At 31.1% G+C, this 115,343-nt stretch carries 100 protein-coding genes, 2 other RNA genes and 1 other annotated feature (1 of these 103 running past the window's edge); of the genes, 95 read left to right on the forward strand and 7 right to left on the reverse strand.

What is annotated here, in order from left to right:
- The 51 genes from dnaA (at window position 1) to SALLE_RS00255 (ending at window position 57,063) form a co-directional block, all read left to right on the forward strand.
- Entirely contained in the window at window positions 1-1,332 is a 1,332-nt protein-coding gene (gene dnaA, locus SALLE_RS00005; protein ID WP_115557608.1) for a chromosomal replication initiator protein DnaA, read from the forward strand.
- Window positions 1,333-1,466: 134 nt separating this feature from the next.
- The gene (gene dnaN / locus SALLE_RS00010) at window positions 1,467-2,588 is read left to right on the forward strand and encodes a DNA polymerase III subunit beta (protein ID WP_115557609.1); all 1,122 of its coding nucleotides are present in this window, start codon (window positions 1,467-1,469) and stop codon (window positions 2,586-2,588) included.
- 162 nt (window positions 2,589-2,750) lie between these two features.
- A complete protein-coding gene (gyrB, locus tag SALLE_RS00015) occupies window positions 2,751-4,652 on the forward strand; it encodes a DNA topoisomerase (ATP-hydrolyzing) subunit B (RefSeq protein ID WP_115557610.1) in 1,902 nt (633 codons plus the stop codon).
- 33 nt (window positions 4,653-4,685) lie between these two features.
- Window positions 4,686-7,121 carry a DNA gyrase subunit A gene (gyrA, locus tag SALLE_RS00020; RefSeq protein ID WP_115557611.1) on the forward strand — a complete coding sequence of 812 codons (2,436 nt, stop codon included), beginning with the start codon at window positions 4,686-4,688 and terminating at the stop codon, window positions 7,119-7,121.
- 12 nt (window positions 7,122-7,133) lie between these two features.
- On the forward strand, window positions 7,134-8,393 hold the full coding sequence (gene serS / locus SALLE_RS00025) for a serine--tRNA ligase (RefSeq protein WP_115557612.1): 1,260 nt from the start codon (window positions 7,134-7,136) through the stop codon (window positions 8,391-8,393).
- Between the two features lie 161 nt (window positions 8,394-8,554).
- Window positions 8,555-8,651: signal recognition particle sRNA small type (ffs, locus tag SALLE_RS00030), an RNA gene on the forward strand.
- A gap of 7 nt (window positions 8,652-8,658) precedes the next feature.
- Window positions 8,659-9,132 (forward strand): nucleoside deaminase, encoded by a 474-nt coding sequence (locus SALLE_RS00035; protein WP_115557613.1) that lies wholly within the window; start codon window positions 8,659-8,661, stop codon window positions 9,130-9,132.
- Entirely contained in the window at window positions 9,119-10,948 is a 1,830-nt protein-coding gene (gene dnaX, locus SALLE_RS00040) for a DNA polymerase III subunit gamma/tau (protein ID WP_115557614.1), read from the forward strand. Before SALLE_RS00035 ends, dnaX begins: the two co-directional genes overlap by 14 nt.
- Window positions 10,949-10,958: 10 nt before the next feature.
- On the forward strand, window positions 10,959-11,546 hold the full coding sequence (gene recR, locus SALLE_RS00045; RefSeq protein ID WP_162807908.1) for a recombination mediator RecR: 588 nt from the start codon (window positions 10,959-10,961) through the stop codon (window positions 11,544-11,546).
- A 3-nt stretch (window positions 11,547-11,549) separates the two neighbouring features.
- The gene (gene tmk, locus SALLE_RS00050) at window positions 11,550-12,188 is read left to right on the forward strand and encodes a dTMP kinase (RefSeq protein ID WP_115557616.1); all 639 of its coding nucleotides are present in this window, start codon (window positions 11,550-11,552) and stop codon (window positions 12,186-12,188) included.
- The gene (locus SALLE_RS00055) at window positions 12,188-12,931 is read left to right on the forward strand and encodes a DNA polymerase III subunit delta' (protein ID WP_115557617.1); all 744 of its coding nucleotides are present in this window, start codon (window positions 12,188-12,190) and stop codon (window positions 12,929-12,931) included. The genes tmk and SALLE_RS00055 overlap by 1 nt, the downstream gene beginning before the upstream one ends.
- Window positions 12,932-13,654, forward strand: coding sequence for a tRNA1(Val) (adenine(37)-N6)-methyltransferase (locus tag SALLE_RS00060; RefSeq protein ID WP_115557618.1), 723 nt, complete (start codon window positions 12,932-12,934; stop codon window positions 13,652-13,654). It begins immediately after the preceding gene.
- 3 nt (window positions 13,655-13,657) lie between these two features.
- Window positions 13,658-14,839: a tRNA lysidine(34) synthetase TilS gene (tilS, locus tag SALLE_RS00065; protein WP_115557619.1), complete on the forward strand. Its 1,182-nt coding sequence runs from the start codon at window positions 13,658-13,660 to the stop codon at window positions 14,837-14,839.
- 118 nt (window positions 14,840-14,957) lie between these two features.
- Window positions 14,958-16,826 carry an ATP-dependent zinc metalloprotease FtsH gene (gene ftsH / locus SALLE_RS00070; protein WP_425451052.1) on the forward strand — a complete coding sequence of 623 codons (1,869 nt, stop codon included), beginning with the start codon at window positions 14,958-14,960 and terminating at the stop codon, window positions 16,824-16,826.
- 52 nt (window positions 16,827-16,878) lie between these two features.
- A complete protein-coding gene (locus SALLE_RS00075; RefSeq protein WP_115557620.1) occupies window positions 16,879-17,736 on the forward strand; it encodes an Hsp33 family molecular chaperone HslO in 858 nt (285 codons plus the stop codon).
- A 46-nt stretch (window positions 17,737-17,782) separates the two neighbouring features.
- Entirely contained in the window at window positions 17,783-18,721 is a 939-nt protein-coding gene (locus tag SALLE_RS00080) for an ABC transporter ATP-binding protein (RefSeq protein WP_115557621.1), read from the forward strand.
- Window positions 18,722-18,836: 115 nt separating this feature from the next.
- Window positions 18,837-19,148, forward strand: coding sequence for a DUF1904 family protein (locus tag SALLE_RS00085; RefSeq protein ID WP_162807909.1), 312 nt, complete (start codon window positions 18,837-18,839; stop codon window positions 19,146-19,148).
- Window positions 19,148-20,113, forward strand: a complete 966-nt coding sequence (gene dusB, locus SALLE_RS00090; protein WP_115557623.1) for a tRNA dihydrouridine synthase DusB — start codon at window positions 19,148-19,150, stop codon at window positions 20,111-20,113. Before SALLE_RS00085 ends, dusB begins: the two co-directional genes overlap by 1 nt.
- Before the next feature lie 13 nt (window positions 20,114-20,126).
- A complete protein-coding gene (gene lysS, locus SALLE_RS00095; protein WP_115557624.1) occupies window positions 20,127-21,635 on the forward strand; it encodes a lysine--tRNA ligase in 1,509 nt (502 codons plus the stop codon).
- A gap of 2 nt (window positions 21,636-21,637) precedes the next feature.
- The gene (locus SALLE_RS00100; RefSeq protein WP_115557625.1) at window positions 21,638-22,642 is read left to right on the forward strand and encodes a class-II aminoacyl-tRNA synthetase family protein; all 1,005 of its coding nucleotides are present in this window, start codon (window positions 21,638-21,640) and stop codon (window positions 22,640-22,642) included.
- Between the two features lie 72 nt (window positions 22,643-22,714).
- Window positions 22,715-23,359: an IspD/TarI family cytidylyltransferase gene (locus SALLE_RS00105; RefSeq protein ID WP_115557626.1), complete on the forward strand. Its 645-nt coding sequence runs from the start codon at window positions 22,715-22,717 to the stop codon at window positions 23,357-23,359.
- A gap of 95 nt (window positions 23,360-23,454) precedes the next feature.
- The gene (rpsF, locus tag SALLE_RS00110; RefSeq protein WP_115557627.1) at window positions 23,455-23,910 is read left to right on the forward strand and encodes a 30S ribosomal protein S6; all 456 of its coding nucleotides are present in this window, start codon (window positions 23,455-23,457) and stop codon (window positions 23,908-23,910) included.
- A 16-nt stretch (window positions 23,911-23,926) separates the two neighbouring features.
- Complete coding sequence (locus SALLE_RS00115; protein WP_115557628.1) at window positions 23,927-24,403, forward strand: single-stranded DNA-binding protein; 477 nt, start codon at window positions 23,927-23,929, stop codon at window positions 24,401-24,403.
- Window positions 24,404-24,418: 15 nt separating this feature from the next.
- On the forward strand, window positions 24,419-24,643 hold the full coding sequence (gene rpsR, locus SALLE_RS00120) for a 30S ribosomal protein S18 (protein WP_115557629.1): 225 nt from the start codon (window positions 24,419-24,421) through the stop codon (window positions 24,641-24,643).
- 227 nt (window positions 24,644-24,870) lie between these two features.
- Window positions 24,871-27,552 (forward strand): magnesium-translocating P-type ATPase, encoded by a 2,682-nt coding sequence (mgtA, locus tag SALLE_RS00125; protein WP_115557630.1) that lies wholly within the window; start codon window positions 24,871-24,873, stop codon window positions 27,550-27,552.
- Between the two features lie 56 nt (window positions 27,553-27,608).
- Entirely contained in the window at window positions 27,609-28,055 is a 447-nt protein-coding gene (gene rplI / locus SALLE_RS00130) for a 50S ribosomal protein L9 (protein ID WP_115557631.1), read from the forward strand.
- Entirely contained in the window at window positions 28,055-29,389 is a 1,335-nt protein-coding gene (dnaB, locus tag SALLE_RS00135) for a replicative DNA helicase (protein WP_115557632.1), read from the forward strand. Before rplI ends, dnaB begins: the two co-directional genes overlap by 1 nt.
- Before the next feature lie 46 nt (window positions 29,390-29,435).
- Window positions 29,436-30,518 carry a lipoprotein gene (locus tag SALLE_RS00140; protein ID WP_115557633.1) on the forward strand — a complete coding sequence of 361 codons (1,083 nt, stop codon included), beginning with the start codon at window positions 29,436-29,438 and terminating at the stop codon, window positions 30,516-30,518.
- Between the two features lie 87 nt (window positions 30,519-30,605).
- Window positions 30,606-32,405 (forward strand): hypothetical protein, encoded by a 1,800-nt coding sequence (locus SALLE_RS00145; protein WP_115557634.1) that lies wholly within the window; start codon window positions 30,606-30,608, stop codon window positions 32,403-32,405.
- Between the two features lie 36 nt (window positions 32,406-32,441).
- Window positions 32,442-33,119 (forward strand): uracil-DNA glycosylase, encoded by a 678-nt coding sequence (locus tag SALLE_RS00150; RefSeq protein WP_115557635.1) that lies wholly within the window; start codon window positions 32,442-32,444, stop codon window positions 33,117-33,119.
- A gap of 21 nt (window positions 33,120-33,140) precedes the next feature.
- Complete coding sequence (locus SALLE_RS00155) at window positions 33,141-34,049, forward strand: ECF transporter S component (RefSeq protein WP_115557636.1); 909 nt, start codon at window positions 33,141-33,143, stop codon at window positions 34,047-34,049.
- 27 nt (window positions 34,050-34,076) lie between these two features.
- Window positions 34,077-35,405 carry a cysteine--tRNA ligase gene (gene cysS / locus SALLE_RS00160; protein ID WP_115557637.1) on the forward strand — a complete coding sequence of 443 codons (1,329 nt, stop codon included), beginning with the start codon at window positions 34,077-34,079 and terminating at the stop codon, window positions 35,403-35,405.
- 9 nt (window positions 35,406-35,414) lie between these two features.
- Window positions 35,415-36,143 (forward strand): 23S rRNA (guanosine(2251)-2'-O)-methyltransferase RlmB, encoded by a 729-nt coding sequence (gene rlmB, locus SALLE_RS00165; RefSeq protein WP_115557638.1) that lies wholly within the window; start codon window positions 35,415-35,417, stop codon window positions 36,141-36,143.
- A 14-nt stretch (window positions 36,144-36,157) separates the two neighbouring features.
- The gene (locus SALLE_RS00170) at window positions 36,158-36,844 is read left to right on the forward strand and encodes a hypothetical protein (protein WP_115557639.1); all 687 of its coding nucleotides are present in this window, start codon (window positions 36,158-36,160) and stop codon (window positions 36,842-36,844) included.
- 41 nt (window positions 36,845-36,885) lie between these two features.
- Window positions 36,886-37,047 carry a 50S ribosomal protein L33 gene (rpmG, locus tag SALLE_RS00175; RefSeq protein ID WP_115557640.1) on the forward strand — a complete coding sequence of 54 codons (162 nt, stop codon included), beginning with the start codon at window positions 36,886-36,888 and terminating at the stop codon, window positions 37,045-37,047.
- Between the two features lie 12 nt (window positions 37,048-37,059).
- A complete protein-coding gene (gene secE, locus SALLE_RS00180) occupies window positions 37,060-37,461 on the forward strand; it encodes a preprotein translocase subunit SecE (protein WP_115557641.1) in 402 nt (133 codons plus the stop codon).
- A 16-nt stretch (window positions 37,462-37,477) separates the two neighbouring features.
- The gene (gene nusG / locus SALLE_RS00185) at window positions 37,478-38,098 is read left to right on the forward strand and encodes a transcription termination/antitermination protein NusG (RefSeq protein WP_115557642.1); all 621 of its coding nucleotides are present in this window, start codon (window positions 37,478-37,480) and stop codon (window positions 38,096-38,098) included.
- A 9-nt stretch (window positions 38,099-38,107) separates the two neighbouring features.
- A complete protein-coding gene (locus tag SALLE_RS00190; protein WP_115557643.1) occupies window positions 38,108-38,614 on the forward strand; it encodes a peptidylprolyl isomerase in 507 nt (168 codons plus the stop codon).
- A 117-nt stretch (window positions 38,615-38,731) separates the two neighbouring features.
- Window positions 38,732-39,160, forward strand: a complete 429-nt coding sequence (gene rplK / locus SALLE_RS00195; RefSeq protein WP_115557644.1) for a 50S ribosomal protein L11 — start codon at window positions 38,732-38,734, stop codon at window positions 39,158-39,160.
- A gap of 10 nt (window positions 39,161-39,170) precedes the next feature.
- Window positions 39,171-39,857 carry a 50S ribosomal protein L1 gene (rplA, locus tag SALLE_RS00200; protein ID WP_115557645.1) on the forward strand — a complete coding sequence of 229 codons (687 nt, stop codon included), beginning with the start codon at window positions 39,171-39,173 and terminating at the stop codon, window positions 39,855-39,857.
- 86 nt (window positions 39,858-39,943) lie between these two features.
- Complete coding sequence (locus SALLE_RS00205; protein WP_115557646.1) at window positions 39,944-40,378, forward strand: N-acetyltransferase; 435 nt, start codon at window positions 39,944-39,946, stop codon at window positions 40,376-40,378.
- Window positions 40,379-40,420: 42 nt separating this feature from the next.
- Window positions 40,421-41,218, forward strand: a complete 798-nt coding sequence (locus tag SALLE_RS00210; RefSeq protein ID WP_115557647.1) for a Cof-type HAD-IIB family hydrolase — start codon at window positions 40,421-40,423, stop codon at window positions 41,216-41,218.
- Window positions 41,219-41,263: 45 nt separating this feature from the next.
- Window positions 41,264-41,384: a sequence feature (ribosomal protein L10 leader region), on the forward strand.
- 17 nt (window positions 41,385-41,401) lie between these two features.
- Complete coding sequence (gene rplJ, locus SALLE_RS00215) at window positions 41,402-41,905, forward strand: 50S ribosomal protein L10 (RefSeq protein WP_115557648.1); 504 nt, start codon at window positions 41,402-41,404, stop codon at window positions 41,903-41,905.
- 54 nt (window positions 41,906-41,959) lie between these two features.
- Window positions 41,960-42,328: a 50S ribosomal protein L7/L12 gene (gene rplL, locus SALLE_RS00220; RefSeq protein ID WP_115557649.1), complete on the forward strand. Its 369-nt coding sequence runs from the start codon at window positions 41,960-41,962 to the stop codon at window positions 42,326-42,328.
- A gap of 52 nt (window positions 42,329-42,380) precedes the next feature.
- Entirely contained in the window at window positions 42,381-43,019 is a 639-nt protein-coding gene (locus SALLE_RS06090) for a CatB-related O-acetyltransferase (protein WP_115557650.1), read from the forward strand.
- Window positions 43,020-43,024: 5 nt separating this feature from the next.
- Complete coding sequence (locus tag SALLE_RS00230; RefSeq protein ID WP_115557651.1) at window positions 43,025-43,864, forward strand: SPE_1075/MLC_0560 family membrane protein; 840 nt, start codon at window positions 43,025-43,027, stop codon at window positions 43,862-43,864.
- A gap of 297 nt (window positions 43,865-44,161) precedes the next feature.
- Entirely contained in the window at window positions 44,162-46,570 is a 2,409-nt protein-coding gene (locus tag SALLE_RS00235) for a lipoprotein (RefSeq protein WP_115557652.1), read from the forward strand.
- 11 nt (window positions 46,571-46,581) lie between these two features.
- Window positions 46,582-48,459, forward strand: coding sequence for a hypothetical protein (locus SALLE_RS00240; protein ID WP_115557653.1), 1,878 nt, complete (start codon window positions 46,582-46,584; stop codon window positions 48,457-48,459).
- 241 nt (window positions 48,460-48,700) lie between these two features.
- Complete coding sequence (rpoB, locus tag SALLE_RS00245) at window positions 48,701-52,540, forward strand: DNA-directed RNA polymerase subunit beta (protein WP_115557654.1); 3,840 nt, start codon at window positions 48,701-48,703, stop codon at window positions 52,538-52,540.
- Between the two features lie 20 nt (window positions 52,541-52,560).
- A complete protein-coding gene (rpoC, locus tag SALLE_RS00250) occupies window positions 52,561-56,322 on the forward strand; it encodes a DNA-directed RNA polymerase subunit beta' (protein WP_342768166.1) in 3,762 nt (1,253 codons plus the stop codon).
- A 171-nt stretch (window positions 56,323-56,493) separates the two neighbouring features.
- On the forward strand, window positions 56,494-57,063 hold the full coding sequence (locus tag SALLE_RS00255) for a hypothetical protein (RefSeq protein WP_115557656.1): 570 nt from the start codon (window positions 56,494-56,496) through the stop codon (window positions 57,061-57,063).
- Window positions 57,064-57,120: 57 nt separating this feature from the next.
- On the opposite strand, the gene SALLE_RS00260 is transcribed toward SALLE_RS00255, so the two are convergent.
- Window positions 57,121-58,296 (reverse strand): hypothetical protein, encoded by a 1,176-nt coding sequence (locus SALLE_RS00260; protein WP_115557657.1) that lies wholly within the window; start codon window positions 58,294-58,296, stop codon window positions 57,121-57,123.
- Between the two features lie 79 nt (window positions 58,297-58,375).
- Here SALLE_RS00260 and rpiB point away from each other — a divergent pair, with 79 nt between their 5' ends.
- The 12 genes from rpiB (at window position 58,376) to SALLE_RS00320 (ending at window position 67,752) form a co-directional block, all read left to right on the forward strand.
- Window positions 58,376-58,813 (forward strand): ribose 5-phosphate isomerase B, encoded by a 438-nt coding sequence (gene rpiB / locus SALLE_RS00265; RefSeq protein WP_115557658.1) that lies wholly within the window; start codon window positions 58,376-58,378, stop codon window positions 58,811-58,813.
- On the forward strand, window positions 58,797-60,038 hold the full coding sequence (glyA, locus tag SALLE_RS00270; RefSeq protein WP_115557659.1) for a serine hydroxymethyltransferase: 1,242 nt from the start codon (window positions 58,797-58,799) through the stop codon (window positions 60,036-60,038). Before rpiB ends, glyA begins: the two co-directional genes overlap by 17 nt.
- Window positions 60,039-60,050: 12 nt before the next feature.
- Window positions 60,051-60,674 carry a uracil phosphoribosyltransferase gene (gene upp / locus SALLE_RS00275; protein ID WP_115557660.1) on the forward strand — a complete coding sequence of 208 codons (624 nt, stop codon included), beginning with the start codon at window positions 60,051-60,053 and terminating at the stop codon, window positions 60,672-60,674.
- A gap of 138 nt (window positions 60,675-60,812) precedes the next feature.
- Window positions 60,813-61,199, forward strand: a complete 387-nt coding sequence (locus tag SALLE_RS06125; protein ID WP_425451050.1) for an MG406 family protein — start codon at window positions 60,813-60,815, stop codon at window positions 61,197-61,199.
- Window positions 61,200-61,241: 42 nt separating this feature from the next.
- Window positions 61,242-62,150 (forward strand): F0F1 ATP synthase subunit A, encoded by a 909-nt coding sequence (locus SALLE_RS00285; RefSeq protein WP_115557662.1) that lies wholly within the window; start codon window positions 61,242-61,244, stop codon window positions 62,148-62,150.
- Between the two features lie 22 nt (window positions 62,151-62,172).
- Window positions 62,173-62,484 (forward strand): ATP synthase subunit c family protein, encoded by a 312-nt coding sequence (locus tag SALLE_RS00290; protein ID WP_162807910.1) that lies wholly within the window; start codon window positions 62,173-62,175, stop codon window positions 62,482-62,484.
- 6 nt (window positions 62,485-62,490) lie between these two features.
- Window positions 62,491-63,024: a F0F1 ATP synthase subunit B gene (gene atpF, locus SALLE_RS00295; protein ID WP_218936930.1), complete on the forward strand. Its 534-nt coding sequence runs from the start codon at window positions 62,491-62,493 to the stop codon at window positions 63,022-63,024.
- A gap of 2 nt (window positions 63,025-63,026) precedes the next feature.
- The gene (locus SALLE_RS00300; RefSeq protein WP_115557664.1) at window positions 63,027-63,578 is read left to right on the forward strand and encodes a F0F1 ATP synthase subunit delta; all 552 of its coding nucleotides are present in this window, start codon (window positions 63,027-63,029) and stop codon (window positions 63,576-63,578) included.
- Window positions 63,579-63,588: 10 nt separating this feature from the next.
- Entirely contained in the window at window positions 63,589-65,160 is a 1,572-nt protein-coding gene (atpA, locus tag SALLE_RS00305) for a F0F1 ATP synthase subunit alpha (RefSeq protein ID WP_115558706.1), read from the forward strand.
- A gap of 6 nt (window positions 65,161-65,166) precedes the next feature.
- The gene (gene atpG / locus SALLE_RS00310; protein ID WP_115557665.1) at window positions 65,167-66,021 is read left to right on the forward strand and encodes an ATP synthase F1 subunit gamma; all 855 of its coding nucleotides are present in this window, start codon (window positions 65,167-65,169) and stop codon (window positions 66,019-66,021) included.
- An 11-nt stretch (window positions 66,022-66,032) separates the two neighbouring features.
- Window positions 66,033-67,454 carry a F0F1 ATP synthase subunit beta gene (gene atpD, locus SALLE_RS00315; RefSeq protein WP_115557666.1) on the forward strand — a complete coding sequence of 474 codons (1,422 nt, stop codon included), beginning with the start codon at window positions 66,033-66,035 and terminating at the stop codon, window positions 67,452-67,454.
- A 16-nt stretch (window positions 67,455-67,470) separates the two neighbouring features.
- Window positions 67,471-67,752: a FoF1 ATP synthase subunit delta/epsilon gene (locus SALLE_RS00320; RefSeq protein ID WP_115557667.1), complete on the forward strand. Its 282-nt coding sequence runs from the start codon at window positions 67,471-67,473 to the stop codon at window positions 67,750-67,752.
- A gap of 112 nt (window positions 67,753-67,864) precedes the next feature.
- Here the strand turns inward: SALLE_RS00320 and SALLE_RS00325 are convergent, their stop codons facing one another.
- Both SALLE_RS00325 and SALLE_RS00330 read right to left on the reverse strand, forming a co-directional pair.
- The gene (locus SALLE_RS00325; RefSeq protein ID WP_115557668.1) at window positions 67,865-68,779 is read right to left on the reverse strand and encodes a 5'-3' exonuclease; all 915 of its coding nucleotides are present in this window, start codon (window positions 68,777-68,779) and stop codon (window positions 67,865-67,867) included.
- Between the two features lie 33 nt (window positions 68,780-68,812).
- The gene (locus tag SALLE_RS00330; protein ID WP_115557669.1) at window positions 68,813-69,403 is read right to left on the reverse strand and encodes an IMPACT family protein; all 591 of its coding nucleotides are present in this window, start codon (window positions 69,401-69,403) and stop codon (window positions 68,813-68,815) included.
- Between the two features lie 143 nt (window positions 69,404-69,546).
- Here SALLE_RS00330 and SALLE_RS00335 point away from each other — a divergent pair, with 143 nt between their 5' ends.
- From SALLE_RS00335 to SALLE_RS00385, 11 genes are all read left to right on the forward strand, one after another.
- Window positions 69,547-72,453 carry a cation-translocating P-type ATPase gene (locus SALLE_RS00335; protein WP_115557670.1) on the forward strand — a complete coding sequence of 969 codons (2,907 nt, stop codon included), beginning with the start codon at window positions 69,547-69,549 and terminating at the stop codon, window positions 72,451-72,453.
- 243 nt (window positions 72,454-72,696) lie between these two features.
- Complete coding sequence (locus SALLE_RS00340; RefSeq protein WP_115557671.1) at window positions 72,697-73,269, forward strand: nucleoside 2-deoxyribosyltransferase; 573 nt, start codon at window positions 72,697-72,699, stop codon at window positions 73,267-73,269.
- Window positions 73,270-73,361: 92 nt separating this feature from the next.
- Window positions 73,362-76,301, forward strand: a complete 2,940-nt coding sequence (gene secA, locus SALLE_RS00345) for a preprotein translocase subunit SecA (protein ID WP_115557672.1) — start codon at window positions 73,362-73,364, stop codon at window positions 76,299-76,301.
- Between the two features lie 64 nt (window positions 76,302-76,365).
- On the forward strand, window positions 76,366-78,348 hold the full coding sequence (gene uvrB / locus SALLE_RS00350; protein WP_115557673.1) for an excinuclease ABC subunit UvrB: 1,983 nt from the start codon (window positions 76,366-76,368) through the stop codon (window positions 78,346-78,348).
- A gap of 1 nt (window position 78,349) precedes the next feature.
- Window positions 78,350-81,193: an excinuclease ABC subunit UvrA gene (uvrA, locus tag SALLE_RS00355; protein ID WP_115557674.1), complete on the forward strand. Its 2,844-nt coding sequence runs from the start codon at window positions 78,350-78,352 to the stop codon at window positions 81,191-81,193.
- On the forward strand, window positions 81,186-82,292 hold the full coding sequence (locus SALLE_RS00360; protein ID WP_115557675.1) for a folylpolyglutamate synthase/dihydrofolate synthase family protein: 1,107 nt from the start codon (window positions 81,186-81,188) through the stop codon (window positions 82,290-82,292). Before uvrA ends, SALLE_RS00360 begins: the two co-directional genes overlap by 8 nt.
- A 1-nt stretch (window position 82,293) precedes the next feature.
- Entirely contained in the window at window positions 82,294-83,931 is a 1,638-nt protein-coding gene (gene hprK / locus SALLE_RS00365; protein ID WP_115557676.1) for an HPr(Ser) kinase/phosphatase, read from the forward strand.
- Window positions 83,924-85,387: a prolipoprotein diacylglyceryl transferase family protein gene (locus SALLE_RS00370; protein ID WP_162807911.1), complete on the forward strand. Its 1,464-nt coding sequence runs from the start codon at window positions 83,924-83,926 to the stop codon at window positions 85,385-85,387. Before hprK ends, SALLE_RS00370 begins: the two co-directional genes overlap by 8 nt.
- 43 nt (window positions 85,388-85,430) lie before the next feature.
- The gene (locus SALLE_RS00375) at window positions 85,431-86,801 is read left to right on the forward strand and encodes a prolipoprotein diacylglyceryl transferase (RefSeq protein ID WP_115557678.1); all 1,371 of its coding nucleotides are present in this window, start codon (window positions 85,431-85,433) and stop codon (window positions 86,799-86,801) included.
- Window positions 86,802-86,809: 8 nt separating this feature from the next.
- Window positions 86,810-87,766 carry a DNA-binding protein WhiA gene (gene whiA, locus SALLE_RS00380; RefSeq protein WP_115557679.1) on the forward strand — a complete coding sequence of 319 codons (957 nt, stop codon included), beginning with the start codon at window positions 86,810-86,812 and terminating at the stop codon, window positions 87,764-87,766.
- Window positions 87,753-87,977, forward strand: a complete 225-nt coding sequence (locus tag SALLE_RS00385; RefSeq protein WP_115557680.1) for a helix-turn-helix domain-containing protein — start codon at window positions 87,753-87,755, stop codon at window positions 87,975-87,977. The genes whiA and SALLE_RS00385 overlap by 14 nt, the downstream gene beginning before the upstream one ends.
- A 41-nt stretch (window positions 87,978-88,018) precedes the next feature.
- Here the strand turns inward: SALLE_RS00385 and SALLE_RS00390 are convergent, their stop codons facing one another.
- On the reverse strand, window positions 88,019-88,414 hold the full coding sequence (locus SALLE_RS00390; protein ID WP_115557681.1) for a rhodanese-like domain-containing protein: 396 nt from the start codon (window positions 88,412-88,414) through the stop codon (window positions 88,019-88,021).
- A 72-nt stretch (window positions 88,415-88,486) separates the two neighbouring features.
- Between SALLE_RS00390 and secG the strand changes: the two genes are divergently transcribed.
- The 7 genes from secG to trmB all read left to right on the forward strand — a co-directional run bounded on the left by secG (window position 88,487) and on the right by trmB (window position 96,032).
- Complete coding sequence (gene secG / locus SALLE_RS00395; RefSeq protein ID WP_115557682.1) at window positions 88,487-88,759, forward strand: preprotein translocase subunit SecG; 273 nt, start codon at window positions 88,487-88,489, stop codon at window positions 88,757-88,759.
- Window positions 88,760-88,792: 33 nt separating this feature from the next.
- Window positions 88,793-90,901, forward strand: coding sequence for a ribonuclease R (gene rnr, locus SALLE_RS00400; RefSeq protein ID WP_115557683.1), 2,109 nt, complete (start codon window positions 88,793-88,795; stop codon window positions 90,899-90,901).
- 12 nt (window positions 90,902-90,913) lie between these two features.
- Window positions 90,914-91,360 carry an SsrA-binding protein SmpB gene (gene smpB, locus SALLE_RS00405; protein WP_115557684.1) on the forward strand — a complete coding sequence of 149 codons (447 nt, stop codon included), beginning with the start codon at window positions 90,914-90,916 and terminating at the stop codon, window positions 91,358-91,360.
- Window positions 91,361-91,425: 65 nt separating this feature from the next.
- Window positions 91,426-91,834: a transfer-messenger RNA gene (gene ssrA, locus SALLE_RS00410) on the forward strand.
- An 85-nt stretch (window positions 91,835-91,919) separates the two neighbouring features.
- The gene (locus SALLE_RS00415; RefSeq protein ID WP_115557685.1) at window positions 91,920-93,917 is read left to right on the forward strand and encodes an EAL domain-containing protein; all 1,998 of its coding nucleotides are present in this window, start codon (window positions 91,920-91,922) and stop codon (window positions 93,915-93,917) included.
- Between the two features lie 23 nt (window positions 93,918-93,940).
- Window positions 93,941-95,383 (forward strand): magnesium transporter, encoded by a 1,443-nt coding sequence (mgtE, locus tag SALLE_RS00420; RefSeq protein ID WP_115557686.1) that lies wholly within the window; start codon window positions 93,941-93,943, stop codon window positions 95,381-95,383.
- Window position 95,384: 1 nt separating this feature from the next.
- Window positions 95,385-96,032, forward strand: coding sequence for a tRNA (guanosine(46)-N7)-methyltransferase TrmB (gene trmB / locus SALLE_RS00425; protein ID WP_115557687.1), 648 nt, complete (start codon window positions 95,385-95,387; stop codon window positions 96,030-96,032).
- Between the two features lie 37 nt (window positions 96,033-96,069).
- Here the strand turns inward: trmB and SALLE_RS00430 are convergent, their stop codons facing one another.
- The gene (locus SALLE_RS00430; protein ID WP_115557688.1) at window positions 96,070-96,672 is read right to left on the reverse strand and encodes a hypothetical protein; all 603 of its coding nucleotides are present in this window, start codon (window positions 96,670-96,672) and stop codon (window positions 96,070-96,072) included.
- A gap of 149 nt (window positions 96,673-96,821) precedes the next feature.
- Here SALLE_RS00430 and SALLE_RS00435 point away from each other — a divergent pair, with 149 nt between their 5' ends.
- The 6 genes from SALLE_RS00435 (at window position 96,822) to SALLE_RS00460 (ending at window position 105,656) form a co-directional block, all read left to right on the forward strand.
- Window positions 96,822-98,132: a BMP family ABC transporter substrate-binding protein gene (locus SALLE_RS00435; RefSeq protein WP_115557689.1), complete on the forward strand. Its 1,311-nt coding sequence runs from the start codon at window positions 96,822-96,824 to the stop codon at window positions 98,130-98,132.
- Window positions 98,133-98,271: 139 nt separating this feature from the next.
- Window positions 98,272-99,585 carry a BMP family ABC transporter substrate-binding protein gene (locus tag SALLE_RS00440; RefSeq protein WP_162807912.1) on the forward strand — a complete coding sequence of 438 codons (1,314 nt, stop codon included), beginning with the start codon at window positions 98,272-98,274 and terminating at the stop codon, window positions 99,583-99,585.
- A gap of 56 nt (window positions 99,586-99,641) precedes the next feature.
- Window positions 99,642-101,183, forward strand: a complete 1,542-nt coding sequence (locus SALLE_RS00445; RefSeq protein ID WP_115557691.1) for an ABC transporter ATP-binding protein — start codon at window positions 99,642-99,644, stop codon at window positions 101,181-101,183.
- On the forward strand, window positions 101,184-103,244 hold the full coding sequence (locus SALLE_RS00450) for an ABC transporter permease (protein ID WP_115557692.1): 2,061 nt from the start codon (window positions 101,184-101,186) through the stop codon (window positions 103,242-103,244). It abuts the gene before it with no gap.
- On the forward strand, window positions 103,245-104,171 hold the full coding sequence (locus tag SALLE_RS00455; protein WP_115557693.1) for an ABC transporter permease: 927 nt from the start codon (window positions 103,245-103,247) through the stop codon (window positions 104,169-104,171).
- A gap of 291 nt (window positions 104,172-104,462) precedes the next feature.
- Entirely contained in the window at window positions 104,463-105,656 is a 1,194-nt protein-coding gene (locus SALLE_RS00460; RefSeq protein WP_115557694.1) for a hypothetical protein, read from the forward strand.
- Window positions 105,657-105,999: 343 nt separating this feature from the next.
- On the opposite strand, the gene SALLE_RS00465 is transcribed toward SALLE_RS00460, so the two are convergent.
- Both SALLE_RS00465 and SALLE_RS00470 read right to left on the reverse strand, forming a co-directional pair.
- Window positions 106,000-106,452: a hypothetical protein gene (locus SALLE_RS00465; RefSeq protein ID WP_115557695.1), complete on the reverse strand. Its 453-nt coding sequence runs from the start codon at window positions 106,450-106,452 to the stop codon at window positions 106,000-106,002.
- Between the two features lie 43 nt (window positions 106,453-106,495).
- Window positions 106,496-107,002 carry a hypothetical protein gene (locus SALLE_RS00470; protein ID WP_115557696.1) on the reverse strand — a complete coding sequence of 169 codons (507 nt, stop codon included), beginning with the start codon at window positions 107,000-107,002 and terminating at the stop codon, window positions 106,496-106,498.
- A gap of 197 nt (window positions 107,003-107,199) precedes the next feature.
- Here SALLE_RS00470 and SALLE_RS00475 point away from each other — a divergent pair, with 197 nt between their 5' ends.
- The 8 genes from SALLE_RS00475 to asnS all read left to right on the forward strand — a co-directional run.
- Window positions 107,200-109,677 carry a vitamin B12-dependent ribonucleotide reductase gene (locus SALLE_RS00475; protein WP_115557697.1) on the forward strand — a complete coding sequence of 826 codons (2,478 nt, stop codon included), beginning with the start codon at window positions 107,200-107,202 and terminating at the stop codon, window positions 109,675-109,677.
- 23 nt (window positions 109,678-109,700) lie between these two features.
- A complete protein-coding gene (locus SALLE_RS00480) occupies window positions 109,701-110,777 on the forward strand; it encodes a cob(I)yrinic acid a,c-diamide adenosyltransferase (RefSeq protein ID WP_115557698.1) in 1,077 nt (358 codons plus the stop codon).
- A complete protein-coding gene (locus SALLE_RS00485; RefSeq protein ID WP_115557699.1) occupies window positions 110,777-111,244 on the forward strand; it encodes a hypothetical protein in 468 nt (155 codons plus the stop codon). The genes SALLE_RS00480 and SALLE_RS00485 overlap by 1 nt, the downstream gene beginning before the upstream one ends.
- A 152-nt stretch (window positions 111,245-111,396) precedes the next feature.
- Complete coding sequence (gene deoD / locus SALLE_RS00490) at window positions 111,397-112,101, forward strand: purine-nucleoside phosphorylase (protein WP_115557700.1); 705 nt, start codon at window positions 111,397-111,399, stop codon at window positions 112,099-112,101.
- A gap of 1 nt (window position 112,102) precedes the next feature.
- Window positions 112,103-113,065, forward strand: coding sequence for a tRNA (adenosine(37)-N6)-threonylcarbamoyltransferase complex transferase subunit TsaD (gene tsaD, locus SALLE_RS00495; RefSeq protein WP_115557701.1), 963 nt, complete (start codon window positions 112,103-112,105; stop codon window positions 113,063-113,065).
- Window positions 113,066-113,100: 35 nt separating this feature from the next.
- The gene (locus tag SALLE_RS00500; RefSeq protein ID WP_115557702.1) at window positions 113,101-113,895 is read left to right on the forward strand and encodes a MurR/RpiR family transcriptional regulator; all 795 of its coding nucleotides are present in this window, start codon (window positions 113,101-113,103) and stop codon (window positions 113,893-113,895) included.
- Between the two features lie 32 nt (window positions 113,896-113,927).
- Window positions 113,928-114,848 (forward strand): type I phosphomannose isomerase catalytic subunit, encoded by a 921-nt coding sequence (locus SALLE_RS00505; protein ID WP_115557703.1) that lies wholly within the window; start codon window positions 113,928-113,930, stop codon window positions 114,846-114,848.
- A 142-nt stretch (window positions 114,849-114,990) separates the two neighbouring features.
- On the forward strand, window positions 114,991-115,343 hold the 5' end (the start) of the coding sequence (asnS, locus tag SALLE_RS00510; RefSeq protein WP_115557704.1) for an asparagine--tRNA ligase. The gene runs 1,012 nt beyond the window's last position; 353 of the gene's 1,365 nt are visible here — the first part of the coding sequence; its start codon is at window positions 114,991-114,993; its stop codon lies off the right edge, out of view.

Genomic DNA, 115,343 nt, shown 5'->3' on the forward strand with positions numbered 1-115,343 from the left:
ATGCGCGAAGAAGAACTATGACGAAAATTAAAGGAATGGTTAATATCAAGCGACTTAATCGATCACACATCTTATCAAGAATATGTAAAAACAGCAAGATTTTATATTAAAGAAGATAATGATTATTGAATAGTATTAACCTCTGGAATGGGTAAAATCGTTATTGAAAACATTAGCGAAAATTTACTAGCTAAAATTAGAGAATTAACTAAAGAAATGGCTACATTGAGATTGCTTACTCCAGACGAATTCAATATTGAAGAAGAGGTTAGAAAAATTCAGGACCAGTCTGCTGATAGTGAAAATTATGAATATTCATTTGATAACTTTGTTAAAGGAGACTCAAACATCCAAGCTTTCATGGCCTCTAAAGCAGTTGCCAGTGATTTAGGAAGAAAATGAAACCCACTTTTCATTTACGGGGATTCTGGTCTTGGTAAAACTCATTTGATTAAAGGGATTGAATACTTTGTAAAAACTGAGAAAAATTCAAAGGATTATAAAGTGAAATATACAACCAGTGAGGAGTTTGGTAAATTAGTCGTTGATATTATTTCTCAAGGACATAATTCAATTGAACAATTTGAAAAAAATTATGAAGAATATGACGTCTTATTAATTGATGACATTCAGTTCTTGGCGAACCGTGGTAAAACTAACGAGATATTTTTCAGGATTTTTAACAGCTTTATTAATAATAAAAAACAAATCGTGTTTACTTCCGATAAGTATCCAGAGGAATTAAATGGGTTTGACCAGAGAATGATTACCAGATTTACTTCAGGATTAAGCGTTGGTATTACTACACCAGACTTTGAAACCGCAATTGGTATTATTAACAAGGAATTGGATTTACAACATATTTCAATTACTGATGAAGCTAAAGGATACATTGCAACTTACTTTAGTTCAGATGTAAGAAAAATTAAAGGAACTATTAATAAGATTTTATTTTGAACAATTCAAAATAATTCTGGAGAATTAATTACTTTAGATCACGTAACCAACATTTTCAAAGATATTCCTGTAATATCAATCGGTAAAATGAATACCAGAAAAATTAAAGAAGTGGTTGCTGAAAAATTCGGGGTTACAGTAAAAATGATTGATGGTAAATCTAGAATAGCTAACTTAGTTAACGCAAGACACTTGGCAATGTATTTGACAAAGATACTTTTAAACCACAACTTAAGCGTTATTGGAAGTGAGTTTGGAGGAAAAGACCACACAACTGTAATAAACGCGGTACAAAATGTAGAATCTAAGATAGCAAAAGATAAAGATTACAAAAGAATGGTTGAGCAAATTAAGAAAAGTTTAACTCTGAAATAGGGTGTTGATAACTATAAATGCTTGTGTATTAACAAATAGATATAGTGCTTGGGGCGTTGTTTTAAACGATGTTTTCCACATATCCGCAGCATAATAATAACAATAAATAATATTTTAAATAGGGGGTAAAAAATATGAATTTTAAAATTAAGAAAAATGTTTTATTGGACGAATTGGTTAAAGTTGCTAAGATAATCGATTATAAAACTTTGAATCCTGTTCTTTTAGGAACTTTAATTGAAGTTGGAGTAGATGATGTTAGTTTGATTACAAGTGATGGTTCTATTTCAATTAAATCGGTTATTAGTAAAAAGGATTCTGGCTTAGATATTACTGAAGCTGGTTCAATCTTAATTAAAGGAAGATACTTAATTGAAATTTTAAGAAGATCTGATGATAAGTTTGTTGAAATTATTTTAGTTGAAAACAATATCATTAAAGTAAGTGGTGAGAAAGCTGAATTTCAACTAAATATTTTAAATCGTGATGATTATCCATTATTAGGATTTAGAGAAAAAGGTAATGAATTCGAAATCAAGGGAAGTGTCTTGAAAAAAGCCATGATGCAAACAATGATTTCAATTGATGAATTCAACAAGAAAATTTCTTTAACAGGACTAAACTTTAATTTTAAAAAGAATGAACTTTTTATATCAGGAACTGATTCCTACAGACTTTCTCAGAAAAAAATAATTTTTGAAAAAGAAGTAAGTAATTTAGATATTAATATTCCAATTAAAACTGTTAGTGAATTTATAAAAATAGTTACTGATAAGGATATAGTTCGATTTATTCAATCTGAGGGTTATGTGACTTTTATTTTTGGAAATACAATTTTTCAGTCAACAATTTTGGAAGGACAATTCCCAGATATTAACGCTGCCTTTCCAAGAGACTTTAATTCAATTGTTACTTTAGGTAATAGAGAATTTAGTAAAGTTATCAGTCGTGCAGATATTCCTAATGAAGAAAATACTTCAGCTGTTGTTAACTTTAAATTAGTGGGAGACACAATTTGAGTTAAATCAAATATTCACCAGATTGGTAATTTTGAAGAAAAATTTCAAGAATTTGATTTAAAAGGACTTGATGAGCAAAACATAAGTTTCAACTCAAAATTTTTCATGGACGCGGTAAAAACTTTTGATACAAAAGTATTAGAATTGAAAATTATTGATAATAAAAAGCCGATCGTAATTACTTCACCAGAGGAACCTGAACTAGTACAATTAGTTTTACCAATGTTCATAAATTAAATAATTAAAAAAATAATCGTTTTATGTGCTTTTAATAGGCTTTTTAGAGATTTTTTTGGTTAAATCGGGGAGATATATTATTTATTGGACAAATGACTATCACAGAGGTTATTTTAGGGATAAAAATGCTATAATAATAGATGTAGAAAAGAGGTTTCAATTGTGGAACAAAAATATAGTTCATCCTCAATTCAAGTTTTAAAAGGACTTGAAGCGGTTCGAAAAAGACCAGGAATGTATATTGGAACAACAAATGAAGTTGGATTACATCACTTAATTTGAGAGATTATTGATAACTCAATCGATGAAACACTCGCAGGATTTGCAAATACAATTACAGTAGTAATTACTAATAATAATGAAATTATTGTTAAAGATAACGGACGTGGAATTCCAATTGATATTCACCCAGAGACAAAAAAAAGTGCTCTTGAAACAGTTTTCACTGTTTTACATGCTGGGGGAAAATTTAGTTCAGATACTTATAAAATTTCAGGAGGACTTCACGGGGTTGGAGCATCTGTTGTTAATGCCTTGAGTTTATATGTTGAGGTTATGGTTCTAAGGGATAATAAAATTCACCGTCAAGTTTTTAGTGACGGGGGAACTAAAATTTCAGCTTTAGAAATTATTGGGAATACTGATGTTCAAGGAACTTTAGTAAAATTTAAACCAGATCCAGAAATTTTTAAAGAAACAATTAATTTTGATTTTAAAACTATTCAAAACAAGTTAAAACAAATGGCTTTCTTGAATCGTGGAGTAACAATTAATTTATATGACCAACGATCAGACAAAGAGATTTCTTATAATTTTGAAAACGGAATTGAAGATTATGTAACAGAAATCAATAGTGGTAAAAACAAAATTAATGAAAACGTTTTTTCAGTTAATGAAAGTTTTAATGATATTGCGATTGAATTTGCAATGCAATATAACGATTCTTATACAGAAAATCTATTTTCATTTTGTAATAATATTTTTACTAGCGAAGGGGGAACTCATGAAGAAGGGTTACGTCAAGCACTAGTTAAAGTTATTAATAACTATTTGAATGAAAGTACTAAAAATGTTAAGAAAACTAAATTTACTTGAGATGACATCAAAGAAGGAATCGTTTGTGTTTTATCAATCAAACATATGGATCCTCAATTTGAAGGTCAAACAAAAGCTAAGCTTTCAAACTTAGATGCTAAAGAAGCTGTTAACCAAGTAATTACTGAAAAACTAAAGGACTACTTATTGAAGAATCCTGAAGATAGTAAAAAAATCATCGAAAAAAATATGCTATCCCAAAAAGCGAGAATTGCTGCGATGCGTGCTCGTGAAGATACAAGAAGAAAATCAGCATTAGATAATTTCTCATTACCAGGTAAATTAGCAGATTGTGAATCTAAGGATGCAGATTTATGTGAACTTTACTTAGTCGAAGGGGATTCTGCGGGTGGTAGTGCCAAAACTGGACGAAACCGTAAATACCAAGCAATTTTACCTTTACGTGGGAAAGTTTTAAACGTTGAAAAAGTAAAAGAAGGAAGAGCTTTTGAAAATACTGAAATTCAATCAATTGTTACTGCAATTGGAACCGGAATTAAAGATAATCTTGATTTAGAAAAAATTAGATATAAAAAAATAATAATAATGACAGATGCCGATGTTGATGGGGCTCACATTAGAACTTTACTTTTAACATTTTTTTATCGTTATATGAATAAAATTGTTAAAAATGGAAATATCTATGTTGCACAGCCACCACTTTACAAAATTGAAGCTGGTAAAAAAAATGCTTATGCATACAACGATCAAGAATTAGAAGTTTTAAAAGCTGAACAATTTAAAGATTTAAAATATACAATTCAACGTTACAAAGGACTTGGAGAAATGGACCCAATCCAACTTTGAGAAACAACAATGGATCCAGAGCGAAGAACTATTTTACAAATTAAAGCAACAGATTCTTTCTTGGATAATGAAGTGTTTTCAAGCCTAATGGGTGAAAATATTGAAAGTCGTCGAAAATTTATTACAGATAATGCACAATTTGTAGAAAATATAGATTTTTAATTATTAAGTAAAAAAAAGATAAGAGGTTAGAATATGAGTGGAAAAAACCTTGACGGTAAAGTTATAGGGATGGACATAAAAACGGAGATGCAAAAAGACTTTCTTGAGTACGCTATGAGCGTAATCGTAAGTCGAGCACTTCCTGATTTAAAAGATGGTCTAAAACCAGTTCACAGAAGAATTATTTATGCAATGAACGACTTGGGAATTACTCATGATAAACCGCATAAAAAATCAGCTAGAATTGTTGGGGAAGTTATTGGTAAGTATCACCCTCATGGTGATAGTTCGGTTTATGAAGCAATGGTTAGAATGGCCCAAGATTTTTCCTATCGTTATCCCTTAGTGGACGGTCATGGTAACTTTGGTTCAATCGATGGAGATGGAGCCGCAGCGATGCGTTATACTGAAGCTCGTCTGTCAAAAGTTTCAAGTTTAGTAATTAAAGATATTGATATGGATACAATTCCATTTGTTGATAACTATGATGCTAGTGAAGTTGAACCTGGATATTTACCTGGATATTTACCAAACCTATTGGCAAATGGGGCAACTGGGATTGCGGTTGGGATGGCAACAAATATCCCTCCACATAATTTAAGAGAATTAATTTCAGCTGTAATTGCTTATATTAACAACAACGACATCACAATTGATGGAATGTTAGAACATATTAAGGGACCTGATTTTCCAACAGGAGCTTTAATGACGAATGGTAAATCAATGGTTGATGGATACAAAACTGGAAGAGGAAGTTTAACTGTTCGTTCTAAAATTGAGATCGACGAAGATGCTAAAAATAAACGTTTAATAATTACAGAAATTCCATACCAAACCAACAAGGCTAGAATAATCGAAAGAATTGCTGAATTGGCTAAAAATAAAATTATTCAAGGGATATCGGATTTAAGAGACGAATCAAACTACGAAGGAATTCGTGTTGTGATTGAACTAAAACGAGATGCAAATGCCGAAATGGTTATTAATAAACTTTATAAAATGACTAATTTGCAAATTAATTTCTCAATTAACATGGTAGCTTTAAATAACGGAGTTCCATTGTTAATGGACTTGAAAAAAATTATTAGTAATTATGTGAAATACCAAATCCAAATTATTTTAAGAAGAACAATTTTTGAAAAAAATAAGTTGCAAAAAAAATTGCATATTTTAACTGCTTTAGGAATTGCTCTTGATAATATTGATAAAATTATTGAAATTATCAGAAATTCAAAAACAAATGAAATTGCAAAAGAAAAAATGACAGATGCTTTTGGATTTGATGAGGAACAAAATAAAGCGATTTTAGAAATGCGTCTGCAAAGATTAGTTGGTCTAGAACGTGACAAAATTAATAACGAAATAATTGAAATTAAAAATCGTATTACTGTACTTGAAAAAATTATTGCAAGTAAAGAAGAACAAGATTTAGTGTTAATTAATCAACTAACAGAAATCGCTCAAAAATATGGTGATGATAGAAGAACTGAAATCATTGATGAAATTTCAACAGAAATTGATAATGAAGAATTAATTATAGATTCGCAAATGATTATTACCCTTTCTCAAGAAGGCTACATTCGCCGAATTGAACCAAACGATTTCAAAATTCAAAAACGTGGTGGAAGAGGAATTATTGTAAACGATCGTGAAACTGATCCAATTACTGTTGCTACTATGGGTAAAACCAAAGATAATTTGATGTTCTTCACTGACACCGGAAAAGTTTATAAAATTAAAGCTTATAATGTGGCACAATTTTCAAGAACAGCCCGAGGTTTACCAATTATAAATTATATAAATATAACTAAGGATGAAAAAGTTACCTCAATTCTAGCATTCAGAGATAAAAAACGTAAACACGAATTTTTAACCTTTGTAACTAAAAATGGAATTGTCAAGAAAACCCCAATTGATGAATTTGATTCAATTAACCAATCAGGTAAAATTGCGATTAAGTTAAAAGATGGAGATGAGTTAATTTCAGTAATTCCATCAAATGGTAAAAATGATTTAATCATCGGAACTAGCAGAGGTAAGGTAACTAGAATTAGTGAAGAAAATGTTAACACGCTTTCAAGAAATTCATTTGGGGTAAAAGGTATTAGCTTAGACAAACAAGACTTTGTAATTGGATCATGTTCAAACTTTGGAAGTGATTTAATTTCAACAATTTCTGAAAAAGGTAGTGCCAAAAAAACTAAGGTTGAAGAATACAAAATTTTAGGCCGAAATTCAAAAGGTGTTAAAGCTATGAATCTTGGTGAAAAAACCGGAGGATTGCGATCAATAATTTCGATTCGTGAAAGCGATACAATCGTCATGATTTCTTCAAAAGGAAACTTAATTAAAATACCAGTTACTGAATTACCACTGCTATCAAGAAATACTCAAGGAGTAAAGGGTTTCAGATTAAATGATGATGAAATCATAACCGCTGTAACTTTAGAGTGAACTAAAAACAATTAGGGAGAAAAAATAATGTTAGACATAAATAAAATTGAAACCGAATTAAAATATTACACAACCCAACTTAACAAAAGAAGCGGCGACTTTACCAAAGTTTTACAAGAAGCTGTCAAAAAGAATTCTTCGAGAAAAGAGCACTTAAGACAAGTTGAAGAACTAAAAGCTGAAAAAAACCAAATTTCTAAACTCATCCCATCATTAATGAAGGATAAAAAAACCAAAGAGGTTGAGGACTGTAAAACTAAAGTTACAAAAATTAATCTAGATATTGATAAGCTTGATAAAAAAGTTCAAGAATTAGAAACCGAACTAAATAACGCAATGTTACAAATACCAAATATTCCTCACGAAAAAATTGTTGAGGGAGCAGATGAAGATAGCAACTTAGAAATTAAAAAAAACAATTTGATGCCAATTAAAAAACATGATATGGCGCATTGAGATATTGCAACCAAATGAAATATCGCTGATTTTGACTTAGGTGCTAAAATATCTGGTTCAAGATTTGTTGTTTATAAAAGTCTGGGGGCTCAATTAATTAGAGCTATAATCGATGTTCTTTTAAAACACCATTCAAAAAATGGTTATCAAGAATTCTACCTACCACTAATTGTTAACGAAATAAACATGGTCGGAACAGGTCAATTGCCAAAGTTTGCTGAAGACGCTTACAAAGTTGGGGATCAATATTTAATCCCAACAGCAGAAGTTCCTTTAACAAATATTCACCGCGATGAAATTTTGAATGCAGATCAACTACCTTTAAAATACACTGCTTACACTCAATGTTTCAGACAAGAAGCTGGAAGTGCAGGAAGAGATACAAAGGGTATTATTAGACTACACCAATTTAACAAGGTAGAGTTAGTGAAAATTGTTCATCCAAGTGAATCTATGAACGAGCTAGAAAAGTTGCTCAAAGATGCCGAAGACATTTTAAACTTATTCAAATTACCATACCGAGTTGTGGAATTGTGTAGTGGAGACATTGGATTTAGCGCGACTAAAACATATGATTTAGAAGTATGATTCCCAAGCCAAAACAAATATCGCGAAATATCTTCTTGTTCAAATTGTGGTGACTTCCAAGCCAGAAGAATGAAAACTAGGTTTAAATCTGAAAAAGGAAATGAGTTTGTTCACACCCTAAATGGTTCGGGATTAGCGATTGATAGATTAATTGCTGCTATTCTTGAGAACTACTGAGAAGATGATAAATTATTAATACCCGAAGTTTTAAAACCTTACTTTGATAATAAAGAATATTTTTAAAAAACTAGCTTTGCTAGTTTTTTTACGTTTCACGTGAAACATATTTAACTGAAAAACAGGATTAAAAATTAATTATAATAAAGCCTTTGGTTTCACGTGAAACAAAAAAAACAAAATATAAATCTACATAAAGGTGTAAAAAGCCAATAAATATGGTATTATAAAGTTGCCATCGTAAGGGTAACGTTTGAACCTGGTCAGGACCGGAAGGTAGCAGCCATAAGAATCTGTGCCTTGTACTTTGGCTTTTTTATTGGAGACAAAAATGAATAATGAATTATTTGAAATTTTAAAGAAATTAACAAATCAATCACTTAAGTCTGATGATATACCCGTAGCCGCAATTATAGTTGATAAAGACAACAATATAATTGGTACTGGTAATAACACTAGAATTAAAAACAATTCTTTAGTTGAGCACGCAGAAATCAACGCGGTTTTGTCTGCAATAAAAAAAGTAAATAGTTTTCACCTAGAAGACTATAAGTTAATTACAACTCTAGAACCATGCTTAATGTGTATCGGAGCAATCGAACAAGCATATATAAGTGAGGTTCAATATATTGTCGAAAGTCATAAGTTTGGTTCAATCACAAGCCGGGGAGTTAGTAGATCTAAAACCAAATTAAAAACTACTAAAATAAATGATAAAGAATCTGATAATTATTTTAAAAATCAACTTCAAGAATTCTTTAAGCAACTAAGAAAAAGGGGAGCAAAAGCCGATGTCTGAAATTAAAAAATCACTTTACAGAATTTATAGACCAACTAATTTTTCAGAAGTTGCTTGTCATGAAAACTTAAAAACAATTCTGACTAATGAAATTAAAAACAACTCATTTCCTCATGCTTTAATGTTTTCAGGACAAAGGGGAACAGGGAAAACTTCGGTTGCTAAAATTTTTGCTAAGACAATAAACTGTAAAAATAAAGTTGGTTTTGAACCATGTAACAATTGTGAAAGTTGTTCATTAGCAAATAACAATTCTCATCCTGATATTTTTGAAATCGATGCTGCTTCTAATAATGGAGTTGATGAAATCAGAAATATTAAAAACAATGTTTCTACTTTACCAACAATTGCTGAATTCAAAGTTTATATAATTGATGAATTTCATATGCTTACAAATTCGGCTTTCAACGCACTGCTTAAAACTTTAGAAGAACCACCAAAACATATTATCTTTATTTTAGCTACAACTGAATTGAATAAAATACCAGCAACAATAATTTCAAGATGTCAGGGATTTAACTTTCAAAAGATTTCAAAATCAGCAATGAAAAATAAACTTAATGAAATAAGCACAAAGGAAAATATTAAAATTGACAGCGATGCTTTGGATGAAATATTTTATCTTTCAGATGGATCACTTAGAGACGCATTAAATGTTTTAGAACAGCTAATGGTATTTGAAAAAGACGAAATAAAACTGGCTGATTTAAAATTGGTTTTCAATGTTGCTAGTAAAAAAGAAAAGATAGATTTACTGCTAGACATATTTAAAGGTCAGGTTGAAAAAATTATTAAGTACTTTGAAGTTGCAACAAATAGTGGAGTTGACTTTAATTCGCTAGCATTATCGCTTTTAGAAATCTTGAAAGAAATCATTGAATATAAGTTGACAAACAATCTTGAGTTTAAAAATGTTTTAGAAGATGAAGAACTAGAGCACTTCAAAATCGAATCCTTGGAAAACTTATTTTTAGTTTCTGATATTCTAAGCGAAGTTTATGCTAAGACAAAAACCACAACAATTAATCAAGATTTTATGCTGGTTAATATCTTAAAAGTAATTTATAAATTAGGTAAAGATAATATAAAAAATATAAATAAAAAAGATGTTGAAAATAAGACAGAAGAGAACAAAGCTATTGAAATCGAAACAAACCAAACTGCTCATGAGGAAATTGAAGTTGATTTGGTCAAACCAGAAAACGAACCTCAACCTAAGGTTGAGGTTATCGATGGTTTAAATGAGGTCGGTCTACAAAAAATAATTCTTGAGCAAATTGTTGAATACGTACCAAGCTCAGTTAAAAAAATTGTGGTAAGTGATAAGAAAATCTTTAATGTAATTTTGGGAGCCAACAAAGAGCAAAGAAATTTTGTTAATGAAAAAATCGATGAAATTTTTGTTAGATCAAATGATGGATATTTTGCGAACGAAGAAATTGTTAAAAAGTTCAGTTTATTTTGAAATGGCAAAATTGTTGCTGCTTGTGAAAATGGATTTATTTTGGTTTGTGATCACGATGAAGTTGCAGAAATTTTAAACTTTAAATTACAAGAAGATTCTTTCCAAAATGACATTTTCTCAATACTACAAAGTCCTCAAGCAATAATTGCTATCTCAAAAGAGAGTTGGAAAAATATTAAAGAAGATTTTATAAAAATGAAAAATGATAACGAATTATGAGATCATGAACAAATTAATGTTGCTGAATTTTATCAGAGTATAATTAAAAAAATAAATAAAGTGGAAGAAAAAGAATTAACTTCTCTTGAAGAAATGAAAAATATTTTTGGAGAAGATAATATTGAGGTAATAGATTAGGAGCGTTATTGTGGAAAATAAAATTGATGAGTTAATCGCGCAACTAAATAAGACTAAGGGATTTAGTAGAAAAAATGCCGAAAGATTTATTTTTGATTTAATTGGCAATAAAGCCAAAATCAAGGATTTTAAAGATATAATAAATTACATAGATAATAATTTTGCTGAGTGTGAAATTTGCTTCTACCTATCTGAAAATAATGTCTGCCCGATTTGCTCGGATAATTCTAGAAATAAAAACAAAATTTTAGTTGTTTCTTCCATACCGGATGCTCACACAATTGAGAGGTCAAACTTATATAATGGTCTATACCATGTTTTAAAAGGTGAAATAAATATTAACAAAAACCAAACACCTGATAAGCTAACGCTTGAAAATTTATTACAAAGAATTGATAAAGAAAAAGAAGTGATTCTTGCTTTGAATAGCACTTTTGAAGGAGAGGTTACAGCGAACTTTGTAGCTCAACTTGTAAAAAACCAAACCGATAAAGTTTCAAGAATTGCTAAGGGAATGCCTGTGGGTGGAATGCTTGACTACATTGATAACTTAACTTTAAAGAGCGCAATTAATAATAGAGAAAAATACGAGGACTAAAAAATGATTTTTATTACACTTGAGGGAATAGATGGTTCGGGTAAAACCACCATCGCAAAAATTGTTAAAGAAAAAATTTTAGAAAAAGGTTTTGATGTTATTTTAACCAGAGAACCTGGAGGAGAAGAAATTTCAGAGGCCATCAGAAATTTAATTTTAGATAAAAATAATACAGAAATGACGCACTGAACAGAGGCCTTGCTTTACATAGCTTCAAGAAAGCAGCACATTGATAAAAAAATAATCCCTGCTTTAAAAAGCGGAAAAATAGTTATTTGCGATCGCTTCATGGACTCTACAACCGTTTATCAAGGTTATGCAAGGGGAATTGGGATGGCAGAGATTGATCAAGTTCAAAATGTTGTTATTGGAAGTGCAAAACCTGATTTAACAATCTTTTTTGACATAACACCAAAAGAAGCGCAAATTAGATTAACATCAAGAACTCGCTCACCTGATCGTTTAGATTTAGAAGACTCAAACTTTCACCAAACCGTTTATGAAGGTTATCAACTACTAATAAGTGATAATACCGAAAGAATAAAAGTTGTTGATGCTCGCAAATCTGTTAATGAAGTGGTTCAACAAGTTGAGTTCTTAATTAATGAAGTTATTGTAGAAAGACTTAATTCTAAAAAATAATGCTTGCAAAAAATTTTTTAAGTGATTTAATAAAAAAAGTTAATCTTCAAGAAATTCATCATGCCTTCTTAGTTCATTCTCAAGATCAAGAACTTCTAGATAAAACTGTAGAGGAAATGGTACGATTAATTTATTGTCCGCAAAACTCTTTACCAAGTGATGAATGCAGCACATGTAAGAGGGTTGTTAACAAAACGATCGTTGATATTCTTGAGATTGGCGACTCGATTGGTACAATTTCAAAAGACGAAATAAAAAATCTTATTAAAAAAATATCTTTAACTTCTCTAGAAAATCGCGGCATTAAGATTTATATTTTAACAAATGCTGAAAATATGACTAATGAGGCTGCCAACTCTTTGCTAAAAATACTTGAAGAACCACCAAAAAATACTTTTGCAATTTTAAAGACCAAGAAGGAAGCGAATGTGATTTCAACAATTAAATCTCGATGTCAAAGGGTGACGCTTGAGTCGCAAATATTAAAATTAGAAGAAAATAAATTAATAGATCTTGTTAAATCAAAGGATCTTGTTGAAATAATGTTGTACGGAAACTCGCTTGCAAAACTTAAAAAAAATGAATTAATTGAAATTGTGAGAGATTTTTATCATAATTTCGCAATAAGGGAAAAAGCAGAATTAGGAATTTTCGCTTTGGATTTAATTCAGGATTTAGAGGGCAGAAAACCGGCAAATATTTGTATTGAAAACTTCTTAATAAAAATAACTGAGGCCATATAGATGAAAATTTTAAATACAATACTTGGTTACAAAGATTTAGAAATCTATCAAGATACTGAAATGTTTAGATTTTCTCTTGATTCAATTCTGCTTGCCAGATTTGTTAAGTTTAGTTCAAAGATAAGAACAGTAGTTGATTTTGGAACAAACAACGCTGTTATTCCATTGATAATATCAAGATACACAAAAGCTAAAATAATTGGTGTGGAAATTCAAAAAGAGGCCTGCCAATTGGCTGATGAAAATATAATTCTTAATAAACTAGAAAATCAAATAGAAATTGAAAATATTAATATTAAAGATTTTTCTAAATTACATAATCATAATTTCGATTTAGTTCTTTGTAATCCTCCATTCTTCAAAGTGGAAGAAAAATCTAATTTAACCAAAAAGAGCGAACTTTTGACACCAGCCCGTCATGAGATTGAAATCAATTTAGAGGAAATAGTTGCCTCAGGATCAAGGGTTCTCAAGCAAGGGGGAAGATTTGCAATAGTTCATAGGGCTGAACGTTTCTCTGAAATCTTAGACTATTTTAAAAAATACGAATTAAGTCCAAAAAACATTCAATTCATTTATTCTAAGGCTGGCAAAAAAGCTAAAACTGTTCTTATAGACGGAATTTACAAAGGTAATAATGGGATAGAAATTAAGCCTCCATTAATCACTCATAATGAAAACGGCGATTATTCAAAAGATGTTTTAAAATTATTTGAGGACTAAAAAATGCAAAAAATTGACTGAGAAAAAAAGTACTTAGTAGCTGTTTCTGGAGGTCCAGACAGCATTTTTCTTTTGTCCTCGCTAATTTCCGACAAAAACTTTAAGCATGACAATTTTATTGTTTGTCATGTTAACTATAATTATCGCGAAGATTCTCGTATTGACCAAAAAATTGTTGAAGAAATCTGTGAGTCAAATAAAATCAAACTGGAAATTAGAATTTTGAATGAAGACTATTCTAATCTTGGTGATAATTTTGAAAATTTTGCTCGGGTTAAAAGATATGATTTTTTCTTAGAAATTAGTAAAAAATATAAAAATTTTAACACCGTTTTAATAGCTCACAATTTTAACGATTTAATCGAAACCTTTTTAATTCAAAAACAAAGAAAAAATATTGTTGATTTTTGGGGATTAAAAGAAACAACTTTTTATAAAGAACTTATTGTTTTTAGACCAATATTGGATCTTAAAAAATCTGAAATAATGAAGTTTCTAGAAGTTAATAAAATTGATTACGCAATTGATTCAACAAATTTTGATGAAAAATTTCTCAGAAATAAAATCAGAAAAGAAATAAATGAAAAAGACTTCGGACAAATTCTAAAACAAATAATAAGTGAAAATGAAGAATTGACCAAAAATAATGATATTGCACAAAACTATTTAAAAAATCATTCTAGTGATTTTCATATTTATATAAAAGATATTGGTAAGTTATCAGAAAAAACACAACAAATTGTAATTGCTAAATTCCTATTAAAATCAGAAATTGGTAGAAATTTAGCAAAATCAAAAAAAGCAATTTTTAAAGAAATAGTTAAAATCTGCCAAAGCAAAAAGCCTTATGTAATTATGAAAAAAAATGACGTAGTTGTTTTAAAAGACTTTGAAAAGGTAATAATTTCTGATTTAAAAACCTTAAGTCCGGCCACTTATTCAGTTAAAAACAATAAAGCAATTTTAGAAAAATGAGGACCTGAAGCTTCAGAAAGAATTAAAAACCTTGATTTGAACCCTGATTGCTATATAACAAACGACTATTGGCAAATTAAAAGTAAACTTTATTATAAGGGTAAAAAACTAACTAAATATTATTCTGAAAAAAAAGTTGGTTATTTTGAAAGAATGAAGAATCTTTATATTTTGGATAAATATAAGACAATTATTCTATACATTGTTTAATTTGCTTTTATTCAGTTAATTAAAATGTTATTATATTATTGATTTTTAGAAAATGGTGAATTTAGTGAAAAATAAGAAAAAGAGCTATTGATGATGACTAATTTTAGCGTTTGCAGTTATGATTCTGACTTTATGAATAATTTCAGCTGTTAATGGAGCGCCACAAGAGTTATCTGCAAACAGTTTGATGAATTACTTAAACAGTGGAGAGTACGTATTTTTTAACGTTAGTGTATCTTACGGCGAAAATGGAGTAGTTACAATATCTGGAACATTACAGAATATAGCGGACTCAAAGAGTATGCGTTTCTTTACAAACATGGGATCATCAACATACGATGATTTCTATAATAATCAGCCAGCATTTGCGCAACTTATAACACATGCGAAAGTTGTTGTCCCAAGCGGAGTTACTTTCTTGAGTGTATTTATTTCATTATTGCCAATCATAATTTTAGTTGTACTTTATGTTGTTATCTTTAGATCTATGTCAAAAGGTGCCGGCGGAGGAGCTGGTGGAGTATTTGGAATGGGTAAAAACCGTGCCAGAGAAACAAAGTCAGATATTAAATTCTCAGATATTGCTGGAATTTCAGAAGAAAAGCAAGAACTTGTAGAATTGGTTGACTACTTAAAAAATCCTAAGAAATACTCAGAGCAAGGCGCAAGAGCTCCTAAAGGGGTATTAATGGAAGGTCCTCCAGGAACTGGTAAAACTCTTCTTGCAAAAGCTGTGGCTGGAGAAGCTGGCGTTGCCTTCTTCTCAATCTCGGGTTCAGAATTTGAAGAAATGTTTGTTGGGGTTGGTGCCAGCCGTGTTAGAGAAATGTTTACTGAGGCAAAAAAAGCAGCACCATGTATAATATTTATTGATGAAATTGATGCAGTTGGAAGAAAAAGAAGTCAATCTGTTGGTATGAGTGGTTCAGAACAAACACTTAACCAACTATTGGTTGAAATGGATGGTTTTGGTACAAATTCGGGTGTTATTGTAATGGCTGCAACAAACCGTGTTGACGTTCTTGATGCTGCGCTTTTAAGACCGGGTCGTTTTGATAGAACTATCCAAATATCATTGCCAGACATTAGAGAGCGTGAAGCTATTTTAAAACTTCATGCAAGAAACAAAATTGTTTCACCTTCAATTGATTGAAAACGAATTGCTGAAAGAACTCCTGGTTTCTCTGGGGCTCAATTAGAAAACGTTTTAAATGAGGCAGCAATTCTTGTTGTTAGAGAAGGTAAAAAATTAATTGGTTTAGCAGAAATTGATGAAGCGATTGATAGAGTTGTTGGTGGTCCGGCAAAAAGATCGCGAGCAATGACACTATTGGATAAAGATATTGTTTCATATCATGAAGCAGGACATGCACTAATTGGGTTAAAACTTGAAAGTGCAAATAAAGTTCAAAAAGTGACAATAATTCCAAGGGGAAATGCTGGTGGTTACACAATCATGACTCCAAAAGATGAAAGTGTCTTTTCTTCAAAAGAAGACCTATTCGCATCAATTACAGGATATCTTGGAGGTCGTGCAGCTGAAGAATTTATTTTTGGTAAAAATAAAATTACAACAGGGGCACACGATGACTTAGATAAGGCCACAAATATAGCGCGAAGAATGGTTACACAATTTGGAATGTCTAGCTTGGGATTGACAAAGTTCTTAACAATGTCAGAGGAGGCATATGGACAAACAAAAGGTGTTTATTCAGACGAAACAGCATTAAAAATTGATTTAGAGGTACAAAAAATTCTTGAGGCATGTTATAAATCTTCACTTGAGATTATTAAAGGCCACAAGAAAACTCTAGAATTAATTGCTGAGTCACTAAGAATTCTTGAGACAATTACTGCTGAACAAATCGACTACATCAACGAAAAAAATAAACTACCAGTTGAAGTAGAAGAAGAAAAAGCTCGTCAAAAAGAAAATAAAAGAAAAGAAGAAAATGGGGAAATTTTAGAATTCACTCCAGACGAATAAAAAAGTCTGTCTTTACAGACTTTTTTATTAAAAAATTAGAAATGAGAAAAAAATGGATTTAGAAGTAAGGGCTCTCAGTGAGAAGCATAATTTAAAAATAAGCATTGTGGATTTAACAGAATCTATCCAAGAAATCATTACTTTGCAAAACACAAATACTCATGCAAGTATAGCTTTAGGTAAATTTTTGATTGCCAATTGTCTAATTGGGGCGGATTTAAAAAGTGGCCAAAAAATTATTTCAGATATAAACGGTACTGGATTAGCTGGAACTATGATTGCTGAATTTCAAGACAAAACGGTAAGGGGTTATATTCAAGTTCCGGACTTTAGTTTAGATGAAATTAAAGAAAATGAAGGAAGTCCGCTTTCTCAAACAGTTGGTAAAATTGGTTTTTTACAGGTTTCAAAAGATATTGGTTTGAAGGAACCTTATTCTTCAAAAGTTCAAATTGTTAACGGGGAAATTAATATTGATTTTATGTACTTGTTGAGTCAAAGCGATCAGGTTAACTCTCTAATTTCAAGTTTGGTTGATATTAACGAGTCTGGGCGAGTTATAAAGGCTGTTGGTATTATGATTCAACTATTACCCGGACACAGCGAAGAGGATATTGAATTTTTAGAAGGAAAACTAGGGTCTTTAGAACACCTTTTAGACACTTTGAAAAAAACAACAGTTTATGAATCATTGATTAAAGATATCGCAGAAGATTCTAAAATTTTAGAAGTTAATGAATTAAAATATAAATGTACTTGTAATAAAGAAAAAGTAATGTCATCAGTAAAGTTGATTGGTGAGGAAGAACTACAAAAAATTGTAGATAAAAAAGAAGAGGTTGAAGTAATTTGCGACTTCTGTAAATTAAAATATAATATTACGTCAGAAGAAATTAAAAAAATAATTTAAGTGTAAATATGATATTATCTTTAAAAGAATAAACAAGGAGAAAATAATGGCTAAAAAAGATGAAAAAAACCTAATTCAAGATGATGCAGTAGTTAAAGAAAATAGTTCTGAGGCTGAATTTGTTGTCGTGGAACCGTTTACGGTTACCGAAGAAGGTGTAAAAGCTGTTAAGGCTAAAAACAAATATCAAAAGCAATTAACAAACAAATATTCAAAAGAAATTTTAGAAGGTAAAATTGTTTCAACAACAGGGGTAAAGCCTGAAGTTGATAAAAACGTAATTGAGCTTGTTAATGTTAGAAAATCTTATGTAACAGGAGATGTGGAAACACCAGTACTAAAGGGTGTTGACATTAAATTTAAAAAGGGTAATTTCATTGTAATTCTTGGTCCTTCAGGTTCGGGTAAAACAACTCTCTTGAATTTAATATCTGGACTAGATAAAACTAGTGAAGGGGACGTATTTGTTCTTGGATCAAACCTTTCTTTATTAAAGGATTCTCATTTAACAAAATTTAGAAGAGATAACGTTGGGTTTATTTTCCAACAATATAATCTACTTGCTAATTTAACAGCCAAAGAAAATGCTGAAGTTGGAGAAAACTTGAGTAGAAACAAAAATAAAGATATGACAATTGAAGATATTTTTGAAACAATTGGGATGAAAGAGCAAATGAATAAATATCCTCACCAAATGTCTGGGGGTCAACAACAAAGGGTTTCAATCGCCAGAGCTCTTGCTAAAAATCCAGACATTCTTTTTGGAGACGAACCAACTGGGGCGCTTGATGAAGAAATGGGTAGAAAAGTTTTAGAAATTTTGATTCAAGTAAATCAAAAATACAAAACTACTGTAATCATTGTTACTCACAACCCTAATATTGCTGATATTGCAAATACTGTTGTTCATGTTCGTAATGGATTAATTGACGATATTAAACAAAATGCAAAACCAAAAAAACCATCAGAAATTGATTGATCATAATAATAGATAAAAAACTTAAATCTAGTAACGGATTTATTTTTTTTTGCAAATAAGACCGATTTAGGTTTATTCAAAAAAATAAAGAGATATAATAATTTAAAGGATGGATAAAAAAATGCCAATATTTAATTTTTACGGAACAAGTAAAGAACATGTTCAAAATTTTGCCAATAGAATAGATGAGATTTCAGAAGCTTTAAAAGCACCAAATTCAGCTTTTTCATTTTGAAACATTGACTCTGATTCTATAGGTCAAGAAAATTTAATTAAAATAGAAATAAAATGAAAAAAACGTAGTGAGGATATGAAGTCTTGAATTGCTAATTTTTCTCAACAATTTTTTTCAAAAATTAACAAAGATTACCAAACAATAATTCTTTTTACTGAAATTGATGACAATTACTATAAAACAGGTATTAAGTCTTAATGAAAATAGGTAATATTGAAATTCCTGGGAATCTTGTCTTAGGGCCAATGGCGGGAACAACAAATGCCGCTTTTAGAATTATTTGCAAAGAAAATGGAGCAGATTTAGTCTATGCTGAAATGGTAAGTTCTGAGGGCCTTGTCCACGGTAATAAGAAATCGTTTGAAATGATAAAAGTTGAAAATATTGAGCACCCAATTACTTTGCAAATTTTTGGTTTTGATTTGGATTCGTTTATAAAAGCGGCTAAGCTTGTTAATGAAGAATCAAATTGCGATATCATTGATATAAATATGGGTTGTCCTGCTCCAAAAGTGGCAGTAAAAAGTCAGGCTGGCGCTAATTTGCTGAAATATCCAGACAAAATTTATGAAATAGTAAAGGCTGTTGTTGAAGTTGTTGATAAACCCGTCTCTGTTAAATTAAGAATCGGATGAGATGATAATTCTAAGAATGTTGTAGAAATTGCTAAGTTATGTGAAAAGGCTGGCGCAAGCGCACTAACAATTCACGGCCGAACAAGGTCGCAATTTTTTACAGGTAAGGCGGATTGGAGTTACATTAAGAAAGTTAAAGAATCAGTAAGTATTCCAGTCATTGGCAATGGTGATGTTGTTGATGGACCCTCTGCTTTAAAAATGCTAAACGAGACAGGTTGTGATGCTGTAATGATCGCTAGAGCCGCTCAAGGTAACCCGTGAATTTTTAAACAAATTAAGGATTTTTTAGAAACCGGAAAGCAGAGCGAAGCTCCAACATTTGATGAATGAAAAAAAGTAGTTATGCGCCATACAGAGCTAATTGTTGAAATGAAGGGTGAATCTTTAGGAGTTAGAGAAATGCGTAAACAAATCCTTTGATATCTTGCCGTTTTACCTAAAAATGATAAAATAATTGAAATGAAGAAAAAATGCATAAGCGTGGAAACGGTTCAAGAAATTTTGGATTTATTTGAGTCATATTAATAAGGAGAAATTTATGAAAGAAAAATTTGAAAGAAACTTTACTGAGCAAGAACAAGTTCGTAGAGATAAGTACCAAAATCTAGTGAAAGAAAATAGAGACCCTTTTGTTATTACAAAATTTGAAAGAACTCATACAATTGGGGAAATTATTGGCAGTTTTGAAAAGTATTCAAAAGAAGAATTACAAAATTTAAAGCAAAAAGAAATTAAGGTTGCCGGGAGAATACGTTTGTTTAGAGAAGCGGGTAAAAAAGCGGTTTTTGCCAATATTCAAGACCAAGAAAACAACATTCAAATTTACGGACGCCAAGATGAACTTGGAGATGTTGATTTTGAATATTTCAGAGACCTTGATTTAGGGGATATTATTGGACTAACTGGAACAATGATGAAAACAGATCACGGTGAATTAACATTAAGAATTAAAAAATATCAATTGTTGTCAAAAAGTTTGCGACCACTTCCAGATAAGCATGCTGGTATTGCTGATATCGAAGAAAAATATCGTCGTCGTTATGTAGATTTAATTATGAATCCTGAAACTAAAAAAACTTTTCAATCAAGAACTAAAATAATTCGCAAAATTCAAGAAATTTTGGATAACAAAGGATACATGGAAGTTGAAACTCCAATACTTCACACAATTAATGGGGGAGCTGCTGCAAAACCGTTTATAACCCACTATAACGCTCTAGACCGTGACTTTTACTTGCGTATCGCAACCGAATTGCATTTAAAAAGATTAATTGTTGGAGGTTTTGAAGGAGTTTATGAAATAGGTAGAATCTTCAGAAATGAAGGAATGGATACTAGACATAATCCCGAATTTACTTCAATTGAATTGTATGTCGCATATGAGGATATGGAATTTTTAATGAATTTAACAGAAAATATTTTTAAAGAATGTTCAATGTTGATTCAAGGTAAAACTAAAATCGAATATGGTGGACATAAATTAGATTTAGGAAAATCTTGAAAACGCTGACATATGGTTGACGCGATTAAAGACTTAACAGGGGTTGATTTTTGAAAAAAAATGACTTTTGAAGACGCTAAAAAACTTGCAAATCAAAAAGGAATTAAATTGGAGAAGCACCACTCAACTGTTGGCCATATTATTAACTTGTTTTTTGAAGAATTTGTTGAGGATAAAATTATTGAACCAACATTTATCTACGGTCATCCAAAAGAAATTTCACCACTTTCAAAAGCAAACAACGAAGACCCGAGATTTACAGATCGCTTTGAGTTGTTTATAATTGGTAGAGAATATGCAAATGCGTTTGCTGAGCTAAATAACCCAATTGACCAATTTGAAAGATTTGTTGAACAGTTAAAAGAGGCTGACGCCGGAAACGATGAAGCCACCGGAATGGATATTGATTTTATTGAGGCTTTAGAATATGGATTCCCTCCTACTGCGGGAATCGGTATTGGGATTGATCGACTTGTAATGTTGTTAACAAATTCTGAATCAATTAAAGATGTTCTACTATTCCCTCAAATGAAACCGAGAGCCTAATTATGAAATTTGAAATAGCTTTAGGTTACAACTCAAAATTAGACAAGTTAGAAACTCTAAAAGCAATTAATATTATTAAAAATAACTTAAAGCAAAAAATAATGGAACGTAATCTTTTAATTGAAATTAATCCAGCATTAGTAACAAATAAAGAATTATGATTAAATGACGATTTCCAAGGGACCCAGCGAGCATTAGATTTCGACTTAGTAAATAACAACTTTTACGGAGAAATCCTACAATCTAACAATAAGTACCGCAGACATTTTTTAATGAAGAATGGTTTACAAAATGTTGGTGACGGTGTAATTTCTGATTTTTCATGTCTGAGAAGAGATGAAAAAATAGGAAATACAACTTCAAATATTTACGATGAAATAGGTTTTGAAATTGTTGTCAATAAATATGAGACCGATTATTTAAATGACTTTATAGTTGCTCTATATGGACAGTTAATTTCTGTCGATGAAATGGTTAAAGATGAATTTGATCAACTTGAGAAAGAACATCTAAGTACTCAAATAACTTTCATCAGCTTTTCTAAACTAAAAGCACTTTACCCTTTTATTTCCTTTAAGGAAAGACTGAATCGCTTTGCTAAAGAAAATGGTAGCTTTGTTCTAACAAACTTTGTTAAAAAATTGTTTAACACAAAAGATTTAAATAATTTTTCAGAGGATGTTTTTGATTTTAATTCATATTCAATAATTTATACATATAATCCAGTTACTGAGTCAGCGGTTGAAATAGCTTATTTAAGTTACTCTGTTGATAGAGAAATCTTGCAAGAACAGAATCTGTTGTTAAAGGAAAACTTTAAAACCAAAACCGGTTATGATCATCTTGTTACTACTGGAAAATTGCCACTGACAATTAGCGGGGGAGTTTATACATCAAAATTCACAATGCTGGTTTTGGAAAAAAACCATATTGCTGAGGTTCAAAATTCTATTTGATCAAAAGATTTTGAAGATTTCTGTGATAAAAACGAAATTAATATTCTTTAAAAAGCTGCAAGGCTTTTTTTATTTTAATTTTAGAAAGTGATTTGAGTATATAATAAATTAAAGGGTGATTTTATGTTTTCTGTAATTATTGTAGCGGCCGGTGATAGCACGAGGTTTTCTGGTGGTAATAAAATGGTTGTTAAATTAGAAAATCAAGAGTTGGTTATTAATGAAACCTGTAAGTTATTTTTAGAAAATAATAAAATTTCAAAAGTGATTTTAGTTTCAAAAGATCAGATAAAAGAAATTGTTTTTAAAAGATTTGTTAATAATAGCAAAATGGTTTTTACTCAAGGAGGTTCAACCCGTTTTTTATCAGTTAAGAATGGCTTGGAAATTTGTGATACAGAAAAAGTTTTAATTCATGATGGGGCAAGGCCTTTCTTGTCGCAAAAGCTTTTAGACAAAATTTTATATGAAATAGAATCTTCTGAATATGACGCTGTAATTCCTTGAATACCTGTAACAAATACTTTAAAAAAAATTAAACCTAAAATTAAAACAGTCAAAAGAGAAGAGTTTGTTCAAACCCAAACACCTCAAGCTTTTAATACAAAAATGTTGAAAAAAATTTATGAAAATTTGGATGATGGTGAATTTTATGATGATTGTCAGGTTTTGGAAGAACACAAAAAAGATGCCAAAATTAAACTAGTTGAAGGGGAAATAACTAATAAAAAAATCACTTTTATTCAAGATTTATCAATAAACACTTAAATTTTGTCTCAAAATAATATATAATTTTTAGGCGAGTTAATAAATCATTAACTCCTTGCCTTAAATTAGGCCATAGACCATAAGGAGAATAAAACATGGTAAGAAAATATGAAATCATGTATATCCTAGACCAAGATACAACTGAGGTAAAGGAAGTACAAAAGAAATTGCATGCAATTTTAGAAACTAACGGAGGGAAAATTATTGAGTCAGCAGATTGAGGTCTTAAAAATTTTGCTTATCCAATCAATCGTAAGGAAAAGGGATATTACACAGTTGTAATTTCAGATACAACATCAGAAAATATCAACGAATTCCAACGTGTTGCTAAAATTGATAAAAATGTAGTACGTGTAATGGTAATTAACACAGAATCAGAAAAAAGATATGAACAAACAACAAAATTATCAAAAACTGATATGTCAAAATTCAAGGAAGAAAAACGTGCTCCAAAACCATTTGAAAAACGTTTTAACCGTGAAGGTTTTAATAAAAATAACAATCCAGCAAATAACAATTCAGAAAACAAAACTGAAAAGCCAGCAGAATAATTGGAGGTATTAATTAATGAATCAAGTTCAACTAATTGGAAGAATCACTAAGGATTTAGAATTAAGAACCTCTTCAGCTGGTAAATCATTTGTTGCGTTTACTTTAGCTGTCAGTTCATTTGGAGGAGGTAAGGAGTATACAAACTTTATTCCTTGCTTTGCCTGAGAAAGAAGTGCAGAAAACATGGCTAAATTTTTAAAAAAAGGAAGTCTGATAGCTGTTGAAGGTTCATTGAGTGCAAGAAGCGAAAACAAAGATGGAGTTTACCAAACAATTGTTAACGTTACTGCCCAAAGAGTTGAATTTTTAGAATCAAGAGGTTCGGGGCAATCATTTGATCGCGAACCGGTTCAAGCTTTTAATACAGAGCCAAACTCAAATTTTGACTTAGACGTTGTTAACAACTTCTCTGCTAAAAATGAAGAAAAAAAATATGAAGCTCCAAAACAATCATTTTCAGATGATGACGATGATTCGATTTTATGAGATTAACAGAAGAGGAAAAAAATGAAAAAATTTAACGTAAGAAGAAAAAAAGTAAACTTTTTTGCTAAAAATGAAATAAACTACATTGATTACAAAGATGTTGATTTATTGAAAAAATTCATTTCAGGAAATGGACAAATTTTACCAAAAAGAGTTACAGGTACATCACCAAAACACCAAAGAATGCTGTCAACAGCAATTAAAAGAGCAAGAATTATGGGATTATTGCCTTTCGTAGTTCAATAAAAAATTAACCACCAAATGTAATTGGTGGTTTTTATTTTTTTGACCCCCTAATTAAATTTATATAGTATAATAGAAAAAGTGAAAGAGGTGGTTGTATGAGTCCGTTATCCAGTTTTAATGACGAAGTGCCAATAGATACCAAAAAAATAGATAAATATAGCCACAATACTAATTAGGAGTATTTTTTAATTGTGTTTGTGTGCTTATTTTAAGGAAAAGGAGGCAACATGCACAAAGTAGTTAAAAAAAGCAAACCAAGCAAAATCGTCTATAAAAATGATGCTCAGCTTGAAAAGTTTGCTAACCTAAATCAAGGCGAGCTATTGCAAGAATTAGAAATAGCTGGCTTTGGTTTGAGCAGAAATGAAGTCGAAGAAAAGACTGATAAATATGGTAAAAATAATTTAAAAGACATGAAATATAATTATTTTGCTGAGTTCATTAAAAACTATTTTGGACCTTTCAATTTAATTCTTATGGGAATATGCACATATAATTTTATTGAATATGCAAGTACAAAAAGTGTTTTTGATTTAGTTGGAGCAATAATAATTACAGTTATGGTTTTGATCAGTGGAACAGTGGGTTTCGCTCAGTCAACAAAATCATTTCTTATTTCTAAAAGGCTGAGCTCTGTTGTAACAAATACCGCAACTGTGATTAGAATGGATGAAGATAGAGAACAAATTGTTAATAAGGCAAACTATCTGAAACTAGTAAAAAAATCTCGAGAAATTGATATTCAAGACTTGCTTCCAGGGGATGTTATTTATCTTTCGAGTGGTGATATGATTCCCGCAGATGTTAGAATTTTATGAAGTAAGGATTTATTCATTAATCAGTCATCTCTGACAGGAGAATCAATTCCCGTAGAGAAAAATGCTGATAATAAAGGTGAAACAATGTTGGAGTTCAACAACATATGTTTATCTGGAACAAGTGTAGTTTCAGGAACTGCGATTGCCGTCGTAATTTTTACAGGTAGCCAAACTTACTTTTCTGCAATTCATCAAATTGTAAGAGAGAAAAAAAGTTTAAATAGTTTTGAAAAAGGGATTCGTAAAGTAACAATTATGTTGATGTGCTTTATGCTAATAATGGTACCAATTGTTATCCTAGTTATGGGTGTAAGTAAAGGTCAGTGAACCGAAGGTTCTTTATTAGCGATTGCGGTTGCGGTTGGACTAACTCCAGAAATGCTCCCGGTAATTGTAAACGCCAATCTATCTCGAGGAGCCAATCAACTAAGTAAACATAAAGTTGTTATTAAAAATACCAGTTCAGTTCAGAACTTGGGTGCGATGGATGTTTTGTGTACTGATAAGACCGGTACATTAACAAATGATAAAATTGAGTTAACAAAAATTCATACTCTGGATAACAAATCAAGTGACGATGTTTTAAAACTCTTGTACCTAAATAGTTATTTTCAAACAGGTTTAAAAAATCCAATGGACAATGCTGTTTTGGATTATGTTATGGAAGGTAACAAAATTTCGATTAAGAATAAATTTCAAAAATATGATGAAATTCCTTTTGACTTTAACCGAAGAAAATTGACAATAATTGTTAACGATGAAAAAAATAATAAAAAAATAATTTGTAAAGGTGCAGTAGAAGAAATTGTTAAAGTTTGTACTAAGGTATATTACCAAGGAAAAGTTGTCGATTTAGATGAAGAAAAATTAAGACAAATTTTAGGAACTGCAAGCAAAGCGAATAAAGAAGGATTGAGAACAATTGGTGTAGCTTATCGTGATGAACAAGATCTTCAAAAAGAAAGTTATACTGAGAAAGACGAGAAAGATTTAATCTTTTATGGATTTGCGAGTTTCTTGGATGCTCCAAAACCTTCGGCATCAAAAATGATTAAATTACTAAAAGATAACGGAGTAGATTTAAAAATTCTAACCGGAGACAATGAAGAAATTACCAAAACAATTTGTAAAAGAGTAGGTTTGAAAATCAAAGGGATTCTATCCGGAGCAGAAATGGAAAAAATGACCGAATTACAATTAAAAACAGCGGTTGAAAGAACGAATGTTTTTGTTAAATTAAACCCATTGCAAAAAGTTAAAATCATTGAGGTTTTAAAAAGCAATGATCACATTGTTGGTTTCATGGGTGATGGAATTAATGATGCACCAGTTTTAAGACAAAGTGATGTGGCAATATCAGTTCACAATGCAACTGATATTGCAAAAGAAGCTAGTGATATTATTCTTTTAGAAAAATCACTTTTAGTTTTAGAAAAAGGAATTATCCAAGGACGTAAAATTTTTGGTAATATTTTGAAATATATCAAAATTACCGCATCATCAAACTTTGGTAATGCAGCCAGTGTTGTTATTGGAGCTGCTTGACTTCCTTTTCAACCAATGATGCCAGTACAAATTTTATTCCAAAATTTAATTTACGATTTTTCACAATTTGCTCTAGCATATGACAAAGTAGATAAGGAATTCTTGCGAACGCCGCAAAGATGAAATGCCAAGGACATGGTTCCGTTTATCTTGTTTAATGGTCCTGTAAGTAGTATTTTTGACTTAATAACTTTTGCTATTTTAGCATATGGATATAACTACAATGATACTTCAAAAATGCAAATGTTTAACGCTGGATGATTCATGGTTGGATTAGCAACACAATCATTGGTAGTTCAAATTATGAGAACTGAAAAATTACCTTTTGTTCAATCAAAAGCAGTTTGACAATTGAACGCCTTCACGGTTTTCACTTGCATTACAGCGATAGCAATTCCTTACATTCCTCATGTAAATACAGGATTAGGAATGGTGCACCCAGGCTACACATTTATACCAATAGTAATTGGATTATTAATTATGTACCTAGTTGTTGCTCAGCTGGTAAAAATGCTTTATATCAAATTATTCAAAAAATGGTTATAAAAAACCGGTTTCAAACCGGTTTTTTTGTTTATAATATAAGGTAATGGAGGTGGATTATGAAAGTTATTTTACTAAAAGATGTTAAAAATTATGGTAAAAAAGATGAGATCGTTGATGTCTCGGATGGTTATGCAACCAACTATTTAATCCCGAAAAAACTAGCAATTAAAGCCAGCCAAGATAGTGTTAACTATTTAAAAGGAAAAATTGATAAAAGAAATGTAGAAACCGAATCACAACGTCAAGAGACTTTATATTTAAAATCCCAAATTGAAAAAATTACTTTGAACTTCAAGTTAGCAGTAAAAGATGGTAAAGCGTTTGGTTCTGTATCTCAGGCACAAATTGAAGAAAAAATGTTAAAAGAATATAATATTAAAATAGATAAAAGAAAATTTTTAAAACACGAGAATTTGAACCAAATTGGGCTTTTCTACATTAAAACAAAACTGGATTTTAATATTGAAGCTACAATTAATGTAAAAATAGAAAGTAAAGAATAATGAGCACTAACTTAAAAAATCAGAAAAATATAATCGAAGATGCTGAAAGAATGGTCTTAGCAATCGCAATTCATTCTGCCAAGGCGAGCTATGAAGTTGTAAGTAAACTTAGATCTGAGGACTTTTCTTTACAATCGCACCAATTAATTTATGATGTTATTTTAAAACAACAAGCAAGCGCTGCAGAAATTTCAGTAACCAAAATTGCTCATGACTTAGTTAAGGATAAAAATTTAGAGCGTGCTGGAGGTTTAGAATACTTAACTGAAATTTCGGGATATTTTTATACTGATGAAGGTGTCGAAGAATATATAGACATTGTTTTTAAAAACAGTATTGGTCGTCAGTTGGATTCTGCTTTAAAATATATAAAAGATTTAAGAGATCAAAATCACGGAATCGAAGAAATATTTGCAGAAGCTCAAAGCAAGATTTTAGAAATTAAAACTGACACAACTCATGATGATATCGTTCACATTTCTAGAACTATTCAAGATGTTGTTGAAAAAATTCACTTACTTGAGCAACAAGGTGAAGCCTTAACTGGTGTAACCACGGGTTTTCAAAAATTAGATAAAATCACCAACGGTTTACAACCAGGGGATTTTATTATTTTAGCAGCTCGTCCATCAATGGGAAAAACGGCTTTTGCTTTGAATATGGCTTTTAACGCCGCTCAGCGCCAAAAAGGGGTAGCGTTCTTTTCTTTGGAGATGCCAAAAGAACAACTAGTACAAAGAATTCTTGGGAGTACCACAAAAATTGAATCTTCTAAAATTAGATCTGGTTCGGGACTTACCACAGAATCTTGAAAATCAATTACAGCAGCATCTGATAAAATTAAGAAAATGAATATTGTAATTGACGACTCTCCAGGGATTAATATTTTACAAATTCAATCAAAATTAAGAAAAATGAAACGCGACTTTGATATTGATTTATGTGTTATTGATTACCTGCAATTGATTTCAACAATTGGTAACGGAGACAACCGCCAAAATGAAATTGCCACAATTTCTAGACAATTGAAAAAAATTGCCCGTGAAATTGAAATACCGATTGTGTGTTTATCTCAGCTTTCTCGTTCTGTTGAAAAAAGAGAAGACAGAACCCCAATTATGTCTGACTTAAGGGATTCAGGAGCTATTGAACAAGATGCTGATGTTATTATGTTTTTATATCGCGAGGCATATTATGAGAAAAAATCTGGTTATGATGAAATACTAGACAATACCGAAGAAACTGACTTAATAATTTCAAAACATCGTAATGGGGCTACAGGAGTTGTAAAACTTAATTTCCATAAAAGTTTTGGTAAATTTACTGATGTATAATTAATGTTTAAGTGTGTATAATAATAAAAGTAAAAGGGAGATATATATGAAAAAATTACTATCAATATTGGGTGCAGTAACACTGACGGCATCAACTAGCTTAAGTGTAATATCTTGTTCAATTCCTACTCAAAGAGTTGATATTTTTGTTGGTAAAAATGCGGAGTCTGATAATTTTAAAAAATTTGATGGTCCTAATCGCGCAATAAGCGCTTTAAGTGCTGACATTTTAAATGTTTTAAACTTTAAAAAGGAAATGTATCCTGACGAAGCTAAATACCAAGAACAAAAAAAATTAAGACAAAATAAAGACGGGAAATTATTTTCTTTTGAAGAACTATTTGCTAACAACGATGCAATTTTAACCGGAGAAGCTAAAGAAGATTTTTGAAGAGAATATAACGAGCCGTTTAATACTAGTTTTTCTCAAGTAACATATGATAAAAATGAAGAAGATAGCAATTTCCAACTACTGGACTTAACTGTAATTCGTTCAATTGTTCCTGAAGGAAAAACAGATGGTGAAAAAATTAAATTTTTAAGAGCCGAAACTCCAAAAGATGATAAAGAGTTAAAAGACTTTGAAAAACACAAAGCTAATACTGCTAAAATACTTAAATCAAGTGATTTGCCTACAGGAATAAATGACAAAATCGACCAAATGACAGGAATTGGAGCTGATCCAAAACCAGAATTAAAGTATGTTAAAAAAGAAAAAGACGACGAAGGTAAAGAACATGACATTCTTTTATATCGCTTGAAGGACGAAGAAGTTTTAACACCTTATGTTCGCGAAGTTGAAAGTAAGGAAATTAAATTTACAACAGTTGCTGCTGATGTTGTTTATTCATTTGATGTAGACGATTTTGATTTTGAAATTATTTTTCAAGGACATGAAAATAAATATAAAATAACTTCAAGCATTTCTGGTCTTTCAGGAGTTTTGGGTCTTACAGGGGCTCTTGCAAATAAGGAAGACAATACAGAAGGTATTAATACAAACTTCTATTGATATTTACGTCAATACCAGTTTAATAACAACAAAATTATCGGTACTGGTTCACCAGATAAAATGGAAGGTAAATTCGACAACCTAAATATTTCAAAAATAGAATTTACAAAAATATAAACTATATTGACTAACCCCCTTTAAATCTAGGGGTTTTTTTGATATAATAAATATGATTTTTATTTAGTGTTAGATGAGGAGAAAAAGATGAAAAAATTGCAATTAAGACAATTTAATAATTTATTTCAAGTATACGATCCAAGTCAAGAAAAAGTGATTGCTATTTTTGATTCTGAGCAAGCTGCTAGAAATTTCATTATTAATGAAATTGAAGATCAAAATCTAATTTTAAGCTCTTCAAACCCCCAAATGGGACCTAACAACTTTATGACTCCACCACCAATGGGACCTAACAACTTTATGACTCCACCACCAATGGGACCTAACAACTTTATGACTCCACCACCAATGATGCCTTGAAATGGTGCTCAACCATCGATAGGTCAACCATTAGGTCAAAACTGTCAACAGCATCAAGTTCAACAATGTTCAACGTGTTCGCAAAGTTCTCATGTGGTAAACAATTTGAGTCAAAACGATGGCAACTCTTTAAATATGATTTCTGGACTAAGCAACATGATGAACTCAATGATTACTGGATTTGGTTCAATGATGACAACAATGTCAAAAAATAATAGCACAGATAATAGTCCAAAAAAAGAGGAAAAAAGTCTTGACCCTGATGAGTTGATTAGAAAATTAGATGAAAGAGAAAGAATGAAAAAACTTGATATTCATCTTTATGAGGCTGAAAAAAGACGTCAATATGATGACAATTTTTATCATTCAAGAAGAGAAAACAGATATTTTGATTATGAACAACCTCAATATGAAAAACGTCGTGAAGATAAAATTAAACCTATTTTAGAAGAAATAGTTGCTGAACCAAAAATAGCTGAAAAAATACAAGAACCTCAACAACCACCTGTATATCAATCTGTACAAGTTGTCCAACCAAATCAACCAGTCCAACCAACACCAATAATTCAACAACCAATAATTCAACCAACACCAATAATTCAACAACAACCAATAGTTGAAGAAATAACACCAATAGTTGAAGAAATAACACCAATAGTTGAAGAAATAACCGATGAATTTGATGGTTTAGATGAGATTGAAGAAATTGTTGAAGAAAAGCAGAATTTAGTAAACGATTCACAACAAGATATTTTGATTGCAGAAGAAACCAGTTCGGGAGCTAGATTGAGAAATAAATCCGATCATGATAACACAAGTCATGTCGATGAAGACATTTATAAACTATCTGATATGGAAGACTCTCAAGAGGTTGACTTTAATGACTACACATCTTCATTTAACTTTGAAATTTCAGAGTTTAAAGATAATGGCGGAGCCTTCATTAAGAAAAGTGGTAAAAAGGGTAAATTGGCCAATATTGATGATAAGAGTCTTGGAGAAACCAGCGCCTATGAAAATCTTGAGATTTTAAATACTCCAAGCAAAAGAGTAATTGCAGATGATCAGTTGGTTAAAGTTGATTATACAAAAACAATTAAAAACGATAATTTCGGTAAAAACTTAAGAAAAGTTTTATCAGAACCTATAATAATTGAACCAACAGTTGAATTAGACAACACAATGGATAATTTAAATGGTGCTCTAGCTTTTGAGTTACAAAGAAGCCTGGACAAAAATAAAGCTATCGATAACAACCAAACTGTGGAAGTAACTTCTATGTTGGTTGGAGAAAAATTAAATGAATCTAATTATAAAGATGATGGTTCAGTGCTAGATTTAGGACCAGAGGCTGATTCGATTGAATTTGTTGAGGACGCAACAATTGAACAAGAAGAGGCTTCGAAAGACAAAAAAGCTGATCAACCAAAACTATCAAAAGTTGAACAAAAATTAGCAAAAAAAGAAGCGGCACAAGAAAAAAAAGATGAAAAACGTCGATTAAAATTAGAAAAAAAATGAAAATAATCATTCAAGATTATTTTTTTTATTTAAGGAGTAATTATGTATCCAATAAAATACATGGACGGATGAAGTGATTTCTTTGAAGAAATTCAGAAGAAACCATTTTTCATAGAATTAATTAAATTTTTACAAACAGAGTATGAAAATGAAACAGTTTTTCCGCCAAAAGAAGATGTCTTTAGGATTTTTACTCTTGTGCAACCTTGAGATATTAGTGTAATAATAATCGGACAAGACCCCTATCATAAAGCCGGACTTGCAAACGGAATTGCCTTTAGTTGCAAAAATAACCAAAAAATTCCTGCCAGTTTGAGAAATATTTTTAAAGAGCTAAAAAGCGATTTAGATATTGATCATTTTGCCAACCTAGATTTAGAAAATTGAGTTAAACAAGGTGTTTTTTTAATAAATTCAATAATGACGGTTAGAGAGAAAAAACCAGCCAGCCACAAAAACATTGGCTGAGAGGAATTTACTGAAGAGGTTCTTTATTTTATAAATAAAAAAAGCGAAAAAATTATTTATTGTTTATGAGGAAATTTCGCTAAAAGAATATATAATAAAATAAGGTATAATTTTACAAATAAAGCAATAGCAATTCATTCTGGTCATCCGTCACCATTTAGTTATCATTTATTCAAAAACACTAATCCCTTTAGCAAAATAAATGAAAAATTATCTGAAATTGGCAAAAATCCAATAGCTTGGGATAAGTAAAATTATGAGAGGAAAAGACAGATGAAAGAAATAAGCACTTGATTATTAACTGGTAATAACCTTGCTATCGTTGCATCGATTGGTTTGGGAATTATTTCTTCGTTATACATAATTTATAATGTTTGTTCGTTTTATATTCTAAAAGAGCGATATCACGGAATCAGATTTACTACAAAAAACATTGCTTACATTACAATGTTTACGGCAGTAAGTGTTAGTGTAACGGTTGTAATTTCGTTGACAATTCCAGTAACGGTTTTCCCACCAATTAGGATTGCGATTGAAGGGGTAATGGTAAAAATAGTTGGATTAATTTTTGGCCCAATTGTAGGATTAATTGTGGGTCTAATTACTGAAATACTAGTAATGCTAATGGTGCCATCTTTTATTCACCCGGCTTTTATTATTGTTATTTGTGCTTATGGTTTTATTTCTGGAGTTGGATTAAGCTTTAAAAGACTTTCTGAAAAAAATAATTGAGTAATTATGATGCTAATCACAGTATTTTTATCAATTTTACTTTTATTTTTTATAACAATAATTTCTTTTTATCCAGATAAAATTCCTTTCTTAAGTATGCAATTAAGCAGTTTTAGTTTTAACTTAATATTTGGAGTTGGGATCGGAATCACACTAATCGGTATATGGGCGTTTTATGTCACGCTAAGTGTAAAAAAGAAACATAAGTTGCTCAATCAAATATTACCAGTGATTTTAATTGCAATCGCATGTGAATATATTTCAACTACAATAATTTCTGCTTGAGGAGATACAGGATTTTTAATTTTAGACAAATCACCTGAATCGGGAGGTTATATTTTAAACGTAATCCTTAGATTAATTCAAGCCCCACTTAAAATAATAATTAACACAGCGATATTGTACTTCACTTATATGGCGGTGTCCCCATTAATTAAAAATGACCGCTAAAATTTAGATTTAAAGCGAGGGATAATAATGAAAATTTTTAATTCTTTATTTGATAATTATTCAATATTTGATAATAAAAAAGCTAAAGTATATTGTTGTGGACCAACTGTTTATGACAATATCCATATTGGAAACGCTCGCCCGATCATCACAACAGATGTTTTGGTGAGATTTTTAGAATTCCTAGAAGTTGAGGTTGACTATCTTCAAAACATAACAGATATTGATGATAAGATTATTTCTAAGGCAAAAGCAGAAAATAAAAAAGAAAGCGAAATAACTGATAGATATATCGATGATTATCTAAGAGATTTAAAAAATCTTAATATCAGAAAACCAAATAAAATAATTCCAATCAGTGAGAAAATGAATTCAATAATTGATTATATTGAGGAAATGGTAGATAAAGGCATTGCATATGAAAGCAACGGTGATGTTTATTTTGATGTTCAAGGAATAAAAAAATATGGAGAACTATCAAATCGTAAAATAGAAGAGTTAATTTCTGGAGCTCGAGTAGAAATTAATCAAAATAAGAAAAATCCTTTAGATTTCACTTTGTGAAAAAAAACTAGTGAAGGTCAATTCTGGGTAACAACATGAAGTTCTGGGAGACCGGGATGGCATACAGAATGTGTAGCTTTAATAAAAGAATATTTTAACAGTCAAATTGATTTTCATATCGGGGGAATTGATTTAAAATTTCCTCATCACGAAAATGAAAGAGCTCAGTTTCTGGGAACAGATCGCAAGGAACTTTCTAAAATTTGAGTACATAATGGTCACTTAGAGTTCAATAAGCAAAAAATGTCTAAATCAATTGGTAATATGATTTTGGTGAATGATTTTATCAATCAAAATGATGCCAATACTTTAAGATATTTGCTTTTGACAACACATTACAAGCAACCATTAGATTTTAGCGAGGATCTAGTTGGTCAATCTAAAAAAGCAATTTTAAAAATTGATAATTTAATTAAAAAGGTTCAGCTAAAAATTGCTTTAAAAGAAATTACAAAGACAACCGAACGTGAACTTGATGAAAATTATAATATCATAAATTATTTGAAAAAATTTACAGAGATAATGGAAGATGATTTAAACACACCAGTGGTAATCACTTTGATTGAAAGTATGGTTAAAGAAATAAATAAACAAGCTGATAGCAAAAAAGTTAATGGTGTAATTGATGATTTAATCACTATTTTACAAGTTCTAGGCTTTGACTTTGAAATGAAGGAATTTGATAATGAAACAATTAAGCAAATTCATAACTGAAAAGAACTTTTGGAACAAAAAAAATATGAAGAAGCTGATAAAATTCGTGAAGCATTAGTCAAGAAAAAGATAATCTAGGAGGTCAAGATGAACAATAACTATATTTATGGCAAAAATGCTGTTACAGAATTTGTTGAAAATTTTCCTGATCGAGTAGTTAGGGTATTTGTTACCAGTTCTGAAAATGCCAGCAATTTGAAGGGCAAGGTTAAAGAAATTAAAATTGTAGAAAAAGAGTATTTGGATAAAATTTTAAACACAAAAAATCTCACTCATCAAAATATCGTGTTAGAATACAAACAGTTTAATTACAGGCCCTTCAAAGAATTGTCTACTAAGAACAAGGACAACTCTAGAGCGTTTTATTTAATTTTGGACCAGATTCACGACCCATATAATTTCGGAGCAATAATTCGTTCCGCGGTATTAATGGGAGTTGACGCAATTATAATTTTAGACCATCGACAGGTTGAGGTCACCCCAACAGTAATAAAGGCTTCGGGGGGCACCGCCTTTTATATTGATATTTGTAGAGTAACAAATTTAGCAAATGCAATAAAACTTTTGAAGGAAGAAGGATTTTGAATTTACTCTTCAAATTTAAATGAGGAGTCTCAAGAATTCTCAAAGGTTTCTTTTGATACAAAAACCACGTTAATTTTAGGAAATGAAAATAAAGGAGTGGGTGACAAAATTACTAAAATTAGTGATGTAAATATTCATATCCCAACATTAAAGGTGATTGATTCACTTAATGTTTCGGTCGCCGCAGGAATTTTAATATTTAATATTGCAAGACAATTGCAAAAAATTTAAGTCTTTAAGAAATTGTGGAAAACCAAGAAATATTAGTAAGCAAATTATTAGCAAGTAGCAGAGGTATTAAAATAATAAAAAGCAGATATAAAAATCAAATCACAAAATTTCCCAACTCTTTTGATTGAAATGGTTATAGTGATTTAGAAAAAAAGTTGAATGAATATGAAAAAAATTCAAATGCTCAAATATTTCAAATCCTAAAGCCTGAAATTAAAATGGCCGCTAATAAGGCTCAAATGAAATTCCCTAGCATTCCTTTAGAACTAAATGACTTTTTAACTGAAGGATGGATTTCATTAAATGAGGCAATTATTAAATACGATTGCAAAAGAAGTGATAGGGGATTTTCGAAGTACTATCTTGATGTCGTTTATTGAAGATCAATGGATTATATAAGAAAATTTTTAACTAATAAACATAAGGCTGTTAATTTGGCTCTCACTAGATCGATTGTAAATGCAAGTTTTGATTTTGACACTCTGGATTTGGTTGAATCGGACCCATGAAAACACAATAATATCATGTCAATAATAAAAGATTTTGCGAAAAACGCTAATAATTTAGATCGCGAAATATTAGGCAATTATTTATATGGAGATGATTTGGACACCATAGCTCAAAAGGTTAATTGCGAAAAACGCTCAACCCAAAGAAAACTCCACATTGTCTTAGGTAATTTAAAAAGAAAACTTGCTTAAAATCTCGAATTATATATAATATTTAGAGATAGAGGGTATAGATTTTGGGAAGTAATAAGAGAAAAATTATTTTAGTTTGCGAAACTTGCTTGTCTCGAAATTATTCTTTAACTAAAAGTATGATGACTCAAAAAGACCGTTTGGAAATTAAGAAATTTTGCAAAATGTGTAATTTACATACAGTGCATAAAGAAACTAGATAAGGAAAAAAACTTATGGCTAAAGATAAAAACGAAAAATTAAAGATGTCAAAAGAGCAAAAGGCCGAATTAAAGTTTGAGAAGAAAAAACTTAAAGAAAACGCAAAGCAAGAACGCAAAAAAATATACGAACAACTAAATACACCATTGGCATCAGAGACAGATCCAACAAACATAGCTAAAAAAGCAAAAATGAAAAAAATCAAAAAGGAAAAAGAAAAAGGCGATTGAAAAACTAGCTTTAGAGAATTCCCGGTTAAAATGGTAAAAGAAGTTAACAAAATTAGATGAACATCTGGTAACACCTTAGGTAGAAAATTTGTCTACACACTAATTTTTGTATTTATATTTGCTGTATTTTTCTTTTTAGTTGATTTAGGACTGCAAAAATTGTTCGAAGCATTATTTATTATTTAAGAAAGAGGAAAAATCAATGACAGATACAGATATTTTAGAAAATTTAGAAGATGAATTAAGTTTATATAAGGGACAGTGGTTTGTTATAAACTGTAATAGCGGTCACGAAGAAAGAGTAAAGTCAGATTTGCTTCAAAAAATAGAGACAAACTCATTACAAAATTTAATTTTTGATATCAGAATTTCAAAAACTCCAGTTGCTAGCAAGACTGGTAAAAAATTGGAGAAAAATAAATTCCCTGGTTACATTTTTATTAACATGGAAATGACAGATGCAGCTTGATTTACAGTCCGAAACACTCCCGGAGTCACAGGATTTATTGGATCATCAGGTAAGGGCGCAAAGCCGCTTCCTCTAACATTTATGGAAGTTGCAAAAATGCTTGCCCCTGAACCAGAAGAATCTAAAAAATCAGTTTCAGGAACTGGTCCTAAAAAAGAGAAAAAAGTTTATGTAGCTTCTTTCAAAGTTAAGGACATCGTTTTAATAAAAGAAGGTCCATTCAATGGACGTGAGGGTCAAGTTGTTGAAATGGATCCAGACAAAGGTGTTGCAATAGTAAACATAGAAATGTTTGGAAGACACACTCCAACAGAAGTTTCCTATGAAAATGCAGAATTAGCATACAAACTTTAGGAGAATAAAATGAGTAAAATTAATATAAAAATAATTCTAAAAGATAATCGCGAAATGAATGCTGAGCTATTTCCTGAGAAAGCTCCAGAATCAGTTAATAAATTTCTAGAGTTGGTTAAGCAAAATTACTACGAAGACATAATTTTTCACAGAGTAATTGAGGGTTTTATGATTCAAACGGGAGGTTTTAAATCAGATTTTTCAGAATCTGATGAAACAAGTCCAATTTTTGGTGAGTTCAGTTCAAACGGATTCAAGGGAAATGATATTAAGCACTCTTTAGGGGTTTTATCAATGGCTAGAACTATGGATCCAAACAGCGCTTCGTCTCAATTTTTTATTGTTACTAAGTCATCGAACTTTCTTGATGGCGAATATGCCGCTTTTGGTAAGCTCTCTGATAGAGAAAGTGAAGCTGTGGCAATCGAAATTTCTAGAGTTAAAACGGAGTCAAAAAATTATCACGATGATGTTCCGGTTGAACCTGTAATTATTAAAGAAATAAAAATTTTATAATACATATTGAAAAATCAGCTCTTATTATGATAATATTAATAAGGCTGATTTTTATTGTGGAAGAATGACATAGTCATTTGTTTGGACCACAGCGAGAAACATAAGGAGGTGTTGCCCGTGGCTAAAAAAGTTACACGTATAGCAAAATTAGAATTTATGGCAATGCAAGCAAAACCAGGTGCAGAATTAGCTTCACTTGGTATCAACATGCCTCAATTCACACAACAATTTAATGACGCTACAAAAGATCGCGCAGGAGATGTAGTTCCTGTTGTGATTACCGCATATGATGATAAATCATTTGATTTTATTTTAAAAACTACACCAGCAGCAATTTTATTAAAAAAAGCTGCTAAATTACAAAAGGGTGCAAAATTATCAGGTTCTGAAATTGTTGCAACAATTTCAGCAGAAGAGGTAAGAAAAATTGCTGAATATAAAATGGTTGATTTGAGTGCTAATTCAGTTGAAGCAGCAATGAGAACTATCGAGGGAACAGCAAGACAAATGGGTATTAAAGTAGAAGGAATGCCTAACAAGGCTTAGGTAAGATAAAATGGCAAAATTTGGTAAAAAATACAATGCTGTTGTATCGAAAATTGACAAAAATACAGCTTACCCTATTTCTGAAGCAGCAAAACTAGCTAAAGAAACTTCTACAACTAAATTTGATTCAACAGTTGAAGTTGCTTTTAATTTAAATGTTGACCCAAGACATGCTGATCAACAAATCCGAGGTGCTTTAGTTTTACCAGCAGGTACTGGAAAAACCCAAAAAGTTTTAGTTTTAACTAACACTAAAACAAAAGAAGCTGAAGAGGGCGGAGCAGATTTCGTTGGTGGAGTTGACTTGATTCAAAAAATTCAAAAAGAAAATTGATTTGATTTTGATGTAATTATTGCAACACCAGAAATGATGGCTGAACTTGGTAAAATAGGTAAAGTTCTTGGGCCAAAAGGTTTAATGCCAAACCCAAAAACTGGTACAGTAACAGTAGATGTAAAAAAAGCATTAGATGATGTTAAAAAAGGAAAAATTGAATACAGAACTGACAAAGAAGGAAATGTTCATGCAATTCTTGGTAAGGCATCATTTAAAGAAGAACAAATTGTTCAAAACTATAACGCAATCTTTGATGCAATTAAAAAAGCTAAACCAAATGCAGTTAAAGGAAATTACATAAAAAATATCGTAATTTCGACTACAATGGGGCCGGGTATTAAAGTTGCAATTGAAGTATAAAAATATTAATTTTAAAATTAAACAGAAAACCATTCAATAAAAAAGCCTCATGTTTTGAGGCTTTTTTACTTAAAGAGGAAATTAACATGATAAGAAAATTTATTAAAAATGATATAGATCAAGTGATGTCCATTTGGCTTCAAACAAATTTAAAAACCCATAGTTACATTGAAGAGAAATATTGAAATCAAAATTACGATATTGTCAAAAAATTAATTCCAAAAGCTAAGGTGTTTGTATTTATTGATAAATCTGAAATAGTCGGATTTATTGGAGTTGCTAAAAATTATGTTGCTGGAATTTTTGTAAAAAAACAATTTCAGTCAATTGGGGTTGGAAGTCAACTTTTAGATTACGTATTTAAAAAATATAATAACTTAAAACTGAAAGTCTACAATAAAAATCAGAAGGCAATCAATTTTTATTTAAGACATGGTTTTGAAATAATTGAGGAATATGTTGATGAAGAGACCTTGGAAAAGGAAATCGAGATGCAGTGAAAGAAGAAAAAATCTAAATAATTTCATTGCTAAAAGGTATAATAATTTTAAGAGGTAAAAAATATGAAATGATGATTTTCTGATTATGATGGGACAATTAATCTAAACCATGATGACTCAATTGATAAAAGAGATTTAAAGTTTATTAATGAATTTATAGACGCAGGGAACCAATTTGCTATTGCAAGTGGTCGATTACACAAAGAAATTAAAAACGTATTATCAAAATCAAACTTAAATTATGATTACATTGTAGCTTGCAACGGAGCTGCGCTTTATGACAGTGATGATAATTTAATTCAGAATTTGCCAATTAAATTAGATGAACGTAAGGAAATTTTAGAGATTCTTGAAAGTAACAAGCACTTAATAACTGGCTACTGCGACTTGGATATAAGAAAAGATTTTAACGCAGTTTACATTAAAGAAATAAATGAAAACCCCTTTTTCATCGGTACGATCCCTTTAGAAAATAATCATGAACAGGGAACTAACGAAATACTTAACTCACCAGACATAAATATTATTTATTTTTACGGTTTAGAAGCTGAACTAATAAAAATCCAAGAAGAAGTAAATGGCACAAAACACAACTTCAAGGCAATAAAAACCCACACAAATGTATTGGAAATAGTTAACAAAAATGTATCTAAGGCTTTTGGTATTGAGTATATTATGCAAAATCATAATATCAATATTAAAGATGTAATAACTTCAGGAGATGGAGAAAACGATATAGAAATGTTGAGATTTACTAATAATTCGTTTGCTATGAAAAATTCAAAACCAAATGTATTAAAAGAGGCAAATCATGTTATTTCGAACGTTTTTGAAATTGGTGACTTCATAAAAATAAAGTAAAGTTATTTTGTTAAAAATTGCTATTTAGATTTAAATTGTGTTAAAATATAAATGCTATTCGTACCAAAGAAAGCAACTGGGTTTTACCCTTAATTCGTTGCCGAGGAATGAAAACATAAATTATGTTTTATTTTGCCTCGGTTTACCGAGGTTTTTTATTTAAATATTAAGGAGGAATATACATTGGAAAAACAATCACGTCCGGCTCATGCTAAAAAGAATGAAGTAGTACAAGAAATCGTTGGAAAAATTAAAAGTCAACAAGGTATGGTAATTGCTGAATACAAAAAAATCAGCGTTGCTGAAATTACAGAACTTAGAAAAGCTGCTTTAGAAAAAAATATCTTTATTAAAGTATATAAAGACTCATTATTCACAAGAGCGGTTGAAGAGTTGAAAATCGAAGGACTTGCAACATTCTTAACAGGTCAAAATATTTATATTTTTTCAGATGAAGAATCAATTGCACCAGCAAAACTAGTTGACGAATTTAGTAAAAAATTCCCTAACTTAAAACTAAAAGCAGGAATCTATGAAGGCCAAGTTTTAGACACAGCGGCTGTAAATGAACTTGCTTCACTACCATCAAAAGAAGAATTATACTCAATGTTTGCATCTTCACTGATCTACCCATTGCGTCAATTCATGTTATTAACAAAAGAAATCGCAAAAACCAAAGCAGAATAAAACAAACCAAAAGTACAATAGCTTATTAATTAAAAGAAACAGGAGAACAAAAAAATGGCAATCACAAAAGATGATATTATTAAAGCTTTAGAAGAAATGAAGCTAGCTGAATTAAATGATTTAGTTAAAGCAATCGAAGACCACTTCGGGGTAGTAGCTGCAGCAGCAGTAGCAGCACCAGCAGCAGGAGCAGCAGGAGCAGCAGCGCCAACAGAAGTAAACGTTTTATTAACAAATGCAGGAGCACAAAAAGTTCAAGTAATTAAAGTAGTTAAAGAATTAACTGGTTTAGGACTAATGGATGCTAAAAAATTAGTTGATGGAGAATTACCAGTAACTATTAAAGAAAACGTAAAAGTTGAAGATGCAGAAAAAATGAAAGAAGAATTAATGGCCGCAGGAGCGTCTGTTGATCTAAAATAATAAAAACTCGCCTTTTTACATTGGTGAGTTTTTTAATAAAAGAGGTTATTTTATGAGTAAAAATAAAACCGGACCCGATCCGAATAAAAAATTGAACAAGTATTTAGCAACCGATTTTTTAAAGAACTATATTAGCAACCAAAATATTGAAATCGGAGATTACACCTATTATGCTTCCCTTGATGATCCCCAAGATTTAGTAGACTTTCAAAATAAAAATATTTTATACCACTTCCCATTTATTGGTGATAAATTGATAATTGGCAAATTTTGCCAGATTGGTTATAAGACTAAATTTATTATGAATGGAGCAAATCATGACACCGATAGAATCTCTACTTATCCATTCTTTATTATGTGAAATGGATGAGAAGAACAACCAGGATTTAAAACCAATAAGGGTGATACTGTTGTGGGAAATGACGTTTGATTTGGTTACAATTGCACGATTTTGCCAGGAGTTAAAATTGGAAATGGAGCTGTAATTGGAGCCGAGGCTTTGGTTACCAAAGATGTTCCTGACTACGCTGTGGTCGGAGGAAATCCCGCTAAAATAATTTCATTTAGATTTAATGAAGAAGAAATTAAACAGTTAAATCAAATTTCATGATGAGACTGGGATTCACAAAAAATTACTGATAACCTAGAAAATTTATCAAAAAGAGACTTTAGAATATTAAAGGAGAAATAAAATCTATGAAACAGTTTATAAATGATTTCAATAAAATCATTAAAACAGAGTGAAAAATATTATTAAGCAGATTTGGAATTTTTGTTCTGGGCTGATTTTTATTTACACTATCAATCGCGCTATATACCCCAACCTCGGTTGGAGCAAGCCAAATCGATTTTACCATTTTTAACTTTTTGGGAGCCTTCAGTGACGGAGGGATTCGCCCTAATGGAGAAATTGACTTAACATCTTATTCAACATATTTATTATTATTTTATGTAATAATGATGGTTATTACTGTTATTATGGGATCTATCAATGTAGCAATTGATTATAAAAAAAATCGTAACGTACAAAAAATTTATTGATATATTTTATTTGTGATTGGGGATATCATCTCGTTATTCATTATTCCATTAGGGGTTAAAATGCAGATGTTGTATATAGATGAATCTATGTTTGCTGGTTACTCAGAAAACGCAGTGAAGATATTGAGATTTGTGGTATTCATAAGTGCATTCTTAATTTACTGTCTATCAATTGCCTTAATGGTGTATTGTGGAATAATGCCAGGAGTTTATAACTCAATTGCAGAAGAATTCAGAAAGTTAACAAAAATGTCATACCAAGCTTCAAGAATTCTATGGGACTTCTTACTAATAGTTCCTGGATTAATCTTGTTAATTTTCATAAACTGAAGCAGTGATTTAAAATTAGCTTTCTTAGGGAATTATCTATACTTTGGAACCGTATTCTTTATTTTCTTAACTGGTCCTCTGGTCGGAGTTCTATTAAAACAATTTAACAAAATTTATAATATTAAGGATAAAACTGCGGCTCTTTACCAAGAACCAAAAAATTAAAAAAACGCTTTGAAAAATTCAAGTGAACTTATTCTGTCAAGTAATAGAATAAGTTTTTTTATTCTATTACACACTCCATGCTTGTCATGGAGTTTTTTATTTATTTTTTCTAAATTATTTTAAATATTTTTAACATTAGTCAATTTATAAAAAATAAATTAAAGAAAATAATCATTTTTTGAAAATCTGTGCAATAATGCTATTGAAGTGGAAAGCGAAGAACTGAGACAAAAAGTTAACTGACTTCATTATGAATTTAGATTTTTATAAATCACTAAAAATCAGGAAGGAGTTAAAATGAAAAAATTACTGATTTTACTTAGTTCATTTTTTGTAGTTTCAACCAGTGTTAGCACAGTTGTTGCTTGCCAAAAAGATGAAAAATTTTATTACAATGGTAGTTTTTATGATTCTAGAGAAGATGTCTTCAATCAGGTTTGAAAGGATACTGAGATTTATGATGACAACGAATCAAGCTTTTCAACATATAAAGATGTTTTATACAGCGACTTAGAAATTGATAAAATGTATAACGAAATTATCAAGGAATTTCCTATTACCAAAAAATTTACTTTAAAAAATTTGGATAGTGCCCAAACTCTTGAGGATAACGAAATTATCTCCCATTTACCAATTGGGGATGATGCAAGAATAGTTACAGTTTATAAAGACGCCTTAGGAAGAGCTGTTCAAGATAAGAAGCAAGCTATCGAGAGCTACTTAAGCGGGACAACGTGATTTGTTTCTGAAGACAGTATAAATAATAAGAATTATTTTAAACATGAATATGAAATAAAAAATTATTTATATAATGAAAAGATTCAAAAATTAAAGGTTGATACTAAAACCCAGTGTTATGATGGGGGACTTGGAAAATGCCTCGTCAAAGAAAGGATCATGCAAAAAATTAGAAACAATACTTTTAGACAATTTAATTTTGATGGGTTTGAGTGAGATGATGGTATTGCGTCTAATATGGAAGGGCTGCCGGACTACAAAATTCAAAAATATATTGACTCAATGATAAGACAAAGTCAAAACTCTAAAAACGCTTTTTTACTAGAAATAAATCAAGATTATGACAATTTTTATGGAGACACTTTAATTTGAAAAGATGCTTCTTTGGAAACTATGAAAGACAAGCTCAAAGAATGAAGGGTGATTGATCAACAATCAATAAGTCCTGTTTTTTGAAATACATTGGCGTTAAGCAAATTCTTCAAAACAATTATCGACGTTTTTTCAAGTAAGAAACCGGAATCTTGAAATATTAAAAATGATTTATTTCAAAATAACGAAAGTAAGTACGAAGAATTTAGAGAAGTTTTTGACTCTGTGTCTGACCTACCATTAGAATCACCGGAATTTGATGCTAACTTTAGTATTAAAAAAAATGAGGAAATGCTTTCGAAAATTAAGGGCGTTAAAAATGAATTAAAATCTTTAATCTTCTTAAAAAAAATTTTGGAAGAAGTGGCGGTTACAAGAAATTATGATAAGGAAGAAGAATTGGAAAAATTCAACAATCTTATCAACGAAATAATTGGCAACATTTTTACAAAAAATATGAACTATGATTCTGCTAAAGCATTTAAGGAAATTAGTGTTAATAATAAATTCTTTAGTTTTGATTTTATTAATTTAATTTTGCAGCCCGGAGTTTTGAGAAAGAAAGAAGATGAGTCGGAAATAGATTTTGTAAATAATTTACAAAAATCAGTTGACAGTTTTGCTGAAACCGTTGGGGGTGTTGGTTCAGTTGCCAAAATTCCTGAATTGAGTTTCTTAAGTGATGTATGGAAATTGACAAGCGTATTGTCGCCTGTAGAAAATAAATTATTACAATTAGATTTTGGTGACAATCAAATACTTTATTACAAAGCAACGGGATTTAAAATTCCTATAATAAATATCTCCCTTGGTAACCAGGTTGCTTCAAATTTTATTAATCCAATAAAAGTAATTGACAGTAATGAAATTAGAGGACCTCAAGGAGGCTGATTATTTTTAAACACAATTTACGATACAAAGCAAAGAGCAATTGAGGCGCTAAAAATATATATGGTAAAATATCCTGAAAAATTTAAGGAGATAAAAGTTAAATTGGTTAACGGGCAGTCAGACTTTCCTAGCAGGGATATAGAAAATAAGGGTAAGGACTATTCAGATAAACAAATTGAGAGTTACATTAACGATACTTTTGATTATAAATATAAAAATAACCCGATGGAAACCTTTACTGATGGATTTGGTCGCTATTTTAATACAAAAAAATCAGCTCTTGAAAGTTTAAATAATAATCTTGAAAAGTCGAATTTCGAAACCGTTTATGTTCCTTATAATGAAAATCTTAAAAAAATACCCTTGGGCGAAAAGCGGGATCTTTTAGAAGCCAACAAATATTATATTGAAAAAATACTTTGTGAATCAAAAGAAGTTTTATCAACAGACCTGATAGCTAATCCTGTTTATGATGAATCAGAAAACAACATCAGTGTCAGTTCGGATTTTTATCAAGTTTTCTTTAAGGGCAAACTGAGAAACTTTAGAACCTATGAAGATGCTAAATACTTTATAATTAGGAATTCAAAAATAGATTCAGGAATTTATAACTCTGAAAAAAATTTTGTCACATACAAAGGTAATATTTTTAAAGATATTAGTAATTTAGAAAGCTATATTTCAAAACAAATAATCAAAGTTTAAAGGAGGTAAGTATGAAAAATATATTATTAAGAATGGTGATTTCTTCTTTGCCTATTTTGGTCGTAAGTGCTCCGATAGTTAGAACAATTCCTGCCCCAAAAATCCAAGCCGAGGACATATTTAACAAATCTCACCTAGTGGATTCTCGCGAAGCAATTGAATTTAATGGCATGAAGTTTGACTCAGAACCCGCTTTTGATAATTATCTAATTGAAAATAATTATATATTTCAAATGCAAGCTACAGATAAGTACAAGTATTCACATGGGGGACCAATCAACAATGACAGTTTGAAAAATGCAGACGGTAAAATCGAAAATTACAAAGAGCTATATAAAAATATTGATGGAAGTTATGACGCTAAGTACAGGGAGGCCATGAAAAGTTACACATCCAATTTAACTTGAAAAGAAAACTATAGTATTGATTCTAAAAAGTGGCATAAAACAAGGGAGTTGGCATTAGAAGATTTTTTCAATGAAAACATCCACCCGCATGAAGTTAAATTTTATAAATATAAGGACAGATATTATAATGCTAATAGCGCTACTGACAATAAATTATTAAAATCTTTGGGTATGGAAGGTTATGTCATATTTAATTCTCCTTTAATCGAGTTGGACCAACCTTATATTTGGGGTACCAAAGATAGTTTAAAACCAGCAATTAAAGAGGCTGTTAAAAAAAATTTTCTTGTAAAAAAAGAAAATCTACCAGAGTGAATGAAAAAATTTGAGCTAAACTATTTTAATTGTATTTTAAATGGCGAGAAGAACAGATTTGTTTATTTGTTCAATCAAGACAAAAGAAATAATTCGTCGTTTGCAAGTTACGAAAATAGTGAATTAGAGGGTAAATCTATATTTAAGTGAACTTCGGATGTAGAAAGCGACTTTGATAAAATTTTTGAAGACTTTTATAACAATTTCCTATTTCAAAAACTTAAGACATCGTGATATAAACCAGATTGAGATATTGTCGGAATAAAGACAAAACTTTTACCTAAAAATGATAATAATGAAAATGATGAATTTCATTATTACAACTACCTACCATTATTGGAAAAAAAGTACATAGAAAAAAATGGTTTAGATGTTTCTTTAAAATCAGCTTCATTTAGAAATTCGCAAGAACAAGAGGATTTTTCTTCAAATATGTTAATTGCCATTCTGCTTCTTCAAATTTCTGAATTTTTATCATCAGAGCAAAAAAATGTAATACAAAACAACTCAATTGATGATTTTGAAATTTATGACGGTCTACTAGCTTTGAGTAAAAATAATTATAAATATTTAGATAAATATTTTGAAATCTTAGGACCAGAGAACCCATTATTTGACTATGTCGGATTTGATGATTTCAAAAAATACTATTTCGCAAGTGATAATCCAATTGCCTCTGATTTTAAGGGCGAGCTACTATCTGAAAGTGAAATTGAATTAAAAAATAAATACTTTGAACAAAATCCACCTCTTGTTTTAAATTACCAAAATATAAATATTTACGGCTATGATAACCTTGTAAAAGAATCTAATGATCTTTTAGTTGATAGACTTTTTGGTTATCTGAATCCTGAGTTTGGTTACTACAGTAAAAATGAAATTCAAGAAAATGCACATGCCAGATTTATTCAATCCAAACCCACAAAGCAAGTTAGCTTCGGTTATGTTTATGGGTTTAAAAATCCAAATGATAATAAAGATGTCTACTATGGCGATATCAAAGATGCACTAGATGCTATAAAGACTAGTCTTTTTGCTACAAATCAAGCAACAAAGAAAACCGAGTACAGTAGAGTATATTTTTATAAAGTGAATGACAAGATTAAATCATTTGTATTTAGCAGTGAGGATGAAATTTTAGATTTCCTAGAAAGCAAAAGAATATAGTTTAATAATTATTTCAAATTATCAAATCAATCATAAAACCGCTAAAAGCAATTAAGCCGCTAGCGGTTTTTGTTATTGAATAAATTAAAAAATAAAAAATAACTTAGTTATTATTTGTTTAATTTCACATAAAAATTATATTGAATATTTTACAAAAAAGACTTTTTACTATTGACTTTTGACTGAATATAACTTAAAATTGTTATTGCGTAGATTTTGCTTTAAATTGGAGGAATATTGAATGAGCTATACTGTTAAAAAAATAAATCAAGCCGTTAAGAGAAGGGATTACACAAAAGTTTCAGGTGATTTACCACTACCAAACCTAATTGAATTACAAATTGATACTTTTGATTGATTCCAAAAGAAGGGAATTGATGAAGTTTTTCAAGAAGTTTTCCCCGTTGTTTCAAATGATGGTGAAATTGTATTAAGTTTAAAGGACTGGGAATTTAAGGCACCCAGAATTCCTGTTGCAAGAGCGAAAGAAGAATCAAAGATATTTGAAGCGCCAATATATGCTAACTTGTCTCTGACAGTTCGCATGGAAAGTGTTGAAATAGAAAAAGAAAACATTTCGGGTAAAACTGAAACCTTTTTGAAAGGTTGACTACAAGAAAAAACTGAAAACAATAGTGTAAATTTTGTAAAAAAAGTTGATAATCTATATTTTTATGATGTTAAAAACAAAACTGGGGATAGTGAAACTATCCAAATCGAAGTAGTAGATGATAATAGTGAAATTTTAACTGCAAATGTGGATATTTACAAGGTAGGAGAAGTTTTCTTTGGTGATTTCCCACTTATGACAGATAGAGGTACTTTCGTAGTTAATGGAAGTGAAAAAGTTGTGGTTTCACAATTGGTTCGTTCTCCGGGAAGTTACTTTAAAACTGAATTAAACCGTAAAAATGGAGAAACAATTTATTCAGCTGATATAATTCCAAGTCGTGGAACATGATTGGAATTTGAAACAGATGTTAAAAAACAAATTGATAATAAATTGGCAAATGCTTTATTTGTTAAAATAGATAAATCACGTAAAACAACTGCAACAAGTTTACTGACATCTTTAGGAATGCAAAAAGATGAAATTTTGAGCATTTTCGACAACAACACTGTGGTTGAAACCACTTTAGAGCAAGATAATTTAACTGGGGAAATTAGCATTGACTGAGAAAACCAAATTCAAGAAATTTATAAAAAAATTCGTCAAGGGGAAACTGCTACTGCTGATGGAGCATGTAAATATATTTTTGGGCTATTATTTGATAAAAGAAAATATGATTTAACTAAGGCTGGTCGTTTTAAATTACAACAAAAACTAGCAGTTAAAAATCGTTTATTAGGAAAAATTTTAGCAGAAGATCTAATTGATGCTAAAGGTAATGTTGCCTTCAAAATGGGTACAGAAGTAACCAAGGATGTCTTAAAACAAGTTTCAAAAGTTCTTGAAGAAGGAGCGATGATTTCAAAAATTAATTTCCACGAGGCTATTGAATCGGGAAATGAAATCCAAAAAATTAGAGTTTTCAAAGACAACGATTTAAGAACAGAAACAACTGCAATTATTGGAGTTACTAAATCAAGAAGTGATGAATTCCTTAACGTGCCAGATATTATTGCAACTCTTTCATTTGCGTTAAATTTAATTGACGGAATCGGTGAAGTTGATGATATTGATCACTTAGGTAACCGTCGCGTAAGAACTGTTGGTGAATTATTACAAAATCAATTCAGAATCGGAATGATGCGTATTGAAAAAAATGTTAAAGAAAAAATTTCAACATCAAACCCTTTCAAAATGAAACCATCAAGTATCATTAACAATAAACCACTGACTGCGATTATCGGTGAATTTTTCAATTTATCACAATTATCACAGTTCATGGACCAAACCAACCCGCTTGCTGAATTAACAAACAAGCGTCGTTTAACTGCTTTAGGACCAGGTGGTCTAAGCCGTGAACGTGCAGGACTAGAAGTTCGAGATGTTCACCCTAGTCACTATGGTAGAATTTGTCCAATTGAAACTCCTGAGGGACCAAATATTGGTTTGATTAATAACCTTTCAACTTATGCAAGAATTAACGAATATGGATTTATTGAAACTCCATATAGAAAAGTTGAAAATAAAAAAGTTGTTGCCGGAAAATATGAATACTTAACAGCTGATCAAGAAAGAGATTTCATTGTTGCTCAAGCAAATATTAAAATTGACAAAGATGGAACTATTTTAGATTCAAACGTTGTTGCTCGTTATCGTGGAGATGATATCATGGCTAATGCTGAGGATGTTGATTACGTTGACGTTTCACCAAAACAAATTGTTTCAATCGCAACAAGCTTAATTCCGTTCTTAGAAAACGATGATGCTAACCGTGCCTTAATGGGTGCCAACATGCAACGTCAAGCTGTGCCATTAATTAATCCTCAATCACCAGTTGTTGGAACAGGGGTTGAATTTGAAGCGGCTCGAGATTCAGGAGATGCAATTGTAGCTCGTGAAGACGGAATTGTAAAATACGTGGATTCAAAACAAATTGTTTTAGAAACAAAAGATGGTTCTAAATCTTATGTATTAAGTGATTTTATTCGTTCAAACAACGGAACTGCTATTACTCACTCACCAATAATTAAAATTAATGACAAAGTAAAAAAAGGTGATATTTTAGCTGATGGTCCTTCAATGGACAAAGGTGAACTTGCCTTAGGACAAAACGTTGTTGTGGCATTTACAACTTGAAATGGATACAACTATGAGGATGCCGTTATTGTTTCAGAACGTATTGTAATTGATGACCGTTTTACATCAATTCACATCGATGAATATACAATTGAAAGACGTCAAACTAAACAAGGTGCTGAAGAAGTTACTAGAGAAATTCCAAACATTTCTGAAGCAAGTAAAAAATACTTGGATGAACAAGGAATTATTGCAATCGGTTCAGAAGTTAAGGTTGGAGATATTTTAGTTGGTAAAGTTACTCCAAAATCTCAAACTCAATTATCACCAGAAGATAAATTGCTACACGCAATTTTTGGTGAAAAATCAAGAAACGTAAAAGATAATTCATTAAGAGTTCCCAACGGTGGAGAAGGAATTGTTCAATCAATTCGCCGCTTCTCTCGTGCTGATGGTTATGACTTACCAGCTGATATTCTTGAAGTAATTAAAGTTTTTGTTGTTCAAAAACGTAAAATTCAAGAAGGAGATAAAATGGCGGGACGACACGGTAATAAAGGTGTTATCTCAAAAATTTTACCAGTAGAAGATATGCCTCATATGGAAGATGGAACTCCAGTAGATATTATGTTAAACCCACAAGGGGTTCCTTCTCGTATGAACATTGGACAAGTTTTAGAAATCCACTTAGGTATGGCTGCTGAAAAACTTGGAATAAAAGTTTCAACACCTGTTTTTGAAGGACTAAATGATGAAGAACTACAAGATATCATGGCTGAAGCTGGAATGCAAAATTACGGTAAGGTTAAATTAATTGATGGTAGAACTGGTGAAGCCTTTGATAAACCAATCGCGGTTGGGGTTATGTACATGCTTAAACTATCACACATGGTTGATGATAAACTACATGCTCGTAACGTTGGACCATACTCTTTAATTACTCAACAACCATTAGGAGGTAAAGCTCAAAATGGGGGTCAAAGATTTGGTGAGATGGAAGTTTGAGCCTTGGAAGCCTATGGGGCCGCTTACACATTAAGAGAAATCTTAACAATTAAATCAGATGATATCCGAGGAAGAATTAAAACTTATGAAGCAATCGTTAGAAGTAAAGATATTCCAAACCCAGGAATTCCTGAATCATTTAACGTTTTAACAAAAGAAATAATGGGACTTGGTTTTGATATGCACATGATTGATGAGCAAGGAAACAAAGTACTAATTAATGCTTATGAAGATGACATGATCGACGAAGTCGAATTTGAATTCTTAGAAAAAAATAAAAACCGTAGTATTTCAAGATTAGAAGAAGACTTATCAGACAATATGAATCTAGAAGATTTAAGTTTAGATGTTGAGGATGAAGAAATTGATCCTGAGTCACTATTTGATTAGTAAGGAGAAGTTAATAAATGATAAATTCAAAAAATGAAAAAAGAATGATTAAAATCGACTTGGCTAGTCCTGATGTGATTCGCTCTTGATCTCGTGGAGAGGTTACCAAAGCCGAAACTATTAATTACAAAACTTTAAAAACAGAAAAAGATGGTTTATTCGATGAAAGAATTTTTGGACCAACTAAAAATTACGAATGTGCCTGTGGTAAATATAAAAAAGTAAAAAACAAAGGTAAAGTTTGTGAACGTTGTTTAGTTGAAATTACTGAATCAATCGTTCGTCGTGAACGTATGGGTCATATTGAACTAGAAGAACCAGTGACTCATATTTGAATGTTGAAAGTTGCTCCAAGTCGTATTGCAGCAATTTTGGATTTAAAAACTAAAGAACTGGAAGAAGTTGTTTACTTTGTTTCACACATTGTATTAGATCCAGGAACTTCAAAACACCTTAAAAAAGCTCAAGTTTTAGATTTAGGAAATACTAAAATTAGTATTAAAACTAGAGAAAAATTAACTAAAACTTTAGAGGAAATCAAAGATGGTTTTGACTTAAGTGATCCAAAACAAGAAATCGGTTTCCGTCGTGCTGAAAAAATGATTGAAGAACTTCGTAATGCTTCGATTCCATTTTCTATGGATGAGGCAGCTGGATTTATCGGAAAATACACAAATGCTAAATTCGGTATTGGAGCAAGCGCAATTGAAGAATTATTAAAAAATATCGATTTAGATGAAGCGATTGTTAAAATTCGTGAAGAACTAAAAGAAAAACGTGGTACTGTTGAACAAAACAAAATGATGAAACGTCTTGAAGTTTTAGACTCATTAAAAAAATCAAACTCAAGACCAGAATGAATGATTTTACATGTTATTCCAGTAATCCCACCAGACATCCGTCCAATTATTCAATTAGATGGTGGTCGTTTTACAACTTCAGAAATTAATGATTTATACCGTCGTATTATCATTAGAAATGAACGTCTAAAAAAAGTTAAATCAATGGGAGCGCCAAGCATTATTGTAAATAACGAAAAACGTATGTTACAAGAAGCGGTTGACGCCTTATTAGATAACGAACGTAAAGCGCGTCCAGTAACTGGTAAAGATAAAAGAGCTTTAAAATCTCTAACATCAATTTTAAAAGGAAAACAAGGTCGTTTCCGTCAAAACTTATTAGGAAAACGTGTTGACTACTCAGGTCGTTCAGTTATTGCGATTGGACCAGACTTAAAAATGTACCAAGCGGGAATTCCTCGTGATATGGCAATTATTTTATTTAAACCATTTGTAATTAAGTGACTACAAGAAAATAATTTTGCAGAAAACGTTAAAGTTGCTGAGAAAATGATTCAATCAGGTGATGTTAAAATCTGAGAAGCTTTAGAAAATGTAACCAAAGACCGTCCGGTTCTTTTAAACCGTGCCCCAACTTTACACCGTTTAGGAATTCAAGCTTTTGAACCTAAACTTGTTAAAGGAAAAGCGATCCGTTTACACCCCTTAGTTACAACTGCATTTAATGCCGACTTTGATGGGGACCAAATGGCGGTCCACTTACCAATTTCTCCAGAAGCTGTGGCTGAAGCTAGAGTTTTAATGTTAGGAAGTAAAGCAATTTTAGGACCAAAAGATGGTAAACCAATTGTAACCCCAACTCAAGATATGATTTTAGGAAACTACTATGTAACTTTTGAGGAAAAAGGTCAAAAAGGTCAAGGAATGTTATTTTCAAATCCCGCCGAAGCATGTAGTGCTTATGAGGCTGGAGTTATCTCATTAAATTCAATTATTGCAATTGATGTTAACTCATTGGATGAAAAGCATTTTGAAACTAAAAAATCAGGATACTTAATAACAACTGTAGGTAAAATCTTATTTAACGCAATCTTTACAGAAAAATTCCCTTGATTGAACAATAATGATATTTATGGAGCAGAAACTACAGTTGATAAATTCATTGTTTCAGATTCAACTAATGTAGCAGAATATATCGAAAACGTTTATGAAACAGAACAACCAATTAAGAAAAAAGATTTATCAGCAATCATTGACCGTTACTTTAGAACTTATGGTTCACAAAAAACAGCGCAAATGCTAGATAATATGAAAGATTTAGGATTTAAATATTCATCTAAATCAGGAACAACAATTTCGGCAGGAGACGTTGTTGCTTATAAAAACAAATATGAAGACTTTAAAGTTGCTGACGAAAAAGTTGCTAAAATTACAGAATTCTACAACATGGGAATGCTAACTTTCTCTGAGAAAAAACGTCGTGTAATTAACGTTTGATCAGCAGTAAAAGATGAGATTCAAGTACAATTAGAATCTGTTCTAAAACAAGATCCAAAAAACCCAGTATTCGTCATGGCAGATTCTGGAGCAAGGGGTAATGTTTCTAACTTTACTCAACTTGTAGGTATGCGTGGTCTTATGAATGACCCCAAAGGGGATATTAAAGAAATTCCAATTAAATCATCATTCCGTGAAGGTTTAACAGTGTCAGAATACTTTATTTCAACCCATGGGGCTCGTAAAGGGATGGCTGATATTGCCTTGAAAACCGCCGATTCAGGTTACTTAACTCGTCGTTTAGTTGACGTTTCTCAAGAAATCATTATTACAGCAGTTGATTGTAATCCTTCAAAAGGATTTGAAATCAGCGACGTTGTTGAAACAAAACATGACAACATCATTGTGCCGCTAAGAGACCGTTTAATTGGACGTTTTGTTTTCGCTGATGTTGAAGATAAAAATGGTAATGTAATTGTTGAAAAAGATACTCTTGTTGATGAAATTATGGCAAACAACATCATTGAAGCTGGTGTTAAAAACGTTCAAATCCGTTCTGTGTTAACTTGTGATATGGAAAAAGGTGTATGTAAGAAATGTTATGGAATTAACCTAGCAACTGGTGAGTTGGTTGAAATTGGTGAACCAGTTGGGGTAATCGCTGCCCAATCAATTGGGGAACCGGGAACCCAACTTACAATGCGTACCTTCCATACTGGAGGGGTTGCCGGAGGGGATGATATTACCCAAGGACTACCTCGTATTAAAGAACTTCTTGACGTTACTACTCCAAAAGGTAGTGTGGCGATCATTTCACAAATTGATGGAGTTGTATCAGATGTAATTGAAGAAGATGGAATTTTCACAGTAATTATTAAATCAAACAACGATGAAAGAAAATACAAATCTCAATACGGAGCTATCATTCGTGTAAAAGTTGGTGAAGCTGTGTCGCGTGGTCAAAAACTTACTGAAGGAGCAATCAATATTAAGGATTTACTTGAAGTCGCTCGAATTGAGGATGTTGAAAACTACATCCTAAAAGAGGTTCAAAAAGTTTACCGATTACAAGGGATTGAGATTTCAGATAAGTATATCGAAATTATTGTTAAACAAATGTTGAACAAAGTTAAAATTATTGACTCAGGGGATACTGAATTATTACCTGGAGAAATTGTGACAGTGAAACATTACAAAGCTGTTATCACTTCAGCTATTATGGCTGGTAAAAAACCACCATTGGCAAAATACACAATCTTTGGTATTAAAAAAGCGCCGCTTGAATCAGAATCATGATTATCTTCTGCTTCATTCCAAGACACTGCTCGTGTATTGGTTAAAGCAATTATCAAAGGTAAGATTGATAAACTTGAAGGACTAAAAGAAAATATCATGTTAGGAAACTTAATTCCTGCAGGTACTGGATTAACAGGAAGCGCAGAAATTATCAAACGTGGTAAAGATAGTTTAGCAAACGAATATTAAAATAATAAATAAAAATACTCAACCAGTTTGGTTGAGTATTTTTATTTACTGCTTACTTTGATACTACATTTCAAAAATAATTTATATTTTAAAAATCAGTTGCAAAAAAATAATTTGAAAATATAATAAGAGCGATACTAACTTTATAAAAATTTTAGAGGGGTTTTGCAAGTGAAAAATAAGTTAGTGCCAAGTATCATTGTATCAGCAGAAATTACGGTTTTAATTATGGTCATATTAGTACCATTTACGAGCTTAAGTGATGATTATGATTTTACCAATTATTTATTACTAGCTTTTGATATATCAACTCTTTGCTTACTTATTGCTATTTATTTTTTTAGAAATTATTTAGATTCACCACCTGAAATGCTTGAAAATATTTTTAAAATTTTCTTTTTAAATTTTGGCAGTTTTAAAATTAACAAAAAAATATACTTCTACATAATTTTACTTTTGTTTGCCGCAATAGTTTTGGTAGGCAGTATTTTTTCAATCCCATTAATGAATTTAATGATTAACAAAGGTGAGACAGTTGAAAATACAGCTATAAATTTTTTAGTTATAATAAACATAATTAATTTACTATGCCTTATTTTAGTTTTATTAATATTGTCTTTGCTTGCAATTTTTTCCAAAAATTTTTATAATCAATCAAGATTCGTCTTATTGTTGCTACCATTTTTTGGTTGAGTTTATTTTTTTACAATTCAGAAAAATAAAAGAATAAATGAAATGTAGATTTAAAATAAAAACTAGTTCTCAAAGTTAAAACCTTAAGAACTAGTTTTGTTTTTTCTAAGAATTAATCTGAGTTTTATTTTCTGATTGAGTTTCTTTCTTAATATTTCTTGAGTAAAAATCTCAGAAAAATAAGGCTAAAACGATAGAACCTAAACCATAAAATAATACAGTTGCTGACCCAATAACCATCAAGATTGTGCTAATCGAACCCTTAAGTTTTGGAAATCTTAATGAAAGTAATAGAAGTATAAATAAAGCCAGCGCAGAAACTATTAGTAAAATAAGTAATAGCAATCAAGAAAGATAATTTATCGCATTATATTTAAAATCATCTGGGGTTACTGACTGATAAAATTTTTTAACAGTTGTAATAAAGTAAATTGATAAACCTAATGTTACAAGGCTTGTGATTATTGACATTCCTCACCACACTCACGAAGCCTGCTTATTAGTTTTAATGGTTGGAATCACAAAATTTAACTTAATTAATTCTGTAACCTGTTTCTTATTTGCTATAGCGTTGTTTATTTTGAAATAACCAGCTAATATTAGTATCACAACCAAAACAATCGTTGTAATGCTTATTGATAGCATTGAGAATCCTTTTTCAATAGTTATAGCAAAGAAGAAATAGGGAAACGAGGTATAAATATCTTTGTCGTTATTAGTTCTTATAATTCCTCTTGTTAATACAAATATCATATAAATAACTAAAAATGCTATTGCTGCAAAGAGATAAAATCTCTGAAATTCATATTTATCAAGTTTTTGATGACCACACTTAGTAATTCAAATTCCTATAATAACTCCCGGTGAAACCAAGTGTAGAATAAGCGTATAGATTAATCTGGTTGGATCGGAATAATCATTGACAAATTTTGTTTGAAATCCCTCACCAACCGCTTTGATCCCTGCTAGACCCATTCAAAATAGTATCATTGTTAATGTCATAAACCCAGTCATTACTGTTCATCAATTAAAATTTATTACTTTGTTTGGTTTTGACAAGACAATGGTAAAGAAAATCGCTAATAAATAGTTACTTCAAATAGTTCAAAAACTAAAGCTGGCTAGAATTCTTTCCCCGTAATTCATCACTTCAAAAATTCCGCTTTCAGTCGCAGCAAATCTTGGTGCTGGCCGTAATGCTGATAAAACTGTGTCTGAAATTAAAAATAGTCAAAAACAAATCAAAAAAAATCAACTTATATAATATGTGTATTTTTTCATAAGGCACCTACTTAATTTGTAATTTGATTAATTTTATCACATCTATATGGTGTATTATAAAAAAGAGGAGGAATTGTTTATGAAAATATTTATAGGAAGCGATCATACAGCTTTAGAAATGAAATCAGCCATTAATGATTTTTTGAAAAATTTAGGCCACGAGGTGGTGGACTTGGGACCGGAAAACGAAACTGCAGTGGACTATCCAGATTTTGGTTTTATGGTTGGTGAGGCTGTTGATAAAAATAAAGACAGTTTAGGAATTGTAATTTGTGGGAGCGGTATAGGAATCTCTATAGCAGCTAACAAAGTAAAAAATATCCGTGCTGCCTTGTGCTATGAGAAAGAAGCGGCTGAACTTGCTAGAAAACATAATAATGCCAATGTTTTAGCATTGGGAGCAAGATTTATAGCTGTTCATAAAGCCTTAACCTTGGTTGATACTTTTATCAACACCGAATTTGAGGGCGACAGACATGAAGAAAGAGTAAGAAAGTTGTGTGACTATAGTGGATAAAAATTTAAGAGAGTTTTTAAACGAGGAATTAAAGCGTCAACAAACTCATATAGAGTTAATTGCTTCAGAAAACTATGTTTCTGAAGCTGTTTTAGAAGTAATGGGAAGTATTGCAACAAACAAGTATGCTGAAGGGTATCCCGGTAAGCGTTATTATGGGGGTTGTGAATCAATTGATAAAATTGAAAATTTAGCTATTGAAAGCGCTAAAAAACTTTTTAATTCAAAGTTTGCTAATGTTCAACCACATTCAGGTAGCCAAGCAAATGCGGCTGCCTACATGGCTTTGCTAGAACATGGAGACAATGTTTTGGGTATGAGCCTTGATGCTGGAGGGCACTTGACCCACGGTTACCCTTTAAACTTTTCTGGCCAAACTTATAATTTTAATTTTTATGGAGTTGATAAAAAAACTGAAAGACTTGATTATGATGAAATTGAAAAATTAGCAATAAAATATAAGCCTAAATTAATTGTGGCAGGAGCTAGTGCCTATTCTAGGGAAATAGATTTTTCAAAATTTAGAGAAATCGCAGACAAAGTTGGAGCTAAATTAATGGTTGACATGGCTCATATTGCCGGTTTGGTTGCCGCAGGTGTTCATCAAAGCCCAATTCCTTATTCTGATGTAGTAACTTCAACCACTCACAAAACTTTGAGAGGGGCTCGAGGTGGACTAATTTTAACAAATGATCAAGAAATAGCTAAAAAAGTTAACTCGGCCTTATTTCCTGGAATTCAGGGTGGGCCTTTAGAAAACATGATTGCTGGAAAAGCCCAAGCTTTTATTGAAGCTGATAGTTCAGATTTTAAAAACTACGCAAAGGCGGTCGTGCAAAATTCTATCACTCTTGGAGAAGAGTTAAAAAAGGGCGGAGTTAGGCTTGTAGCAGGAGGAACTGATAACCACCTGATAAATATTGATGTAATAAGTCAATTCCAGCTAACAGGAAAACAAGCTGAAGATATTTTGGGTAAAATTGGTATCATTGTAAATAAAAATATGATTCCGTTTGACACTCAAAAAGCTTTCCATACTAGTGGAATAAGAATTGGAACTGCAGCTATGACTACAAGGGGTTTTATGGGTGAAGAATTTAAAGAAGTTGGTCAAATTATGATTTCAGCACTTAATGACCATTCTGAAGCAAATTTAGATAATTTAAAAACAAAAGTGCAAAAACTATGTGAAAAGTACCCAATTTATAATAAAATTAAATATTAGGGGGTAATTAAAATGTCATTTACAGTAATTAAACATCCGTTAATTTTAGATAAGTTAACTAGAATGAGAAGAGAAGAAACAAGTTCGAAAGATTTTCGCGAAAATCTGAACGAAATTGCCCAACTAATGGTTTATGAAATTTTTAGAGATATTCCAGTTAAGGAGTTGGAAATTAAGACACCAGTTAAAAAAGCTGTCGGATATACAGTTGATATTCCAGTTGTTTTAGTTCCGATTATTAGAGCTGGTTTGGGTATGACCGAAGGAATTCAAAAATTAATTCCAACAGCGAGAATAGCTCATGTTGGTTTATATCGTGATGAGGAAACTTTAGAACCGGTTCAATATTACGCAAAAACAACCGAAAACATCGCCGAGAGTTATGTAATAGTTGTTGATCCAATGCTGGCAACCGGGGGAAGTGCTTGCAAGGCTATTGAAATTGCAAAGGAATGAGGAGCTAAAAACGTAAAGTTCGTCTGTTTGGTTTCGGTTCCCGAAGGAGTTAAAAAACTCCAAGAGGCTCACCCAGATGTTGAAATTTATGCAGCTTCTTTGGATGATAAATTGAATAAACAAGGATACATTGAACCAGGACTTGGAGATGCTGGGGATAGAATTTTCGGTACAAAATAGGTTTTATATCGATTGGAAAAAAATATATATTAATTCTCAAATAAATGGAATAGGATTATTTTCGTAAAAAAATAGTTAAATTTCATTTTTTTTATTTTCAAAGTGCTAATATTAATAGGATGGAATATAAATTCCACCATGAGGTGAGTTTTGCAAACTTTTAAAAAATGATTTATTAAAAACAAATTATTACTAATTGTTTTTACTAGTTTCTTTATATTCACTATGACAACATTAATTACTTTAGTATCTCTAAGTATTATAAATTGAAACTGAATAACAGGTTTTTTAATTGGATCATTCACCTCTTACTTATCCATTTATTTTATAAAAATATCAGCAGACTTATTAGTAAAGACTGAAAATCACTACTTTTTCGTTTTCTTATTTTTATCAAGAGTTGGATTTTATATGCTAGTAACCTTATTGGTTCTCATACTCCCAGACTTATTTTCGATTGAAGCTTTTTTAATCGGAATAGTTAATAGCATTTTTTATCCATTTTTTAATCATAAGAATGTTTAAAAAATTTAATTAACACTAGGTCACAGAAAGGAAGTGAGTTAGATGTTGCTTGCTGGAGATAGTTCTAAGAGTCCACTTCAAGACTCCTTATATGCTTTTACACCACAGCTAGTTTCCATTTTATTAACTTTTATAGTAATATCAATATTCTGCATTGTTTACAATGTAAAGATTAGAAACCATCAGAACCGGGAGAAGATGAGTGGATTTCTAGTTATCACCGAAATGTTTATCACAGGAGTGGAAGATTTGGTTGTCAGCATTATGGGTAAAAAATACCGTAAACTGACACCATATGCAATGTATATAATTTTATACATCTTTGTTGGTTGTTTGCTTTCATTACTTGGATTCGAATCAGCAATGACCTCACTGACAGTAACGTTTTCAATGGCGTTTGTTACATTTATAGGAATATACTATTTTGGAATAAAATATCAAAAACTAAGTTTTTTTAAAAAATACTTAAACCCTTTAGAGTTAATTACTCAATTTGTACCGCTACTTTCTATGGCTTTCCGTTTATTTGGGAACCTACTAGCGGGAAGTATTATTTTGGGGCTTTTCTACTCTTTCTTTATCGGTTTACAAGCTGGATTTAGTGGAGATAAATCAGCCTTATTAGGAATTACCAATGGAGTTAAACACGGTTGACTTAATAATGATATTTGGAACACAGATCCAGAACATTACGATTTAACTTGAAATGCTCAATACACATATTTTTGGGCTGGGATAAATATATTTACCACAGCTTTCGGGCCATTCTTACATATGTATTTTGACCTTTTTGATGGTATGATTCAATCAGCGGTTTTCGTTATCCTTACCTTATCTTATTGAGGTGAAGCTATGGGAGAAGAACACGAAGAACCTGAACCAGAACGAAGAAATTCTGTAAGAACAGAAAATCAAAAAAATAACAACAAACAAAAATTAATTAAAATTTAATTTAGATTAGGAGAATAAAAAAATGCATACAGAATTTATGACTATTTTTACAAATTACGCACTAACACTTTCAGTAATTTTGCCAAATTTCTTTTTGGCTGATGCAGATAGCATTGGGGCTGGATTAAAATCTTTAGGAGCCGGAGTCGCTGCTGTGGGAGTTCTAGGAGCCGGAATCGGGCAAGGAATTACAGGTCAAGGTGCTTGTTTAGCAATCGGTAGAAATCCAGAGATGTCTGGTCAGATAACAAAAACAATGATTCTTGCAGCAGGTATTGCAGAGTCGGGAGCTATTTATGCTCTAATTATTTCACTTCTATTAATCTTTGTTTAGAAAATGATGATTAATTTATTAGCAACACCAGGGATTCCAGAAATTACCCACGGGCTATTTCCGAATCTTCCAAATTTTATTGCCCACGTCTTATCAACAATAGTTTTAATTTTATTACTAGCAAAACTGGTTTACAAACCTTTTCGTAATTCTATTGATGAACGTCGTAAAAAAATTAATTCATTATTAGATGAAGCGGCCGATAAGACAACTAAGGCAAACAGAGACAAAAAAGAAGCTGAAATATTATTAAAAAATGCTAAAAATGATTCTTTAAATATTATTAAATCAGCATATACAGAAGCTGATACAAATAAAATGGCAATTTTAGATCGTGCTCGAAGAGAGGCGAATAACATTCAAAACCATGCGAAAATTTCAATCGAACATGAACGCGATGCTTTAAAAGAAGAAATTCGACAAAACGTTATTGGAGTTGCTTTTTCAGCTGCCGAAAAAGTTTTAGAGAAAAATATTACAAAAGAAGATAACCAAAAAATTATTGAAAGTTTTATTGACGACTTAGATAGGGTTGATTAATCATGATTTTAAATGAGTCAATTATAAGTAACTGAGGCCACGCACTTTTTAGCATAGCCAAAAAAGAAAATAAAATTGAATCTTATATGGAGCAATCAAATATTATTATTGAAATTTTGAAAAAAAATCAAGGAATTACTAAAATCCTAACAACTCCAAATATTGATTTAGATAAAAAATTAGTTATCGTAGATGAAGTTTTTTCAAAATTTAAGTTTGAAAATTACATTATTAATGCCATAAAAATTTTAGTTAGACAAAAATCTTTTATTTACTGTCGGGCTATTTTTAAAAAACTCCGTAAAAATTTATTGGAGGAAAAACATATTTTATATGGAACAATTTGATCAACTGTTGAATTAAGTGATGATCAAATTAAAAAAATTGAAGAAAAAATAAGTAAAAAATTGCAAGAGAATGTGATTTTAATAAATAAAATTGATCCCAAATTAATTGGTGGTTTACAAGTTATTGTCAAAGGAAACACTTTTGACGGTTCTTTGCGAGGAAAATTAGAAGCGATCAAGAAATCTTCAATAAGCAATAGAGAGTAAGGTGATTATTTTGGCGATTAACATTAAAGATATTTTCGAAGTAATCGAACAACAAATAAAAAATTACGGTAAAGATATTGTTCATACCGAAGACGGAACTGTTGTAACTGTTGGGGATGGAGTTGCAATGCTTTATGGTTTGGAAAATGCCATGATGGGGGAACTGCTTATTTTCCCAAACAATGTTTATGGAATGGTTTTAAATCTTGAAGAAGGAGCAATTGGTGCTGTTTTAATGGGAGATGACTCGCTTGTAAAAGAAGGAGACATTGTTAAGCGTTCGGGTAAGGTTGTTGAAACTCCAGTTGGGGATGCTTTATTGGGAAGAGTTGTAAATGCAATCGGTGTACCAATTGATGGTAAAGGACCAATTGATTCAAAACAATTTCGCCCAGTAGAAAAAATGGCTTCAGGAGTAATGGCTAGAAAGTCAGTAAACGAACCTTTGGAAACAGGAATATTAGGAATTGATGCAATTATTCCGATTGGAAAAGGTCAAAGAGAATTAATAATTGGGGATCGCCAAACTGGTAAAACCGCAATTGCAATTGATGCTATTATTAACCAAATTGGTAAAAATGTTAAGTGTGTTTATGTTGCAATTGGTCAAAAAGAATCAACAGTTGTTCAGATAGTTGAAAAATTAAAACAGGCTGGAGCAATGGAATTTACAACAGTAGTTTCAGCTTCCGCAAGTGAGCTTGCACCGCTACAATACATTTCTCCTTATACAGGAGTAACAATAGCTGAGGAATGAATGGCTCAAGGCGATGATGTTCTTGTGGTATATGATGACCTATCAAAACATGCTGTGGCTTATCGAACAATGGCGTTACTATTGCGTAGAGCACCAGGCCGTGAAGCTTATCCAGGAGATGTATTTTACTTACATTCAAGATTGTTAGAAAGAGCTGCAAAGGTGACAAGCGAATTTGGTGGGGGAAGTATTACAGCCTTGCCAATTATTGAAACCCAGGCAGGAGACATTTCTGCATATATCCCAACTAACGTTATTTCAATTACCGATGGTCAAATATTTTTAAGCGAATCTTCATTTAAATCTGGGGTTAGACCTGCTGTGGATACTGGATTATCAGTTTCTCGTGTTGGTTCTTCTGCGCAAATTAAAGCGGTTCGCCAAATGGGGGGGACTTTAAAACTGGAATTAGCTCAATATTATGAACTAGCAGCTTTTGCAAAATTTGGTAGTGATTTAGATGAATCAACTCAACAAACACTTGAACATGGTAAAAGAATTATTGAAATACTAAAACAACGCCAGTATCGTCCAATTTCTCAAATTGACCAAGCTATTATTTTATTAGCAATTAAATCTCGACTAATAAAATGATTACCAGTTGAATTCATGAGTTACTTCAAAGATTCTCTAATACATCATTTCAATAAATCTCCTGAAGGAAAAAAATTATGAAAACGACTTGACGATGCTAAAGCATTTGATGAAAAGCTTGAAAAAGACATAGAAGCAGAAATAAAAATAATGCTGAAGCGTGCAATTAAAATGATAGATAAATATGACCCAAATCAATATGGCAAAATTGAAGAATATAAAAAGCTATAGATATTTATGCCTAATTTAAGTAATTTAAAAAGCGAAATTGCCAATGTTAAAGATATTGGAAAAATAACTAGTGCAATGGAACTTGTTGCAACCGCAAAACTGAAACGTGTTGCCAAACGAATCGGTGAGGTTAAAATTTATGTTGCTGAAGTTTATCAAGTTTTTAATGAGATAATTTCTTCCTCACAAAAATCAATATTTTTAGCGGATGCAAATAAAAAATTTAGCAAAACTTTATGGGTAGTAATTAATTCAAATTTAGGTTTAGCTGGTGGATACAATTCAAATATAAACAAAAAAGTCTTACAAGAAATGAAAGACAAAGACGAAATTCTAGCAATAGGTCAAAAAGCGGTAAACTATTTTAAAGAGCACAAGAAAACAATTCATGATCAAATTTTAGATGTTGATGTTAATTTTACAAACAGTAGAGCAAGGGAGATAAGCACTGAAATTCTTGCTAAATACAACAATGAAGTATTTGATGAGATTCAAATTTGCTACACTAAGTTTATAAATAACGTTACATTTGAACCAACATTACTGAGACTATTTCCGATAATCAAAAAGCCTGAGTTAAAAGATCAAAGCCCAAAAATTTTGACAACTTTTGAACCTAGTGCAGAAGAAGTCTTGGATGCTTCGGTTATGATGTATATTAATACAATTGTGTTTGGAACAATTGTTGAATCTCAGGTTTCCGAACAGGCAAGTCGACGTACTGCCATGGAAAATGCTACTAAAAATGGTAGTGAGCTATGCGAAGAATTAAGTATTTTGTATAATCGAAAACGTCAAGATGCAATTACACAAGAAATTACAGAAATCGTTGGTGGCGCAAATGCCCAGAACGAAAAGTAGGAGGTAATAAAATGATAAAAATTGGTGAGATAGTTCAGGTTTTAGGTCCTGTAGTAGACGTAAAATTTGAAGAAGGTCAGGTTCCAAGTCTTTATAATGCTTTGAAATTGGAAAACAACGAAAATTCATTGACTCTTGAAGTAATGCAACATATCGGGGATGAAATTGTTAGAACCATCGCTATGGGGCCAACTGAAGGACTTGTTCGAGGAATAAAAGTTACAGATACTGGTTCTGCAATTTCAGTTCCGGTTGGTAATGAAGTTCTTGGACGAATGTTTAACGTCTTGGGAGAACCGATCGATAATTTACCAGCAATAATCAAAGGTAAAGTTATGCCAATTCATCGCCAAGCACCAACTTACGAAGAACTAACAACATCAGCGGAAATACTTGAAACTGGTATTAAGGTTGTCGACTTAATGACTCCTTTTGCTAAAGGTGGAAAAATTGGTTTATTTGGAGGAGCTGGAGTAGGTAAGACTGTTTTGGTTCAAGAATTAATTAATAACATTGCTAAGGCTCATGGTGGAATTTCAGTATTTGCAGGAGTCGGTGAAAGAACTCGTGAAGGAAACGACTTATATTTTGAAATGAAGGAAGCTGGAGTTTTAGATAAAACCAGTTTAGTTTTTGGTCAAATGAATGAACCACCGGGAGCACGTATGCGAGTTGCTCTTACCGGATTGACAATTGCTGAGTATTTTAGAGATGTCAAAAATCAAGATGTGTTACTTTTCATTGATAATATTTTTAGATTTACTCAAGCGGGTAGTGAGGTTTCGGCTCTTTTGGGTAGAATGCCAAGTGCGGTTGGTTATCAACCAACACTGTCAACAGAAATGGGTGCTTTACAAGAAAGAATTACCTCAACCATAAATGGATCGATTACTTCTGTACAAGCTGTTTATGTTCCTGCAGATGATTTAACAGATCCAGCGCCGGCAACTACTTTCTCACACTTAGATGCCAGAATTGTTTTAGATCGCTCAATTGCAGCCTTGGGGATTTATCCAGCAATTGATCCATTGGCTTCAAGTTCAAGAATGCTTGACCCAGAAATAGTTGGAGAAAAACATTATCAAGTGGCACTTGAAGTTCAACAAATTTTGCAAAAATACAAAGATTTACAATCTATTATTGCAATTTTAGGTTTAGAGGAATTATCAGAAGAAGATAAAATTACTGTAAATCGTGCTCGTAAAATACGTAACTTCCTTAGTCAGCCATTTACAGTCGGAGAAAAATTTACAGGACGTCCTGGTAAATACGTTCCAATTTCTGAAACTGTTAAATCTTTTGAAACTATCATTTCAGGAGCAGTAGATAACATACCAGAATTATTTTTTATGTATGCAGGAAGCATTCATGAAGTAATGGAAAAATATAACGAAGCTTCAAATAAAAACAAAAGTTTGAAAAAAAATAAATAGTTTAAGGGTGATTTAGTTGAAAACAAAATTAAAAATTATCACTCCTGAGGGTATTTTTATTGACGATATCTTGGTTGATATCGTTAACGTTCAAACCACTGATGGAGATATGGGTTTTCTTGTAAACCATAGCCCTGTTGTTGCGACTTTAAAAATTGGGACTTTAAGCTATCGCCAAGGTGGTAAGGTATTCTATGTTCATGTTCACCGCGGTATTGTAAAAGCTGGTAAAGATCAAGTTAAAGTAATCACCGAGAGAGTGTATCTTGTTGATAAAAATGGTAACAGACTTAAATAAATTTCATAATTAAAAAAGCAGCTTTTTAAAGCTGCTTTTAGTTTTATTAAACTTTATGGAAAGTTTCAAACTTTCAAATTCTTAATTAAATAAAAATTGAAGACAACTAAAATTATTGCGAATTTTGATTATCATTAATTTTATTTTCAATGCGACTTACAAACGCTCACATGCGTTCTCTTTTTAAAAAATAAATATAACTTTTGTAATTAATTTTTAAAGGTCTAAAATCAATATGGCCTAATTTCAAATTTTTTTGAATTGTGGCAATTTTTTTATTTAAAAATATCTGATCTCTATTACGGATAAGACGCTCGGTTTGCCTCTGGTCGATGTTCTCGATATTTTTAAAAATGTTTTCTATATTTTGATACTCGCTTAATAATTCAATAGCTGTAGTATAATGCATTCCGCGGACACCTTTAATATTGTCGCTTGGGTCACCCATTAAGCTTTTCAGATCTGGAATCTGATTGGGGGTACAACCATATTTTTCAAAAACAGATTCTTTATGAATAATTTGATCATCTTCATCTTTGTTGCCTTTCAAAATTACTGAAGTTTTTTCGTTTATTAATTGAAAGGTGTCGCGATCATTGGAAAGGATATGGACATTATAACCAAGACTATTGGAAATTTTAGCAATTGTTCCCATTACATCATCGCCTTCAAAGTTTTCCTTCTCATATCAAGGAATATTTATGAAAGTCAGAAATTCCCTTACTAATTGCATTTGAGGAATTAGGTCCTCGGGAGTGTCTTTTCTTTTGGCTTTGTACTCGGGATATAATTCCTTTCGTCAGCAACCTTTTCCAACATCAAATGTTACAATAATTGTATGATATTTATTCGAGTTAATATAGTCGTTAATATTAGCGACAAATGTATAAACCGCGTTAATTAAAATCCCATCTCTGTTTCTTGGCAACTTGGTTCTTTTTAAAGAACCATAGTAGCCTTTATGTAGTAAATGATAACCATCTACTACAAGTATGGGATTTTGGTTCACGACCGCTCCCTTTTCCATTATTAATGCACTTCCTTACAAATATATTCTACACTAAACTTGACTAACAAATTTGTTTATAATATAGTTTATTTCCACCAATGGTTTCAATTCCATTATCAAGCCCTCATTTATGGTTTCAAAAATATAATTAACATTTTCTGTAAATTGCTTTTTGGAAATTACCCCATATTTTACTAAAATTGAATCAACTAGTTTAATTTGTTCCAATTTAAAATTAATACCAACTTCAAAACCAGCAACCAAATTGATAAACTGACATTTTTTTAATAAATCATTTGCACTTGAGTTATAAGCCCTCATAAGCGGCCCGGCTCCAAGTTTTATACCACCAAAAAATCTGGTGACTAAAATAACGATGTTACTTAAATTATTTTTTTTAATTAAATTAATTAAAGGCTCTCCAGCCGTTCCTGAAGGTTCACCATCATTGTGGAATTGTTCAATATTAACATCCCCGTTAATCACATAAGCAAAACAGTTGTGACTAGCTTTGGGGTCGCTATTTTCTTTTAAAAATTTTTCAACAGCAGCTTTGCTGTCTACTCGAGATATTGTTACTTTGAATTTTGATTTTTTTATTTCATAATCTTCTCTAAAAATAGTATTAGCGATAGTCTTCATAAATACCTCATAATTATTTTACTCTTTTTATAGAGAAAACATAATATTTTAAACAACTTATAATCTAATTATAATATGAGTGAATTTTATACTATAATATGTGTATGAAACAAATGATATAAATTATATGAAGGGATAGAAAAATGAAGCCAACCAAAGCCAAAAACAATAACAAAAATAAAGAAGTTTCTATCCAAGAAAAAGGTTGATATCAAAAATCAATTAACGAGATCGAAATCGAATTAAAAACCGAAACCACAACGGGGTTATCAAACGATGAAGCTGAAGAGCGTCTTCGTAAATTAGGACCTAACAAACTTCCAGAACCAAAACAAGTACCTTGGTATTTGTTATTTTTGAAGGGTCTTCTTGAACCTTTATCAATCGTATTACTTGTAACAGCCATAATAGTTGTGGTCGCGCCTTACTTTGCTGGGGGTCATCCAGAATGGGTTGAATTTGGAGTAATTCTGGGAATGATTATTATTAATACATTACTAGGAATGACTCAAGAATTAAAAGCTCGAAGTTCGGTTAAAGCACTGCAGAGTTTATCCAACCCAAATGCTACAGTAATTAGATCAGGAAAACAAATTCAAATTTCTGCCCATGACTTAGTACCGGGAGATATTGTAATTTTGCAAACCGGAGAATTTATTCCCGCAGATATTAGATTAATTTCTTCTTCACATTTAACAGTTGATGAATCTGCTTTAACTGGAGAATCAATGCCAGTTGTTAAAAATATTGAATTACTTGATTCAAAAACCACAATTCTAGCAGAACAAAAAAACATGGTTTTCATGTCAACATTCGTACAATCAGGAAGAGCTACAGGAATTGTGGTTGCTCAAGCACCTTTATCAACTATGGGTAAAATTGCTTCATCAATTGCTGAAACCAAAGCCCAAAAAACTCCATTGCAATTAAAGCTGAATCGTTTAACAAAATGAGTTTCAGTAATTGCTACAGTTACAGCTCTAGTATTATTTGGAGTTCTGATAATGATTGATGTTTTCAGAGCTGACCATACTGGAATTTCATGATCGGAAAACTTATTGTTATCAGTTTCATCGGCCATAGCAATTATTCCAGCATCACTGACAGTAATTGTGTCGATTATTCTATCGGTTTCAACAAACCAGATGAGTAAACAAAATGTAATTGTTAAACAACTTCAAGCTGTTGAAACTTTAGGAAAAGTAAATGTTATTTGTTCTGATAAAACCGGAACTTTGACAATTAATAAAATGACTGTAACAAAATATAACCAAGTTGGAGTTACCAGAGCCGCTTCTAGTTTTACTTATGTATCAGATGACATTGGTGACATTCATTTTGTTAATGCACTTACTTTATGTAACGATTCAATTGTCTCAGAAAAAGATCGTATGGGATTGCCAACTGAATTGGCGATGTACGACTGAATGACTAAAATGGGATTTGATCCTTTAACATTGCGCCATAAATATATGAGAATTGATGACTTGCCTTTCTCATCAGATAATAAGTACATGGTAACAGTTAACCAAGTTGATGACAAAAAAGTTGTTTACATAAAAGGTGCTATTGATAGAATTTTAGATAAATGTACTCACACAGTAATTGACAACCAAATTGTTAAACTAACTTCAAAAATGAAAGAACAAGTTTTAGAAAACGCTGAAAAAATGTCTGCAGAAGCTCTAAGGGTTATTACAACTGCTTTCAAGGTTTTATCAGAGGATGAATTCAAAAATAAAGACTATGTTTCTAAATTGGTTTTAACAGGAATTATTGGAATGATTGATCCACCAAGAGAAGAAGCTATTTCAGCCATAAAAATTGCACACCGCGCCGGAATTAGAGTTGTTATGATTACTGGTGACCACTTAGCAACTGCGATGGCCATTGGCGAAAAACTTGGCTTAGTTCGTGAAGGGTTTGTTGGCTTAACTGGAGAAGAGTTAGATTTACTAACTGATGAAGAGTTAACTAAGAAAATTGATCGAATCTCAGTTTTTGCCAGAGTTAATCCAGATCATAAAACTCGAATCGTAACCATTTTACAAGAAAAAGGTTTAATAGTTGCGATGACTGGAGATGGAATTAACGATGCTCCAAGTTTAAGAAAAGCCAATGTTGGAATTGCTATGGGAATGAACGGAACAGAAGCTGCCAAAGATGCTGCCAACGTAATCTTAGCAGACGACAACTTTAGTACTATTGTTTCTGGGGTAAGTGAAGGAAGAAATTCATACCGTAAAATTAAAACTTCAGTTGCCTTTGTTTTAGGGGCCAACCCTCAAATTATTGCAATGTTTTTAATTATTTTAATCACAGGAATTTCACCACTAAACTCAATTAACATTTTATGATTTAACTTAATTGTGGAAACCATTTTAGCAATTCCAATTGGAATGTCAAAATCAGACCCAAATGTAATGAGTTTAAAACCAATCAAAAATAATGAGTCCATATTTAGCCGCATTTGGTTGTTAATTATTTTTACAATCACCTCAACCGCGATTGCAGTAATTCTAGCATTTATCATGGGATTCTATGTTTTCCCGGGACCAAACGCAGCCTTAACCGGACAAACAGCAGCATTCATTACAATTGCCTTTTCACCAATCTTCTTTGTATGAATGATGAAATTTAGACCAGACCGCAAGGAACGTCACAAAAACTTTAAAGAAAAAGTTAAAGATGCTAACTGAGCTTTATTTGGAGCCATGATTGGAGCATTCCTATTAAATGTAATTGTAGTTTTTGTTCCTGGAGTAAGAGATGTCTTTAAAATTGCTGAGCTGAAGTGAGAATTATGACTAGTTGTTGTATTCTTAACAATTTCTCCAGCAATAGTTATCTTTGTCTCTATTAATCTGGCAGGAAACCAAATTCGTCGTCACAACGATCCAAGTTATGAAAATAAATTGCGAAAACGCTTCAAAAAATATCGCCGTCCAAAAATTGCCAATAACTATAAACTATTGCGTGATTCAACCGTTGATATTAGACATACTAAAAAAGTAAAAGATAAAAAACAAAAAACAGCTACCCCAGCGTAGATAATGATATTTAAAAGGCCGACACAGTACTGTGTCGGCTTTCTAGATTTTATAGATGGAATTAACAATCAGGTGAGAGAACATTTTTAAGTATAAAAGTGCGATAAACAAATATTGATTATATATCAAATTAATAAAAAACAATTCATAAAACCCTGATTTGGTTTTATAACCAAATCAGGGTTTTATAATTACCTTTTCTGTAATATGATTGTCTTTAGCAATTAATGAAAGAGGAAAAAAATGAAAAAAATTTATAACGCTGGGAGCATGTTCAATGAAGCCCAAATTAATCAAAGAAAAATAGAAGGAGTTAACTTACGTAAGGAACTAAAAGGCTTTGACATTGCAAACCCAATTGATTTTGACTCTAACTTAGGTTTGGGGGTTTGTCCAACACCTAAGGTAATTTGGGAAGCTGATTATGAACAATTACAAAAGGCTGAGTATGTAATTTTTGAATTAGACAGCTTAGATCACGGGATGATTTCTGAATTTGGTATCGCAGTGGAAATGGCTAAATCAAGTCACCCAAACAAATATTTGATAGTTGTGATTTCGGATTTTCGTTATTACCAAAAAGGCTCAACAACCCAAATAAGTGAGTTTGCCATCAATCACTTTGTATTTGGACAATTATTTGATCAGCAACTAAACGATGAAAATAGAATTATCCAAGTAGCCTCTCATAATGAGGCAATTCAAGCAATTAAGAATAGAGAACTATACTTAGAAAATCGTGATGATAAATATCTTAAATTAAACCAAGATTTAGACAAAAAATACCTCTATGAGACCGGAAAGATGTTCGGTTAATAAATTTAAAAAAATCCGAGATTAAGCAAGTTTTTGCTTTTTTTTTGTTAAAATATTACTATTGATTTTAATAAATAAGGCAGGGATTAAACATGGCAAGAGATAAATCGATTATAAAGAAAATGGGGATAATCGCCGATAGGATTATTGCTTTAGAACCTGAATATGAAAAATTTTCAGATGAGCAATTATTGGCTAAAACCGCAGAATTTAAGGAAAGAATTCAAGAAAAGGGCGAAGAACTAGATGATATTTTAGTTGAAGCTTATGCGGTTGTTCGTGAAGCAGCATGAAGGGTTTTAAAACTTAAAGCTTATCGAGTGCAATTAATTGGAAGTATTATTTTAAACAGTGGTGATATTGCGGAAATGAGAACTGGTGAGGGTAAAACCTTAACAGGTCTTTTTCCTGCATATTTAAATGCACTTTCAGGAAAAGGTGTCCACATTGTTACAGTTAACGAATACTTATCAAAACGTGATAGCGAAATAAATGGTCAAGTATATAATTTTTTAGGAATTACTGTGGGATTAAACGGTAGAAACCTTACAAAAGACCAAAAAAGAAACGCTTATTCTCAAGATGTTACCTATACAACAAACTCAGAAATTGGATTTGACTACCTAAGAGATAATATGGTATATAATTTTGGTTTAAAAGTTCAAAGAGGGCTAAACTATGCCATTATCGATGAGGCCGACTCAGTTCTAATCGATGAGGCCCGAACTCCTTTAATTATTTCTGGGGGTAGTTCAAACCGAACAAACATGTATCAAGCGGCAGATCAATTTGCTAAAACCTTGAAAAAAACCGATGATTTTGAAATTGACTTGGAAACTAAACAAGTATATTTAAACGACCAAGGAATTTCAAAGGCAAATGCTTTTTTCTCAATTAAAAACTTATTTGATGTTAAAAATACAGAGCTATTTCACTTAATTATGAATGCCTTGAAAGCTAACTTTACCTTTAAAGAAGGTGTTGAATATGCTTCTCAAAATAATGAAATAGTTTTAATTGACCAATTTACTGGTCGTATTATGGAAGGTCGTTCATATAGTGACGGTTTACAACAAGCATTACAAGCAAAAGAAGGGGTTTATATTGAAGAAGAAACAACAACTTTAGCAACAATTACCTACCAAAACTTCTACAGACTTTATAGTAAGCTTTCAGGAATGACGGGAACTGCCAAAACCGAAGAAGAAGAATTCATTAAAATATATAATACCCGTGTTATTGTTACACCAACAAACAAACCCGTAATTAGAAAAGACGAAATTGACTTAACTTTCGCGACTAAAAATGCTGCTTTAAAAACAATGGTTGCAGATTTAAAAGAGCTAAACGATTTGGGTCGTCCGGTTTTAATTGGAACAACAAGTGTTGAATCATCAGAACAAATTGAAAGATATTTAGAAAAAGCTGGTATCAAATTTGAAATGATTAATGCCAAAAACCATGATCGTGAATCAGAAATCGTTGAAAAAGCCGGTCAAAAAGGAGCTATAACTCTTGCGACTAACATGGCTGGTCGTGGAACTGATATTAAATTAACAGACGAGACTAAAGCTTTAGGTGGATTGTTTGTATTCGGAGTTGAACGAAATGAAGCTCGAAGAATTGATAACCAATTACGTGGTCGTAGTGGTCGTCAAGGAGATCCGGGTAATTCAAGATTCTATATTTCAATGGAAGATGAATTGATGGTGCGATTTACAGCCCCTAAAGTTCGCCAAATGTTTTTACGTTTAGGTGATGAAGCAATTAAATCCAAAATGTTTACTAGAGCGATAACAAATGCTCAAAAAAAATTAGAAGGATTAAACTTTGATCAAAGAAAAAATGTTTTAGATTATGATAATGTTTTAGCTCAACACCGTGAAGCGATTTACTCTCAAAGAGATGAAATTCTAAAACAAGAAGATATCAAAGTTGTTATCGAGCGTTTCCAATTTACAACCGCTTTTGAATTGGTATTAAAAAATTCAGAACTTGTTCGTGGAGAGAGCACTATCAATGCAGAACAATTAATTAGTTCAATTGATGGAGAATATGTAAAAGCTGGAACATTTAAAAAATCAGATTTTGCTCACCAAGAAAAATTTAAGGTCGCTAAAATGATTAGTGAAGCAATGATGGAATTCTACTTAGATAGAATTAGTCATGTGCCAAACGAAGTGGCCCAAGAAATGGAACGTCGTACTGTGCTTCAATCTCTTGATAAATTCTGAACTAGACATATTAATTTAGCAAATAAATTAAGATCGGGAATTTATTTACAACAGTATGCTCAAAACAATCCACTTCACGAGTATATCGAAGAGGCTGCAAAACTATTTAATAAAATGAAAATTGATATTGCTGAAGAGGTTATAAATAATCTTTCTCAAGTAGTTATTAAAGAATCGGAAAGAAATAGTGATGCACCAAAAGTGGCCCGCGCTAAACCAGCAAACGACACAATTCAAATTAGTGAAAATGATATTGAAGATATTTTAAAAGAAATTGGCCTTAAAAAAGAGGACTTCACACGCGAAGGTGTAAAAAATCGTTTTACAGAATTAAGAATAAAAGCCGAAGAAGACAAGTCAGAAGAAGCTTTAAAAAAATTAAGTTTCCAAGAAATGGTTTTAAATGGACTAATGGATGAAATTGACAAAATCAAAGCCGGTCAAGGTTCAAAATCTGTTAATGTTAAATTAACTCAAGAAGACATGGAAGCAATCTTTAAAAAATTTGGTTTAAAAATTGGAGATAAAATTGACGAGAAAAAAATCTCTACGAAATTTGAGAAATTATTAAACTCAGAAAAAATTAAAGATAACCCAGCGGAAGTACAAAAACTTCACTTTGAAAAAGAAGTCATTTTAAGAATTGGACCGAACCTTGTTAAAGACGACAAAGAAGAAAAAGAATTTGTTGTTGAGGATAAATCAGGAAACGTTAAAAAGAAAATTAAAACCAAGGGAATTGATGTGGACGATGTTGATGATAGTGAACAAGTTCAATCAAAAGTTAAGATTGGTTAATACATAGTGTAGTAAAAACTAGAAGCAATTTCTAGTTTTTTTCCACGTAGAACGGAAAATTAAAATGAGAAAAGAAGACTTAAAATTTAAATTAGTAACAGACTACCAACCCGCAGGTGATCAACCCGAAGCTATCAAACAACTTATTAAAGGTTTGGAAAATAAGGAAAAGCATCAAGTTCTACTTGGGGCAACTGGAACAGGAAAAACTTTTACAATAGCTAATATAATTAATCAAACTAATCGCCAAACTTTGGTATTAGCTCATAATAAAACTTTAGCAATGCAACTTTATATTGAATTAAAAGAATTCTTTCCTGAAAATCGTGTTGAGTATTTTGTTTCTAACTTCGACTTTTTTCAACCAGAAGCCTATTTGCCATCAAGGGATTTGTACATTGATAAAGATGCAAAAATAAATCAAGAACTAGATATGATGCGATTAAGCGCCATGAACGGATTAATGTTAAGAAAGGATACTATTGTTGTGGCTTCGGTTGCAGCTATTTATGCTTCTCAAAATCCCGAAGAGTATGGAGCGGTTTTCTTTGAACTAAAAGTTGGAGAAGTTTTAAGTAAAAAAGAATTACTAGGATTTTTAATTAAAACTGGTTATGTAAGGAATGAAATTGAAACTGTTCGTGGTACTTTTTCAGCTAATGGAGATGTAATAAAAATAGTTCCAAGTTGAACCGACCAAATAGTTTATCGAATCTCAATGTTTGGAAATGAAATTGAATCAATTGAAACTCTAGAACCTTATAACAATAAAGTTGTTCAAAGAATGAGTTTAGCAACAATTTTTCCAGCAACAAGTTATGTAACCCCAGAAGATAAAATGAAAACAGTTATTGAAAATATTCGTGAAGAATTAAAAAATCGTTTAACTGAACTAAGAACTGAAGGAAAAATGCTAGAGGCTCAGCGTTTAGAGCAAAGAACCAATTATGATTTAGAATCTCTTTCAGAATTTGGAACTGTTAGTGGAATCGAAAACTACTCAGCACATTTAGATTTTAGACCTGCTGGAGTACCCCCATACACCTTGTTAGATTATTTTGAAAAAGATTTTTTAACTATAATCGATGAATCTCATATGATGATTCCTCAGACTCGTGGAATGTCAAACACAGATTACAGTCGTAAGAAAAATTTAGTTGACTACGGATTTAGATTACCAAGCGCCATGGATAATCGTCCTTTAAATTTTGAAGAGTTTTCAAATAAATTAAAGCAAGTTATTTACACTTCAGCCACTCCTGGTGATTATGAAATGGAATTAACGAATAATAAATTTGTTCAACAAATTATTAGACCAACCGGATTGCTAGATCCTATTATTGAAGTTCGCCCAACAGAAAATCAAATTGAAAATATTATCGAAGAGATTCTGAAACGTCGAGAAAAAAATGAAAGAGTTTTTATTACAACTTTAACAATCAGAATGTCAGAAGACCTAACCAGTTATTTGCAAGAACGAAATATTAAGGTGGCTTACTTACACTCAGAATTAAAAACTATTGAGAGAACAACTGTTCTAAATGATTTACGTAAAGGTGTTTATGAAGCAGTGGTTGGTGTTAACTTACTAAGAGAGGGATTAGATTTACCCGAGGTTAGTTTAGTTTGTATTTTAGATGCTGATAAGCAAGGGTTTTTGCGAAACACAAGAAGTTTAATTCAAACAACAGGTCGAGCTGCTCGAAACGCTTCGGGATTAGTAATTTTTTACGCCGACCAAGTTTCAAAAGCGATGGCTGAAACAATTGATGAAACCACTCGACGTCGAGAAATTCAACAAGCTTATAATTTAAAACACAATATAACTCCAAAAACTATTTTGAAAAAAATATCTGATTTTGGAATTGATGACGCAACTAGAAAACAAATAATTGATATTACCAAACGCAAAGCGAATGCTGCAAAAGATAAAAAAGATAAAATTATTAAACAGTTACGAGCTGACATGATTGCCGCTGCAAAAGAATTAAATTTTGAAAAAGCTGCACAAATCCGTGATGTAATAATAGAATTAGAAGGACAATAAAATGAATAAAGATGTTATTAAAGTAAAAGGTGCTCGTGAGCATAACTTAAAAAATGTTGAAATTGAAATTCCAAAAAATAAATTAGTTATTTTTACAGGACTTTCTGGAAGTGGTAAATCTTCGTTAGCGTTTAATACAATTTATGCTGAAGGGCGTCGCCGATATATTGAATCGCTTTCTGCTTATGCGCGTCAATTTTTAGGGGGTAATGAAAAACCTGATGTTGATTCAATTGAGGGACTAAGTCCAGCGATCTCAATTGATCAAAAAACTACTTCACATAATCCTCGTTCAACTGTAGGAACAGTAACAGAAGTTTATGATTACCTTCGTTTGCTTTATGCAAGAGTGGGGACTCCATTTTGTATAAATGGTCATGGTGAAATTAAAGCGTCTTCCATAAAAGAAGTTGTTGAATCAATTCAAAAGGAAACCGCTATTGATGAGCAAGTATTTATTTTAGCACCAATTGTGGTCGATAAAAAAGGAAGCTTTAAGGATCGCTTAGAAAAATTAAGAGCCGAAGGATTTATTCGAGTTCAGATTGATGGAGCAATAATTAATTTAGATGAAGAAATTGATTTAGATAAAAATACCCGTCACAACATTGATATAGTTGTAGATAGATTAATTTTTCAAGACGACGAAGAAATCAAGTCAAGGATTTATTCTGCAATTGAAGTTGGTTTAAAATACGCAAACGGACTAATTAAAGTTCACTATCCCAATAAAGACAAGCTAGAAAAATTGTTTTCAACAATTTATTCATGTAAAGTTTGTGGCTTTAGTATTGCTGATATGGAACCAAGACTATTCTCATTTAATGCCCCACAAGGAGCTTGTTCTGATTGTACTGGTTTAGGAATTAATTTAGAACCCGACCAGGATTTAATAATTCCTGATAAGACTGTTTCAATTTCAGATGGAGGAATTGTTTATTATAAAAATATTATTGCCAAAGACAATATTGAATGACAACGCTTTAAAATTTTATGTGATCACTACTACATTGATTTAGAAGCTCCAATTCAACAGTTAACCCCAAAGCAAAAAGAAATGATTCTTTGAGGAAGTGATGAACCAATTGAATCAAAAATTAAATCTTCGGGAGGAAATACTTTTGAGTCGTTTGATTATATTGAAGGGGTTGCAAGCTTAATTCAAAGAAGATATATGGAAACCAAGTCTGAGGAGAGCCGTAAGTGATATGCTAAATTCATGGCTTCAAAAACTTGCAAAACTTGTAAGGGGGCTCGTCTTAATTCAACTGCTTTAGCTATAAAAATAAATAATCTTTCAATAAATGATTTCACTAACTTAGCAATCGATGAAGAATTGGATTTCTTGTTGAATATTAAATTAAATCCAAATCAAGAAAAAATTGCTAACCTAGTTTTGAAAGAAATTGTTTCAAGAATTAGTTTTTTAAATGAAGTTGGTCTAAGTTACTTGAACTTATCACGAACTGCCACCACTCTTTCTGGGGGAGAAGCTCAAAGGATTCGTCTAGCCAAACAAATCGGTTCGCAGTTAACAGGAATTTTATACGTTTTAGATGAACCATCAATTGGTTTACACCAAAGAGATAATGATAAATTGATTGCTACCTTAAAGCACTTGCGTGATTTGGGTAACACTTTAATTGTGGTTGAACATGATGAAGATACAATGCGCGCTAGTGATTGAATTGTTGACATTGGTCCGGGTGCTGGAATTCATGGAGGAGAAATTGTTTTTCAAGGAACTGTAGAAGACATTGTCAGAGATGAAAAATCTTTAACAGGAAGATACTTAAGTGGTCGTGACTCAATTCCATTACCAAAAAATACTCGCGGAGGTAATGGGAAAAAAATTGAAATTATTGGAGCTAGTGAAAATAATTTACAAAATATTGATGTAACGATTCCGCTAAATAAATTTATTACTATCACGGGAGTTAGTGGAAGTGGTAAGTCTACCTTAATGGAAGACATTATTTATAAAAGTTTAAAGAAAACTTTACACAATGAGCAAATCAAACCAGGAGCTCATAAATCAATTAAAGGGTTAGAAAATATTGATAAAGTAATTTATGTTTCTCAAGAACCAATTGGTAAAACTCCAAAATCAAACCCAGCAACTTATACTTCTGTATTTGATGATATTAGAGACTTGTATACAGAAACCACTGAAGCTAAAATTCGTGGTTATAAAAAAGGACGATTTAGTTTTAATGTTCCTGGGGGACGATGTGAAAATTGTCAAGGAGATGGAATTATAACAATCTCGATGCAATTTATGCCAAGTGTAGAAGTTGTTTGTGAGGTTTGTGATGGAAAACGTTACAACGAGCAAACTCTTCAAGTTCTATTTAAAGGTAAAAATATCTTTGATGTTCTAAGCATGAGTGTTGAAGAGGCTGCAGTATTTTTTGAAAATATTCCTCAGATTAAAAATAAGCTTGATACAATTTTAGAAGTAGGTTTAGGATATATTAAACTAGGACAAAATGCAAAAACTTTATCTGGGGGAGAAGCACAACGAATCAAACTCTCAACATTTTTACTAAAAAAACAAACAGGTAAAACATTATTTCTATTAGATGAACCAACTACGGGTTTACATATCGATGATGTTAAAAGATTGTTAGCGGTTTTAAATCGATTAGTTGATTTGGGAAATACTGTCTTAACAATTGAACATAATTTAGATTTTATTAAAGTTTCAGACTATATAATTGACTTGGGACCTGGAGGAGGAACTGGAGGTGGCCGTGTTGTTGTAACCGGAACACCAGAACAAGTAATAAAAAGTGAGACTAGTTACACTGCGCAATATTTGAGAAAGTATTTAGAACGTGATTAGTGTTAGTGAAAATTTTATTCCTAAGTTTCAAGAAGCAAGTAAAAAAAATTTAAGAGAAATTTTAGAAAAACATAAAAATTTTCAAAACCAATATCCAGTTATTAATGTTGTTGGCACAAACGGGAAGGGCTCGACAAGTTATTTTACTTCTCAGGGTTTAAAACCTTATTATTCAAAAATTGGTTTGTTCATTTCTCCTGCCTTTCTTTATCAAAATGAAAGAATTCAAATAAATAACGAATGCATCAGTGATTCTAATTTTAAAAAAATTTTAAAAAAATTTGAAAAAGATATTAACGATAACAAACTTAATTTTTTTGAAATTTATACTTTGATTGCAATGTGATATTTTTTTGAAAATAAAGTCGACATTGCTGTGATTGAAGCTGGAATCGGGGGCGTGCTTGATACAACAAATTTATTTGAAAACCAAATTGCAACGGTTTTAACCACTGTAGGATTAGACCATGAAGAAATTTTAGGTTATAACGTCAAAGAAATTATTAATCAAAAAATTGGTATTGCTAAAAAGGGTTTTGTAGTCATCAGTCCTGATAATAAAAAATATTTTAAACTTATTAAATATAAATTGCAAAAAGTTGATTTGCCATTGTTCCAATCAAAGATTTATTACGAAGATAAAACTTATCAAAAAAATAATAAAGGATTAGTTTTAAAACTGTTTGAAGTGTTAAAATTAGATTTTGATTTAACGATTTTTAATAATCAAGGATTATTTGGAAGATTAACAGTACTGAACAAATCTCCAAAATTAATTATTGATGGGGCTCACAATGTCAAAGGTATCCAAGCCTTAATAAAAACAAGTAAAATAATATCTAAAAACTTTGAAGTTATTTTTGCTAGTTCTTGGAAAAAAAATTTTCATAAGGAAATAAAAATCTTACGAAAAAATTTTAAAAATATTTATTTTGCCGAGTTTAACGAAATTGAAAACTGAAATTTTGAAAAAAAATATCAAGTGATTGACTGAAAAGAAAAAATAAAAAATAATATAAAAAATAATCAAGACACATTAGTATGTGGTAGCCTCTACTTTGTACCAATTGTTTATCAATGATTTATTACGGAGGGATAGTTTGTTTTACATATTCACTACTTTGGGAGCTGCTATGGGAATTTTAATTTTTTTTCTGCTTGCGCTTTGAATTGAAAAATGAAATTTTAGACGTCTAACAATCAAAGTGATTGCTATCCTCTCTTTATTAACAGCAATGTCAGTAGTTTTAACAAATTTTATCAGTTATAGTTTTCCTTTTTTTGGTGGAGCTATAATTTTAGCATTAGGAGACTGAATTATTTTTCTAACAGGAATGACATTTGGTCCACTTTCGGGAGTAATTGTGGGAATTTGCACTGATTTAACCGGAACAATGATTAATTTGTCTGGACAATTTCATCTTGGCTTCATGATGATTAAAGTTTTGTTGGGTTTTTCAGGATCATTAGTATTTTTGTTTCGAAAGAATAATTTTATATACTTAAAAGTTTTGTTAATTTATTCAATATGTTACACATTAACATCTTTAGTATTAAATCCAATATGGCTATATGCAATTGGTTGAGGTAATGCTGTATTTGTTCATTTTGTTGCGAAGTTAATAAAATTGCCTTTTGGAATTGCTGTCTACCCCCTAATTGCATTTTTGTCATTTACTGTAATAGTCAAAATTATTAAGGATTGAAGCGAAAATGAAGTTTGATGTTTTCGTCGTGGAAAGATTAATTTTTTTGGTAAAATAATGTTAAAGAGAAAATTGTCTTTGAAAAAAGGAGAAGTAAAAATGAATAAACTAAAAATAAAAAATCTTGTAGACCATTTTGAATTAGAAGTAATTTCGGGGAAAGAACATTTAGATAATGTAATTGAGGTTTACGGTTTAAATCGTGCAGGTCTTGAATTAGCAGGTTATGTTGAAAAAGATGTTCAAAAACGTCGTGTTGTCCTATTTTCAAATAAAGAAAATAATTATATTCACGGTTTTACAGAGGCTGAAAGAGAAAAAAAATATTTAGAAATGCTGAAAGATAAAATCCCAGCAGTTATAATAACTGAAAAGTTTGATGATAATATTCTTGTCAAAACTACCAACAAACTTGGGATTCCCTTATTAAAGGTTAGTGGTCAAACAACAAGTGAGTTTACCCAACAAATTTTAGGTTTTTATGATGATTACTTTGCTCCAAGCGAAGAATTTCACGGTTCTTTAGTCAACATTTACGGTAAGGGCGTAATGATTATGGGAAAATCAGGAATTGGAAAATCAGAAATAACAATTGAATTGGTTAAGAAAAATCATTTATTTGTTGGAGATGATCGTATTGTGGCCATCAGAAAATCAAGTAAAATTTATGGTAAAAGTCATGAAATTTTAAATAATCTTGTTGAAGTTCGCGGAATTGGGATTGTTGACATTGCTCAGACTAACGGCTATCAAGTTATTTTAGATGAAACTGAAATTGAACTAGTGATTGACTTAATAAAATTTGGGGAAAATGGTGTTGATGACACTGATAGACTAGGAAATGAATACGATACCAAAAACATTCTAGGTGTTAAAATTCCTCATATCAGAATCCCTGTTTCATCAGGTAGAAATATTGCCAATATTATTGAAACCGCTGTTGCCCAACTAAAAATTAAAGAAAGCGGCAATTGAGTGAGTCCAACCAAAATAATTGCTAATCGAATTGAAAAAACCAATCAAAATGATTAATTTTTTAAGTAATATTCCAAATCCTGGAGACCAAGTTGATAAATGACTAGAACAAGGACAAAACGATCCCTATTTATGAGGATGAATGCCAATTTATCCAATTTTCATTTTTTTAGGAGTAATGGCTGTTTTAATTGCTTCGGTGATAAAATTTCGTATGCGCAAAATTCCTCTTTATGATTTGGGAATTGGAATTTTTGTTGTTATTCCAGCAGGAATAATTGGAGCTAGTGTTTTAGGTAAATTTAATATCATATATAATAACTGAAAAGTTTGGGAGTTATTTTATTTTTGACAACCAGGAATGTCAATTTTTGGTGGTTTAATTTTTGGAGGAGCCGCGGGTTTTGCCTGATTTCATAAAAGAGCTCAGCATTATCAAATATCAACTTGAGTTTACTCTGATTGTATCTTACCAAATGTTTTACTCGGACAAGCAATAGGGCGATGAGGTAACCTATATAATCATGAAATATTAGGAAAACCAACAAGTTTGGAAAGTCTTCAAAAATGATTGCCTGATTGAATTGTCAATAAATTGTGATATGTTCAAAATCCAAATCCTGGAGCATTAGAAACAGATCCTTGATTTATTGAATATCGCGAACCACTATTCTTATATGAATCCATCGCTTGTCTATTATTGTTCGTCTTGATCACATTTTTAATTGCCAACTTGGGTAGATTATTTTCAAAAAAACCTTGAAAAATTTATCCTCAGGAATTTCCGAATAATTTTAATAAGCAATTAAAGTGAGCTAAAAAAGAAGAACTACAACTTTGAGAAACCCAAAGAGCCATTGTTTATAAAGAAAGAATAAATAATGAAGTTAGCGAACTTAAATTGAGTTGATGGGAAAGTTGGAATAAAGCTTATTATTTGAAAGTTTTAGACAATGAGAGAATCGCTTACTTTTCAGAATTGGAAAATATCGAACAATCTAATTTGAAGCGTAAAGAGTTAAAGCTTGAAAAATCTCTACAATTACAAAAAAATGAGTTAGATTCAAATAAACAAAGTTACTTAAAAAAACTCAAAAAAGTTAAAACTAGTACTGAAAAAAAAGAGTTAGAAAAAAAATATAAATTAAAGGTCAGAGAAATCAAACAAAGTTATCGACAACAAATTAAAGAGCTTAAACGAGAAACGAACTGATTTAGAAATACTTGAAATCAAGATTGCAAGGATCTTTATCAAGCCAATAACCCGGATAACTACTTTGTTATCCATTGTGGAGTGGTGAGTTCATCTTATTTAGTGGGCTATATGATTATAAGATGGGTTCTAGAAACCAGAAGAACGGATGCTGAACTTGTTTTAAAACACCTTTTTGCTATGGATATGGTATTATTTGCTATTTTAACTACATTTTCGCTTGTGCTGCTGGTATTTGCTCAATTCATTTCGCCTTATAAGTGGAGAAAAATTAATTGACTTTATGAAAAATCATATTAATAGTCAAAAATATGCTAAAATTTTAGATATGGAGGATTTTTAAATGGTCGATTGAGTATTTAATGAAAGAGATTGAAAAATATGAAATGACGGTTGAATCCAAGAAGTTTATGGTGGTTGGTTTAGGGTTTATGCATTCACTATGACTCTTGGAGTAATCGCTGCAATTCTTTTTTCAGCTTACAAATTTTGAAGAAAAGATCTTCAATTGACTCAATTGGCAATTGGAGCCGTTCCGATTGTTATTTGTTCGCTATTTGGGGCAAGTTTCTTTGGTAAGCTAAATTCCGGAGGGAAAACTGATTTCTCCAATCCATCAGAAGTATGAAGGTTATTTCAATTTTGACAGGGTGGTATGGCAATTCACGGAGGTGTTTTTGTCGGAGCATTTGTAGGAATAATAATATTTTATTTTATGGGTCGAAGAACTCATGTTTCTGTATGAACCTATATGGATGCGATTATTCCAAATATTTTAATAGGTCAAGGAATTGGTAGATGAGGTAACTTCTTTAATCATGAAATTACGGGTCCGCCAATTGGCCTGGCTTCAGAAACTAATTTGTGATGGTTACCGAACTTTATAACAAGAAATACACAAGCAGTTTATATAGGCTTAAATAATAAGCCGCCAATAAATGGAATACATCTTGAAAACGGACAACTTTACCAATTAAATCCAATATTCATTTATGAAGCTTTTTGATTAATTGTTGCTTGAGCTGTCATTACTTTTGTGATTCCCCACTTCTTAAAGTGATTTCAAAAAAGACCAGAAAATATTTCAATGTCTAAACTAAATGTTGAATTAAAAAACGAATACTTCAATACATTTGCTAATGCATTGGGTGAATTTCAATTTACAAATTTTGGTGGTTGAAAATACGATCGTCTATTTTACTTTAATATTTCAAGCTACGGAATGAAAAATTATGATTCAGTTAAGTCGAGATTAGACAAATCTCGAAGTAATAAAGAAATTGGTTACTTGTCTTATAGATGAAAGATGGGACAAGCTCTAGAAGAAGCCAACAATCCATACAGAATAAAAGTTATAAGATCAGGAGTTGAAGCCGGAGCCTATTTCTTTTCTTGGAACCTAGTTAGATTTATTTTGGAACTACAAAGACCATCAAACCACTTATTTATCCAAAATGATAAAACTTTATCTCTTATTGTTATTGGGATCACTGGTTTAATTGGATTAATAGTAATGGCTTTATGTCAGTTTGTTGTGCCATATTTATTTAGAAAAACAGGATATTCTTATGAAAAAGACTACTTTAAAGTAATTAATTTAAAAAATGTTGAGTCAATCAATCCTGAAGTTGCTAATAAAAAAAATAATGTCCGTAAATCAAAAGAAATCAAAGCTCAAGAAAAACTTGAAAAATTAAAACAAAAAGCTAAGTAGGTGATTTTGTGTCTTTTGCTCTAGAAGTTAAAGAAGAAATTGTGACCCATACGTTCACAGAACAACAAAAAAAGGCGTTTCTGTGCGGCTTTATAAAATATAATGGCGAGATTATTATTTCAGATAATAAATCTCGTTTAATTTTAACAACCATTAGTAACAGAATTGCTCGAACAATAATTAGTTTTATAAAAAATTTCTATGAAGGCGAAATTTTGATATCAATTATACAGTCTCAAAAACTTAAAAAAAGCAAAACTTTTCAAATTACACTAAAAGATAAAGTTTTTGAATTTTTATTTAATTTTAATATTTACAACACTAATAAAAGTGGTAAAATAATTGAGGTGGAAGAAACCTTTAGAAATAACACAAGTTTATTAAGGGCTTATATTTCGGGGGTCTTCATTGCAGTAGGAAGTGTTAATTCCCCGGAAACTAGCAATTACCATTTAGAATTGCAGTTTGGAGAAGAAGTTTCAACAAGCGTTTTTAACGAACTACTAAAGCCACTGGGTTTTGATTTCAAGACTATAAAAAGAAAGTCAAAATTCGTTAGCTATATTAAAAAATCAACAGTTGTTTCAGACTTTCTTAAGTTAATAGATGCTCCTAATTCGGTAATGAAGTTTGAAAATCAGAGAATTTCAAGAGATATGTTGAACAATATCAATCGTATGATAAATATAGATATTTCTAACCAGGCAAAAACTCTCGATGCCGGTCAAAGACAGGCAATGCAGATAAAAAATTTGAAAGAGAAAGGTTATTTTAGATTTTTATCCGATAAAGCTAAGTTTTTAGCAAATGTCAGATTAGAGAGACCCGAGGCAACATTTTCTGAGCTAGAGGAAATACTAAATAATAACAATATCCCCATTTCTAAATCAGGGGTAAGTAATTTATTTAGAAACATAGAAAAAATTTATAAAAATAGTCAAGAGGGAAAAAATGAAAAAGGATAACGTTATTTCAATTTTAAGTGAAAACATGAAAGAATTGAGAATGAAAGCCAATATAACTCAAGAAGAATTGAGTTTCCGTTCAGGTTTACACAGAAACTATATTTCAGATACTGAAAGAGGTACCCGTAATATATCAATTAAAGCAGTTGAAAAAATTGCTCAAGGACTAGAAGTTCCAGTAGAGGATCTATTCGTTAATAAAAACAAATAGTAAAATTAAAAAAATTATTTCGTATTGCGAAATAATTTTTTTTATGATGTTTTGAATGTTGTGTATTTGTCTAAGAATCCGGTTACTCTGACTTCTTTGTAACCTCCAACCAGAATATAAGATTTAATTCGGCGCTTATCTAAAGTTTGATAAATTTCTAGATGGCTTCTATAATCCTCGTTTATTAATAAAATTTTTTTATTTCTATCAAGCTTCTTAAAATACCTCAATTTAAATGTCAGATGATCAATATTAATACTATCTATTAAGTGACTAGTTTCAAAGCTTGCTCCAGGCCGAATATCAATAACTTGCCATTTATCTGATTTTAAAATTTTAGGTAAGTGCTTAATTTTTTTAACTCTGTATTTGCTTCTGAATGAATTACCAGTAAATATTCTTCCAAAAAACTTCAAAATTGCTTCAATAAATTGCATAAATATACCTCAAAATAATTATACATAATTTAAAAATTTATAGTAAAATAATTAAAGGAATAGGTGATTTTAATGCAAGCGCACGAATGACAGAATACATTAATAATGGTTTTTGAAATTTTTGCTATGATAATAGCTTTAATTATGATAGCTGTAGGATTAATTCAAAATAAAAAATCTCAAACAGGATTGAGCGCACTTAATGGGGGAAATGATGAATTGTTCTCTAACTCAAAAGAGCGCGGTTTAGATAAAACTATGTCAATATGAATGTTTTCTCTTGGAATTGCCTTGTTTGTAATAACCATTATTATTTGTATACTTACGAACACTATTCTTAAATAATAGTGTTTTTTATTAGAAAATGAGGATTTAGAAATGATTAAAATTATCTTGGAGAGCTTAGTACAAAAAAGCCTGCAAAAAGTTTCTGATTTATCCAATAAACTAAAAGTTTCTGATTTTGAACAATTTCAATTCTCTTTAAATCAATTAGAAGAAGAACATAAAATTGCTACGACCATTAACGGTGATGTTTATCTGATTGGAAAAGACTTTAAAGTAGGAACAATAAAAATAAATGATAAAGGTTTTGGATTCGTCAAGGATTTTAACGACCCTGATAATGACTATTTTGTTCCAGCAATTTTTTTAGCTGGTTCAATAACAAATGACGAAGTTGTTTATAAATTAGAAAAAGAAAATGATGGTCGCTTAAAAGGGATAGTTTTAGCAATTTCAAAAAGAACTAAAAAGTTTTTAATTGGGGAAATCAATAAATCATGAGATGGCAAATATTTAGATTTTATACCAGCAGAAAACGGATTTAAAAACTACCGCATTGTCATGGTAAACAAGGCGGCTTTTAAAATTGAACCTGATCAATTGATTAAAGTTAAAATACTTGAAGTAAAAGAGAAAAAAATGTTTACAAAAATAGTAGAAATAATCGGTAATTCTAATAAAGCCGTAGATCGAATTATTTCAATTGCTTATGAGTTTGATGTTCCAACCGAGTTTAAAAAAGAAACTTTGAAAAATGCTGAATCGGTTGCAAAGCCAATCAACTACAATGATGCTCAGGTAACGAGACGTACAAATTTAATAGTTGATAAAAATTTAGTAACAATTGATGGTGAGGATTCGAAAGATTTAGATGATGCTATTTATGTAGAAAAATTAGCAAATGGAAATTATAAACTTTTAGTTGCAATTGCAGATGTTAGTTACTATGTAGAACCTAGATCTGCATTAGATTCTGAAGCTCTATACAGAGGAAACTCAGTTTACCTAGCAAACAAGGTTTTGCCAATGCTGCCCAAAACTTTATCAAACGGAGTATGTTCTTTGAATCCTAATGAAGATAAATTATGTTTAGTTTGTGAAATGGAATTCGACAGCAAGGGGAATATTGTAAGTAAAAAAGTTTATGAATCTATCATGAATTCTAAAGCTCGATTAACATATAAGGAAGTAAACAAATTTTTTGAAACCAAAGAAACTGACAGACCCAAAGAAATTGCAGAAATGTTGATGGTTGCAAGAGAGCTACACGAAATTATTGAAAAAGAGCGCGATATTCGTGGTTCAATAGACTTTGATGTTAAAGAGGCTAAAGTAATTTTGGATAGCGACTCTAATGTAATTGATATTGTAGCTAGAACTGTTGGAATTAGTGAAAAATTAATTGAAAACTTTATGGTTAGTGCCAACGAAAGCGTTGCTGAAATTGTATTCAAAAAAGAACTTCCATTTATTTATCGAGATCACGGCAAACCAAAAGATGAAAATTTAATAGAGTGATATGGAATGCTTTCTAACTTTGGTATAAACCCAAAACTGACAGATTCAGATAAGTTGAATCCAAGAAATATCCGTCATACACTTCAAGAAATATCTAAACAAATTCCTGACCGCGATGAACGAGAATTAATAAATATCACCTTATTAAGATTTATGGAAAAAGCTGAATACAATCTTGATAATATCGGACATTTCGGATTAGCTAGCGAATGCTATACTCACTTCACTTCTCCTATTAGACGTTATTCAGATTTAATTGTTCATCGATACTTAAAACAGTACTTAATTGATAAGGATTTAAATCCAAAAAGTTTAACTAGAAATGAAAACTTCATTAATCGCGCTTGCACAATAATTAATGATACTGAAAAAAAAGGCGTTAACACCGAAAGAGAAGTTAACAAAGTTTGTATGGCGGAATATATGACAAAATTTATTGGGCAAGAATTTGATGGAATTGTTTCGGCTGTTTTAAAATTTGGAGTTTTTGTTCAACTTCCAAATTGCGTCGAAGGTCTAGTTCATATTACTGAATTGGGTTCAGATTTCAGTTACGATGAAAAAATGCAAACGATGGTAAGTAAACAAAACTTAGTATATAAATTAGGTCAAAAAGTTAGAATAAAAGTTAAAAATGCTGATGTTAAAAAAAGGATAATTGACTTTATGTTTATTAAAAAATAAGGGGAGATTTCAATGGGAGAACATGTTATTGTAAAAAATAAAAAGGCTTATTTTAATTACGAAATTCTAGAAACCTTTGAAGCAGGATTGGTTTTAAATGGACCAGAAATAAAATCTATTCGTAGCAAAGATGTTTCAATCAATGAAGCCTTTATTTTAATTCGCCGCGGAAGAGCAGAAGTCCTTAACATGTCCATTAAAAAATACGAATTCGCAACAAATATTAAATTAGAACCAGAACGAAATCGTTATTTATTACTCCATAAAAAAGAACAACAAAAAATTTTAAAAAGAATTCAATTGGAAAATTTAACTTTAGTACCTCTTCGACTTTACCTAAAAGACAATTTAGCAAAACTTGAAATTGGTTTGGGTAAAGGTAAAAAAAATTATGATAAGAGGGAAACTATAAAACAAAGAGATGTTGAAAGAAGAATTTCAAAATTGAACAAATACTAATTATTTATTTCGTGTCTAATTTTATCGCTATTAAATACCGAAATAAAAGTATATAATTAGTTTATGGGGATGTCCCGGTTTCGACAGGATATCTCTGGTGAAGAGTTGCAGTGGTGTGGTAGACCATAAGACTTCTAGGTTTGAAAAAATGCAAACAAAAAACGCGAAAGCGAAAACTTTGAAATGCCAGCATTTATGATCAATAACGCATCAGCTGGAGTTGCTTTAGCAGCTTAATAATTCTTAAGAATTATAGTATTTCCGCAGTTTGATAATTTGTACATTATTAATTCTGTGTAAGCCTTGTACAATAGATTTGCCAACCGACAGTAAGGTGAGTCGAAATTATACTGTCAACGTTTTAATTAATTTTTGATAACTTCATTATTTGAAACGCATCCAAAGTTATCTAAACTGTAGAAACTTTTCACCGGACTATTTTGGACGCGGGTTCGATTCCCGCCATCTCCACCATTTTTTTGAAATTTAAAAAAGGCAATTAATTTGATTATTGATTTTCTTTTTTAAATTTTAATTTTATTTAAAAGCGAGGTATAAAATGTCTGGATCAATATGAACAATTGTAGCGGTTTGCTCGGCTTTTACAGGCCTATTTACTTTTATATATGCTTTAATTTATGGACTAACTCGTCATTTGTTTGAGAAAATAAAAATTTATTATTTATTAATAATAGGAATAATATTTGGTGGACTTGCTTTGCTTGTCGGGGTACTTGTAAAAGTTATGATTCCAATACAAGAAATCCAATATTTGGCATTGTTTTTTCCGGTTTTAGTATTGGGTCTGATCATAATTTTCGTTGGTTTCATAGCTGCAATAGGAGCTGCTATTATTGAAACAATCACAATATTGGTGATGCCAAATTGAATGCCAAATTTATTTCAAGCAGTTAATAATAATTATGTTTTAGCTATCTTGGTTGTCAGCTATGTAGTAATTATTATTATGGCGATATTCAAAAAATACTTCCAAAAGGTAAATAATTGATGAGTTTGATCTGTGTTTTCCCTATCAGTATTAAGTTCGGGAATGTTGTTTATATTTGTTGATAATTTTACAATTGAAAGAATCACCAGAATCCTGGTTTTATCATCTTGGATTTTAACGGGATATTTATGTTTTGCAATTTTCAGCGTTATTGAGGCTGTATATCGTCATGCCTTAAAGTTAAGAAACATTATTTCATATGACCAAAACCGTTACATTCTTGAATCGGGAGCTAATATGGCAATTACAGATTTTGTAACTAAAAACAAAATCAAGTATGGTCTTTTTGTAAATTATTACATTGCCAATTTTGATAAATTTGAAAAAAAATTAAATAATCGAGTTAAGGATTACATTATTCAAAATATCGCCGGACAAGCTTATAAAAGTTTTCAAGACTACGATGGAAGAACAGTTTTTTTTAAATCTTCATACAAATTATTTGGTGCTTTTGTACCATTAGAGGAAATTGATTTTGATAAAGTTAATAATGCATATGAAAATAATAATAAGCCAATTCGAGATGAAAACGACTTGCTTCATGCCGTTCAAATTACTTTAAATAAAATTAAGACTAAATTTAAAATTGATAACTATTTTATTTCAATTAAGTTGCTTGGCTCAGTTTCTATTTACGGAATTCATAGCAATGATGTAGAACAATTGCAAGCTTTCAATCGATACTCGGAAACAGAAAAAGTTAGAAGAAAAAATGAAAATAATATAATCATTGTTAAACCAACAGATTTCAATTCGCAATTGAATCAAAATAGAAAGATGTTGGCTCTAAACGAAATCATCGACTTGAACCATTTTGGAACAATTTTTGAGCCAATTTTTTCTATGAGTAGAAATGAAATAGAGGGCTTCTATTTGAGCCCTACAGTTGGGGGATTAAAATTAACAGATTCGGTAATGAAAAAACCGTTAGTAACAATTAGTGAATCGGGGCTAGAATCGCTTTTTAACCGCTTCAAAAGTTTAGAAAACCTTAAGGACGCTAAGGAATTTCGTAAGCTGCTAAAAAATAAAAAAATATTTTTTAACTATGATCAGTGGGTTGTCTCAAGTGAGGATTTTTCAATTAATGATTTACTTGAAAAATTATCAAGTTTAAATTTAAGTAAGCATGATCTGTGTTTTTTATTTGATATTACCAAAGAAGTAACATCAATTGAATTTTTGAAAAAAAATATCAAACTTATTAAAAAAGCCGGAATTAAAATAGGATTAACTTATTTTGGAGCAAAAGACACTGCCTATCAATTAATTGGTTCATACCGACCAGACTACCTTTTTATTGATGAAGAAATAATCAATAAATTAGGAAAAGTTAAAGAGTATCAGGAAATATTTGTAAAATGTCAAGAAATTGGGGCCAAAATTGATGCTAAAATAATTCTTAAAGGTATTGATAATTACTTAACTTTTAAAAAATTAGAAAAATATCAATGTGACTTAATTGCGGGTAAATTAATTGGATCAAGCAAAAGTCCCAAGCCGCAACTAGCAGATGAAACAATTTTTTTGCTTAATAAAAAAGATTAATAAAACTAGAATGGAATAAAAAAATGGAAATGACAGAAGTAAAACAGATTGAAAAACAGATTATCGATTTGTCGAAACAAAACAAAACAAAAGAATTAAAGGAGGTTTGTGAATCATATCCACTTGTGGATGTGGCTGAAGCTCTGGCAGAAATTGATAACGAGGTTGTTCTAAAAATAATTCGCCTCCTCTCAACTGAGGACGCATCACATGTTTTTATTTATCTTTCTCGAAAAACTCAAGAATTTCTTGTTGAAAAATTAACTAATATTGAATTGAAAGAATTAATTAATGATTTATACATTGATGATGTAATTGATACAATCGATGAGTTATCAACTGAAGCGGTGCGCAAGGTTTTAAAGGTGGCCTCCAAAGAAGTTCGTCTAAAAGTAAACCAAATTCTTGAATATGACGAAATGACAGCGGGAGCAATAATGTCAGTTGAATATATTAAATTACTAGAAAGTGATACGGTTTCTTCGGCGATTAAAAAAATTCGTGAGCTTTACGAAATAAACGAGGAGAACGAAGATTTCTTTGTTGTTGATAAATTTGATAACTTGGTTGGTTACTTACAATTAAAAGACTTAGTTTTCAATAAGGAAAAAGCCTTAATCAGCTCCATAATGGACAAGCGTTTGATTTATGCGCAAACAACAACAGATCAAGAGGATGTTGCTGATATTTTTAAAAAATATGATATCCAAACGTTACCGGTTTTAGATTCAGAAAATAAATTTGTAGGAATAATCACTGTGGACGATGTTATAGATGTTATTGAAGATGAAAATACAGAAGACATTCACAAAATGGGGGGGATGAAACCATTAGAAGATAGCTATTTTGATACTGGTTTTTGAAAAATGATGTGATCGCGAGCAGGTTGACTAACTTTTTTAATGCTCTCAGCCACTTTTATGCAATTAATAATAATCGGTTCAATGATGTTATTTAAGGTTAATGGCTCTCAAATATCACTAAATAGTAGTGTGTTTGTAATGACAATGATTATCTTGCCTGTTCTGCTTGTGGTAATAACAACTTCTAGTAATGCAGCCAACCAGTCATCAACTATGATAGTTAGAGCTATTGCCTTAAAAGAAATTAAAAAGGGAGATTACTGAAAAGTTGTTTGAAAAGAATTTCGTGTTGCTTCAATGGTTGGTGCTTTTGTAGTTTTCTTCAATTTCATTAGAATGATAATTATTTTTGCAATTCAGTTCAATGGGGATATTAATCAAACTGAACTTTGAACTGCTATTCTAGTCACTTCGCTTGTAATGTTCATCTCAATAGTAACTTCTAAGCTAATTGGAGCTAGTCTTCCAATGTTGGCTAAGTACTTCAAATTGGATGCGGCCATTTTTGCCTCACCAATTATTACAACCATAGTTGATACTTTAACTACTTTATTATTTATGGGAGTGGCTTTTGGATTTTACAGTCCAATCCTTGGGGTTTAAAATGAGATTAAGAAATAAGCCCTGAACAGAATCTTTTTTAAAGGAAAACCAATGGTGACTTTTGCCTGTAATAGTTAAAGAACCATTAAATTTAGAGAAAATTTATGCAAATAAAAACCCAATCCACTTAGAAATTGGATGCGGCAAGGGTGGATTTATTACAAATCTTGCCAGTCAAAATAAAAATATTAATTTTGTAGCAATGGAGAAAGAAACCACGGTAATTGGGGTTGCTGTTAAGAAATCTTTGACCACAAATCCGGATTTAAAAAATTTGCGATTCTTAAATTCTTATGCAGAAAAATTAGAAGAATATTTTTCAACTAATTCAGTTGAAAGAATTTACCTTAATTTTTCTGACCCTTGACCAAAATCACGACATGCTAAAAAACGCCTCACTTTTACAACTTTTTTAAATATTTATAAAAATATTTTAGTTGATGGGGGTGAAATTCATATTAAAACAGACAATGATAAACTATATGAATTTACTTTAGAAATGGTGGAGTTAAACCAATGGAAGTTGGTATCGAACACAAACGATCTTTATAATGATAAAAATTTGCTTAAAAACAATATTCCTACTGAGTATGAAACAAAATTTCATAATTTAGGTAAAAATATTAACAAAATTATTATTAAAAAATAAAATTGCCCCTTTATTACGGGCAATTTTATTTTTTATCTTATTCAACATCTTCAACATCTTCAATTGTTTCGAATTCTGTAGTTATTTCTTTGGATTCTTTAATCATTTCTTCTTTGAATTTTTTCCTTCAACTTAGAGTTGTTTTTATTATTTCTTCGTTGGTATTTAGCAAATAAACAGTTAAACTAAAATTTAATAAAAGTAAAGTGAAATTAATTAGAGCCAAAATTAATGCTGGTCCTCAAGCAACTTTAAATCCTTCTCCAAAATTTATATTGTTAGCCATTGTTGTACTTGAAACTATTATAAAAAAAGTTACTATTGGTAAAATGCTTGTGATTCAGTAACAATATCTAGATTTCTTAAACTCAACGCTTTTTGCAGAATCGGTATCTACTTCAACATCGAAGTGAGTTTCATATAGCAAAGCAATTGGAGTTTTACCAAAATTCAAAACCCCAATTACTGAGTTAATCAAAACTAAGTCAAGAATAAACTGGCTAGTTATAGTTATTTTCATAATTAAACTTAATTCGATTGTCAAAATAACCGGTAAAGCAATCAGCAAAATTATGACATTTATTGCCCCAATTCAAAGAACCGGCTTTTTTGTTATTTTTCTAAATTTACCTATATCCATAATTTGCCCTCTTTTTAAATTATATCAATAAATCCAAGGTTTATAGAGTTTGGTTGAAAAAAACGATTTTAATACCACAAAACGATTTTAAATTCAGAGACTTTTTCCTTTGAATATGCGATATTTAGATTGTAGGGGGAAAGAGAAATATGAAAAAATTATTATCAATAATAGGAGCAGGAGCTTTGATTACAACTTCTGCAACAAGCGTTGTCGCTTGTGGAGTAAAAAAATATACAGATATTTTTCTAGTGTCTGATGTTGGGAAGATAAATGATAAATCATTTAATGAATCAGCATATAATGGTTCAAACAAGTTTATAAAAGAGCAACTAAACATTGAAGATATGGTTATATCTCATTTAACTCCACAAAATACTTCAGAAATTGAAAGAAATTATGATTCTGCTAGAAAAAACGGAGCCAAGGCTTTGGTTCTACCTGGTTTTGCGCACCAAGAACACATAAACCACGCTTCTGAAGTTATGGCAGATTCAGGAGAGGGAAGTGTCGTATTTCTAGACGGGGACAATAAGGGTAATAAAAATGTTATTGGAATACAGTTTAAATCTGAAATGTCTGGCTTCTACTCTGGAGTTGCATCAATTTTATATAAAGTTAGCGTAAGCGATAAACCTGCCGAAGTGAAATTAAGTGCCTTCGGAGGTCTTCACAATGCAACCGGGGTAACTAATTTTATAAGTGGGTTTATGGCTTCAATAGACTTCATGAACAGTCTAAAAAAAGAAAGTCCGGATGTTTTAACAAGTTTAATAAAAGTTTTAAATAAAGATAAAAGCGAATCTGATTTTATTGGCGCTTCTAGAGTAGCAACTCAAATGAATGCACCAGCAAGCGACAAAGATCAAAATTGATTTTCGGGTTCTTTTGAAGTAGGCGGTGGAACAACAACTGCGGAAAAACTTATTTCTGAAAATGCAGACGTAATATTCCCTGTAGCTGGGCCTCAAACCGAGGACACCCTGGCCGCTATTAAAAAAAGCAATAGAAAAGATAGTATTCATATAGTTGGTGTAGATACAGATCAAGTTCAATTATACAAAAATTACAGTGATTACTTCATTACTTCGGCTACTAAAAAATTAGAGGAATCAACACAATCTGCATTAGTAAATAGTAAAGTTTACGCAGACAAAGTTACTAAAGAACAGAAAGATGAATTTATCGGAAAGGACAAATCTGGTAATAAAATTGAGGGTTCTTGAGACGGGCAAAATGTATGATTCGATGGTGACTTTAGTAGTGGGGGAAGCAATAAAATAAGCGATCAAAATTACAAAGATTTAATTGCAATTTTGTCTCCAGCAGGATTAGCACTAAGTGTTTATTATCAAGAAAATATTTCTACCAAAGTCGGAGCTAAAGAAATCTTAAACACTGAAGCAATTAAATCAATGGGTGAAATAGCTGCAAAAGAACTAAAATCAAATAATTCTTAAAAACTATAATATTGGAAAAATCACCATTGGAAATTTTTTGGAAAAAAATATCTCCGATTTTTTCAATATTTTTTAAAATTTATGTATAATAATTACGAGGGTTAATATAATTCTCTTAATTGTAACAATGGAGGTAAATATGAAAAAATTATTAAGTGTTTTCGCCGTTGCGGCGCTATCCACTACTTCGGCAATGAGTGTCGTTGCATGTGGAGTAAAAAAAGATTCAGATGTCTGAGTCGTTACTGATACAGGAAAAGTTAAAGATAAGTCATTTAACGAATCTGCATTTAATGCAGCAAACAAATTCTTATCACAGGATTTAAAAAGAGAGGGACAAAGTTCTTATTTGGAACCGAAGTCTCCAACAGATCTTGAGCCTGCGTATCAAACTTCGCGTAAAAATGGAGGTAAAGGCTTAATTTTGCCTGGTTATCAACATGCAAATCATATTGCTAAGGCTTCAGAAGTTTATTCAGAGGGTGACGCCCCCGGAACTGTTGTTTTCCTTGACGGAAGCTCAGTTAAGAGCGGTGAAGAACATTACGAAAATGTAGTCGGTGTTCTATTTAAGGCTGAAATTTCGGGATTTTACGCTGGAGTCGCTTCGATTTTATACAATTTTGAAAAAAATAATTTAAAACCGGTTATCACAGCTTATGGCGGTGGGGAACATTCTCCGTTTGCTACATCAAATGCATTGGCAGGATACTTTTCTTCTGTTATGTTTATGAATGACTTAATTGAGGATTCTAAGACAAATGAAAATGAGTTGCTAAATAGTTTGCTAGACATTATAGGTAAAAAACCAACGGATGTTAAAGATGCAAAGGTTGAATTTGCTCCAACACAAAATTTTTATGGAACAACCGCTATGTCTGCAAACAACTTCTTCAGTGGGACTTTTGCTCAGGGTGATGGAACACCTCTTTCTACAAAACTAATAGTTGACGGTAAAGCGGATGTAATATTTCCATTTGCTGGTCCCCAAACCGAAGACACATTAAAAGTAATTAAGGATAGAAAATCAAATGCATTGGTTGTTGGAGCTGATGTAGATCAGACAAATTTATACGGAAATTATAAAGATAAATTTATTACTAGTGCACTAAAAAACTTAGAAGGTGCAGGAAGGGCTGCTCTAGTTCATAGTAAAGCCTTTAAATCTGAGAATATTGAAATCGATAAAGATATTATAGAGGGAACTGACCAACATGGAAATCCAATTGAAGGTGACTGAGATGGAAAAGATGTTTGATTTGGTGGTCAAATTGCAACCGGAAAAGATAATAAATTTTCAGCTGATAAAGCAGAAAAATTAATGGAATTATTAAAAGCGCCGGGAGAAAAATTGAGTGAAACTTACCAAGATGGTACAAATCTTACACAGTTTAGCTACGTTTTTTCTAAAGAATTTATTGCTAGTTTGGCAAAATCAGCTACAGGTCTTTAAAAATAAATTTAAATATCATATAATAAAAGCATAGTAGAATCAATGAGGACACAATAATGAAAAATGACAATCAATATGCGGTTGAAATGGATTCTATTACTATGATTTTTAATAAAACCTTAATAGCAAATGATAAAATCGACTTTAGAGTAAAGACTGGAGAAATTCATGCCCTAGTTGGTGAGAATGGAGCTGGAAAATCAACTTTAATGTCGATTTTATTTGGTTTATATGAACCCACTCAAGGCGAAATAAAAATTAATGGTAAAATTGAAGCTATTACAAATCCTGTTAAAGCAAACCAGTTGGGAATTGGTATGGTCCATCAACACTTTAAACTGGTGGGTATTTACCCCGTTTGAATGAATATTGCAATGGGTGATGAAATAACAAAAGGCAAATTGTTTTTGGACAAAAATAAAATTAAAGAGAAAATAAGAGACATCATGATCAAATACAACTTGGAAGTGGATTTAGATGCAAAGGTAGAAAATATAACAGTAGGTATGCAACAACGTACAGAAATTCTAAAAATCTTATATAGAAATGCTGATATTCTTGTTTTTGATGAACCTACAGCAGTTCTTACTCCACAGGAAATAAGCGGATTATTAAAAGTTATGCAAAAATTGCAGAAAGATGGTAAGACAATAATTTTCATCACCCATAAAATGGCTGAAATTCAAGCAGTTGCAAATAGTGCAACAGTAATTCGTCGTGGTAAAAAAATAGAAACTTTTGATATGAGTAAAACCACTATTGAAAAGTTAGCAGAAGCAATGGTTGGTAGAAAACTTGCAGAAATAAAGAATAAATATATTCCATGTCAAGATAAAATTGTCTTGGACGTTCAGTCGCTAACTATGAAAAAAATATCAAATCATAAAGTAATAGGTTTAGAAAATTTTGATCTTAAAATTAATGCCGGTGAGATTGTTGCAATCGCTGGTGTCGAAGGTAACGGACAACAAGAATTAGTGGGAGCAATTTCTGGGTTGGAAAAAGTAAGTTTCGGAAAAATATTAGTTAACGGAAATGATATTACCAAAGCTTCCATTAAAAAAAGATACCAAAAGTATAAAATTAATCATATTCCAGAAGATAGACACAAACACGGTTTGGTCTTAGATAATGATATTATTCAGAATATGGTATTACAAAACATTGATGATCCAGAATTTAGCAAATTTGGTTTAATCAAAAGAAATTCAATTCAAAGTTATGCTCAAAAAATAGTTTCTAAATTTGATGTAAGAGGCGCTCAAAATGGTTTTGCAATCTCAAGACAACTTTCAGGTGGTAATCAGCAAAAGGCCATTGTCGGCAGAGAGTTAACTAGAGAACATGATCTAATTATTATTTTTCAACCAACTCGTGGTCTGGATGTAGGATCAATTGAGTTTATACATAATGAGATTTTATTAGAGAAAGAAAAGGGTAAAGCCGTTTTGCTCGTAAGTTATGAGTTGGGAGAAGTAATGGCTCTGGCTGATAGAATAGTTATTCTCAATGGTGGTAAAAAAATTGGTGAAATACCAGGTAAAGGTGCCAAAAGAGAAGAAATTGGTCTAATGATGACTGGAAAGGGGGCTAATTAAATGGATTTTAAGTTGGATAGTTGGTTAACTAGGGAAAAAATTAGAATTTCTTTAAAATCGGAAAAGACAAAATCAAAACTAAGTTATATTAAGGCTTCTATATTAGCTCTTCTTTTCGGGATTACATTGGGAATAATAATTATTTTTGCAAATGGTTACAACGGTATTGGATACTTTTTTGAACTATTTAAAGTATCTTTTAGTACATGAAAGGTTGGTTCTGGTCAGTCCGACTTGGACCGAATGATGAATCACTTTTCATCTTATATAATTTTAGCCTTAGGTTTAGCAATGGCCTTCAAGTTGGGTTTGTTTAATATAGGGGGATCGGGTCAAGCTGTTCTTGGGGCCGGACTTTCAATAATATTAGTTGCAGAAATGGAACAATCGACAGGCATTTCTTTTGAAACTGTTGGAGGTACCTATATTTTGGTGATATTTATTATTTTTGTTTTTTCAGCCGCGTTAACTTCCGCCCTTGCTGGTGTGCTAAAAGTTTTCTTTAATATTCACGAGGTTGTTACAACTGTTATGATGAACTGGACAATCTGATATTTTGTTCGTTGAATTCTTACAACAAGTCCTAAATTCATGAATATGAATCAAGAAACTAAAGCTTTTAACCATCAATGACTTACAATTGGTGGTAACCAATGAATATTGGGTATTATCTTGGCAACCATTTGCGTTGGAGTTGTATTCTTTGCTTTAAGCTTTACAACATTTGGATATAAATATAATGTAGTTGGTAAGCAGCAGGATGCAGCGAAGTATGCTGGTATAAATAACAAGAGTTTTGTAATTATTGCCACAGCAATTTCTGGGGCTTTAATTGGTATAGCTGCATTTATATACTATATTTCTATAGAAAAAAAATTAAGTTATGCTCAAAATGATATTCCAACATTTGGTTTCGACGGTATTTCTATTGCTCTTGTTGCATTCAATAATATTTTTGGAATTATACCTATCTCATTTTTATGGGCTGTAATTAAAAGTTCTGCAACAGCGGCCACAGGAAACTCGGATTTTAATGGACTTTCAAATGAGGCTGCCTCACTAATGTTCGGTGCTGTAATCTACGGAGCAGCGATATATTCTGTATTTTATAGATTTGTTCCTATTCAGAAATTGAAATTTAAACTATATCAAAATATCGATTTTAAAACTCGAATTGAAATAGATAAAAATATTGCTATTATTAACGATTATAAAAATCAAATCAGTTTAATAAAATTAGAAAAGCGTGAAGCTATTAAAAATTATAAAAAAAATCCTGATATTGAAATTCAAAGTAAAGCATCAAAAAATGATTTTCTTGGATGGAAGGAGATTTTGTGTCTCCCATACAACGATAAAATATCAATCTTAAAAGGAAAAATAAATTCTTCTAAAATTTTAAATAAAATTCTTTGAGATGAGGGTTATAAAACATATTTACAAAACGGACTTAAAGGTGTTAAAAATTGAAAAGTTAAAAATGACAACCTAATTTTAGGAACTACACTAGATGAGCTAACTGAGTATGTAATTGAAAGAGATCATAAGATTTCACAAAGTAAAAAAGATTTCAAGAAATTCCTGAAAGTTTCTGAAAAAATGAACGATTCCAAATTGGATGATGCAATTTTAAAACAAAATGCGAAACAAAAATTTGGGATTGAAGATGCAGAGAAAGACTTGGCTGATCAAACAAAATTAATTAATACTGATTATAAGGATTTACTTTTAACCGCAAAAGAGCGAAGAAATGAAGAAATAAAATCGGCTAGACAAGAAGCTTCTATTGCTGGTGAAAAATCTGTAATTGCATACAAAAAAGTGATAAAGGTTAACAATGAAAATTATAGAGCACTACTTGATTCTGTTAAAAAAGAATACGAAATTATAGAATCCTGAGAAAAACAGAAACTAGAAGAAATTAAAATTAAGTTTGATAGCAAAATCAGCGAATCAAAAGATAGTTCAGATGAGATTAAAATTTTAAAATCACAATATAAAGATTCAGTAATAAAAATTAAAGCCGAAAGCTTTAACAAAAAAATGGAGGTGAAATACTAAATGTTAGTTGCAATGATAGCATTTATTTCAGGAGTTTTTGCAATTTTCCTAATTGCTTCAATTTCGGGAACACTTTCAGAAAGAGCCGGGGTTGTAAATATTTCAATTGAAGGTTTCATGACAATGGGGGCGCTTTCATTTGCCATAGCCGGAAGTTTTATGAACTCAACAGGGAATAGTAATTGAACTCAAATTATAGCATTAGTTATTGCTATGGGTGTTTCTGGTTTATTCGCTCTTCTTCATGGTTATGCTTCAATTAAATTGAAGTCCAATCAAGTAGTTGTAGGTACCGCAATTAATATTCTTGCACAAGGTATTGCACTATATTTAGCAACATCTGGAGCCTTGGGTTCTGATGGAACAAGAATTCCAACAAATTACGCAATGATTAGTTTTGATAATAATGCAAATATATTTAACTTATATTTAATTATTGCCATATTAATCGCATCAATTACAGGAGTGTTTTTTACCTTTACAAAAATAGGTAAGAGATATGCTGCGTGTGGTGAAAACCCACATGCAGTAGATGCGGCAGGAATTAATGTTATTAAATATCGCTACATCGCTATTATTATTTCAGGAATGTTGGCCGGTCTTGCTGGAGCAATGTTTGTTGTAGTGGAAATATCTGGTTCATTTAGAGGTAGCACCGCGGGATGAGGTTTTCTAGCTTTAGCAATTATGATTGTTGGGCAATGAAGGGTGAAATATATAGTTCCTTCAGCGCTGCTATTTTCAATTATGTTTGGGCTAGGAAAATACTTATGAGCCATTAATGGGGTTCCAGAATCTTTCGCAACAAACCAAGATTTATTTAAAGTTTTACCATTTGTTGGTTCTCTAATTGTTATGGTTATATTTAGTAAGTGATCTAAAGCGCCAAAAGCTTCGGGGATACCATTTGATAAATCCCAAAGATAAAAAAATTTTGACGAATTCTTTGAGTTAATATAATCCCCAATATAGTAGATTATGGAAAATTTGATTTTCCCCTGCTATATTAGGGATTTTTAATTTGAATTATATTGGTTAAGAAAATTAAATTAAAAATATTTTGTTTATATAATTGCTTTATTAGATGTTTATTTGCAATTAATTTAACATTTTTAATAGAAATGACAACTTTTTTTAAATTGAAAATATCTAATTTAAATAGTATAATTATTTGTATTTCTTTTTATTTTAAAAGCATTTACAGAGAGAAGGTATTTAATGATAGACCAAATTAAAAAAAGTAGCTTTGAGTTATTAAACGAATTTGAAAGTCAGGTTTTCACTGATGTAGAACTTGAAAAAAATAAAAAATTTGAAATAAAATTCAAAGCTTTTAAGGGCGAAGATTTTAATGTTGATAAAAATCATATTGAAAAAACTTGTGACAGTAATAGGGGTTTATATCAATTACATAGACTGTATGTTAATTCTTCAAATAATCCTACTTTACCTAATAGAGATGAATATTGGGATGATGTTTATTTTAAAGCTAAGAAAAATAAAGTATACCATAAAACAATAAATATTATATATAAGCATAATGTTCTTGAGGACTCTTCAAGCAAAAAAGAATTTTTAAAAAATAATAAATATTTCGGAATTGAGTTTGAAATGGGATATAATTTTCGATATGGTAAAAAACATTGAACATCTCCGGAAGGATTGGATATAAGATTAGAAAAATATGAAGAATTTGTTGAGTTAACCAGTTTTGATAAGGTGGAAGAGATTGCTACTTTTTCAGACCCCAAACACGACAACAAAGAAAGGGTAACCGTTGGCATAGAACTTTTTTGAGTTGGTAACGAACTTAATATTTTTCTTAAATTGTACGCTTCGGTTAATTGGACAGGAGGTAGTGTCTACAATCATTTAGCTATAATAGGAACTCAAAATGAAAGGATTCTATTTTATAGTAAACTAAAAACTAGAAAAAAATTTGACCAGTTGATAAAATTTGGCAATGTTGCAACACCAATTAAAGACAAATTAAAGGTTGACCTAGCCAGCGACTCAGTTCATTCGCTTATTAATTCAATTAAAAGCAATACTAAAGAAGGGGGATTTGACACCGGAAAAATGGTGTCGCTAGAAGCGCACTTTAGCGGACCATTAATGAATGAAAAAAATAAAATTATTGGTTTGTCTGGAATAAATATCGGACCAGGTCACTTTGTAAATGTTGTAAGAGCGGTAAATAAAAAAATAAAATCTGGCAAAGAATTTGATTTTAAACTAGAATTAAAATTTTCTGTTTGACTTAATAATTTTCAGGGGATATTGTATCTAAAACTGGATGACAATTCTTATAAAATTGGAGCAAGTAATGTAGAAAAATGAAAAAATGGCTATTGAGTTTCTTACCAATCTAGTTACATTTCGCATAATCTATATGTAGGTAAAGTCAAATAAGTCTTCCAATAACTTTATTTGTAAGATTCAAGGAATTATCTATATATATTTCAAACGAAGTAAATAATCATATATTCACTAATAACTTACCACTTTATTTAAATAAAAGCATTTGTTAAAATTTAAAAATTAAAATTTAATTTCTTTAGCTGTCCTGTAAATTAAATGAAGATAGCATATAGATATATTTATTAACAAAAATATAAAAAACAAACTGCCACATTGCGCTTTCCCATCTTTGAATATTTCAATTGAAAAAAATGAAAACGAGGCTTTTTCATAATTTTCTAAAAAATCGAAAATCAATTTATAAAAAATCCTTAACCAATTGGTTAAGGATTTTTTATTGTTCGGTTTTTACATTATTTTCTTTTTTATAATAATCTATCAGTGCTAAAATAGAGCCAGCACCCATCCCAACACAACCAATTAGTCCACAAATTCATATTGTGATAAAAATCGGGTTATATCCCCAAAATAGGAATGGTGATGTAAAGCAAATCCAAAAAATTCAGAAACTAATACCAACTAAACCAAGTCATGCGCCAACAACTCTAAGCTTTTTAATTTCAGATGACAAAAAAGTCAAGCAAGTAATCGGAAGCGTGAAAATAGCAATACCAATTCAGCCAGCAATAAGGCATCCAAAAACTTGCCCCTCATCCACATAAATTCCGTCTTCAATAGGGTACTCTAATATTTCAGGGAATCCAAGAATTCATGTTCCAAACTGCACTATAAAAAACGCAAATAAGCATAATGAAATAAGGATAATAATTTTTGATCATTTAAGCATAATTCATTACCTCTTATAATATATTATATCAAATTTAAAAGTGCTAAATTGATTTCTTTTTGTTTTCGCTATTCAAAATAAATATAACTGCTATTACCAAACTGGCGCTTGTAGCGTCCAGTATTACTGAAATTATGGTTGCTACTTCAGATGCGAAGTCATCTTTCATAAAATCAAATAGAAAAAGTAAACTTAAAATGCTCAAAATTCACCCAACAAGTCCGAAGAAAAAACTTGTAAGATCCATCTTATTTGCCATTTTTTCTTTTTTGCTTATTGTGATTTTATCTTTAATTTTTTGATTTACAATTTTTGTCCCAATTATCCAGGCAAATCCTGCAAAAAATGTACTCAAAAAGTCAAACAAAACTGTAATACTAGTAAAGATAAAAGAGTCTGTTTCCCCCTCAATAAGAGGTCTAATTCAGATATGGGGTTTTAAAGCAAGTATACTTAATATTCCAGTTGTGATACCAATTATACCGAAGATAGCGCTTAAGGATTCAACAAGCATTAGTTGTTGTCCGCTATTGATGCTTTTATTTTTCATACTATGTTTTTAACAAATTAATTGTATTATTGCAAGCAAAAATAAAAATATTATTTTTTAAACTTTATTATATGTATTTATATAATACATTATCTTGGTTTTGCTTTCAACTTTAAATTATAAAAATCGTTTTATTTATCAAAAAATACTTTCTTTTGCGATAAAATTATTTTACCAAGATTGAAAGAGGATAAAAAATGTATTCAGAAAAATTAATTGATTCACTTAACAAAGATTTAACAAGCGAGTTTAAAAACCTAAAACAAATTGACAAAAAATTTAACAAAACTTTTGATGGAGTTTCTAGAATGGTAATGTTAGATCGTTATTCGCAAAAAGATCTAAACTTAAAAACCTTAAAGGTTGGAGACCTGGTTATCACAACCATTAAACCCGATCCAGTCTTTCCTTCTAGAGGAATTGGAAACATTACCAAATTGCTAAAAGATGGTAGATATGAAATTCAAATTGAGCCAGCTTATGTTGGAACTATTGATTCTGAATTTATTTTAGAAAGTCAAAAAGAGGATATTATTTACAAAAATAAAATTGAAATTGATAAACCGCTTGAACTATTTTGAGAACAAATTGCTTATCGCGTTGGTCATGCCTTGGGTAAAATTGAAAAAAATTGTCAAAAAGAAATCAGTGAAAAATTTACTCAAGAATTAGAAAACTTAAACGTAATTCCGGCAGGAAGAGTTTTATTTGGAGCTGGAAGTGATAGTGCTGTAACTTTCTTTAATTGTTATGTAATGCCTTTTATTAAAGATGACCGTGTGGGAATTGCTGAACACCGCCAACAAGTGGCTGAAATCATGAGTCGTGGAGGAGGAGTTGGAACTAACGGTTCAACTCTAAGACCACGCGGAGCAATCGCTAAATCAGTGGGAGGTAAATCTTCAGGTTCAGTAAGCTGATTAAACGACCTTTCTGGGCTAACTCACTTAATCGAACAAGGTGGTTCTCGAAGAGGGGCACAAATGATTATGATGGCCGATTGGCATCCTGATATTATTGAATTTATAATTTCAAAAATGCAAAACACTAACATCTTGTTATGATTGCGCGAACACTCTCAATCACACCTAATCAGAGAACAAGCTAATAATAAATTAAGATTTAAAACTTTGACAGCAAGTGAAAGAAAAACTTACGAAGCAATTGTAGCAAATAAAAAAAATATTGAAAAAGATGTTGTTGGAGAAGCTCAAAGAAATTTAGATGCTGGTGGCACTTGAGCCGTTGCTAATGCTGATTTCTTATCAGGGGCAAATATTTCAGTAACTTTAACTGACAAATTTATGGCTGCGGTTGAAAGGGATTTAAATTGAGAATTGAAATTCCCAGATTTAGACGCCTTTGATGCAAAACAAAAAAACTTCTATGATACTAATTGAGATAAAATCGGAGATGTCTTTGAATGAGAAGCAAAGGGATATCCTGTAAAAGTTTATGAAAAAATACCAGCACGAGATTTGTGAGATTTAATTAACTTCTGTGCTACTTATTCTGCTGAACCAGGAATATTCTTTATTGATAAAGCAAATAAAATGACTAACGCACAAGGTTATGGAATGAAAGTTGTTGCAACAAACCCATGTGGAGAGCAACCGCTCGCGCCATATTCGGTATGTAATCTAGCAGCAATTAACCTAGAAAATTTTGTTGATAAAAAAACCAAAGAAGTTTTATATGAAAAACTTAGTGAAACAGTTGCTAACTGTGTTCAAATGCAAGATAACGTAATTGATGCTACTCCATATTTCTTGCAAGCTAATAAAACTCAAGCGTTAGGAGAGCGAAGAGTAGGTCTGGGAGTAATGGGTCTTCATGATATGCTAATCTGAGCTGGTCTAAGATATGGTTCAAAAGATGCAAACAAGGTTGTTGATAAAGTTTTTGAAACTATCTGTTTAAGTGCTTATCGCAAATCAATTGAGTTAGCAAAATTAAAGGGTTCATTCCCATTCTTAACCGATAAGAAAAAATTCATCCAATCTGGATTCATCCAATCTCTACCAAAAGACATTCAAGATGACATTTTAAAATATGGACTTAGAAATTCTCACTTACTAACAGTTGCCCCAACAGGTTCAACTGGAACAATGGTTGGAGCTTCAACAGGATTAGAACCGTACTTTGCCTTCTCTTACTTTAGATCTGGAAGATTGGGTAAATTTATGGAAGTTAAAGCTAGAATCGTTGAAGAATGATTAACTTACTACCCAGAATTTATTGATAAGCCATTACCCGATATTTTTGTGGCAGCAATGGAGTTGTCACCAGAAGAGCACGCAGATGTTCAATGTATAATTCAACGTTGAGTTGACTCATCAATCTCAAAAACTGTTAATGCTCCGAAAGGATACACAGTTAAACAAGTAGAACAAATTTATTCACGTCTTTATAAAGGTGGAGCTAAAGGAGGAACGGTTTATGTTGATGGAAGCCGTGACACCCAGGTACTTTCTTTAAATGATGATGATCAAACTATTGATGATGGATTGGAAGTAATTACAAATCCAAAAGTAGCAAAACCAATTGAGGGAGAACAAAAAATTGGAAACGAAATCGGAGATTTATGTCCAGTTTGTTCAATCGGAACTTTAATCGATTCAGCAGGTTGTGTAACTTGCAATAATTGTGGAGCACAATTGAAGTGTGGGCTATAAAATAATTTAAAGGAAAATTCAAAATGAATCAGAGAGTCCAATTACTTTTTAAAATTGCCATTGTTCCAGTTTATGCTGCAATGGTAGTGGGAGCCAAAGAAGCTTTAGCTTTGGTACCCAATATTGAATTGGTCTCTTTTCTTTTGTCCTTTGCGGCTTTAGTATTTCCGATTCTAATGGTCTTGGGAATAATTACGGTGTTTACGTTTATTGAGGTATTTATCTACTCTTATGGTGTGGCACAATGAATGCTTTTGTATTTAATTGCTTGACCAATTCTAGTTTTATTGACTTTGCTGTTTAGACCAGCCATTAAGCGTCACTGATTTATTTTTGTAATAATAAATGCTATTTTTGGATTATGTTTTGGTTTAATCGATGCTGTTTTAAACTACTTTGTGTGGTTTCAATTTAATCTACCAGTAACGATTGCCTATTATCTACGCGGAATTACTTTTGATATTATTCATGGCTCGGGTAATTTTGTAGTAGCAATTATTTTGTACAAACCAGTAATGGCTTTATGAAATAGTCATTTGAAAAAATACTTAGGAGGTAATTATTTCGTGAAACAAGAAAAAGGATATGTTCATATAATTATGGGTGAGGGAAAAGGAAAAACCTCAGCTTTAAACGGGATGGCTTTAAGGGCTGCTGGAGATGGATGAACCGTTAAGTATGTGCGTTTTTTAAAGAATCGCCCAACTAGTGAAAACAAAATGCTTAAAAAAGCTAAAATTAAAGTTGAAAACTTTTATCATTTTTCAAAAAAATTTATCTGAGAAATGAACGAAACTGAAGTTGAAGAGTTCAAAACAGAAACTCGAAAAGGTTTTGAACATCTGAAAAATTTGTTACAAGATAGCAATAATAATATGATTTTAATTGATGAACTTCTTGGGGCCATAGAAAATAAATTTATTGATGAGGATGAATTAATTACAGCCTTAAAAAATCGTCGCCCGGGAATTGAAATAGGAATATCAGGAAGATATGCCTCAGATAAATTAATAGAATTTGCAGATCTGGTAAGTAAAATCGAGCCAGTCAAACATTATTTTGAAAAAGGGGTTGAAGCCAGAAAGGGGATTGAATATTAATGAATTCAAGTACAAAAATTTGATTAGCCAGTTCAGCTGCCGCGGTTGTTTTAGCAGGTTCAGTTATTTTAAATACCGTCTATATTTCAAAGTATATTAATTTAAAAAGTAATTTAGAGGTCGATAATTCTTTACGACTAACTACGGAAGTTTATGATAGGGATAAAAAACAAATTTACTATAAGGAGTTTAATGATCTGGCTCCAACTAGTTTTTATGAAATCACCAAAACTGATCCTTCATTTAAATACACAGTTAGTCCAGAATTTGGTGCCTTTTTAAGTGGATTCCAGGACTATAAGTTAATAGGAAATGAATATTTTTCAATTAGTTCTCCGACCCACAAAGAATGTGCTGGAAAAGGTGGGCAATTTACACCAAATACTCCAAATGCGTGTCAAGTTGGAGCCTCAAGTTTAATAATTTCTCGACCAGAAAGTTTTGTTATAAGCGTTGAAAGTTATTAATAATTTTAATTAATATTTTAAAAAACCAAACAATGAACATCATTGTTTGGTTTTTTTATAACTAATATATCATTTTAGTATTTAATAAAAACTTAATAAATAAAAAGCGCTCTTTATGTTAATATAATTGTGTAAAGGCAGGTAGAGAAAAGATGACACCACACATAGAAGCTAAAAAAGACGAAATAGCAAAAGTAGTAATCATGCCAGGAGACCCCTTGAGAGCCGAGGTAATCGCAAAGAAATTTTTAACCGACTATAAATTAGTTAACAAAGTTAGAAATATGTTTATGTTTACAGGATTTTACAAAGGAACAAAAGTAACCATTGCAGGAAGCGGGATGGGATGCGCAAGCATTGGAATTTATTCATACGAATTATATAAATTTTATGATGTTGATCACATTATTCGAGTTGGATCAGCGGGAGCTTATAACGAGAAACTAAAGGTTTATGATATTGTTAATACTAAAGAAGCTTTTGGAGAATCACCATACCCAAAACTAGCAGCAGGATTGGATACAAACTTAGTTCCATCAACAACAAAATTGTATGACTTAATCAATAAAACCGCAGCTGAAAATAATCTTTCAGTGCACGAAGGAAAAGTTCACTCAAGTGACGTATTTTATCGCAAAACTGATTCAATGGCCTTTGCCAAAGAAAACAACCTTGATTGTGTTGAAATGGAATCGTTAGCATTATTTGCAAATGCAGTTGAAACTAAAAAAAGTGCCGCTTGTTTATTAACAATCTCAGATAGTTTTGTTACTAAAGAAGTTACAACAGCCGAAGAGCGTCAAAACAACTTTATGGACATGATTAAGATCGCCCTAGAAACTGCAACTAAATTATAAGATGAAAATTCTAGCGATTGAATCTAGTTGTGACGAGCTAAGTTTAGCAATTCTTGATGACGGCAAAGTTTTAACAAACATTATTTCAAGTCAAATAAAAGACCACCAAAAATTTGGAGGAGTTGTTCCTGAATTAGCAGCAAGACTTCACCTAGAGAACATCGAATGAGTTATTAAATCAGCTTTGAAAGAAGCTGATTTATCAATTAATGAGATAGAATTAGTTGCATACACTAAAAATCCAGGTTTAATAGGGAGTTTGATTGTTGGTAAAATAATTGCTGAAACTATTGGCGCTTATTTAGAAGTTCCAATTATGGGTTGCCATCATATTTTAGGGCATATTTATGGGGCTAGTATTGAAGAGGATTTTGTTTATCCTGTTTTAGCTATGGTTGTTAGTGGTGGACATACCCAAATCCAACTTCTTCGTTCAGTTGATGATTATGAAATAATCGGACAAACCCAAGATGATGCAATTGGGGAGTGTTATGACAAGGTTGCTCGTTATTTAAAATTAGAATATCCAGGTGGTCCTATAATTGATAAGTTAGCGCAAACCGGAAATCCTGATGAATTTAAACTTCCAATACCCAAAACTGAGAATGAATTTGATTTTTCATATTCGGGACTTAAAACTGCATGCACTAATCTAATAAATAAATATAATCAAAATAATGAGGAAATAAATAAAGCAGATTTTGCTGCTTCTTTTCAAAAAACAGCTGTTCAAACAATTTGTGAAAAGTTCGAAAAAGCCGTAATCAAATACCAGCCAAAAACCATTACAGTAGCTGGAGGGGTAAGTGCCAACTCTCTAATTCGCCAAAAAGTCGTTGAAATTGGAAAAAACAACAAAATTGAGCACATTATCATTCCAAAATTGGAATATTGTACCGATAATGGCGCAATGATTGGAAAATTCGCACAAGAAAAGATAAATATTTCCAAAAAATTGATATAATAATACTATAAATATCGAGAAAAGGAGGTAATTATATGAGATCATTTTTAGTAAAGTTGGCAACAATTGATGAAAACATTCTTACAAGTAGGGAAACTCAAATTGTCGAATATATTAAAGCTAATTTACACGAAATAGTAAATAGCAACATGAAAATTGAAAGACTTGCCCAAGAGGTTGGAACAGGATATAGTGCAATCTACGGATTATTAAACAAACTAAATATCAGGGGTTACCGCGACTTCTCCATTTCTCTTTCAAACGATGCAGATTCACAAGAAATCGAAGTGGCTAAAAACGATGAAAATGTTGCAGCAAGTTACATTAACTTAATAAAACAAAACTATTCTTTAATAGAAAAACGTGCAATTTTTGAATCATTAAAACTAATTAGAAAATCAACAAGAATTTTTATTTGTTACTGAGAAAACTCGCTTATGGGCCCAGCACAAGTTTTAGAAAACTTCTTGTATAAAGAAAAATTGAATTGCTATCTTTTAGATAACGACTGAGATACTTTATTAGATCGTGTCGAAAACTTAAGAGAAGATGATTTATTTATTTTTTATACAAAATATGGTCAATCAAAGCACCTTGAAAGAATTATGAACAGAATTAAGAATAAAAATGGAGATATTATTTATATCTCTGGAAGAGTTTCAAATCCCGAAATTGCTAGATTAGCAAATTCATCACATACACTAATAATTGAAAATTATGAATCAACTCAATTTAATAGCTATGTTTCACAATCAGTTCCCTTTCATTATTTTAATGATTTATTTATTTATCATTTTGTAAATACGTCAAATCAAGAAAGAGCTGAATAGGCTCTTTTTATTTTTAGAAAAGGAAATCAAATATGGAAATTTTAAAATTAGCACCCTTTTTTAGCGAACGTCTATGGGGTGGTCAAAAACTTAAAGAAATGGGATTTAAAACTCCAATTAATAAAAAAATTGGAGAAGCCTGAGTTATTTCAGCTCATGAAAACGGGATGTCATATATTGATTCACCTGGTACTTATGAGGGAATGGCTTTAAAAGATTTATTCGAAAAACATCACGAACTATTCGGAGGAAACTATAAAGAATACCCATTACTAGTTAAAGTAATTACAGCAAGAGATTATTTATCAGTGCAAGTTCACCCAGATGATGAATACGCCAAAGAGCATCATAATTCATTTGGTAAACCAGAAAGTTGATATGTTTTGGAAGCTCCAAAAGATAGTGAATTAATTTATGGTCATAATGCCAAAACCGCCGATGAATTTAAGAAAATGGTGGATGAGGGAAATTGAGATAAATTACTTAAAAAAGAACCAATTGAAGAAGGTGACTTCTTATATGTACCTCCAGGAAAAGTGCATGCCATTACTCCTGAAGTTGTAATTTATGAACTTCAAAGATCAAGTGATATTACTTATCGTTTATACGATTATGATAGACTTGATGATAAGGGTAATCCTCGCGAACTACACATTCAAGAATCTTTGGATAATACTAAAATTCCTGACACAGACCACTTTGTTACTAAAAAAGCCAAGGGTAAAGTGTTTTCTTCTGAATTCTTTTCTTTAGAAATTGTTGAAGGGGCTCATCAAAAGGAATACATTTGTCCAGAACCAGCTGACTGACTGCAAATTACAGCTATTAAGGGTTCGGGAACAATTAATGGGGTTAAATTCTCAAAAGCACAATCAGCAATTACCATCAAAGGTATTGATAAAATGACAATTACAGGTAATTTAAAATTCTTAGTATCTTGAATTAAAAAATAGTCAAAAAATCTCTTTATATTAGTTGTTAATTACAACAATAAGAAAGGAGATTTTTTATTTTAAAGAATTACAAAAAGTTAGTTTTTAAAAAACTAAATGAAAATATATTGTATAATTTACTTAACGAAAAAGAGGAAAAAATATGGACTTAAAAGAGTTATTTTCTAGTTTTAAAAAATTAGATAAAAAGAAAATATCATTAATTGCGCGAGTTCGTAGTAATCGCCAAGGGAAAGTAGTTTCTTTTATGGTGGTGAACGACGGGACAACTTTAAATGATTTGCAAGTTGTTTATAAACCCGAAACTAAAGGTTTTGATTCAGCTGTGCAATCAAGAGTTAGCTCAATTGTTGAAGTTATTGGAACTTTAATTTTAACTCCAGGAAAACCGCAACCGTTTGAATTACAAGCTGAAGAAATAAACTTGCTTGATCAAGCGATTGAAGAATATCCACTACAAAAAAAAGAACACTCACCAGAGTTTTTAAGAGAAAT

It is taken from the genome of Spiroplasma alleghenense (assembly GCF_003363775.1).
In the GTDB taxonomy this organism is placed as follows: Bacteria; Bacillota_I; Bacilli_A; order Mycoplasmatales; family Mycoplasmataceae; genus Spiroplasma_B; species Spiroplasma_B alleghenense.